At 64.3% G+C, this 115343-nt stretch carries 82 protein-coding genes, 1 tRNA gene and 8 pseudogenes (2 of these 91 running past the window's edge); 61 read left to right on the top strand and 30 right to left on the bottom strand.

The features are described 5' to 3' along the window. The 5 genes in view from SHTP_RS10205 to SHTP_RS10220 are tightly spaced (at most 32 nt apart) and all read right to left on the bottom strand, a layout consistent with a single transcriptional unit that may run on beyond the window. A protein-coding gene (locus SHTP_RS10205) for an acetolactate synthase large subunit (protein ID WP_096370512.1) crosses the window boundary here: on the bottom strand, positions 1-499 show its 5' end (the start). The gene continues 1178 nt to the left of window position 1, outside the view; only the first 499 of its 1677 coding nucleotides appear in the window; its start codon is at positions 497-499; the stop codon falls past the left edge of the window. Then, positions 499-1158, bottom strand: a complete 660-nt coding sequence (locus SHTP_RS10210) for an RraA family protein (protein WP_096370513.1) — start codon at positions 1156-1158, stop codon at positions 499-501. The genes SHTP_RS10205 and SHTP_RS10210 overlap by 1 nt, the downstream gene beginning before the upstream one ends. Positions 1159-1189: 31 nt before the next feature. After that, positions 1190-1552, bottom strand: a complete 363-nt coding sequence (locus SHTP_RS28790) for a hypothetical protein (RefSeq protein ID WP_231991349.1) — start codon at positions 1550-1552, stop codon at positions 1190-1192. Positions 1553-1563: 11 nt separating this feature from the next. Further along, positions 1564-2028, bottom strand: a complete 465-nt coding sequence (locus SHTP_RS28795) for a halocarboxylic acid dehydrogenase DehI family protein (RefSeq protein WP_231991351.1) — start codon at positions 2026-2028, stop codon at positions 1564-1566. Positions 2029-2060: 32 nt separating this feature from the next. After that, positions 2061-2789, bottom strand: coding sequence for a flavodoxin family protein (locus tag SHTP_RS10220; protein WP_096370514.1), 729 nt, complete (start codon positions 2787-2789; stop codon positions 2061-2063). Positions 2790-2933: 144 nt separating this feature from the next. Between SHTP_RS10220 and SHTP_RS10225 the strand changes: the two genes are divergently transcribed. Beyond that, positions 2934-4136 carry an ISAs1-like element IS2404/ISMul1 family transposase gene (locus SHTP_RS10225; RefSeq protein WP_420811867.1) on the top strand — a complete coding sequence of 401 codons (1203 nt, stop codon included), beginning with the start codon at positions 2934-2936 and terminating at the stop codon, positions 4134-4136. Between the two features lie 579 nt (positions 4137-4715). Here the strand turns inward: SHTP_RS10225 and SHTP_RS10230 are convergent. Then, positions 4716-5000, bottom strand: a complete 285-nt coding sequence (locus tag SHTP_RS10230) for a zf-HC2 domain-containing protein (RefSeq protein WP_015356190.1) — start codon at positions 4998-5000, stop codon at positions 4716-4718. Next, the gene (locus SHTP_RS10235; protein WP_096370515.1) at positions 4990-5643 is read right to left on the bottom strand and encodes an RNA polymerase sigma factor; all 654 of its coding nucleotides are present in this window, start codon (positions 5641-5643) and stop codon (positions 4990-4992) included. The genes SHTP_RS10230 and SHTP_RS10235 overlap by 11 nt, the downstream gene beginning before the upstream one ends. 152 nt (positions 5644-5795) lie before the next feature. On the opposite strand from SHTP_RS10235, the gene SHTP_RS10240 reads away from it, so the two are divergent. Then, a complete protein-coding gene (locus SHTP_RS10240) occupies positions 5796-6314 on the top strand; it encodes a carboxymuconolactone decarboxylase family protein (RefSeq protein ID WP_096372411.1) in 519 nt (172 codons plus the stop codon). A gap of 137 nt (positions 6315-6451) precedes the next feature. On the opposite strand, the pseudogene SHTP_RS10245 reads toward SHTP_RS10240, so the two are convergent. Beyond that, positions 6452-6649, bottom strand: a pseudogene (locus SHTP_RS10245) (NAD-dependent epimerase/dehydratase family protein); the annotation flags it as partial. A 424-nt stretch (positions 6650-7073) separates the two neighbouring features. On the opposite strand from SHTP_RS10245, the gene SHTP_RS10250 reads away from it, so the two are divergent. Further along, positions 7074-7541, top strand: a complete 468-nt coding sequence (locus SHTP_RS10250; RefSeq protein ID WP_231991353.1) for an acyl carrier protein — start codon at positions 7074-7076, stop codon at positions 7539-7541. Positions 7542-7757: 216 nt separating this feature from the next. Here the strand turns inward: SHTP_RS10250 and SHTP_RS10255 are convergent, their stop codons facing one another. Together SHTP_RS10255 and SHTP_RS10260 are read right to left on the bottom strand one after the other, a co-directional pair. Further along, positions 7758-8960 carry an ISAs1-like element IS2404/ISMul1 family transposase gene (locus SHTP_RS10255; protein ID WP_420872984.1) on the bottom strand — a complete coding sequence of 401 codons (1203 nt, stop codon included), beginning with the start codon at positions 8958-8960 and terminating at the stop codon, positions 7758-7760. 653 nt (positions 8961-9613) lie between these two features. Further along, positions 9614-10816, bottom strand: coding sequence for an ISAs1-like element IS2404/ISMul1 family transposase (locus SHTP_RS10260; RefSeq protein ID WP_420872985.1), 1203 nt, complete (start codon positions 10814-10816; stop codon positions 9614-9616). A gap of 512 nt (positions 10817-11328) precedes the next feature. On the opposite strand from SHTP_RS10260, the gene SHTP_RS10265 reads away from it, so the two are divergent. From SHTP_RS10265 to SHTP_RS10320, 12 genes are all read left to right on the top strand, one after another. Next, complete coding sequence (locus SHTP_RS10265) at positions 11329-12594, top strand: PE family protein (RefSeq protein WP_157756307.1); 1266 nt, start codon at positions 11329-11331, stop codon at positions 12592-12594. 12 nt (positions 12595-12606) lie between these two features. Next, a complete protein-coding gene (locus SHTP_RS10270) occupies positions 12607-12960 on the top strand; it encodes a hypothetical protein (RefSeq protein ID WP_096370521.1) in 354 nt (117 codons plus the stop codon). A gap of 36 nt (positions 12961-12996) precedes the next feature. Next, positions 12997-14787 (top strand): hypothetical protein, encoded by a 1791-nt coding sequence (locus SHTP_RS28800; RefSeq protein WP_231991754.1) that lies wholly within the window; start codon positions 12997-12999, stop codon positions 14785-14787. 184 nt (positions 14788-14971) lie between these two features. Further along, on the top strand, positions 14972-16024 hold the full coding sequence (gene argC, locus SHTP_RS10280) for an N-acetyl-gamma-glutamyl-phosphate reductase (RefSeq protein ID WP_096370522.1): 1053 nt from the start codon (positions 14972-14974) through the stop codon (positions 16022-16024). 72 nt (positions 16025-16096) lie between these two features. After that, positions 16097-17311, top strand: a complete 1215-nt coding sequence (gene argJ / locus SHTP_RS10285; RefSeq protein ID WP_096370523.1) for a bifunctional glutamate N-acetyltransferase/amino-acid acetyltransferase ArgJ — start codon at positions 16097-16099, stop codon at positions 17309-17311. Further along, positions 17308-18189 (top strand): acetylglutamate kinase, encoded by an 882-nt coding sequence (gene argB / locus SHTP_RS10290; RefSeq protein WP_096370524.1) that lies wholly within the window; start codon positions 17308-17310, stop codon positions 18187-18189. The genes argJ and argB overlap by 4 nt, the downstream gene beginning before the upstream one ends. Continuing rightward, positions 18186-19376: an acetylornithine transaminase gene (locus SHTP_RS10295; RefSeq protein WP_096370525.1), complete on the top strand. Its 1191-nt coding sequence runs from the start codon at positions 18186-18188 to the stop codon at positions 19374-19376. Before argB ends, SHTP_RS10295 begins: the two co-directional genes overlap by 4 nt. Beyond that, on the top strand, positions 19373-20299 hold the full coding sequence (gene argF / locus SHTP_RS10300) for an ornithine carbamoyltransferase (RefSeq protein WP_096370526.1): 927 nt from the start codon (positions 19373-19375) through the stop codon (positions 20297-20299). The genes SHTP_RS10295 and argF overlap by 4 nt, the downstream gene beginning before the upstream one ends. Next, complete coding sequence (locus SHTP_RS10305; protein WP_011739767.1) at positions 20296-20796, top strand: arginine repressor; 501 nt, start codon at positions 20296-20298, stop codon at positions 20794-20796. The genes argF and SHTP_RS10305 overlap by 4 nt, the downstream gene beginning before the upstream one ends. A 48-nt stretch (positions 20797-20844) precedes the next feature. Beyond that, entirely contained in the window at positions 20845-22041 is a 1197-nt protein-coding gene (locus tag SHTP_RS10310; protein ID WP_096370527.1) for an argininosuccinate synthase, read from the top strand. A 109-nt stretch (positions 22042-22150) separates the two neighbouring features. After that, positions 22151-23563: an argininosuccinate lyase gene (gene argH / locus SHTP_RS10315; RefSeq protein WP_096370528.1), complete on the top strand. Its 1413-nt coding sequence runs from the start codon at positions 22151-22153 to the stop codon at positions 23561-23563. Positions 23564-23666: 103 nt separating this feature from the next. After that, on the top strand, positions 23667-24728 hold the full coding sequence (locus tag SHTP_RS10320; protein WP_096370529.1) for a type III polyketide synthase: 1062 nt from the start codon (positions 23667-23669) through the stop codon (positions 24726-24728). Between the two features lie 67 nt (positions 24729-24795). On the opposite strand, the gene SHTP_RS10325 is transcribed toward SHTP_RS10320, so the two are convergent. After that, a complete protein-coding gene (locus SHTP_RS10325) occupies positions 24796-25998 on the bottom strand; it encodes an ISAs1-like element IS2404/ISMul1 family transposase (RefSeq protein WP_420872986.1) in 1203 nt (400 codons plus the stop codon). A 240-nt stretch (positions 25999-26238) separates the two neighbouring features. Here SHTP_RS10325 and SHTP_RS10330 point away from each other — a divergent pair. From SHTP_RS10330 to SHTP_RS10345, 4 genes and pseudogenes are all read left to right on the top strand, one after another. Next, positions 26239-32601, top strand: a pseudogene (locus SHTP_RS10330) (type I polyketide synthase). 20 nt (positions 32602-32621) lie between these two features. Continuing rightward, a pseudogene (locus tag SHTP_RS10335) lies at positions 32622-38971 on the top strand (SDR family NAD(P)-dependent oxidoreductase). Between the two features lie 5 nt (positions 38972-38976). After that, on the top strand, positions 38977-42066 hold the full coding sequence (locus SHTP_RS10340; RefSeq protein ID WP_096372412.1) for a type I polyketide synthase: 3090 nt from the start codon (positions 38977-38979) through the stop codon (positions 42064-42066). Between the two features lie 154 nt (positions 42067-42220). Continuing rightward, a pseudogene (locus tag SHTP_RS10345) lies at positions 42221-43283 on the top strand (type III polyketide synthase). Here SHTP_RS10345 and SHTP_RS10350 read toward each other — a convergent pair. Together SHTP_RS10350 and SHTP_RS10355 are read right to left on the bottom strand one after the other, a co-directional pair. Next, on the bottom strand, positions 43266-44549 hold the full coding sequence (locus tag SHTP_RS10350) for a cytochrome P450 (RefSeq protein ID WP_096372413.1): 1284 nt from the start codon (positions 44547-44549) through the stop codon (positions 43266-43268). The pseudogene SHTP_RS10345 and the gene SHTP_RS10350 overlap by 18 nt on opposite strands. Before the next feature lie 14 nt (positions 44550-44563). Then, on the bottom strand, positions 44564-46333 hold the full coding sequence (locus SHTP_RS10355; RefSeq protein ID WP_096370531.1) for an ABC-F family ATP-binding cassette domain-containing protein: 1770 nt from the start codon (positions 46331-46333) through the stop codon (positions 44564-44566). A 450-nt stretch (positions 46334-46783) separates the two neighbouring features. Between SHTP_RS10355 and lpqS the strand changes: the two genes are divergently transcribed. From lpqS to SHTP_RS10380, 5 genes are all read left to right on the top strand, one after another. After that, a complete protein-coding gene (gene lpqS / locus SHTP_RS30685; protein WP_477497728.1) occupies positions 46784-47212 on the top strand; it encodes a putative copper homeostasis (lipo)protein LpqS in 429 nt (142 codons plus the stop codon). A gap of 161 nt (positions 47213-47373) precedes the next feature. Further along, a complete protein-coding gene (locus tag SHTP_RS10365; protein ID WP_096370532.1) occupies positions 47374-48486 on the top strand; it encodes an FAD-dependent oxidoreductase in 1113 nt (370 codons plus the stop codon). A gap of 146 nt (positions 48487-48632) precedes the next feature. Further along, complete coding sequence (locus tag SHTP_RS10370; RefSeq protein WP_096370533.1) at positions 48633-51617, top strand: acyl-CoA synthetase; 2985 nt, start codon at positions 48633-48635, stop codon at positions 51615-51617. Further along, on the top strand, positions 51610-51843 hold the full coding sequence (locus tag SHTP_RS10375; RefSeq protein WP_096370534.1) for a Trm112 family protein: 234 nt from the start codon (positions 51610-51612) through the stop codon (positions 51841-51843). The genes SHTP_RS10370 and SHTP_RS10375 overlap by 8 nt, the downstream gene beginning before the upstream one ends. 109 nt (positions 51844-51952) lie before the next feature. Beyond that, on the top strand, positions 51953-52390 hold the full coding sequence (locus SHTP_RS10380) for a VOC family protein (RefSeq protein ID WP_096370535.1): 438 nt from the start codon (positions 51953-51955) through the stop codon (positions 52388-52390). Between the two features lie 185 nt (positions 52391-52575). On the opposite strand, the gene SHTP_RS10385 is transcribed toward SHTP_RS10380, so the two are convergent. The 5 genes from SHTP_RS10385 to SHTP_RS10405 all read right to left on the bottom strand — a co-directional run bounded on the left by SHTP_RS10385 (position 52576) and on the right by SHTP_RS10405 (position 58525). Beyond that, a complete protein-coding gene (locus SHTP_RS10385) occupies positions 52576-54609 on the bottom strand; it encodes a PE family protein (protein WP_096370536.1) in 2034 nt (677 codons plus the stop codon). Positions 54610-55004: 395 nt separating this feature from the next. Continuing rightward, positions 55005-55628, bottom strand: coding sequence for a TetR/AcrR family transcriptional regulator (locus SHTP_RS10390; protein WP_096370537.1), 624 nt, complete (start codon positions 55626-55628; stop codon positions 55005-55007). Between the two features lies 1 nt (position 55629). After that, the gene (locus tag SHTP_RS10395; protein WP_231991795.1) at positions 55630-56376 is read right to left on the bottom strand and encodes an ABC transporter permease; all 747 of its coding nucleotides are present in this window, start codon (positions 56374-56376) and stop codon (positions 55630-55632) included. Continuing rightward, complete coding sequence (locus SHTP_RS10400; RefSeq protein ID WP_420872987.1) at positions 56352-57554, bottom strand: ISAs1-like element IS2404/ISMul1 family transposase; 1203 nt, start codon at positions 57552-57554, stop codon at positions 56352-56354. The genes SHTP_RS10395 and SHTP_RS10400 overlap by 25 nt, the downstream gene beginning before the upstream one ends. Before the next feature lie 203 nt (positions 57555-57757). Then, positions 57758-58525 carry an ABC transporter ATP-binding protein gene (locus tag SHTP_RS10405; RefSeq protein WP_096370540.1) on the bottom strand — a complete coding sequence of 256 codons (768 nt, stop codon included), beginning with the start codon at positions 58523-58525 and terminating at the stop codon, positions 57758-57760. Positions 58526-58584: 59 nt separating this feature from the next. Here SHTP_RS10405 and SHTP_RS10410 point away from each other — a divergent pair, with 59 nt between their 5' ends. The 3 genes from SHTP_RS10410 to SHTP_RS10420 all read left to right on the top strand — a co-directional run bounded on the left by SHTP_RS10410 (position 58585) and on the right by SHTP_RS10420 (position 61900). Then, positions 58585-59196, top strand: a complete 612-nt coding sequence (locus tag SHTP_RS10410; protein ID WP_096370541.1) for a DNA-3-methyladenine glycosylase — start codon at positions 58585-58587, stop codon at positions 59194-59196. Between the two features lie 11 nt (positions 59197-59207). After that, complete coding sequence (gene tyrS, locus SHTP_RS10415) at positions 59208-60500, top strand: tyrosine--tRNA ligase (RefSeq protein WP_096370542.1); 1293 nt, start codon at positions 59208-59210, stop codon at positions 60498-60500. Positions 60501-60697: 197 nt separating this feature from the next. Then, positions 60698-61900 (top strand): ISAs1-like element IS2404/ISMul1 family transposase, encoded by a 1203-nt coding sequence (locus SHTP_RS10420; protein WP_420872988.1) that lies wholly within the window; start codon positions 60698-60700, stop codon positions 61898-61900. A 24-nt stretch (positions 61901-61924) separates the two neighbouring features. On the opposite strand, the pseudogene SHTP_RS10425 reads toward SHTP_RS10420, so the two are convergent. Beyond that, positions 61925-63067: pseudogene (locus SHTP_RS10425) on the bottom strand (TfuA-like protein); the annotation flags it as partial. After that, positions 63064-64328, bottom strand: a pseudogene (locus SHTP_RS10430) (YcaO-like family protein). The pseudogenes SHTP_RS10425 and SHTP_RS10430, both read right to left, overlap by 4 nt. A gap of 549 nt (positions 64329-64877) precedes the next feature. On the opposite strand from SHTP_RS10430, the gene SHTP_RS10435 reads away from it, so the two are divergent. From SHTP_RS10435 to xerD, 12 genes are all read left to right on the top strand, one after another. After that, positions 64878-65267, top strand: a complete 390-nt coding sequence (locus tag SHTP_RS10435) for a DUF732 domain-containing protein (protein WP_096370544.1) — start codon at positions 64878-64880, stop codon at positions 65265-65267. A gap of 60 nt (positions 65268-65327) precedes the next feature. Further along, positions 65328-66161, top strand: a complete 834-nt coding sequence (locus tag SHTP_RS10440) for a tetratricopeptide repeat protein (RefSeq protein ID WP_172900532.1) — start codon at positions 65328-65330, stop codon at positions 66159-66161. 2 nt (positions 66162-66163) lie between these two features. Continuing rightward, positions 66164-67174, top strand: coding sequence for an HAD-IIA family hydrolase (locus SHTP_RS10445; protein ID WP_096370545.1), 1011 nt, complete (start codon positions 66164-66166; stop codon positions 67172-67174). Between the two features lie 24 nt (positions 67175-67198). Then, the gene (locus SHTP_RS10450; RefSeq protein ID WP_012394238.1) at positions 67199-67375 is read left to right on the top strand and encodes a hypothetical protein; all 177 of its coding nucleotides are present in this window, start codon (positions 67199-67201) and stop codon (positions 67373-67375) included. 7 nt (positions 67376-67382) lie between these two features. Further along, complete coding sequence (locus SHTP_RS10455) at positions 67383-68228, top strand: TlyA family RNA methyltransferase (protein ID WP_096370546.1); 846 nt, start codon at positions 67383-67385, stop codon at positions 68226-68228. Beyond that, positions 68225-69148: an NAD kinase gene (locus SHTP_RS10460; protein ID WP_096370547.1), complete on the top strand. Its 924-nt coding sequence runs from the start codon at positions 68225-68227 to the stop codon at positions 69146-69148. Before SHTP_RS10455 ends, SHTP_RS10460 begins: the two co-directional genes overlap by 4 nt. Before the next feature lie 12 nt (positions 69149-69160). Then, a complete protein-coding gene (gene recN, locus SHTP_RS10465) occupies positions 69161-70906 on the top strand; it encodes a DNA repair protein RecN (protein ID WP_096370548.1) in 1746 nt (581 codons plus the stop codon). A 165-nt stretch (positions 70907-71071) separates the two neighbouring features. After that, complete coding sequence (steA, locus tag SHTP_RS10470; RefSeq protein ID WP_096370549.1) at positions 71072-72253, top strand: putative cytokinetic ring protein SteA; 1182 nt, start codon at positions 71072-71074, stop codon at positions 72251-72253. A 21-nt stretch (positions 72254-72274) separates the two neighbouring features. Further along, positions 72275-73228, top strand: coding sequence for a copper transporter (locus SHTP_RS10475; RefSeq protein WP_096370550.1), 954 nt, complete (start codon positions 72275-72277; stop codon positions 73226-73228). Positions 73229-73365: 137 nt separating this feature from the next. After that, positions 73366-75117, top strand: coding sequence for a CTP synthase (locus SHTP_RS10480; protein ID WP_096370551.1), 1752 nt, complete (start codon positions 73366-73368; stop codon positions 75115-75117). Continuing rightward, complete coding sequence (locus SHTP_RS10485) at positions 75110-75733, top strand: NUDIX domain-containing protein (RefSeq protein ID WP_011739798.1); 624 nt, start codon at positions 75110-75112, stop codon at positions 75731-75733. The genes SHTP_RS10480 and SHTP_RS10485 overlap by 8 nt, the downstream gene beginning before the upstream one ends. Beyond that, entirely contained in the window at positions 75730-76671 is a 942-nt protein-coding gene (xerD, locus tag SHTP_RS10490; protein ID WP_096370552.1) for a site-specific tyrosine recombinase XerD, read from the top strand. The genes SHTP_RS10485 and xerD overlap by 4 nt, the downstream gene beginning before the upstream one ends. 6 nt (positions 76672-76677) lie before the next feature. On the opposite strand, the gene SHTP_RS10495 is transcribed toward xerD, so the two are convergent. Beyond that, on the bottom strand, positions 76678-77430 hold the full coding sequence (locus SHTP_RS10495; protein WP_096370553.1) for an O-methyltransferase: 753 nt from the start codon (positions 77428-77430) through the stop codon (positions 76678-76680). A 159-nt stretch (positions 77431-77589) separates the two neighbouring features. Between SHTP_RS10495 and SHTP_RS10500 the strand changes: the two genes are divergently transcribed. The 7 genes from SHTP_RS10500 (at position 77590) to SHTP_RS10530 (ending at position 85557) form a co-directional block, all read left to right on the top strand. After that, positions 77590-78816, top strand: a complete 1227-nt coding sequence (locus tag SHTP_RS10500; RefSeq protein WP_096370554.1) for an inositol-3-phosphate synthase — start codon at positions 77590-77592, stop codon at positions 78814-78816. Between the two features lie 23 nt (positions 78817-78839). Next, positions 78840-79676: an SCO3242 family prenyltransferase gene (locus SHTP_RS10505; protein ID WP_223161392.1), complete on the top strand. Its 837-nt coding sequence runs from the start codon at positions 78840-78842 to the stop codon at positions 79674-79676. Then, a complete protein-coding gene (locus SHTP_RS10510; RefSeq protein WP_096370555.1) occupies positions 79676-81097 on the top strand; it encodes an EboA domain-containing protein in 1422 nt (473 codons plus the stop codon). The genes SHTP_RS10505 and SHTP_RS10510 overlap by 1 nt, the downstream gene beginning before the upstream one ends. Next, on the top strand, positions 81094-81945 hold the full coding sequence (locus SHTP_RS10515) for a TatD family hydrolase (RefSeq protein ID WP_096370556.1): 852 nt from the start codon (positions 81094-81096) through the stop codon (positions 81943-81945). The genes SHTP_RS10510 and SHTP_RS10515 overlap by 4 nt, the downstream gene beginning before the upstream one ends. Then, the gene (gene eboE, locus SHTP_RS10520; RefSeq protein WP_096370557.1) at positions 81945-83063 is read left to right on the top strand and encodes a metabolite traffic protein EboE; all 1119 of its coding nucleotides are present in this window, start codon (positions 81945-81947) and stop codon (positions 83061-83063) included. The genes SHTP_RS10515 and eboE overlap by 1 nt, the downstream gene beginning before the upstream one ends. Further along, a complete protein-coding gene (locus SHTP_RS10525; RefSeq protein ID WP_157756309.1) occupies positions 83060-84433 on the top strand; it encodes an alkaline phosphatase family protein in 1374 nt (457 codons plus the stop codon). The genes eboE and SHTP_RS10525 overlap by 4 nt, the downstream gene beginning before the upstream one ends. Positions 84434-84540: 107 nt before the next feature. Beyond that, on the top strand, positions 84541-85557 hold the full coding sequence (locus SHTP_RS10530; protein WP_096370558.1) for a hypothetical protein: 1017 nt from the start codon (positions 84541-84543) through the stop codon (positions 85555-85557). Between the two features lie 20 nt (positions 85558-85577). On the opposite strand, the gene SHTP_RS10535 is transcribed toward SHTP_RS10530, so the two are convergent. From SHTP_RS10535 to SHTP_RS27070, 6 genes and pseudogenes are all read right to left on the bottom strand, one after another. Then, complete coding sequence (locus SHTP_RS10535) at positions 85578-87167, bottom strand: DHA2 family efflux MFS transporter permease subunit (RefSeq protein ID WP_096372414.1); 1590 nt, start codon at positions 87165-87167, stop codon at positions 85578-85580. Between the two features lie 141 nt (positions 87168-87308). Next, positions 87309-88487, bottom strand: a complete 1179-nt coding sequence (locus SHTP_RS10540) for a PPE family protein (RefSeq protein WP_096372415.1) — start codon at positions 88485-88487, stop codon at positions 87309-87311. Positions 88488-88718: 231 nt separating this feature from the next. Next, positions 88719-89846, bottom strand: a complete 1128-nt coding sequence (locus SHTP_RS10545; RefSeq protein WP_231991598.1) for a PPE family protein — start codon at positions 89844-89846, stop codon at positions 88719-88721. 613 nt (positions 89847-90459) lie between these two features. Continuing rightward, positions 90460-94167 (bottom strand): annotated as a pseudogene (locus SHTP_RS30375) (non-ribosomal peptide synthetase). Further along, complete coding sequence (locus SHTP_RS10560; RefSeq protein WP_420872989.1) at positions 94136-95338, bottom strand: ISAs1-like element IS2404/ISMul1 family transposase; 1203 nt, start codon at positions 95336-95338, stop codon at positions 94136-94138. Before SHTP_RS10560 ends, SHTP_RS30375 begins: the two are co-directional and overlap by 32 nt. A 123-nt stretch (positions 95339-95461) precedes the next feature. Continuing rightward, positions 95462-95623, bottom strand: coding sequence for a hypothetical protein (locus SHTP_RS27070; protein WP_157756288.1), 162 nt, complete (start codon positions 95621-95623; stop codon positions 95462-95464). A 916-nt stretch (positions 95624-96539) separates the two neighbouring features. Between SHTP_RS27070 and SHTP_RS10565 the strand changes: the two genes are divergently transcribed. Beyond that, complete coding sequence (locus SHTP_RS10565; RefSeq protein ID WP_096370562.1) at positions 96540-97148, top strand: iron-containing redox enzyme family protein; 609 nt, start codon at positions 96540-96542, stop codon at positions 97146-97148. Here the strand turns inward: SHTP_RS10565 and SHTP_RS10570 are convergent. Beyond that, positions 97149-97553, bottom strand: a pseudogene (locus SHTP_RS10570) (ISAs1 family transposase); the annotation flags it as partial. Positions 97554-97697: 144 nt separating this feature from the next. On the opposite strand from SHTP_RS10570, the gene SHTP_RS10575 reads away from it, so the two are divergent. From SHTP_RS10575 to SHTP_RS10610, 8 genes are all read left to right on the top strand, one after another. Next, positions 97698-98900: an ISAs1-like element IS2404/ISMul1 family transposase gene (locus SHTP_RS10575; RefSeq protein WP_420872990.1), complete on the top strand. Its 1203-nt coding sequence runs from the start codon at positions 97698-97700 to the stop codon at positions 98898-98900. 378 nt (positions 98901-99278) lie between these two features. Continuing rightward, positions 99279-100142, top strand: a complete 864-nt coding sequence (locus SHTP_RS10580; RefSeq protein ID WP_197706239.1) for a ParA family protein — start codon at positions 99279-99281, stop codon at positions 100140-100142. Further along, a complete protein-coding gene (locus tag SHTP_RS10585; protein WP_096370565.1) occupies positions 100139-100966 on the top strand; it encodes a segregation/condensation protein A in 828 nt (275 codons plus the stop codon). Before SHTP_RS10580 ends, SHTP_RS10585 begins: the two co-directional genes overlap by 4 nt. After that, the gene (gene scpB, locus SHTP_RS10590; RefSeq protein ID WP_096370566.1) at positions 100966-101673 is read left to right on the top strand and encodes an SMC-Scp complex subunit ScpB; all 708 of its coding nucleotides are present in this window, start codon (positions 100966-100968) and stop codon (positions 101671-101673) included. The genes SHTP_RS10585 and scpB overlap by 1 nt, the downstream gene beginning before the upstream one ends. Next, complete coding sequence (locus SHTP_RS10595; protein WP_011741053.1) at positions 101673-102434, top strand: pseudouridine synthase; 762 nt, start codon at positions 101673-101675, stop codon at positions 102432-102434. Before scpB ends, SHTP_RS10595 begins: the two co-directional genes overlap by 1 nt. Positions 102435-102504: 70 nt before the next feature. Next, the gene (cmk, locus tag SHTP_RS10600; RefSeq protein ID WP_096370567.1) at positions 102505-103233 is read left to right on the top strand and encodes a (d)CMP kinase; all 729 of its coding nucleotides are present in this window, start codon (positions 102505-102507) and stop codon (positions 103231-103233) included. Continuing rightward, positions 103230-104639 carry a ribosome biogenesis GTPase Der gene (der, locus tag SHTP_RS10605; protein WP_096370568.1) on the top strand — a complete coding sequence of 470 codons (1410 nt, stop codon included), beginning with the start codon at positions 103230-103232 and terminating at the stop codon, positions 104637-104639. Before cmk ends, der begins: the two co-directional genes overlap by 4 nt. Positions 104640-104755: 116 nt before the next feature. Continuing rightward, positions 104756-104832 (top strand) — tRNA-Pro (locus SHTP_RS10610). Here SHTP_RS10610 and SHTP_RS10615 read toward each other — a convergent pair. Next, positions 104795-106558 carry a recombinase family protein gene (locus SHTP_RS10615; protein WP_172900533.1) on the bottom strand — a complete coding sequence of 588 codons (1764 nt, stop codon included), beginning with the start codon at positions 106556-106558 and terminating at the stop codon, positions 104795-104797. The genes SHTP_RS10610 and SHTP_RS10615 overlap by 38 nt on opposite strands. Positions 106559-106997: 439 nt before the next feature. On the opposite strand from SHTP_RS10615, the gene SHTP_RS10630 reads away from it, so the two are divergent. The 3 genes from SHTP_RS10630 to SHTP_RS10640 all read left to right on the top strand — a co-directional run bounded on the left by SHTP_RS10630 (position 106998) and on the right by SHTP_RS10640 (position 110102). Beyond that, the gene (locus SHTP_RS10630; RefSeq protein ID WP_420811895.1) at positions 106998-108200 is read left to right on the top strand and encodes an ISAs1-like element IS2404/ISMul1 family transposase; all 1203 of its coding nucleotides are present in this window, start codon (positions 106998-107000) and stop codon (positions 108198-108200) included. A gap of 84 nt (positions 108201-108284) precedes the next feature. After that, entirely contained in the window at positions 108285-108464 is a 180-nt protein-coding gene (locus SHTP_RS10635) for a hypothetical protein (protein ID WP_096370570.1), read from the top strand. Between the two features lie 675 nt (positions 108465-109139). Further along, positions 109140-110102: a type I restriction-modification system subunit M gene (locus SHTP_RS10640; protein WP_197706240.1), complete on the top strand. Its 963-nt coding sequence runs from the start codon at positions 109140-109142 to the stop codon at positions 110100-110102. Here the strand turns inward: SHTP_RS10640 and SHTP_RS10645 are convergent. Further along, the gene (locus tag SHTP_RS10645; RefSeq protein ID WP_420872991.1) at positions 110099-111301 is read right to left on the bottom strand and encodes an ISAs1-like element IS2404/ISMul1 family transposase; all 1203 of its coding nucleotides are present in this window, start codon (positions 111299-111301) and stop codon (positions 110099-110101) included. The two genes, SHTP_RS10640 and SHTP_RS10645, sit on opposite strands and share 4 nt — an antisense overlap. 153 nt (positions 111302-111454) lie before the next feature. Between SHTP_RS10645 and SHTP_RS10650 the strand changes: the two genes are divergently transcribed. The 3 genes from SHTP_RS10650 to SHTP_RS10660 all read left to right on the top strand — a co-directional run. Further along, positions 111455-112951, top strand: a complete 1497-nt coding sequence (locus SHTP_RS10650) for an N-6 DNA methylase (RefSeq protein WP_265338869.1) — start codon at positions 111455-111457, stop codon at positions 112949-112951. Positions 112952-113448: 497 nt separating this feature from the next. Next, positions 113449-114180 carry a restriction endonuclease subunit S gene (locus tag SHTP_RS10655; RefSeq protein ID WP_096370573.1) on the top strand — a complete coding sequence of 244 codons (732 nt, stop codon included), beginning with the start codon at positions 113449-113451 and terminating at the stop codon, positions 114178-114180. A gap of 356 nt (positions 114181-114536) precedes the next feature. Beyond that, positions 114537-115343, top strand: partial view of a type I restriction endonuclease subunit R gene (locus SHTP_RS10660; RefSeq protein ID WP_231991367.1) — the beginning only. It continues 1974 nt past the right edge of the window; 807 of the gene's 2781 nt are visible here — the first part of the coding sequence; it begins with the start codon at positions 114537-114539; its stop codon lies off the right edge, out of view.

Genomic DNA, 115343 nt, shown 5'->3' on the forward strand with positions numbered 1-115343 from the left:
TGGCCACGTCGTCGGGAAGTTCCAGGTGCGCGGGCCCCTGACGCTCACCCAGCGCCGACATCATCGCCTGGCGCAGCAACGATCCGGCCATTGGTCCGGACGGGATCTTGGCGGCGAACTTGGTGATGGGCCGCATCACATCGACGACGTCGACAATTTGATACTGCCCCATGCGGTTGTCGCGCACCGCCTTTTGGCCGGTGATGACGAGCATGGGCATGGCCGTCAGATAGGCGTGGGCCACCGGGGTGGTCAGGTTCATCGCGCCCGCGCCAAGTGTTGACATCGCGACAGCCAGCTTGCCGGTGAGGCGCCCATAGGCGGCGGCCGCAAAGCCCGCCGCCTGCTCGTGGCGGAACAGGATGAACTTGATCCGCCCGTCGTTGCGCAGCGCCTCCATGAAATGCAGGTTCTCATCGCCCGGGATCCCGAACACGTACTCCACGCCCTCGGCCGCAAGCGCCGCGACGATCTGTTCGCTGGTGTTCGACGGCGCCATCAGAGTTCACCGCTGCCCTGACGCAGCACCGTCTCGGGATCTTCGGATTTCAGGCTTTCCTTGACCTGGTCCATCTTCTTCATGATGTTGTGTGCCTTGGTCAGGATTGCCTCGGCCTGATCGCCGGGGATCACCACGGCCGTCGAACCCTTGGCGAAGATCACATCGCCGGGAACCACGGTGACGCCGCCGATCGCTACCGGAACGTCGGCCAGGTAGGGCTGGATCTCGTTACCGCCCCCGCGCGCCGTTTCCCCGTGACAGTAGGTCGCGAAGTTGTAGGTGCTCAGCTCCTCGAAATCACGCAGCATGCCGTCAGCGAGAATGCCTGCCATGCCGAGGTTTTCGACCCGACTGAGCTTGGTGCCGCCGCCGAGTGAAGTCTGGTGGTAGCCGTTGGATGCCATCACCAGCACGGCGCCGGCAGGGTCATGTTTGGCGACGGCACGGTAGATCGCCGGACCGAGGCTGTCCTTCTCCGGGTCCATCAGGTCCTTGCGTACCGGCAGAAAGGAAATGGTGACCGCGGGGCCGACGAGCACAAGGTCCGGGTCTGGGCTGTCAAGTTCGATGATGTGGGCGCGATGCGCATAGGTCATCATCATGGCGTCGACGACGTCGGCGACCCCGAGGCCATCCACCAGTTCGGTCAGCTGCATGACTTCGTCCTACCCTTCTATTCGAAAGCGGCTATTCGGTGGGCATCATGTTCAGCAATAGGCTCACCACCGGAATCATCCGCCCCATCGCGTTGGGGACCAGGTTTTCCAGCGAATCCTTCACTGCTGCCGCGGTTTCGGGGTCAGGCGGCTCGGTCGGCCCGAGTGCACCACTGACCGTGACCCCCCGGCGTCGGCCGTCGGCGAGCACCGCGTCGATCGCCGTCAGCAGTGACCCGTCATCGTGCAGCGGGCGCAACGCGGCGTAGTAGAGCACCAAGAAGCCTGGCCAGTGCGCCAGGTTTCGCGGCAGGCTGACCTGCACGTCTTTGGCCTTGCCGCGGGCGCCGATCAAGTTGACCGTGCGCACCATCTCGGCCACGTGTGAGGGCATCTGATCGAAATTCAACCTCGTCGGGGCGGGCGTGCCGGCGCCGTGCCGCGGCGGTTGCTGGGCCGGGGAGCGGCCGGTTGGCCTTGTCCGTCCAATCGCGCCATGATGGCCGAAAAGGAAACGATGTTGAGCGGATTGCCGCGGTCGTAGCCGATCAGCGCGGCACGGATCGCCGACTCACCCTCAGCGTTGATGCCCACCGACCGCAGGGCGGCCCGGCTGAACCGGGGGACTGTCGGCAGATCCTGCGCCTCGCGCAAGGCGTCCGCCTGCCCGTACACCGCGTCGTTGGTGTAGAGCGGTTTCATCGTTTCCCAGGTCCAGCGCAACCCACCCGGAATGGACTCGATGTTGCGCCAGATCAGATTGACGAATGACATTCCAAGCGTCTCGCGGATGTCCGCGTAGAGCTCGGCAATTTCACCCGTCGCCTCGGCCTCGCCGACGCTTGGAACCGGATCTCCGGACGGCTGCATGGCAAATTCCCTTATCTCCCAGGGATAGAAGATCAGTCCGGCATGTTCGCACGCATGTAGTCGATCGCAAGCTTCATCGCAGCCACCTTGACCTTGTTGCGTTCCATCATCTGTGCGTTCAGCTGCGCGATGTTGACGGAATATGGGTTCTTCCGCAACAGCTTTGCCGCGAAAAGCAGATTGGTGGCGGTCAGCTCGACATTGCGGCGCACATAGGGCGACAGCTCGCCGCCGGCCTCGATATAGCTCGCGCCCGGACCTGCGTCACCGACCCAATACAGATCGGTGTTGGGTGGCACCGTCGCCCCGAAGTGCAGCAGGTTACCGAAAGTGTTGGCCACACAATCGTGGCTGCCGTCCTCATTGCCCGTCACCACGATGCCGGCCACCGACCCGTAGAGCGGGAACTGCCCGGTTTTTTCGCACATCACCGTCTTCGTGGTGCCGTCGAGGCGCTCGATCACTCGCTGCATGACCGACGATCGCACACCCATCCAGATCGGCATGGCGGGCACGATGATGTTGGCACGCTTGACCTTTTCCAGGATCAGCGGCCACTCGTCGCCGTCCCCCTCGTCATTGCCGACTCCCGGCTTGACGTCGTAGTCGACGACTCGGACTATCTCGGTCTCGATGTCGGGCTCGTGGGCCTTGAGCCGGTCGATAAGCAGATTGCACAATGCTTCGGTATTCGATACTTCCGGGCCCTTTTTCAGGGTGCAGTTCAGAAAGAGCGCGTAGAGCGGCCCTTCCTTTTTCATCCAGGGCTCCGGCGTTGTTGATTAGCAGGCTTGTGAGCTGGGTTGATGATCTTTGGTGCCGCGCTATTGGGGCCGGAGTGTAGGCACGGGCTATCTGGAGAACGATCGAGTTGGTTACTGTTCGTCGTTGGTCTGGAGTTGCCCGTGCCTACCGTTTCAGTATTGCCTGTGTCGTCGGTTCCAGAGGTGTTCGACCGCTGGAGTCCTGGTGAGCGCAGCGAGCTCATCGGATCGGAGTTTCTCGATGTGTTGGCCTCGGTGCCAGACCCGAGGGACCCACGCGGTCGGAGGTATTCGCTGATGGCTTTGTTGGCGATCGCGGTTCTGGCCACTGCCGCGGGGATGCGCGGCTATGCTGGTTTTGCCACATGGGCGGCCACCGCTCCCGATGATGTGTTGGCCCAATTAGGGGTCCGGTTCCGGCGGCCCAGTGAGAAGACCTTCCGCGCTGTTTTGTCTCGGCTAGACCCCGCCGACCTCAACGCCAGGATGGGCAGTTACTTCACTGCACACGTGGCCAGCAGCGACCCCAGTGGATTGGTGCCGATCGCGTTGGACGGCAAGATGCTGCGTGGTGCTTTACGCGCCAAAGCGACAGCCACGCATCTCGTGTCGGTGTTCGCCCACCGTGCCCGATTGGTGCTCGGTCAACTCGCTGTCGCCGAGAAAAGCAATGAAATTCCCTGCGTACGTGCCCTGCTCACGCTGCTGCCGGGTAGCTTGCGGTGGCTGGTCACCGTGGATGCGATGCATACCCAGGTCGTCACCGCGAAGTTGATCTGCGCCACCTTGAAGTCGCACTACCTGATGATCGTCAAGTCCAACCAAGCCAAAATACTTGCGCGTATCACCGCGCTGCCCTGGGCCGAGGTGCCCGCAGCCGCTACCGACGACTCCCGCGGCCACGGCCGTGTCGAGACCCGCACCCTGCAAATCATCACCGCTGCACGAGGAATCGGCTTCCCCTACGCAAAACAAATCATCCGGATCACTCGTGAACGCTTGATCACCGCCACCGACCAGCGCAGCGTGGAGGTGGTCTATGCCATCTGCAGCCTGCCGTTCGAGCACGCCCGCCCTACCGCGATCATGACCTGGATGCGTCAACACTGGGGAATCGAGAACAGCCTGCACTGGATACGCGACGTCACCTTCGACGAAGACCGTCAAAGGGCACATACCGGAAACGGCGCACAGGTCCTAGCAACGCTACGCAACACCGCGATCAATCTGCACCGCCTCAACGGCGCCGACAACATCGCCGAAGCCTGCCGGATCACCGCTTTGACCGCCAACCGCCGCCTAGACCTCCTCAATCCACAATTCCCCAGCTCACAAGCCTGCTAATCAACAACGCCGGAGCCCTGCTTTTTCATCTCGTGGAAAATCGAGGATGCCACGCGCGTCTCCGTTTGTTCATTTAGCTGGCCACAGGGATGCGTACCGAGAGCGAAGATTACACGATTTGGGGCGTTGCAGGGCCGTCGTCAACCAATTAAATTTTTGACGCACAGCAACGATGATGCCCCGTGGTCCACCGGGAAGTGAGGCCCCCGGCGGGCGGGTGCGGACCAACTCCATCTGGGTCGGCCGCGCGCCGCGGCGCTGCCGGTCGCAGCAGTCAAAGCCGTTGGACCATAGCGTGATTAGAACTCCGTTCTGGAGCACATCCATCAGTGGATGCTCGGCGCTGCGGCGTGATCGCCCGGCCGGCGAACCGCTCACCGATGCCAGCGCACTTTGGAGATGGCGAACGGTCCGCCCCTCGGTGGTCCGGACAAATCCCGCCCAGGCTGGATCCCCCGCACCGAGGCGGCTGGATTGAACGACGTTTCACCGTCAGTTGACGGCCGGGACCACAATCGCGGGGTGACCGTGGCAGTCGGCGAGATCCGCGAACCCGGTCACCGCACAGCGGGGGCCACGCTACAACGTTGAATCCCGACCGAGGCGGTCGAACTCGGCCAGCAACGCGTCGAAGTTGGCCGGCCGCACCTCTACCGACTCATCTCGCGTGGTTGCGGCGATTCGGATAGTGCGCCGGATCTGGTCCACATAGACGCGGCACGCCTGGCACCCTCTGGTGTGCTGTTCGAACCGGTCCAGGTCAGACTCGTCGAGCGCATCCTCGAGATAGTCGGTCACCAGAGCCACCGCGTCCGAGCAGGTAATACGTAGTTCGTTGGAGATGAAGTCGCCATCAGTGGTCATGGAAATACTCCTCCAGTATTGCGCGCAGGGCGGTGCGGCCACGGTGCAGCAGGACCCGCTGATTGACCGCTGAAATGCCCAATGCCTCGCAGGTTTCCTCGCCCGACCACCCCTCGAGATCGCGCATCGCTACCACCTCGCGTTGAGCGCCGGGCAGCTTCTGCAGCGCTTCGACTACCACGGAGCGAACCTCTGCCGACAACAGTCTCTGCTCGGGCAGTAGGTCCCATCGGACCGGCACATCACGCCAATGGTTGGGTCCTAGTTCGGGATCGATCAGCCGCTCGGGATCGACGGATGGACGTGGGTCGACCTCGGGTCCGGCGTTCGTGAAGGGCACCGTATTGGCTTCCTTACGGGCCAGCGTGTGCACCTGGTTGAGCACGACCCGGAACATCCAGGTTCGAATGCTGGCCCGACCTTCGAACTTGCCGATGGAGCGCACCGCCGAGACCCACGCGTTCTGGACCGCGTCCTCGGCTGTCGCCCGCGATACATAGATGCTGGCCAGCCTGACCAGCGGTGCGTGAAGTGTTTCGACCAGGGCGCGAAACGCTTGCCCGTCGCCGGCCTGCAAAGCAGCGATCAGATCGCTTTCGGTTGCCCATCGATCATCGACGATGGTTCGTTTGGGAACCGCCACTGGTGTCGAATCCTCACTCCGCCGACAGAACCTTGCGCCTGCGGTGTAACGCCGCAGGGGTTGTCGGTGTCCAAACAGTACCCGTCGTGCTTGCGGCGGCGGGCCGGAAACAAATCGACACCCATGGAGGAATAGTGAGCACTCTGCCCCTCGTGACTGAGGCCGACGCAACACCCGAACAGGCGACAGCGCTTGCGGCGGTGAAGCAAGCGTTGGGTTCGGTCCCCAATCTGAGTCGCGCGATGGCCAATAGCCCCGCACTTCTGCATGGCTATCTCGGGCTTGCCGGAAGCCTCGATGGCGGCACTTTGCCCAGGTCCACCCGTGAGCGCCTGGCAATTGCCATCGCCCAGTCCAATACCTGCTCGTACTGCTTGTCGGCGCATACCTACACCGGACAGAGACTGGCGGGTCTGAGCGCCGAGCAGGCGGCGGCAGCACGCAAGGGCGACGCGGACGACCCAAAGGTGGCGGCCATTCTCGCGTTCGCCGTGGCGGTCAATGAGCAGCGCGGCCGGATCGATGAGTCCGAGCTTGCCGCGGTGCGTCATGCTGGAGTCAGCGACGCCGAGATCGCCGAGGTCCTCGGTCATGTGGCGCTTAACGTGTTGACCAACTACTTCAACAACGTTGCGGGCACCGAGATCGATTTTCCGCGGGTGTTGGCGTAGTTGATTGGGCGGCTTGGCGGTAGCCCGCCCTGTTGGTGGGTTCCGCCGAGCGTGCTCGCGGTGTTCGGAGTTGTGCTAGATCTGGTCGCGGTGGGCTGTGGCGTGGCTCAACGCTTCACCAATTATGTTGTGGTGGAACTGATGACGACGTCGACATCGGCGAGTGCGTCACGATCGAACTCGCCGCTCTCGGGGCTCAAGTGCAGCTCTTCGGAATTGGCTGGTACTCGGTGGACGATCCGAAGCACGCGGTGATCGGCCACGCGTAGTGCCGCTGCCAACGCCGAGCCGATCAAGCCGGACGAACCCGTAATGGCGGCAACGGCTTTGCCCACGCTCTCGGAGCCCCAGGTTGGCCTCGAAAGCTCCCTTTGGCAGGCGGTGCTGTCCTTGGACCGAAGCCGATGAGGAGTTGTCTCGTCGACGATCTCCGCCTCGGGCAGTGTCGCCAGTCAGGTCACGCGCAGCGACGGGAGCGAGCATCGTGATGTGTTCGGTGATTTCGGTTTTGAGGCCAGCAATCTCGGTGGTCAGCATCCGCTACGGGTGGCCGATGAGTCGGGCTGACATCGTCGCTGGCCCGGGGCCGGACACCGGCAGAAACGGATACGCTTTGATCCCATCGGCGGGCGGCTTGGAAGTTTGGTAACGAGGATTCTTTGGCGAATCCGTAGTATCATAAAACTCCTGAATGCACTGCCATAGTAGACACCGGATAATCGAGTTGTCTGATTAGCGTTGTGGCAATGTATTCATTAGTTGCCGGAAATTGTCGGATTAAGCGATGGCGTGGAAGCCGGGCTTGATGATGGAGGACGCGTCGATTGCCACGCAAGCGTAGCGCGGCAATCGATCGAAGATTTGAGTTGTGTTGGATTTGTCGGTGCGACGCTGGGCGTTGGTGTCTTGTCCGCGGCCAGTGCTATCGGAATGGTCGCCTCGGCAACGATGATTGGGGCGGGATTGTCTAATATCGACAGTGGTGAATTGGACGAGCGGCAGCTCGCAGATTGGTTGATTGGAAAAGTCGGCCTGTACCTCAACATGTCTCCGGGCTCGGTTGACGTTGATCTTCCGTTGCCTGAATGTGGAATTGACTCGGCTATGAGTCTGTCTTTATGTGCTGATCTTCAGCGTGAGCACGGTATCGAGGCAGATGCGACCATCGTCTGGGACTATCCGACGATCCGTGCGATGGCTGCGCATCTGATATCCGGCGAATTTTGACACAGATCGCGAGGTGCGCGGACGCATCCTAGGTCCGCTGAAGAAATCGTGGCTACTCCGAGGTTCAGGGCCGTTACTAAGAGTGAATATTTGGGAAAGTTGTTGTGCGGGCAAGCCGTGCTGGGTTTTGTCGCGGGAGAGTGAAGTTGCGCTCGTATGGTTTGTTGCGATTGCGGGTGTGTGAGTGTCGGGTTCTCAGGGCTCCGGCGTTGTTGATTAGCAGGCTTGTGAGCTGGGGAATTGTGGATTGAGGAGGTCTAGGCGGCGGTTGGCGGTCAAAGCGGTGATCCGGCAGGCTTCGGCGATGTTGTCGGCGCCGTTGAGGCGGTGCAGATTGATCGCGGTGTTGCGTAGCGTTGCTAGGACCTGTGCGCCGTTTCCGGTATGTGCCCTTTGACGGTCTTCGTCGAAGGTGACGTCGCGTATCCAGTGCAGGCTGTTCTCGATTCCCCAGTGTTGACGCATCCAGGTCATGATCGCGGTAGGGCGGGCGTGCTCGAACGGCAGGCTGCAGATGGCATAGACCACCTCCACGCTGCGCTGGTCGGTGGCGGTGATCAAGCGTTCACGAGTGATCCGGATGATTTGTTTTGCGTAGGGGAAGCCGATTCCTCGTGCAGCGGTGATGATTTGCAGGGTGCGGGTCTCGACACGGCCGTGGCCGCGGGAGTCGTCGGTAGCGGCTGCGGGCACCTCGGCCCAGGGCAGCGCGGTGATACGCGCAAGTATTTTGGCTTGGTTGGACTTGACGATCATCAGGTAGTGCGACTTCAAGGTGGCGCAGATCAACTTCGCGGTGACGACCTGGGTATGCATCGCATCCACGGCGACCAGCCACCGCAAGCTACCCGGCAGCAGCGTGAGCAAGGCACGTACGCAGGGAATTTCATTGCTTTTCTCGGCGACAGCGAGTTGACCGAGCACCAATCGGGCACGGTGGGCGAACACCGACACGAGATGCGTGGCTGTCGCTTTGGCGCGTAAAGCACCACGCAGCATCTTGCCGTCCAACGCGATCGGCACCAATCCACTGGGGTCGCTGCTGGCCACGTGTGCAGTGAAATAACTGCCCATCCTGGCGTTGAGGTCGGCGGGGTCTAGCCGAGACAAAACAGCGCGGAAGGTCTTCTCACTGGGCCGCCGGAACCGGACCCCTAATTGGGCCAACACATCATCGGGAGCGGTGGCCGCCCATGTGGCAAAACCAGCATAGCCGCGCATCCCCGCGGCAGTGGCCAGAACCGCGATCGCCAACAAAGCCATCAGCGAATACCTCCGACCGCGTGGGCCCCTCGGGTCTGGCACCGAGGCCAACACATCGAGAAACTCCGATCCGATGAGCTCGCTGCGCTCACCAGGACTCCAGCGGTCGAACACCTCTGGAACCGACGACACAGGCAATACTGAAACGGTAGGCACGGGCAACTCCAGACCAACGACGAACAGTAACCAACTCGATCGTTCTCCAGATAGCCCGTGCCTACACTCCGGCCCCAATAGCGCGGCACCAAAGATCATCAACCCAGCTCACAAGCCTGCTAATCAACAACGCCGGAGCCTTGCAGGGTGTGCAGTCGTGGGTCACTTGGCAATGGATTGATGTGTCCCAGCGAACCTGGGTGACCTGCCTGCTTTGCGCGCAATTGTGGGATAGCGGCCGATCATTTGGGGCCAAAGAAATCGTGGGTCGTTTTGGCGTGTCCCGCGCCGCTGCAAGCCGGGAAAAGATGCATTATGTTCGCCGCCGATTCATCGGGTTGCCGAAGGGCTGGCTAGCGGATTGATGCCCGCCTTCGTCATGTGTGGAATAACGGCCTTGCGGTGCAAATCCGAAGGAGGATTGGGGAGCTTGCGGAAAGGGTATTCCCCATAGACTTTTCGACCTTCGGGGTGATCTTCCGTGGCAACGGCCAAGGCCTCGTGACGGCCGCTTGTTGGTACGAGGGCTCCGTTGGGGCGCCCAAAAGTGTTCCGCTGCAACGGTAGAACATCTGACATGGGCGTGGTCGGGAGCCCTGGGCGGCGGGGTAGGCGTCCGGGTGGGTGGCTTACCAGGGCTCCGGCGTTGTTGATTAGCAGGCTTGTGAGCTGGGGAATTGTGGATTGAGGAGGTCTAGGCGGCGGTTGGCGGTCAAAGCGGTGATCCGGCAGGCTTCGGCGATGTTGTCGGCGCCGTTGAGGCGGTGCAGATTGATCGCGGTGTTGCGTAGCGTTGCTAGGACCTGTGCGCCGTTTCCGGTATGTGCCCTTTGACGGTCTTCGTCGAAGGTGACGTCGCGTATCCAGTGCAGGCTGTTCTCGATTCCCCAGTGTTGACGCATCCAGGTCATGATCGCGGTAGGGCGGGCGTGCTCGAACGGCAGGCTGCAGATGGCATAGACCACCTCCACGCTGCGCTGGTCGGTGGCGGTGATCAAGCGTTCACGAGTGATCCGGATGATTTGTTTTGCGTAGGGGAAGCCGATTCCTCGTGCAGCGGTGATGATTTGCAGGGTGCGGGTCTCGACACGGCCGTGGCCGCGGGAGTCGTCGGTAGCGGCTGCGGGCACCTCGGCCCAGGGCAGCGCGGTGATACGCGCAAGTATTTTGGCTTGGTTGGACTTGACGATCATCAGGTAGTGCGACTTCAAGGTGGCGCAGATCAACTTCGCGGTGACGACCTGGGTATGCATCGCATCCACGGTGACCAGCCACCGCAAGCTACCCGGCAGCAGCGTGAGCAGGGCACGTACGCAGGGAATTTCATTGCTTTTCTCGGCGACAGCGAGTTGACCGAGCACCAATCGGGCACGGTGGGCGAACACCGACACGAGATGCGTGGCTGTCGCTTTGGCGCGTAAAGCACCACGCCGCATCTTGCCGTCCAACGCGATCGGCACCAATCCACTGGGGTCGCTGCTGGCCACGTGTGCAGTGAAGTAACTGCCCATCCTGGCGTTGAGGTCGGCGGGGTCTAGCCGAGACAAAACAGCGCGGAAGGTCTTCTCACTGGGCCGCCGGAACCGGACCCCTAATTGGGCCAACACATCATCGGGAGCGGTGGCCGCCCATGTGGCAAAACCAGCATAGCCGCGCATCCCCGCGGCAGTGGCCAGAACCGCGATCGCCAACAACGCCATCAGCGAATACCTCCGACCGCGTGGGTCCCTCGGGTCTGGCACCGAGGCCAACACATCGAGAAACTCCGATCCGATGAGCTCGCTGCGCTCACCAGGACTCCAGCGGTCGAACACCTCTGGAACCGACGACACAGGCAATACTGAAACGGTAGGCACGGGCAACTCCAGACCAACGACGAACAGTAACCAACTCGATCGTTCTCCAGATAGCCCGTGCCTACACTCCGGCCCCAATAGTGCGGCACCAAAGATCATCAACCCAGCTCACAAGCCTGCTAATCAACAACGCCGGAGCCCTGGGTGGCTTACGAACTCATCGCCTGGTCGCCCGGTGAAGGCTTTGTCGGGTGAAGTCGGTGTCGCTGAACATTCGCGAAATTTACTCTGCTGCAATTAATTAGCGGCGGCCAAACTATGTGTTGGGGCTGCGGCATCCAGATCTTGATAAAACTCCTGACGGCAGGCAACAGAAGTCGATACCCGGCTTCCGGTGAAATCTGGCCCGGGGTGAAGTCGTTTCGTCAATCAGATTGCCTGGGGTTGGATTCGGACAGGTGAAAACGATGGTTTTCTTGTGTAGGTCTGCCACAGCGGATTACGTTTCTTCTGCCGATGAGATCGGGCCTCTTCGGATCACAGACCGTTCATTCTGCGTGGGGATGATGAACATGTCTTTTGTGACCGCTGTGCCCGAGCTCGTCGAGTCGGCAGCCCAGGACTTGGCAGGAATCCGTTCAGCACTGGTGGAGGCCGCTCAGGCAGTAGCAGTGCCGACCACCGCACTGGCGGCCGCGGGAGAAGATGAGGTATCCGCTGCAATAGCAGCGCTATTCGGCACTTTTGGCCAGGAATATCAAGCAGTCAGTGCACAAGCGGCGTCGTTCCACGAGTCTTTCGTCAGGGTGTTGAGCGGTGCTGCGGCCTCGTACGTGGAAGCTGAGGTAGCCAACGGTGCTGCCCTGCTCGCAGGCGAAAGTGCCGCCGCTGCAGTCAGCGGCGGATTTAGCGGTGGGCTGACGGCCGGACTTAGCGCGGAGTTGGCTCTTCAAGCGGCGAACTCCCTCGCGACAGCTTTCGGCTCCGGAGTTTCCGGTCTTGCGCTGCAGACCGGTGGTGCGCTTGTGTCCGGTCTTGGGACCGGTTTGGTTCAAACCGGCGAGGTCATCGTGTCGGCTGGCCAGGCCTTGCAGAACCTCGGTTCGTTCATGGCGGGCGCTGGTGCTGGGTTGAGCGCTCAAGCCGGTGCGGCCCTCACCCAGGCAATGAATTTGGGTGGCTCACTGAGCGCACAGCTTGGGGCTTCCCTGTCGGGCAACTTCAACCTCGCTCTGCCGGAACTGATCGCGGGATTCAATAATGGGCTGGCTGGGCTGATTCAAACCGGCCAGACCATCACGACCAGCCTGATCGGTAGCGCCGGCAGCGGCCTTGGTGCGCTTTTCCAAACCGGCGGAACCGTGCTTACCAACTTCGGGAGCGCCTTGCCCGAATTCGCCGCTCAGCTAAGCGGTGCGATCTCGGCGACCGTTGGCAGCAGCCTGCCCGGCCTCGTCGGTGCGTTCGATAGCGGATTCACCGGCCTGGTCCAGGCGGGCCAGTCCTTGGCGACAAACCTGGCCGGCAGTGTGGGCGCCGGTCTGGATGTGCTCATCCAGACCGGAGAGACCCTGGCAGGCGGCTTGACGGCCAGCCTTAGCGCTCCCGTATTGGCGGCCCAGTTGTCGGCGGCGTTGCAGGCTAGCTTCGGTACGTCGCTGCCAGAGTTGGTTGCTGCATTTACCGGTGGATTGAACGGGCTGGTGCAGGCGGGTCAAACGTTGGCCGCGAATGTGGCGGGCAACTTTGGTGGCGGCCTGAGTGGGTTGTTGGAGGCCGGGCAGGTGTTGATGGCCAACCTGGCAGGTGGGTTTAGTCTGCCGGCGTTGGCGGCCTAGATTAGTGCGGCGTTGCAGGCTAGCTTCGGTGCGTCGTTGCCGGAGGCGGTGGCGGCGTTCACGGGTGGGTTGAACGGGTTGGTGCAGGCGGGGCAAACGTTGGCGGCCAACTTGGTTGGCGGGTTTAGCTTGCCGACGCTGGCCGCTGAGTTGTCGGCGGCGTTGCAGGCGAGCTTCGGTGCGTCGTTGCCGGAGGTGGTGGCGGCGTTTACCGGTGGGTTGAACGGGCTGGTGCAGGCGGGCCAAAGCCTGGCGGCGAATCTGGCGGGCAGCCTTGGTGGCGGGTTTAACGCGTTGATTGAAGTGGGTCAGGCGTTGGCTGCCAATCTGGTTGGTGGGTTTAGTCTGCCGGCGTTGGCGGCCTAGATTAGTGCGGCGTTGTAGGCGAGCTTCGGTGCGTCGTTGCCGGAGGTGGTGGCGGCGTTTACCGGTGGGTTGAACGGGCTGGTGCAGGCGGGCCAAAGCCTGGCGGCGAATCTGGCGGGCAGCCTTGGTGGCGGGTTTAACGCGTTGATTGAAGTTGGTCAGGCGTTGGCTGCCAATCTGGTTGGCGGGTTTAGTTTGCCGGCGTTGGCGGCCCAGATTAGTGCGGCGTTGCAGGCGAGCTTCGGTGCGTCGTTGCCGGAGGTGGTGGCCGCGTTTACCGGTGGGTTGAACGGGCTGGTGCAGGCGGGCCAAAGCCTGGCGGCGAATCTGGCGGGCAGCCTTGGTGGCGGGTTTAACGCGTTGATTGAAGTTGGTCAGGCGTTGGCTGCCAATCTGGTTGGCGGGTTTAGTTTGCCGGCGTTGGCGGCCCAGATTAGTGCGGCGTTGCAGGCGAGCTTCGGTGCGTCGTTGCCGGAGGTGGTGGCCGCGTTTACCGGTGGGTTGAACGGGCTGGTGCAGGCGGGCCAAAGCCTGGCGGCGAATCTGGCGGGCAGCCTTGGTGGCGGGTTTAACGCGTTGATTGAAGTTGGTCAGGCGTTGGCTGCCAACCTGGTTGGCGGGTTTAGTCTGCCGGCGTTGGCGGCCCAGATTAGTGCGGCGTTGCAGGCGAGCTTCGGTGCGTCGTTCCCGGAGGCGGTGGCCGCGTTTACCGGTGGGTTGAACGGGCTGGTGCAGGCCGGCCAAAGCCTGGCGGCGAATCTGGCCGGCAGCCTTGGTGGCGGGTTTAACGCGTTGATTGAAGTTGGTCAGGCCTTGGCTGCCAACCTGGTTGGCGGGTTTAGTCTGCCGGCGTTGGCGGCCCAGATCAGCGCGGCGTTGCAGGCCAGCTTCGGTGCGTCGTTGCCGGAGGTGGTGGCGGCGTTTACCGGTGGGTTGAACGGGCTGGTGCAGGCGGGCCAAACGTTAGCGGCCAACCTGGCGGGCAGCCTTGGTGGCGGGTTTAACGCGTTGATTGAAGTTGGTCAGGCCTTGGCTGCCAACCTGGTTGGCGGGTTCAGCTTGCCGACGCTGGCGGCCCAGATCAGCGCGGCGTTGCAGGCCAGTCTTGGCACCTCATTCCCCGAGCTGATGGCCGGATTCACCGGTGGCTTCACCGGCTTGCTCCAAACTGGACAATCTCTGGCGGGCAACCTCGTGGATAGCTTTGGCGGCGGACTGGATGCGCTAATCCAGACAGGTCAGAACGTCGCGGCCAATCTTGTCGGCGCCTTCAACGCACCGGCACTGCTAGCCGGATTGAATAGCGGGTTGAACGGACTAGTCCAGACCGGCGCGTCGCTGGCTGGGAACCTGGCGGGAGCCTTTGGTGCAGGCCTGCCGGAGCTTGCTACCCAGCTGTCGGCTGCGTTGTCGGCCAGCCTAAGCGGTGACCTGTCGGCGGAGTTGAGCGCCGCGCTGACGGCGAGCCTTGCCAACACGGCGTCGGGGCTGTTGTCAGGCCTGGCGCAGACCGGTGCAAACCTGGCAGGGGGGATCGGGGGAGGACTGTTAGGTCTGATTGGCACCGGCGAAACCCTGGCGAGCAGCCTCGCAGGAGGTGTTTCCGGCTTGCTGGGCACGGGCCAATCGCTGCTGATGATCTGGCAAAACGCCACGGCAGAGGTGACCGGTGCGCTCACCGATGCTGTGGTTGCCAGCATCGGTGTTGGTCTGCCCGGGCTGTCACAGGCCGCGGTCACCCTGTCGACAGGCATCGGCAACGCCAGCGTTGGCCTGACCCAGACCGGAGGCGTCATCGTGAGTGCCCTGGATAACGCAGCTCTTTGAATCACCGGAGACATCAGTGCTGCATTGGCCAATCTTCAACTCGCCATCCAGGCGGCGTTGAACGCGAGTTTCGGAGTTCAGGTCGCTGCCTAGCTGGTGCTGACTACCCTTGAGCTAAGTCGTGGTCGCGACACAGGCCAGAATGGATTTGCGAAATATTGCATAACCATGCAAAATCCTCGAAATGGCCCACGCGACCGATGCAATCAGGGTGGCCGTAGCGGGTGCCAGCGGCTATGCAGGCGGTGAGATCCTTCGCCTTCTGCTGGGGCATCCCGCCTACACCTCGGGACGGCTGACGATCGGGGCGGTGACCGCAGCGGCCAGCGCGGGAAGCGTCCTCGCGGAGCACCATCCGCATCTGTTGCCGCTGGCCCAGCGGATCCTCGAGCCCACCGAGCTCGAGGTGCTCCGCGGACATGACGTGGTATTCCTCGCTTTGCCGCACGGGCATTCGGCGGCGCTGGCCGATCAACTCGGCCCAGAAACTCTGATCATCGACTGTGGGGCCGATTTTCGGCTCACCGATGCGGCGGCTTGGGAGCGGTTCTATGGGTCAGCGCATTCCGGCAGCTGGCCCTACGGACTACCCGAATTGCCGGGTGCTCGGGAGCGGTTGCGTGACACCCGCCGCATAGCGGTTCCGGGTTGCTACCCGACCGCGGCGCTGCTCGCACTGCTGCCCGCGGTGGCCGAGGGCCTCATCGATCCGGCCGTGACGGTGGTCGCCGTTAGCGGTACCTCGGGGGCTGGCCGGGCCGCCAAGACCGACGTGCTCGGCTCGGAAGTCATCGGGTCGGCCCGGGCCTACAACATCGCGGGTGCGCACCGGCATACTCCCGAGATCGCACAAGGCTTGCGCGCGGTCACCGACCGAGACGTCACCGTTTCGTTTACACCGGTTCTTATCCCGACCTCACGTGGCATTTTGGCAACCTGTACCGCGCGTACCCGCTCGCCGATCGCTCGGTTACGGTCAGCCTACGAAAAAGCCTATGAGGCAGAACCTTTTATCTATTTGATGCCGGAGGGTCAGTTGCCCCGCACTGGTGCCGTGATTGGCAGCAACGCGGCGCACATAGCGATCGCTGTGGATGAAGAAGCCGAGACCTTTGTTGCGATTGCCGCAATCGACAACCTGGTCAAGGGCACTGCCGGGGCCGCCGTGCAGTCGATGAACCTGGCGCTGGGCTGGCCGGAGACAGAAGGGCTCTCAGTGGTCGGGGTGGCGCCATGAACGGCTTCGACGACCAGTTGCCGAGTGACCGGGAGCAAGGACTACCGCCTGGCAGCGGGGAGAGTGACACACATGACTGAAGTTGTCAGCGCCGGGCGGCTGTTGCGTAGTCAAGGCATTACTGCCCCGGCGGGTTTCCGGGCTGCAGGCATCGCGGCTGGGATCAAGGCGTCGGGTGCTCGTGACCTCGCGCTGGTATTCAATGAAGGCCCCGACTACTCAGCCGCCGGCGTGTTCACCCGGAACCAGGTCAAGGCCGCACCGGTGTTATGGACGCAGCAGGCGCTAACGACTGGGCAGCTACGTGCGGTGATCCTCAATTCCGGTGGTGCAAACGCCTGTACTGGCCCCGGCGGCTTCCAGGACACGCACGCCACGGCAGAGGCCGTCGCGGCCGCGTTGTCGGACTGGCGAACAGAGACCGGCGCAGTTGAGGTCGCGGTCTGCTCGACGGGGCTGATCGGCGACCGCCTGCCGATGGACAAGGTGCTTGCCGGTGTCGAACACATCGTGCATGAGCTGCATGGCGGCCTGCACGGCGGCGACGACGCTGCCCACGCCATCATGACCACTGACACCGTCGCCAAACAAGTTGCGCTACATCATCAGAGCAAATGGACTGTCGGTGGGATGGTCAAAGGAGCGGGCATGCTGGCCCCCTCGCTTGCGACCATGCTTTGTGTGCTCACCACCGACGCGGTCGCGAGTTCGGCGGCACTCGAGCAGGCGCTGCGTAGGGCAACCGCGCGTACGTTCGACCGGCTCGACATCGACGGCAGCTGCTCGACCAATGACACGGTGCTCTTGCTGGCATCGGGTGCCAGCGAAATAGCGCCGTCGCAAGCAGATCTCGATGAGGCGGTACTACGAGTTTGCGATGACCTCTGTGCTCAACTGCAGGCTGATGCCGAAGGCGTCACCAAGCGCGTCACCGTCACCGTGAAGGGCGCCGCCACAGAAGAGGACGCACTGATCGCCGCGCGGGTGATCGCTCGTGACAGCTTGGTCAAGACCGCGCTGTTCGGATCCGACCCGAACTGGGGGAGAGTTCTGGCAGCGGTCGGGATGGCCCCCATCACCCTCGACCCCAATCGAATCAGCGTGCTATTCAATGGCTCTGCCGTCTGCATCGACGGCGTTGGTGCCCCGGGCGCGCGTGAGGTGGACCTCTCGGCCACCGATACCTATGTCACCGTCGAACTTGGCGTCGGCGATGCTCACGCGGCAATCCGAACCACCGATCTGTCCCACGCCTACGTCGAAGAGAATTCGGCATACAGCTCATGACGATTGAAACGTTGTCCACCCAGTCCAAGGCCCAAGTGCTGGCCGAAGCGTTGCCCTGGCTCAAGCAGTTGCACGGCAGGGTTGTCGTTATCAAGTACGGCGGCAACGCGATGACCGACGACACATTGCGGCAAGCATTCGCTGCCGACATGGATTTCCTGCGAAACTGCGGAATTCATCCGGTGGTGGTGCACGGTGGTGGGCCACAGATCACCGCCATGCTTGGCAAGCTCGGCATCGAGGGTGACTTCAAAGGCGGATTCCGGGTCACCACACCGGAAGTCCTCGACGTGGCGCGGATGGTGTTGTTCGGACAGGTCGGTCGCGAATTGGTCAACTTGATCAACGCGCACGGGCCCTATGCGGTGGGGGTCACCGGTGAAGACGCACAGCTGTTCACCGCAGTGCGGCGCAGTGTGAACGTCGACGGTGTCGCTACCGACATCGGCCTGGTCGGTGACATCGACCATGTCAATGCCGTGGCGCTGATGGATCTCATCGCCGCACATAGGATTCCGGTCATTTCAACACTGGCTCCGGACGCCGAAGGCGTGGTGCACAACATCAACGCGGACACCGCCGCCGCCGCCCTCGCGGAAGCCCTTGGAGCCGAGAAACTTCTGATGCTTACCGATGTGGAAGGCCTCTATACCAGCTGGCCCGACCGGGATTCATTGGTCAGAGAAATCGACACGGCGGCTTTGGAACAGTTATTGCCCAGGCTGGAGGCGGGCATGATCCCCAAGGTCGAAGCATGTCTGCGGGCGGTCACCGGTGGGGTGCCCAGCGCGCACGTCATCGACGGGCGTGTTGAACATTGCGTGCTGGTCGAGCTGTTCACCAATGCGGGGACCGGCACCAAGGTGGTGTCCGCATGACGCATACCGAAGACACGCGGGCCCGATGGGAAGCCGTGATGATGAACAACTACGGCACCCCGCCCGTGGCATTGGCCAGTGGCGAAGGCGCGGTAGTTACCGACGTCGACGGTAAGAACTACGTCGACCTGCTGGGCGGCATCGCGGTCAACATACTCGGCCATCGCCACCCCGCCGTCATTGAGGCGGTGACTCAGCAGATGTCGACGTTGGGCCACACCTCCAACTTGTATGCCACCGAGCCCACCAACGCGCTCGCCGAAGAATTGGTCACGCTGCTGGGCGCTGAAGCGCCGGCGCGGGTGTTCTTCTGCAACTCTGGGACCGAGGCCAACGAGGCTGCGTTCAAGCTGTCTCGGCTTACCGGTCGTACGAAACTTGTTGCTGCGCAAGAGGGTTTTCACGGCAGGACGATGGGATCGTTGGCGCTCACCGGACAGCCGGCCAAGCAAGCGCCGTTCGAGCCGTTGCCCGGCTACGTTACTCACGTCCCCTATGGGGATATCGACGCGTTGGCCGCCGCCGTCGACGACGAGACTGCCGCCGTGTTCCTCGAGCCCATCATGGGGGAGAGTGGTGTCGTCGTGCCGCCGGAGGGCTACCTGCTGGCGGCTCGCGAGATCACCGCACGCCACGGCGCGCTGTTGGTGCTCGACGAGGTGCAGACCGGAATCGGCCGCACCGGAGCCTTCTACGCGCACCAGCATGACGGCATTACTCCCGATGTCGTGACACTGGCCAAGGGGCTAGGGGGAGGATTGCCCATTGGGGCGTGTCTGGCCATTGGCCCAGCGGCGGAGTTGCTGACACCGGGGTTGCACGGCAGTACGTTCGGCGGCAACCCGGTTTGTGCCGCGGCGGCGTTGGCGGTGCTGCGGGTAGTGGCCTCCGAAGGTCTGGTGCGCCGCGCCGAAACGCTAGGCAAAACATTCAAACAGGGCGTCGAGTCGTTGAGCCATCCGTTGATCGACCATGTGCGCGGGCGCGGATTGCTCTTGGGCATTGTGCTGGCAGGCCCGCACGCCAAGGCGGCGGAGGTGGCCGCGCGCGAAGTCGGCTACCTGGTAAATGGCGCTGCGCCCAACGTTGTCCGGCTCGCGCCACCATTGGTCATTACCGAACCCCAGCTCGAAGGCTTTGTCGCCGCGCTGCCGGGAATCTTGGACAACGCGGGAGCATCAGCATGATCCGACACTTTCTGCGTGATGACGACTTGTCGCCTACCGAGCAGGCCGAAGTTCTGCAGCTGGCGGCCGAATTGAAGCGGGAACCGTTCAGCCGCCGTCCCCTGGACGGGCCGCGGGGAGTGGCGGTGATCTTCGACAAGAATTCCACCCGCACCCGCTTCTCCTTTGAGATGGGTATCGCCCAGTTGGGTGGGCATGCAGTGGTTGTCGACGGTCGCAGCACCCAGCTGGGCCGCGAGGAGACCCTGCCCGACACCGCAAAAGTGTTGTCTCGCTTTGTTGATGCCATTGTTTGGCGCACCTTCGGCCAGGATCGCCTGCAGGCCATGGCTTCCACCGCGACGGTGCCCGTGGTCAATGCGCTGTCCGACGAGTTCCACCCCTGCCAGGTGCTGGCCGATTTGCAGACCATCACGGAACGTCGGGGCTCCTTGAAAGGCTTGCGGTTGTCCTACTTTGGTGACGGCGCCAACAACATGGCGCATTCACTGATGTTGGGCGGGGTCACCGCGGGCATGCATGTGACAGTTGCCGCTCCCGACGGATTTCACCCCGACCCGTCGGTCGTTGGCGCCGCGGAGCAGCGTGCCGAGACGACCGGTGCCTCGGTGCGGCTCACCGCTGACGCCCACGTGGCCGCGGCCGGCGCCGATGTCCTGGTCACCGATACCTGGACGTCGATGGGCCAGGAAGACGACGGGCTCGACCGCGTCAAGCCCTTCCGTCCATTCCAGGTGAACGAGCAGCTGCTGGCGGCGGCCGATTCCGAAGTCGTTGTGCTGCACTGTCTTCCGGCGCATCGAGGCGACGAGATCACCGACCAGGTGATGGACGGTCCGGCCAGCGCGGTGTGGGACGAGGCGGAGAATCGGCTGCATGCGCAGAAGGCGCTGCTGGTGTGGTTGTTGGAGCGGGGGCGATGAACGGCGCCAAACAAGCACCCGAGATCAGTGTCAATCGCGCTGGTCGGCAGGCCCGAATCGTGGCGATTTTGTCCACGGAGTCGGTGAGCAGTCAAAGTGAATTGGCCGCGTTGCTAGCGGTCCAGGGGATCGAGGCGACCCAGGCTACGTTGTCTCGTGATCTCGAAGAGCTCGGCGCGGTGAAGCTGCGCGGCGCTGATGGTGGGGTGGGTGTCTACGTGGTGCCAGAAGACGGTAGCCCGGTGCGCGGGGTGACTGGGGGCACCGGACGGCTGGCGCGGCTGTTGGGTGAGCTGCTGGTGTCCTCCGATGCCAGCGCCAACCTCGCGGTGCTGCGCACCCCGCCCGGCGGGGCGCACTACTTGGCCAGCGCAATCGATCGTGCGGCGCTACCGTACGTGGTCGGCACCATTGCCGGCGATGACACTGTGTTCGTGGCTGCTCGTGAGCCGATGACCGGGGCCGAGTTGGCAATCGCCTTGGAAAAATTGAAGTAGGACCTGAAATACACTGCTGCCGGTTCGGCGAAATGAAGGAGTTGGTTCATGTCAGAACGCGTCATCCTGGCGTATTCCGGCGGTCTGGACACCTCGGTGGCCATCAGCTGGATAGGCAAGGAGACCGGCCGTGAGGTCGTGGCTGTTGCGATTGACCTCGGCCAGGGTGGCGAGGACATGGAGGTCGTGTGTCAGCGAGCGCTCGATTGCGGTGCCGTCGAGGCGGTCGTGGTGGATGCTCGCGACGAGTTCGCGGAGGGCTACTGCCTGCCCACCATCTTGAACAATGCCCTCTACATGGACCGCTATCCGCTGGTGTCGGCCATCAGCCGGCCGCTGATCGTCAAGCATCTGGTGGAGGCGGCACGCGAGCACGGCGGTGGGATCGTCGCGCACGGGTGCACGGGCAAGGGCAATGACCAGGTGCGATTTGAGGTCGGGTTCGCGTCGCTGGCTCCCGATCTAGAGGTGTTGGCACCGGTTCGCGACTACGCCTGGACCCGGGAGAAGGCGATCGCATTCGCCGAAGAGAACGCGATCCCGATCAACGTCACCAAGCGCTCGCCGTTCTCGATCGACCAAAACGTGTGGGGCCGAGCTGTCGAAACCGGCTTCCTCGAGCACCTGTGGAACGCGCCCACCAAGGACGTCTACTCCTACACCGAAGATCCGACCGTCAACTGGAACACCCCCGATGAGGTGATCGTCGGCTTCGAACGCGGCATGCCGGTGTCGATCGACGGCAACGCGGTCACGATGCTGCAGGCCATCGAGGAGCTCAACCGCCGGGCCGGGGCCCAGGGTGTCGGGCGCCTCGATGTCGTCGAGGACCGCTTGGTGGGCATCAAGAGCCGGGAGATCTACGAGGCGCCCGGGGCCATGGTGCTCATCACGGCCCACGCCGAGCTCGAGCACGTCACCCTCGAGCGTGAGCTGGCCCGATTCAAGCGGCACACCGATCAGCGCTGGGCCGAGCTGGTGTACGACGGACTGTGGTATTCGCCGTTGAAGACCGCGCTGGAGAGCTTTGTCGCCAAGACCCAGGAGCACGTGTCTGGTGAGATCCGGCTGGTGTTGCACGGCGGTCACATCGCCGTCAACGGCCGGCGCAGCGCGGAGTCGCTCTACGACTTCAACCTGGCCACCTACGACGAGGGCGACACCTTCGACCAGTCGGCTGCCAAGGGGTTCGTCTACGTGCACGGCTTGTCGTCCAAACTCTCCGCCCGCCGGGATCTGCAGTGAGCCGCTACTGCCGAGCAGACGCGAAATCGCAGATGCACCGGCGCGTTGGTGCGATTCTGTGTCTGCTCGCGGAGGAAAAGCTCGCGGAGGAAAAGCTCGCGGAGGAAAAGTGAGTACCAATCAGGGATCGCTGTGGGGTGGGCGGTTCGCCGGCGGGCCTTCCGACGCGCTGGCGGCGCTGAGCAAATCCACCCATTTCGACTGGGCCCTGGCCCCCTACGACGTCACCGCATCGCGGGCCCACGCTGTGGTGCTCTTCCGCGCTGGGCTGCTCACCGAGGAGCAGCGCGACGGTCTATTGGCTGGCCTGGACAGCCTGGCCAGCGACGTCGCCGACGGCAGCTTCGGCCCCCTGGTCTCCGATGAGGACGTGCATGCCGCGCTGGAACGCGGATTGATCGAGCGGGTCGGCCCGGACCTCGGCGGCCGCCTGCGGGCCGGCCGATCCCGCAACGATCAAGTCGCCACCCTGTTCCGGATGTGGCTGCGCGACGCGGTGCGCCGGGTGGCCACGGGTGTACTCGAGGTGGTGGCGGCGCTCGGCGATCAGGCGGCCGCGCACCCGACGGCCATCATGCCCGGCAAGACGCACCTGCAGTCCGCCCAACCCATCTTGCTGGCGCACCATCTGCTCGCCCACGCCCATCCGCTGCTGCGCGACGTGGAGCGGATCGTGGACTTCGACAAACGAGCGGCGGTTTCCCCATACGGCTCGGGTGCGCTGGCCGGATCCTCGCTCGGCTTGGACCCCGATGCGATCGCGGCGGATCTGGGTTTCACCACCGCCGCCGACAACTCCGTCGATGCGACCGCCTCGCGCGATTTCGCGGCCGAGGCGGCGTTCGTATTCGCCATGATCGCCGTCGACCTGTCCCGGCTGGCCGAGGACATCATCATCTGGAGCTCGACCGAGTTCGGCTATGTCACCTTGCACGACTCGTGGTCCACCGGCAGCTCGATCATGCCGCAGAAGAAAAACCCGGATATCGCGGAGCTGGCCCGCGGCAAGTCCGGGCGGCTGATCGGCAACCTCACCGGGTTGCTGGCGACCCTGAAATCCCAGCCCCTGGCCTACAACCGCGACCTGCAGGAAGACAAGGAGCCGGTGTTTGACTCGGTGGTTCAGCTCGAGCTGCTGCTGCCGGCGATGGCGGGCCTGGTGGGGAGCCTGACCTTCGATGTCGAGCGGATGGCCGCGCTGGCGCCTGCGGGCTACACGTTGGCCACCGATGTCGCAGAGTGGTTGGTACGACAAGGCGTCCCCTTTAGGTCCGCGCATGAGGCCGCCGGTGCCGCCGTGCGCACCGCCGAGGAACGCAGCGTCGGCCTCGAGGAGTTGACCGACGACGAACTTGCCGCCATCAGCCCGGAGCTGACACCGCAGGTACGCGACGTATTGACGATTGAGGGTTCGGTGTCCGCACGTGATTCTCGCGGAGGCACGGCGCCTAAGCGGGTCGCCGAGCAGCTTCAAATTGTGCGGGAAATCACTGCTCGGCTGGGCCATGAGCTGATGCGCTGAGCGGATTTTGCCGCTGCGGCCCTCGATCGCGAACTAAACTTCGTGTTCTAGGGAATGCATTGAACGTTTCGGCGTTGATGTTCGTGTTGAAGGGGTGGGACCGATGAGCGTCATCGCAGGTGTGTTTGGTGCGTTGCCCCCGCATCGCTACAGTCAGCGCGAACTCACCGAGACGTTCGTCAACATCCCGGACTTTGAGGGCTACGAAGAACTCGTCCGGCAGCTACACGCAAACGCAAAGGTCAACAGCCGCCATTTGGTGCTGCCGCTGGAGACGTACCCCAAGCTGAATGACTTCGGCGAGGCCAATGGGATTTTCATCGACAAGGCCGTGGACCTCGGCGTCGAAGCCTTGATGGGGGCACTCGACGAGGCCGGCCTGCAGCCCGAAGACCTCGATGTCCTCATCACCACCACGGTCACCGGCCTGGCGGTGCCATCGTTGGATGCCCGCATCGCCGGACGCGTTGGACTGCGGCCGGACGTGCGACGGGTACCGCTGTTCGGGCTGGGATGTGTGGCCGGTGCCGCCGGTGTGGCCCGTCTCCACGACTATCTGCGCGGTGCTCCCAACGGCATCGCCGCCTTGATCTCCGTCGAGCTGTGTTCACTGACTTTCCCGGGATACAAGCCTTCGGCTGCGGGTCTGGTCGGCAGTGCACTGTTTGCAGACGGTGCCGCCGCGGTGGTGGCGGTCGGAGACGGACGGGCCGAAGAGGTTGGCGCCAGCGGACCCGACATCCTGGATTCGTGCAGCCACCTGTATCCCGATTCGTTGCGCACCATGGGCTACGACGTGGGCTCCGCCGGGTTCGAGCTGGTGCTGTCCAAGGACATCGCGGATGTGGTCGAGGAATATGTGGTCGAGGACGTCACCACCTTCCTGGCCGGCCACGGCCTCAGCGTCACCGACATCGGCGCCTGGGTCACCCATCCCGGTGGCCCCAAGATCATCAACGCGATCACCGAGAGCCTCAGCCTGCCTCCGGAGGCGCTGGAGCTGACCTGGCGTTCGCTCGGCGAGATCGGCAATCTTTCGTCGGCATCGGTGTTGCATGTGCTGCGGGACACCATTGCCAAACCGCCGCCCAGCGGGAGTCCCGGCCTGATGATGGCGATGGGCCCTGGGTTCTGTTCCGAACTAGTACTGCTGCGTTGGCGCTGAACAAACGTGAATTTCTGCTCGATCGGGGATCTAGGACGGGGCTACCGCAGGGCTCCGGCGTTGTTGATTAGCAGGCTTGTGAGCTGGGGAATTGTGGATTGAGGAGGTCTAGGCGGCGGTTGGCGGTCAAAGCGGTGATCCGGCAGGCTTCGGCGATGTTGTCGGCGCCGTTGAGGCGGTGCAGATTGATCGCGGTGTTGCGTAGCGTTGCTAGGACCTGTGCGCCGTTTCCGGTATGTGCCCTTTGACGGTCTTCGTCGAAGGTGACGTCGCGTATCCAGTGCAGGCTGTTCTCGATTCCCCAGTGTTGACGCATCCAGGTCATGATCGCGGTAGGGCGGGCGTGCTCGAACGGCAGGCTGCAGATGGCATAGACCACCTCCACGCTGCGCTGGTCGGTGGCGGTGATCAAGCGTTCACGAGTGATCCGGATGATTTGTTTTGCGTAGGGGAAGCCGATTCCTCGTGCAGCGGTGATGATTTGCAGGGTGCGGGTCTCGACACGGCCGTGGCCGCGGGAGTCGTCGGTAGCGGCTGCGGGCACCTCGGCCCAGGGCAGCGCGGTGATACGCGCAAGTATTTTGGCTTGGTTGGACTTGACGATCATCAGGTAGTGCGACTTCAAGGTGGCGCAGATCAACTTCGCGGTGACGACCTGGGTATGCATCGCATCCACGGTGACCAGCCACCGCAAGCTACCCGGCAGCAGCGTGAGCAGGGCACGTACGCAGGGAATTTCATTGCTTTTCTCGGCGACAGCGAGTTGACCGAGCACCAATCGGGCACGGTGGGCGAACACCGACACGAGATGCGTGGCTGTCGCTTTGGCGCGTAAAGCACCACGCAGCATCTTGCCGTCCAACGCGATCGGCACCAATCCACTGGGGTCGCTGCTGGCCACGTGTGCAGTGAAGTAACTGCCCATCCTGGCGTTGAGGTCGGCGGGGTCTAGCCGAGACAAAACAGCGCGGAAGGTCTTCTCACTGGGCCGCCGGAACCGGACCCCTAATTGGGCCAACACATCATCGGGAGCGGTGGCCGCCCATGTGGCAAAACCAGCATAGCCGCGCATCCCCGCGGCAGTGGCCAGAACCGCGATCGCCAACAAAGCCATCAGCGAATACCTCCGACCGCGTGGGTCCCTCGGGTCTGGCACCGAGGCCAACACATCGAAAAACTCCGATCCGATGAGCTCGCTGCGCCCACCAGGACTCCAGCGGTCGAACACCTCTGGAACCGACGACACAGGCAATACTGAAACGGTAGGCACGGGCAACTCCAGACCAACGACGAACAGTAACCAACTCGATCGTTCTCCAGATAGCCCGTGCCTACACTCCGGCCCCAATAGCGCGGCACCAAAGATCATCAACCCAGCTCACAAGCCTGCTAATCAACAACGCCGGAGCCCTGGGGGCTACCGGTGCTTGGCCAGGAGCCGGAAAGGAACAACGCCAGCCGCCGCGCGCCCCTCGCGCCGATTCGCTGAGTAGCTGGAAAGGCGCGTTGTATGGACAGCACCCCAGACGAACTCATCACGGCACTGCGCAAGACACTCAAATTGAACGAGCGGCTCAAGCGGGAAAACCGTGACCACCTTGCCCAAGCCACAGAGCCCGTCGCGGTGGTCGGGATGGGATGTCGTTACCCGGGTGGCATCGCGACTCCCGAGGGCTTGTGGGAGATGGTGGCCGCCGGACGTGACGTGGTGTCGGATTTCCCGACGGATCGCGGCTGGGATGGGGCGAGTCTGTTCGACCCCGATCCGGACGCGGTGGGTAAGTCATACACGCGCAGCGGTGGATTCCTGACCGACGTCGCTGGTTTTGACGCCGAATTCTTCGGGATAGCGCCCAGCGAAGTGATGGCGATGGATCCCCAGCAGCGACTGTTGCTGGAAGTGTCCTGGGAGGCGTTGGAGCGCACCGGAATCGACCCGACCACGTTGCGCGGATCGCCGACCGGTGTGTTCGTCGGGGTCTTCCACGGCTCGTATGGGGGACAGGGCCGGGTGCCCGGCGACCTCGAGAGATATGGGCTGCGCGGGTCGACGTTGAGTGTGGCGTCGGGCCGAGTGGCCTATGTGCTGGGGTTGGAGGGCCCGGCGGTGTCGGTGGATACCGCGTGTTCGTCCTCACTGGTCGCCTTGCACCTGGCGGTGCAGTCACTGCGGTCGTGAGAGTGCGATTTGGCCCTGGTGGGTGGGGTACCCGTGATGGCCACCCCGGCGATGTTCATCGAATTCAGCCGGCAACGGGCGCTATCGGCCGACGGGCGGTGCAAGGCGTACGCGGGTGCCGCCGACGGGACCGCGTTCTCCGAGGGCGCCGGGGCGCTGGTGCTGGAGCGGCTGACCGATGCACAGCGGTTGGGACATCCGGTGTTGGCCGTGGTGCGGGGTTCGGCGGTCAACCAGGATGGTGCCTCCAACGGGCTCGCGACCCCGAATGGGCCCTCACAGCAGCGAGTGATTCGCGCGGCGTTGGCCAGTGCCCGGCTGGGCGTGGCCGATGTGGATGTGGTCGAAGGCCACGGCACCGGGACCACCTTGGGCGATCCCATTGAGGCCCAGGCGATTTTGGCCACCTATGGGCAGGACCGTACCGGGCCCGGCAAAGAGCCCCTGTGGCTGGGCTCGATCAAATCGAACATGGGGCATACCTCTGCCGCGGCCGGGGTAGCCGGAGTCATCAAGATGACGCTGGCGATGCAGCATGGGGTGCTGCCCCAGACGCTGCATGTGGATGTGCCGACGCCGCATGTGGACTGGTCAGCGGGGTCGGTGTCGTTGCTGGCCGAGGCGCGTCCGTGGCCGGAAACCGGGCGTGCGCGTAGGGCAGGGATATCTTCGTTCGGGATCAGCGGCACCAACGCTCACGTCATTCTCGAGCAGGCGCCGGCAGCAGAAGAGGTTGCCGCACAGCACAGAACCGATCTCACCCCGTGGATACTGGCTGCGCGGTCAGCTCCGGCGTTAGTCAACCAGGCACGGCGCCTGGCGCAGTGGGTGAGTGATCGCCCGGATCTCGATGTAGCCGATGTGGGCTGGTCGTTGGCTACCACCAGGTCGGTGTTCGAACATCGGGCGGTGGTGGTGGGCGCCGACCGGACGCAGCTGATTCAGGGGCTCGCGGGCTTTGTCGACGGTGAGCCAGGCGCCGGTGTTGTCGTGGGTCGTGCCCAGCCAGTAGGCAAGACGGTGTTCGTGTTTCCCGGCCAGGGGTCGCAGTGGGTCGGGATGGGCGTCGATCTGCTGGACACCTCGACGGTGTTCGCCGATCAGATGCATCGGTGCGAGAAGGCTCTTGCCGAGTACGTGTCCTGGTCGCTGCTCGATGTTGTGCGGGCGGTGCCGGGTGCTCCGGGGCTGAATCGGGTGGACGTCGTGCAGCCGGTGTCGTGGGCGATCATGGTGTCGCTCGCCGAATTATGGCGTTCCGCAGGGGTGCTTCCCGACGCGGTGATTGGCCATTCGCAAGGCGAGATTGCGGCCGCCTACGTGGCGGGGGCACTGTCCCTCGAGGATGCGGCGCGGGTGGTCGCGCGGCGCAGCCAGCTGCTGGTGCAGCTCTCCGGTGCCGGCGGGATGGTGTCGCTCGCGTGCGGACTGGAACGCGCCCGCCAGCTAGTGGCGTCGTGGAGCGACCGCTTGAGTATTGCTGCGGTAAACGGCGTTTCAGCGATCGTGGTGTCCGGCGAGGTGGATGCTCTCGATGCCCTGATTGGGCGCTGTGAGGCGGACGATATTCGGGCCCGCAGAATCGACGTCGACTACGCGTCCCATTCCGCTCAGGTGGAGGCGATCCGTGCCGAGTTGTCCGAGGCGCTGAACGGTATCGCGCCCCAATCGACATCGACGGCCTTCATCTCCACGGTCACCGGCGAATTCACCGATACCGCGGGCTTGGACGCCGACTACTGGTATCGCAGCATCCGCCAGACGGTGCAGTTCGAACGGGCTATCCGTACCGCCTTCAACAGCGGGTGCCAAGTCTTCATCGAGTCCAGCCCGCACCCGGTTTTGATGGCCGGCATCGAAGAAACCCTGGCTGGCCAGCAAGACTCCGGCGAAGCGATCGTCATTCCATCGCTGGGGCGCGACGACGGCGGGCTGCAAAGATTCTGGCTATCGGTCGCTCAAGCCCATGTCGCGGGGGTGCGGGTGGACTGGGCCTCGATCATCGGCGCCGGCCGCCGGGTGGCCCTGCCCACCTACGGGTTCCAGCATCGCCGCTTCTGGCTGGGGCAGCTCGATGCCGATCGTACCGACGTGGGCGGTCTGGGGCAGGCCGGCGCCGCGCATGGCCTACTGGGCGCGGTGGTGGAGCGACCCGATTCGGGTGGGGTGGTCTTGACTGGTCAGCTATCGGTGGCATTGCAGCCATGGCTGGCGGGTCATGCGGTGGCCGGCACGGTGTTGTTCCCGGGTGCGGGCTTTGTCGAGTTGGCGATCCGCGCCGGCGATGAGGCCGGATGCGCGGCAGTGGAAGAACTGACCCTGTCAGCGCCGTTGGTTCTGCCGACCGTCGGCGGAGTGCAACTACAGGTGGTGGTGGGCCCCGCCGACCAGTCGGATCGCCGGACAGTAGAAGTGTATTCCCGCGGCGACCAGTCACTTTCGGAATGGTCATTACATGCCGAAGGCGTACTGGCGCCGGCGGCGGTTGCTTCAGTGGGGCAGTTGACGGCATGGCCACCGGAGGGCGCGACGGCGCTGGACCTCGGCGGTGTGTACGATCGGCTGGCAGCCCGGGGCTACGAATACGGTCCGGCGTTTCGCGGTCTGCAGGCCGTGTGGGAGTCGGGGGGCGAAATCTTCGCTGAGGTGGCCCTCCCCGAAGACGCCGGCGCGCAGATCGGCGGTTTCGGCATCCACCCAGCGCTTCTCGATGCGGCACTGCATGCGTTGGTGCTGACCGCGGAGCAGAACCAAACGGTGTTGCCGTTCGCGTGGCAAGGGGTGTCGTTGCACGCTGCCGGAGCCTCGCGCTGTCGAGTCCGGATAGCGCAATCTCGGTCCGGCTCGGTCGCCATGGAACTCGCCGACTCGGCAGGTCTGCCGGTTTTGACGGTGCGGGACCTAGCGTTTCGTCCGGTGTCCGACCAGACGTCATCGGCGGGCACGGCCGGTGGCGGTGGCTTGCTAGAGGTCGTGTGGTCACCGCTGGGCAGGCCCGGCGACGACACCGCCGATATACCGTTGACGTTGTGGGACTTGGCCTCCCAGGTCGAGCTGTCCGCGGGTGCGGTGGAGTCGACATATGTGGCCACCGATGGCGCGTTGGGCGCATTGCAGTCGTGGCTGGCCAGCGACCAACCCGGGGTCTTGGCGGGGGTGACGCACGGCGCGGTAGGACTGGCGGACGAAGACGTGACCGATCTGGCGGGTTCGGCGGTGTGGGGGCTGGTGCGTTCGGCGCAGGCCGAGCATCCTGGTCGCGTCGTACTGGTCGATACCGATGGTTCGGTCGAACTGCGCGCGGTGCTGAATTCCGGTGAGCCGCAGCTGGTGGTGCGTGCGGGCGTGGCCTGCCAGGCGCGGTTGAAGCCGGCCGAGTCATTGCTGCGGTTGCCGCCACCGGGCGAGAATTGGCGATTGGTCACCGGCGGCGGTGGCACGTTGGATGACGTGAAGGTGGGCGGCTGTGCGCCGTCGGGGCTGATGACCGGACAGCTGCGGGTCGCAGTGGCCGCCGTGGGCGTCAATTTCCGGGATGTGCTGGTGGCGTTGGGTATGTATCCCGGTGGAGGCGAGCTAGGGGTTGAGGGCGCCGGGATTGTCACCGAGGTCGGGCCCGGCGTTTCCGGGGTGGTCGTCGGCGATGCGGTCATGGGGCTGCTCGGCGTGGTGGGGTCCGAGGCGGTGGTGGATCACCGCTTGGTGACCGCAGTTCCGCCGGGCTGGTCGCTGCAGACGGCCGCCAGTGTCCCGGTGGTGTTCTTGACGGCGTTCTACGGCTTGCGTGTCCTGGCCGAGGTGCGGTCTGGGCAGAAGCTGTTGGTGCACGCGGCCACCGGCGGGGTGGGCATGGCCGCGGTGCAGCTGGCTCAGCTTTGGGGTCTGGAAGTGTTCGCAACGGCTAGCCCAGGAAAATGGGATACGTTGCGGGCAATGGGTTTTGATGATGACCACATCGCCAACTCGCGCACTCTGGAGTTCGAAGAGAAGTTCCGTGCCGGCACCGGTGGAGCCGGAGTGGACGCGGTGCTCAACTCGCTGGCCGGCGAATTTGTCGACGCATCGCTTCGGCTGTTGGTCCCCGGCGGTCGCTTCATCGAGATGGGTAAGACCGATCTTCGTGACCCACAGACGATGGCCGAACAGCATCGCGGCGTTGGGTATCGGGCATTTGATCTCATCGAGGCCGGCCCGGACCTGATCGCGCGGATGCTGGCCGAGCTGAGCCGACTGCTTTGCGCCGAAACCCTGACACCGTTGCCGATCAAGACTTTCGACGTGCGGCTGGCTCGGCAGGCGTATCGCTTTGTCAGCCAGGCTCGTCACATCGGCAAGGTGGTGTTGACACTTCCCGACGAAACCGGTGCGGTACCCGCTGGTGCCCTGGCCGGAGGCACGGTGATCATCACCGGCGGGACGGGCATGGCCGGGACGGCCTTGGCCCGCCATGTTGTGTCCCGTCATCGGGTGGCCAACGTCATCCTGGTCAGTCGGTCCGGCGCGCAGGCCGAAGGGACCAGCGAGCTGCTCGGCCAATTGCAGGATGCCGGAGCAGAGGCGGCGGTGGTGGCTTGCGATGTCTCCGATCGGGACGCGGTCGCGGAGCTACTAGCGCAAGTGCCGGCACGCTATCGGCTGCGGGGCGTGATTCACGCGGCGGGAGTGCTCGACGACGGGTTGATCGCTTCACTGACCCCGCAGCGGGTCGATACGGTGCTGCGGGCCAAGATCGACGGCGCCTGGAATCTGCATGAGCTGACCCGCGGCCTCAACTTGTCGGCCTTTGTGCTGTTCTCCTCGATGGCCGGGATCATCGGCACCGCCGGACAAGGTAACTATGCGGCGGCCAACAGCTTCCTGGACGGGCTGGCCGTTCACCGGCGCGCGCTCGGCCTGCCGGGTGTGTCGGTGGCTTGGGGCCTTTGGGAACAAGCCAGCGCGATGACTCGCCATCTTGGTGAGCGCGACAAAGCGCGCATGAGCCGGGTGGGGCTGGCAACGTTGTCAACCGAACATGCCCTCGAGCTTTTCGACGCCGCGGTGGTGGCCGACCGCGCCGTTGTGGTGGCCACCCGGCTGGACGCCAACGCGCTCAAGTCCAACAGCGCTGCACTACCGCCGCTGTTGGGCGAGTTGGCCGCTCGCCCCAAGAGACGAGTGATCAGCGACGCCGATGCCGGCGATAACATCGCGGCGGCAACGGGCCTGGTGGCCAGACTGCACGGGCTCAGTGCCGAGCAGCGTCAACGCGAACTCGTCGATGTCGTGTGCAGCAACGCCGCTACCGTGCTGGGGCGCTCCAGCACCGCCGACATCAACGCCCACCGCGCCTTCCAGGAGTTGGGTTTTGACTCACTGACGGCCGTCGAGCTGCGCAACCGGCTCAAAACCGCGACCGGGTTGACTCTTTCGCCCACGCTGATCTTCGACTATCCAAGCCCCGCAGCCCTGGCCGAACATCTCGGCATCCGTTTGGCCACCGCCACGGCGCAACCCGATCTGATGCGCCGATTCGACGACCTCGCCCGCGAACTCGACAAGCTGATCAACCGACCCGACTGGACCCACGAGGACAAGGGCAAGTTGTCCGGCCGCCTACACGACATCCTGGCCGACCTGTTCGTCGATGACGACATCACCACTGCCAGCGAAAGCCAGCTCTTCGCCATTCTCGACGAAGAACTCGGCTCCTGAAGCCTCTACGAGGAGCAATCTTGACGGAAACCACCAAGCATGTTGATTACCTCAAACGCCTGACCGCGGATCTGCGGCGCACTCGCCGGCGGGTCGCGGAGTTGGAGGACAAGCTCTCCGAGCCGGTGGCGCTGGTTGGCATGGGCTGCCGGTATCCCGGGGGAGCGGATTCTCCGGAATCGTTGTGGGAGATGCTGACCCAAGGCCGCGATGCCGTCCCGGAGTTTCCCTCCGATCGGGGCTGGGATATCGACGCAATGTTCGATCCGGACCCGGACGCGCGTGGCAAGACCTACACACGGCGGGGCGGATTCCTGGCGGATGCCGGAGACTTCGACGCCGGCTTTTTCGGCGTTGGTCCCAACGAGGCCTTGGCGATGGATCCGCAGCAGCGGCTGATGCTGGAAGTCTCGTGGGAGGCTTTGGAGCGCAGCGGGATTGATCCGACCACGTTGCGTGGCTCCGCGACCGGGGTATTCGTCGGAGTGATTCACGCCGGTTATGGCGGCGAAGTCAAAGGTGAGCTGGAAGGATACGGGCTCACCGGTTCGACATTGAGTGTCGCCTCGGGCCGGGTGGCGTATGTGCTGGGGTTGGAGGGGCCGGCGGTGTCGGTGGATACCGCGTGTTCCTCGTCCTTGGTGGCGCTGCATCTGGCGGCGCAGTCATTGCGTTCGCGAGAGTGCGATCTCGCGCTGGTCGGCGGGGTGACAGTGATGGCGACCCCCGCGGCATTTGTGGAGTTCAGCCGGCAGCGAGCGCTGGCCGCCGACGGGTTGTGTAATGTAAGGCGTATGCGGGTGCCGCCGACGGCACCACCTGGTCGGAGGGGGCCGGGGTGCTGGTGGTGGAGCGACTGGCCGACGCACAGCGGTTGGGTCACCCGGTGCTGGCAGTCGTGCGGGGCTCGGCGGTCAATCAGGACGGCGCCTCCAACGGTTTGACAGCACCGAATGGGCCGTCACAGCAACGGGTGATTAGGGCGGCGCTGGCCAGCGCTCGGCTGGGGGTGGCCGACGTGGACGTGGTCGAAGGCCACGGCACCGGAACCGTTCTGGGGGATCCGATTGAGGCCGAGGCGATTTTGGCCACCTATGGACAGGACCGCACCGAGCCCCTGTGGCTGGGCTCGATCAAATCCAATATCGGGCACACCTCCGCGGCGGCGGGCGTGGCCGGGCTGATCAAGATGGTGTTGGCGATGCAGCATGGTGTGCTGCCCCAGACGCTGCACGTGGATGTGCCGACGCCGCACGTGGATTGGTCGGCGGGGGCGGTTTCACTGCTGACCGAGTCACGGCCGTGGCCGGATCTGGGGCGCCCCAGGCGCGCGGGGGTTTCCTCCTTCGGGATCAGCGGAACCAATGCGCATGTGATCCTCGAACAAGCCCCCACCGCCGAACACGATCTCGCCGAGCCTGATCGCGGCGCCCCAACCGTGCCGTGGGTGTTGTCGGCGCGTTCAGCACCGGCGTTGGCGAACCAAGCGCAACGGTTGCTGTCCTGGGCCGAAGAGCATCCAGATCTCGACCCGGTGGATGTGGGCTGGTCGCTGGCCGCAACCCGCTCGCTGTTCGAGCATCGGGCGGTGGTGGTGGGCACCGACCGCACGCAGTTGATGGACGGGTTTGCCGGTGTGGTCGCCGGCGAGCACGGCGCGGGCGCCGTGGTGGGCCGCGCGCGATCGACCGGCAAGACGGTGTTCGTGTTCCCCGGCCAAGGCGCCCAATACCTGGGCATGGGACGCGTTCTGTATGAGCGGTTTTCGGCGTTCCGCACGGCATTCGACGCGGTCGCGGCGGAGTTGGATGCGCACCTGCGGCTACCGCTACGGCAGGTCATGTGGGGCACCGATGAGGGGTTGCTGGAAAGTACAGAGTTCGCGCAGCCTGCGCTGTTCGCGGTGGAGGTCGCGCTCGCTGCCTTGCTGTCACAGCTGGGAGTCGTGCCCGATCTAGTGCTCGGGCATTCGGTTGGCGAGATCTCGGCGGCCCATGTTGCGGGTGTCCTGTCCCTACCCGATGCGGCACGGCTGGTGGCGGCCAGGGGCCGGCTGATGGCTGGGCTAGCGGCGGGTGGGGCAATGGTCGCGGTTGCCGCGTCCGAACAGGAGGTGACGCCGCTGCTGGGGTCCGGGGTTGCGGTGGCGGCGGTCAATGGGCCTGACTCGGTGGTGATTTCAGGCCCGGAAGGCGCCGTCGGCGAGGTGGTGGATCGGATTGCGGCACTGGGACGACGGACGCATCGGCTGGCCGTCTCGCACGCGTTTCACTCGGAGTTGATGGACCCGATGCTGCCGGACTTCGCCGAGGTGTTGAAGGGTGTCTCGGCGAGCCGGCCGCGGATCAGCCTGGTATCCAACGTTACAGGCCAGCTGGCCGAGGCAGGCTACGGATCGGCAGCGTACTGGGTAGAGCATGTACGCAAGCCGGTGCGCTTCGCAGACAGTGTGGCGTTGGCCGAGTCATTGGGAGCCGCCGCCTTCGTCGAGGTGGGGCCCAGCGGCGGCTTGACGGCGTTGGTCGAGCAGTCGTTGACTCGTGAGACGCCAGCGGTCCCGCTGCTGATCAAGGACCGCCCCGAGAACGACGCGCTGCTCCTCGGGCTAGGTCAATTGTTCGCCGATGGTCGAGCTTTGGACTGGCGTGAGGCGTTTGCGGGCTTGGGCGCACAGCGCACGGACCTATCCACCTATGGCTTTGTGCGGCGTCGCTACTGGCTCAAGGAGCTGGGCGTTGACCAGACCAAGCTCACCGGCGCTGGTCTGACAGGTGTCGGTCACCCGCTACTGGGGGCGGTGGTGGAGCGTCCCGATGTGGGGGGACTGGTGCTGACTGGCGTGTTGTCACCAGAACTGCACCCGTGGCTACGCGATCACACGGTGGACGGGGTGGTGCTGTTTCCGGGCGCCGGATTCGTGGAGCTGGCGCTGCGGGCGGGCGATGAGGTCGGCTGCCCGCTGGTACAGGAGTTGACCTTGCTGGCACCGCTGGCGCTGCCGCAGACCGGCACGGTGCGGATGCAGTTGGTCGTCGGCGGCGCCGATGAATCGGGCCGGCGGACCGTGTCGGTGTTTTCGTCGACTGCGGATGGCGATTCGTGGGTGCTGCATGCCGAAGGCGTGCTGCGCGCCAGCGGCGTCGGCCATGGTGTCGACCTGTGGGTGTGGCCGCCGGTGGGCGCATTCGCTGTGGATGTGAGTGACGTCTACGACCGATTCGCTGCCCGTGGTTATGGCTACGGACCGGCATTTCGCGGGTTGCGCTCGGTGTGGCGGCGGGGGCGCGAAATCTATGCGGAGGTGGTCGCTCCCGAGGATGCGACGGTGCAGGGCTTCGGGATCCATCCGGCGGTCCTGGATGCCGCCCTGCATGCCTGGGGGTTCGCCACCGCGACCGATCAATTGATGCCGCCGTTCTCCTGGCAGGGGGTGTCGCTGCATGCGGCGGGGGCGGCGCGGCTGCGGGTACGCATCACCCCGGCGGATGCGGGGTCGGTGTCGGTGGAGCTGGCCGACCCGCGCGGACTGCCGGTGCTATCGGTCAAACAGTTGGTAGTTCGCGCCGTTTCTGGTGAGGTGTTGTCGGCGGCCGTGATTGCGGCCGGAGGCATCATCAGCGGCCGGCTGCTCGAGGTTGCGTGGTCTCCGACATCACCGGAACTCAGCGCGAGCGACTCGGCTCGGGATGTGGTGTTGTGGGAGTCCGGCTCTGCCGACGGTGACGTCGCGGTCGGCCAGCGGGTGAACGAGGCGCTGGCGAAGCTGCAGTCGTGGTTGGCAGGCGATGATCCCGGTGTTCTGGTTGTGCTGACCCGGGGCGCGGTGGGCCTGGCCGGCGAAGGTGTTACCGATTTGGCGGGCGCGGCGGTGTGGGGTCTGACGCGCTCGGCGCAGGCGGAGCATCCGGGGCGCGTGGTACTGGTGGTCACCGATGATTCGGTGGACATTGCCGATGCCGTCGCTTGTGGGGAGCCGCAATTGGTGGTGCGCTCCGGTGTCATACATGGGGCCCGGTTGAGATTCATCGATTCCGGATCAGGGCTGGACCTGCCGGAAGGGCCGTGGCGGTTGGCCGTTGGCGGTGGGGGAACGCTCGAGGATGTGCTGGTGCAGCCGTGTCCTCGAGTGGACCTGGCCGCCGGCCAGGTGCGGGTCGCGGTCGGTGCGGCCGGGGTGAATTTCCGGGACGTGCTGGTGGCGTTGGGGATGTATCCCGGCGGTGGGGCGTTGGGTGCCGAGGGCGCCGGCGTGGTCGTCGAGGTTGGCCCCGGAGTGGAGGGCCTGGCCGTTGGCGATGCGGTGATGGGTTTGGTGGGTGTCGTGGGCTCTGAAGCGGTGGTGGATGAGCGGTTGGTGACGACGGTTCCTGCTGGATGGTCGTTGGCCCAGGCCGCAGGTGTACCGGTGGTGTTCCTCACAGCGTTCTACGGGTTGTCGGTGTTGGCCGGTCTCAAAGCCGGCGAGCGGGTACTGATACACGCAGGCGCCGGCGGAGTCGGTATGGCCGCGGTGGCGCTGGCAAAGTATTGGGGCGCCGAAATTTTCGTGACCGCTAGCCGTGGCAAATGGGATACGTTGCGGGCAATGGGCTTTGATGACGAACACATTGGTGATTCATGCTCGCTGGAGTTCGAGGAGAAGTTCCGCAAGACCAGCGGCGGCGCCGGGGTGGATGTGGTGCTCAACTCGCTGGCCGGTGAGTTCACCGACGCGTCACTGCGATTGTTGGTTTCCGGCGGGCGATTCATCGAGATGGGCAAGACCGACCTGCGCGACCCACAAGCCGTTGCCGACGAGTACCCGGGGGTGAGCTACCGGGCGTTCGACCTGATGGAGGCGGGCCCGGACGCGATCGCGCGGATGCTTTCCGCGGTCGTCGGACTGCTTCAGGCAGGAATTCTAAAAGCACCGCCGCTCAAGCTGTTTGATGTTCGGTCGGCACAGCAGGCCTACCGCTACGTCAGTCAGGCCCGCCACATCGGAAAGGTGGTCTTGACCCTGCCGCAGGGACCGGCCGCGCAATCGGTGTTGTCCGGAGGGACCGTGTTGATCACCGGCGGCACCGGGATGGCCGGGGCAGCAGTGGCCCGGCATCTGGTGCAGCGCTATGGCGTGGGCCACGTCGTGTTGGTCAACCGGGCTGGAACGCAGGCGCCGGGAATCGCGGATCTGGTTGCCGAACTGCAGCAGGGCGGCGCCCAGGTGTCGGTGACCGCCTGTGATGTGGCTGACCGCGATGCGGTCGCGGCGCTGCTGGCGCAGCTGCCGGACCGCTACCCGCTCAAGGGGATATTCCATGCGGCGGGTGTGCTCGACGACGCGGTGCTCGCCTCCTTGACACCGGATCGGGTGGAGCCGGTGCTGCGGGCCAAGGCAGCCGGAGCCTGGAATCTGCATGAACTGACCCACGGCATGGATCTGGTGGCATTTGTCATGTTCTCGTCGCTGGCCGGCATCGCAGGGGCCCCCGGTCAGGGCAACTACGCCGCCGCCAACGCGTTCTTGGACGGTCTCGCCGCCTACCGGCGCGGCCAGGACCTACCCGCTGTCTCGATCGCTTGGGGACTGTGGGAACAACCCAGCACCATGACGCAACACCTGGGGGATCGGGACCTGGCCCGGATGAGGCAGGTCGGACTCGATCCGCTGAGCACCGTACATGCCTTGCACCTGCTGGATGCCGCGCTGCTCGGCGAGCGCCCCGGCGTGGTGGCTGCCCAGCTCAATGTCGCTGCGCTGAGCGCCAACCCGGAGGTTCCCCCGATCTGGCGTGACTTGGTCACTCGCTCGGTGCGCCGCGTCGTCGACGCCAACGACAACAGTGCCTCGATGACTGCTCTGATCAGCCGCCTGTACACCCTGAGCCCCGAACAACGTAGCCGCGAACTTGTCGACATGATCTGCACCAACGCCGCCACCGTTCTCGGGAACGCCAGCGTCGATATCGATGCCAACAAGCCGTTCCAGGACCTTGGCTTCGACTCGCTGCCTGCCGTGGAGCTACGGAACCGCCTCAAAAGCTCGACCGGACTGACACTTTCGCCCACGTTGATCTTCGACTACCCAACCCCGGCGGCACTGGCCGAACACCTCAGCACCCAACTCAGCTCGCTGTCACCCGCTGCCGCCGATGAACAGCCGAACCGGCTGGCTCGGTTCGATGCGGTGGCCCGCGAACTCGACAGCATGATCAACGAGCCCGACTGGACTGCCGAAGACAGGGAACGGGTGTCGAATCGGCTCCACGGCCTGCTGGCCGACTTGACATCCCCGCAGTCGAGGGGGGAAGACCACAGCCACGATGATGACATCAGCTCCGCCAGCGAAAGCGAACTCTTTGCCATCCTGGACGAGGAACTAGGACCGTAGGCGTGATGTCGCGGGCGACGAGTCTGCGCCGGCAGCATGGCGACGGCGATCAAGAGTTCGCATCGGCTGTGGCGATCATCGGAGTGGCATGCAGGTTTCCCGGTGCGGCCAACCCCGGTGAGTTCTGGGAACTGGTGTCTGAGGGGCACGAAGTCGCCAAACCCATTGACCATGTCGGCGACTTCGATGCCGAATTTTTCAATGTGTCACCGCGCGAGGCGGCGGCGATGGACCCACGGCAGCGACTCGCCCTGGAACTGGCATGGGAACTATTCGAAGACGCCCGCATCGTTGCGGAATCCGTGCGCGGCGAGCCCATCGCCGTCTACCTCGGGGCAATGAACGACGACTATGCGTTGCTGACGCTGGACCAGGCCCCGGGCAAGCTCGATCACTACTCGTTCGCCGGGGCCAGTCGGGGGATGATCGCCAACCGGGTTTCCTACGGTTTCGCCCTGCACGGTCCCAGCATGACCGTCGATTGTGGCCAATCGTCCTCGCTGGTCGCGGTGCACCTGGCCCGGGAATACCTGCGCGGCGCAGGTGATGCCACGATGGCGATCGCGGGCGGCATTCACCTCAACTTGGCGAGCGAAACCGGCCGGCTGGAAACAGAGTTCGGAGCTGTGTCGGCCTCTGGCCGCACCTACGCATTCGACGCACGAGCCGACGGCTACGTGCGCAGCGAGGGTGGCGGCCTGGTGCTGCTCAAGCCATTGCGCGCCGCGCTCGAGGACGGAAACAGTATCCGCGCAGTAATTCTGGGCGCCGCCCTGGGCAGCGCTGGGCACACGGCGGGTGGACTGGCAGCTCCCTCGGCCGCCGCGGAAGCCGACGTGATGCGGCGGGCGATGGCCAGCGCCGGCGTCGATCCCAACCAGATCGACTACATCGAGGCACATGGAACCGGCACGCGAATCGGCGACACCACAGAGGCCCAGGCGCTGAGCGAGGTCTTTGCCACACGCGAGACCCCGGTGTGGCTGGGTTCGGTGAAGTCCAATATCGGCCACACCGGCGCTGCCGCCGGAGCCGCGGGCCTGATCAAGACGGTGCTCTCGCTAGAGAATGGCGCAATACCGGCCAGTCTCAACTACGTTGGCGACAGCGCCGGGACAGACATGGAAAGCCATGGCCTGCATGTCAGTACCACACTCACACCCTGGCCGCGCGGAGCCGGGCCCCGCCAGGCCGGGGTGTCGTCGTTCGGCATGGGCGGCACCAATGCGCATGTGATCGTGCAACAGGCTCCGATCCCGCAAGAGGCCGTGGCGGACCCCGACGGTACGGAAGCGACCGTGCCGTGGCTGGTTTCGGCGCGTTCTCGGGCGGCGTTGGCGGGGCAGGCGCAGCGGTTGGCTGCGTGGGTGGCCGAGCTGCCCTCGATCGATGTGGCCGATGTCGGCTGGTCGCTGCTGTCGACGCGGTCCGTGTTCGAGCATCGGGCGGTGCTGGTGGGCGGTGATCGCGGTGGGTTCATGGCGGGGTTAGCGGCCTTAGCCTCAGGCGAACCGGGGGTCAACCTGGTTGCCGGACGTGCCGGCTCGGGGGGCAAGACCGTTCTGGTCTTCCCGGGACAGGGGGCGCAGTGGTTGGGCATGGGACGGGATCTCTATGGCCGGTTCCCCGCGTTCGCCAAGGCTTTTGACACGGTGGCTGACGCGTTGGACGAACACCTTCGTCTTCCGTTGCGAGAAGTGATCTGGGGTGCGGATGCGTCGCTGCTCGAGGGCACCGAATTCGCTCAACCCGCGGTATTCGCCCTGGAAGTCGCGTTGGCTGCGTTGTTGCAGGCCTGCGGCGTGGTCGCCGATCTCGTCATGGGCCATTCGGTCGGAGAGATCTCGGCGGCTCACGTGGCCGGGGTGCTAACGCTGACGGACGCGGTGCGACTGGTGTCGGCGCGGGGTCGGTTGATGGCGCAGCTGCCGCACGGCGGGGTGATGGTGGCGGTAGCGGCCAGCGCGGCACAGGTGGCGCCGATGCTGGAGGAAGGCGTCAGCATCGCCGCGGTCAACGGGCCGGATTCGGTGGTGATTTCGGGCCCGGAGGCCGCGACAGCCGTGGTAGCGGATCGGCTGACGGGCCAGGGTTGTCGGGCGCACCGGTTGGCGGTCTCACATGCATTCCATTCGGCATTGATGGAGCCGATGATGGTGCAGTTCGGCGCCACGATCAGCGGTATCGTCGCCCACGAGCCGCGGATTGCCCTGGTGTCCGACATGACTGGGCAGCTGGCTGCGGCGGGATACGGAACCGCCAGCTACTGGGTCGAGCATGTGCGCAAACCCGTCCGGTTCGCCGACGGCGTGGCCTTGGCCGAATCATTGGGCGCCGCGACATTCCTCGAAACCGGGCCGAGCGCCGGCCTGGGCACATCAGTTGCGTTGCTGGCCAAGGGTCGTCCGGAAGTCGAATCACTACTCACCGCGATGGGCCAGTTGTACGTCGACGGTGCGGACCTGGACTGGCGGGCGGCGTTCGCCGGTCTGCGCGCCCGGACGGTTACTCTGCCCACATATAGCTTCGCGCGGCAGCGGTTTTGGCTAGGTGAAGGCGCTGGCAGGAAGGCCGATAGCAGCGACGAGTCAGGGCTGCGGCCGCGTTTGGACAGTGTGGATTCCAAGGAGCGCTTTCGTCAACTGGTTGATCTGGTGTGCCTACACGCGGCGATCGCCACCGGCCACTCGAACAGCCACCAGATCGACGCGGAACGTGCCTTCCAAGATCTTGGGTTTGAGTCGATGACCGGGGTGGAACTGCGCAATCGGTTGCGTGCCGTAACCGGCTTAGCGCTGTCGCGAACCATCATTTTTGACTATCCGACGCCAATGGCGCTGGCCCGGCACCTTGATGAACAGCTGTCCGGTGGCAATCACGAAGAATCAGACGACGACAAGATCTGGTCGGTCCTGCGAACCATTCCCGTTCGTGAGCTCAGGCGAAGCGGAATGCTGGACAAGTTATTGCTGTTGGCCGGCCAGGACGAAAGCCTGGCACCCGATGCAGCTGTCAGCGACGATGTCATCGACTCGCTGAGTCCTGAGGCGCTTGTTGCGATGGCGCTCGACTCCGAAGACGACGACCCTGACTGACGAATTTGCGCTGCACAGCACAAATTACGCCGGCATTACTGGTCGCATATGTGACATGTGTTGAATACGTGCGACTTTGCGAGACCCCGCAGATCCGCCTAAACTTCAGTATCGCTACGGGTGGGCTGGCCGATAAGTAATTGAGGGCAGAGCAATGAGCGTTATCGCAGGTGTGTTTGGTGCGTTACCACCGCATCGTTATAGCCAAAGTGAGATCACCGAGTCGTTTCTCGAGTTCCCCGGTCTGCAGGAACATGAAGAGATTGTTTCGGCGCATGCATGCCGCGGCGAAGGTCAACAGCCGCCAATTTGTTTTGCCGATCGAGCAATACCCGGCGCTGACCGACTTCGGCGATGCAAACGAGATCTTCATCGAAAAAGCCGTGGATCTTGGCATTGAGGCCCTGATGGGCGCGCTTGACGAGGCGGGATTGACGCCTCAGGACATCGACCTGATCATCACCACGACGGTCACCGGAGTCGCGGTCCCGTCGCTGGATGCCCGGATTGCTGGCCGCCTCGGACTTCGCCCCGACGTACGCCGGATGCCGCTTTTCGGCCTGGGGTGTGTGGCGGGTGCGGCCGGGGTGGCGCGCCTGCATGACTACCTGCGGGGTGCGCCCGACGGCGTCGCGGTGTTGATCGCTGTCGAGTTGTGCTCGCTCACTTATCCGGCCGTCAAACCCACCGTATCGGGCATCGTGGGGACGGCGTTGTTTGGCGACGGCGCAGCGGCCGTGGTCGCCGTCGGCGACCGGCGTGCGGAACAGATTCGTGCCGGCGGCCCTGACATCCTCGACTCGCGCAGCCGCCTGTACCCGGAGTCGCTGGACATCATGGGCTGGGATGTTGGGTCTCACGGGCTGCAGCTGAGGCTGGCTCCGGAATTGACGAATCTGATCGAGGAATACCTGCCAGACGACGTTGATGCCTTCTTGGCCATGCACGATCTGACCAAGAACGACATCGGTGCATGGGTGAGTCACCCGGGCGGCCCCAAGGTCCTCGACGCGATCGCCAACAGCCTCGGGTTGCCCCCGGATGCCCTCGAGCTGACGTGGCGCTCATTGGGCGAAATCGGCAATCTTTCCTCGGCGTCGGTGTTGCACATTCTGCGCGACACCATCGCCAAAGGTCCGCCCAGCGGCAGCCCGGGTCTGATGCTGGCCATGGGCCCCGGATTCTGCGCGGAGCTGGTGTTACTGCGCTGGCACTGAGTCGACGAATTCGACTCTCAAGCCCGGTTTGGGGGCCAGCGCCGCAAAATTGGCCGCGCGGATGCGTTGAGCGGGCAACCTAAGCCTGGTGCGCGCGACTAGCCGGGCGAGCAGCACCACCAGCTCGGTGGTGGCCATCACCGCCCCGATACAGCGGTGCAGTCCGCCGCTGAACGGGATGAACTCATGAGGTGCGGGCTTGCGGTAGTCCGGTGCGGCGGGATCCCAGCGCTGCGGGAGAAACTGTGTGGGATTCGGCCATACTTCGGGGATTCGATGGGTTACGTATGCGCTGAAGATCAGCAGCCGTCCCGAGTTGATCCGGTGCCCGTCGAACCAGAGGTCGCGGATCAGCCGGCGCGCCGAGACCACACCCGGTGAGTAGAGCCGAAGCGTTTCGTGCACAACGCCATTGAGGTAGGTGAGAGCGCCGAGGGTCTCGGCGCTGGGCGCGGTGCCGCCGAGCACCCGGGCAACCTCGCGGGCCGCCGTCTCCCAGGCGCCGGGCAACGTGAGCAAGATGTAGGTGGCCCACGCCAGCGCTCCGCTGGTGGTCTCGTAGCCGGCCGCGATGAGCGAAACGATGGAGTCGCGAATCTCGTTGTCGCTCAACGCGCAGCCTTCTTCGGAACGGCCGTTGATCAGTGCGGTCAGCATGCGGTCGTCGGGGCTGGGCTCCGCGCGAGCGTTGGCGATTTCGGCATCGATCAGTTCGTCGATGCGGGTGCGCGCGGCCATCGCCCGCCGCCAACCCGGTGAGTTGAGCCGCTGCTGTAGTTGCATCACCTGGGGCAACCGGTGGGTCAGGTCGATCAGAGGCTGCAGTTGTCGGCCCAGATAGTCCGAATGGGAGGCCAGCCGTGGGCCGAACAGGCTCTCGGTCGTGCTGCGGCGCACCGCGCAACGAAACTCCTGGTAAATGTCCAGTGGTTGCCCTGGCCGCCAGCTGTCGATGACGTTGTCGATGGTGGACACCATGGTGGCGACATAGTCCTGCACGCTTCGGTGCCGCAGTCCGGGCGCCACGATGCTGCGGCGACGGCGGTGATCCTCGCCGTCGCTGACGATCAGTGCGGTCGGTCCATCGACGGGCACCAGGCTCTCGAACGTCTCGCGCCAGCTGAACGCGTCGGCATTGGCGAACACGAACCTGTTCGCCTCGGGGCCCAGCAGATAGACGAAACCGTGGCGCCCGACTCCCGCGTCGATGAATGCGCCACGGCGCCGATATAGCGCCAACAGTGCCTCCCCGGGACGGTAAGGCACCGTCCGGTAGGTGCTCATTCAAGTGTCTCGGAGAGTTTGAGCCAACGCTCCTCGGTCGCGACAACCTCGTCTTCGAGCGCCCGCAACTGCTGGGTCAGCTCGGTGATCCCGACGTGATCGGACTGGTCGTATTCGGCGAGCTCGGTGTGCTTTGCCGCGATGCGTTCGGCCAGACGGGCGAGTTGGCGGTCGAGTGCGGTCAACTCTTTCTCGGCGGCCCGGCGCTGAGCGCCCAACATCGCCTGTGCTGGCGCGGCCGGTTCCTGACTGGCCTTGGCCGCCGGACGTGCCGCGAGTTGCAGGTATTCGTCGATGCCGCCCGGCAGATGGCGCAGCTGGCCGTCCAGGATCGCGTACTGCTGATCGGTGACTCGTTCGAGCAGATAGCGGTCGTGCGAGACGACGATCATGGTGCCGGCCCAGGAGTCGAGTAGGTCCTCGGCGGCGGTCAGCATGTCGGTGTCGACGTCGTTGGTCGGCTCGTCGAGAAGTAGCACGTTGGGTTCCGACAGCAGGGTGAGCATCAGCTGCAACCGCCGCCGCTGCCCGCCGGAGAGTTCGCTGACTCGCGCGGACAGTTGCCCCTTGGCGAAGCCCAGGCGCTCCAGCAACTGTGTCGGGGTGACTTCGCGCCCGTCGACCTGGTAGTCGGCGCGCAGCCGGCCCAACACATCGGCGATCCGGTCTTCGGCGGCCGAGGCCAGCGCGTCGCCCTGCTGATCAAGCACGGCGAGCCGGACGGTCTTGCCGCGCTTGACGCGACCCGAGTCGGGTTGGATGGTCCCGGCGATCAGCCCCAGCAGGGTGGACTTTCCGGCGCCGTTGGCGCCGACGATGCCGGTGCGCTCACCCGGGCCGATCCGCCACTCGACCTCACGCAGCACCGGGCGGTCACCGTAGGATACCGACACGTCGAGTAGATCGATGACGTCCTTGCCCAGCCTGGCGGTGGCGAGCTTGGCCAGTTCGACGGTGTTGCGCAGCGGCGGCACGTCGGCGATCAGTTGATTTGCGGCCTCGATCCGGAACTTCGGTTTAGAGGTTCGCGCTGGCGGGCCGCGCCGCAACCAGGCCAACTCTTTGCGCATCAGGTTCTGCCGCTTGGCTTCGGCCGTGGGCGCCAGCCGGTCGCGTTCCACTCGCTGCAGCACGTAGGCCGCGTAACCGCCTTCAAAGGGCTCCACGATTCCGTCGTGAACTTCCCAGGTGGTGGTGGCGATCTCGTCGAGAAACCAGCGGTCGTGGGTGACCAGTAGCAGTCCGCCGGTGTTGCGCGCCCAGCGTTGTTGGAGGTGGCTGGCCAGCCAGGTGATTCCTTCGATGTCGAGGTGGTTGGTGGGCTCGTCCAGGGCGATCACATCCCAGTCGCCGATCAGGAGGCGGGCCAGCTGCACACGCCGGCGCTGGCCGCCGCTGAGCGTGCCAACCTTGGCGTGCCAGCCAATGTCGGATACCAGGCCGCTGACCACCTCGCGGATGCGCGCATTGCCGGCCCACTGGTGTTCGGGCTGGTCCCCGACAAGTGTCCAACCGACGGTATGGCTCGGGTCCAGGGTGTCGCTTTGGCTGACCGCGCCGATACGCAAGCCACTGCGGCGGGTCACCCGGCCGGAGTCCGGTTGCAGCTCTCCAGTGAGCAGCCCCAGCAGACTGGACTTGCCGTCCCCATTTCGACCGACGATCCCGATGCGTGCGCCATCGTTGACGCCCAATGTCACCGAGTCGAATATCACCTGAGTCGGATATGCCTGGTGTACGGACTCGGCCCCGAGTAGGTGTGCCACCAGCCCAAAACTACCGGCGAGGATGCCGGTGGCGTGCGTTCGGTCGCCGACCCAACATCGGTCGCCCCGCCGACCGGGGGATGTGCTCGCCGAGAAGGCGGTCGTCGGAGATTTGCTGGGTGGGTCTTGCGCGACACGCCGACCGATGGGTGTGGGTGGGGGAGTGAACGTCGCTTCTTCGCCGAGACGGCGACCTGTTGCGTCGGGGTGGTTGGGTGACTAGGTCGAAGGGATGCTCGGCGGTGGCGACGGGGGAGCGGCCGCATTCCCGTTATACCCAGTACGGGTACTTGGTATAGCCGAGTTGTGGCGCCGCGCCGTGGCGCCTCCGGTGTTCGCTCGAAAGAACCACGTCAACAGCTCGTATTCGGGGCATGCTGCCGCGCTAGTCCGGGCTGGCCGATTTCGTGCTGGGATATACCCCCTAGGGGTGCTAGTCTGATCGCTGCCATGTGCTTTGAGAGGACTCTCCTGAAACCGTGGCCGCGTTACCTGATCGCCGCGGTCGCCGTCGTTTGGTTGCTCGGGAGCCTCATTGCGCGCCACGGGCGACAGGCCGAGAGTGCCGCTGGTCGGGCACTGCCAAACCTGATCGCCGCGTCCGGTCAAGTGTTTGCTGGATCGCCCGGTGTGCGGGCCGCCCGCGATTGCCACTGCGTGCGGCAGGCGCAAGCTTGCCCCGACGCGATACAGCACGGCTGGATAACCGGCGCCGTTGGACCGGGCGTCCTGGTGACCGAGGTCGCGCTGGTCGCTTGGCTGGCTGTAACGGTGTTCTCGGCCACCCGAGGGCCGCCGGGATCGCCTGGGTCCATTCGCCTTGTCATGACCGTTACGGGCCGGAGCATCCTGGCCCGGAACTGCATCTCTCGCCGCTGACCGGTCAGCGTTCGCCGCTGTCCAGGTCCGACGCCGCGTGTTCGCGGCACTTGATGCAGGAAAGAGAATGTCGTGAATCGTGTTGTGGACCGAAGGTGCCACCAGACAAATGCCGGCCCCACTGGGTCGGTGCGTTGTGCCAACGCGAAGCGGGTGTGGTCATGACGCCCGGGGACCGGCCACGGGTCGTGGTCATCGGGGCCGGTGTGAGCGGATGGACCACCGCGATGGTGCTGGCCAAGCGGGGTTGGCAGGTCGTCGTCGCGGCCGACGGGTTCGGCATTGACGCGGTGTCCTCGGCGTCCGGGGCGATGTGGGAGTGGCCGCCGTCGCGGTGCGGCCGCTACCACGACCAGGCGGTATTGGCTCGATACGCGGGTTGGGCGATGCGTTCCTACCTGCGCTTCGCCCAGCTCGCCTCGGATCCGGGTACCGGGGTGGGCCTGAGGCCGGCGGTGTACTACTTCGGCCGCCGCATCGAGGACGACCCGATCGAGTTCGCGAAGATGTCCGAGGTGAAGCGATTTGTCCCCGGGTTCGTCCACGACCCGGCGCTGATCGATAGGCACGGCGTCAACCGGGACTCCGGTGTGATCGACGCCTATTCCTACCTGGCACCCACCATTGATACCGACTGGTATCTGGCCTGGCTTGCTCGCGAGGCCAAGAATGCGGGCGTCTGCGTCGACCGCCGACGGATCTTCGGCCCGTTGATCAATCAGGAAAATCGGCTGCTGACCGAATATCGTGCCGAATCGATCATCAACTGCGCGGGACTGGGCGCGCGAGAGCTGGCCGAGGACACGACCGTGGTTCCGCACCGCGGCGCGCTGCTGCGGGTGCTGCAGGAACGTGCCGCGACCTCGCGGGTAACCGCAGCTCACGTGGTGGCAAACGATGCCGCTACCGACCAGCAGAACCTGATCTCGATCGTGCCTCGCGGATCGGATCAGCTGGTGCTGGGCGGGCTCGTCGAGCCGGACCGATACCACACCGAATTGAACCTGGCTGACTATCCGCCGTTGCGCATGATGTTCGATCGCTGCGTCGAGTTCTTGCCGGCATTGCGCAGCGCTGCACCAGACGTGATTCATCCTGTACGGGTCGGGTTGCGCCCCTTCCGCCGCGACGGAGTGCGGCTGGAAGCCCAGCGCGGCACTCGGATCGTGCACAACTACGGTCATGGTGGCGCCGGCATCAGCCTCTCCTGGGGATGTGCCCAGGAGGTTGCCGATCTGGCCTACCGAATATTCGCCAGACAGGGCGTTGCCTGACCCGGATCCGCGCACGTGTGTCCGGCACCGCCGGGACGGGGTCTGCGGGGTCTTTCGGCCGACAAACAGCGTGACCAAAACCGCGCAGCGCGCGTATGTGCCATGATGGCCACGCCTAAGGCCTATGCAGGGAGCACTCAGGAGCAGTGGTGGATCTCAATTTGTGGATGGTCACACGTCCGGTCGAGCGTCTGGTGGCCACCGCCCAGAATGGTTTGGAAGTGCTACGGCTGGGAGGCCTGGAAACGGGCAGCGTCCCATCGCCTTCGCAGATCGTCGAGAGCGTACCCATGTACAAGCTGCGACGATACTTTCCGCCGGACAACCGGCCGGGTCAGTCGCCGGTCGGACCGCCGGTGTTGATGGTGCACCCGATGATGATGTCGGCCGACATGTGGGACGTCACCCGAGAAGAAGGCGCCGTCGGAATCTTGCATGCCCGGGGACTGGACCCCTGGGTCATCGACTTCGGCTCACCCGACAAAGTCGAGGGCGGCATGCGCCGCAACCTCGCCGACCATATCGTGGCGCTCAGTGAAGTCATCGACACGGTCAAGGACACCACCGGCAGCGACGTGCACATCGTCGGGTATTCGCAAGGGGGCATGTTCTGCTATCAGGCCGCCGCGTATCGGCGTTCCAAGAACATCGCCAGCATCGTGGCGTTCGGCTCCCCGGTGGACACCTTGGCGGCTCTGCCGATGGGCATTCCGGCCAACTATGGGGCCGCCATCGCAGACTTCATGGCCGATCACGTCTTCAACCGGCTGGATATCCCAAGTTGGATGGCGCGCGCCGGTTTTCAGATGATGGACCCGCTCAAGACCGCCAAGGCCCGGGTGGATTTCGTGCGTCAGCTGCACGACCGTGAAGCGCTGCTGCCGCGCGAGCAGCAGCGCAGATTCCTCGAGCGCGAGGGGTGGATCGCCTGGTCGGGTCCGGCGATCTCGGAGCTGCTCAAGCAATTCATTGCGCACAACCGAATGATGACCGGTGGTTTCGCCATCAACGGGCAGATGGTGACACTCACCGATATCACCTGCCCGGTACTGGCGTTCGTCGGCGAAGTCGACGACATCGGGCAGCCGGCGTCGGTGCGCGGTATCCGGCGCGCGGCACCCAACACCGATGTCTACGAATGCCTGATCCGGACGGGTCATTTCGGCCTCGTCGTGGGATCCAGGGCTGCCCAGCAGAGCTGGCCGACCGTCGCTGACTGGGTGAATTGGCTGTCTCGCGACGCAGACAAGCCGGCCAACATCAGCCTGATGGTCGAGCAGCCGGCCGAACACACCGACAGCGGTGTCGCGTTCAGCTCCCGCGTCGCGCACGGCCTCGGGGAGGTCTCGGAGGTGGCGCTGGCCGTGGCTCGCGGTGCGGCTGAGGCGGTCTTTGCGGCCAATAGATCGGTACGCACCCTGGCCGTCGAAACGGTCCGCACGCTGCCGCGCCTGGCTCGACTGGGCCAACTCAATGACCACACCCGAATTTCGCTGGGCCGCATCATCGATGAGCAAGCACGTGACGCACCGCAGGGCGAATTCCTGTTGTTCGACGATCGCGTGCACACCTACGAGGCCGTGAACCGGCGCATCAACAACGTCGTTCGGGGTCTGATCGAAGTCGGTGTGCGACAAGGTGACCGGGTGGGCGTGCTGATGGAGACACGGCCCAGCGCCCTGGTCGCGATCGCGGCGCTGTCCCGGTTGGGGGCGGTGGCGGTGCTGATGCGCCAGGACGTCGACCTGGCCGCCCAGGTTCGGCTCGGGGGAGCGACCGAGATCTTGGCTGACCCAACCAATCTCGCTGCTGCGCGGCAACTGCCGGGGCAGATATTGGTGCTGGGCGGTGGCGAGGCGCGCGATCTGGACCTGCCCGAGGACGCCGACGTCATCGACATGGAACAGATCGACCCGGACGCCGTCGAACTGCCCGCCTGGTATCGGCAGAACCCCGGTCTAGCAAGGGATCTGGCCTTTATCGCGTTCAGCGGAATCGGCGGTGAGCTGGTGGCGAAGGAGATCACCAACTATCGCTGGGCGGTGTCGGCTTTTGGAACCGCTTCCACGGCCTCGCTGGACCGCAAGGACACGGTCTATGCGTTGACGCCGCTGCACCACGAGTCCGCGCTGCTGGTCAGCTTGGGCGGTGCGGTTGTTGGAGGCGCCCGCATTGCACTGTCCCGCGGATTGCGGCCCGATCGGTTCCTCAACGAAGTGCGGCGATACGGCGTGACGGTGGTGTCCTACACCTGGGCGATGCTGCGTGACGTGGTCGACAATCCCGAGTTTGCGTTCCACGGTAACCATCCGGTGCGGCTGTTCATCGGCTCTGGGATGCCGACCGGACTCTGGGAGCGCGTCGTCGAGACGTTCGCACCCGCTCACGTCGTCGAATTCTTCGCTACTACCGACGGACAGGCGGTGCTGGCCAACGTGTCCGGCGCCAAGATCGACAGCAAAGGTCGTCCGTTGCCCGGGGCCGGACGTGTTGAGCTCGGTGCCTACGATGCCGAACACGACCTGATTCTGGAGAACGAGCGTGGCTTCGTGCAGATCGCCGAGGCAAACCAGGTCGGGGTGCTGCTGGCCCAATCCAGAGGGCCCATCGATCCGACGGCCTCGGTCAAACGCGGGGTTTTTGCCCCCGCCGACACCTGGATATCCACCGAATACCTGTTCCGCCGCGACGAGGACGGAGACTTCTGGCTGGTGGGCCGGCGCGGCTCGGTGGCGCGCACCGCGCGCGGGATGATCTATGCCGAACCCGTCACCGACGCGCTCGGCCTCATCGACGCCGTCGACCTTGCGGTCACCTACGAAGTCTCGGTCGGCGAGCATCAGCTCGCGGTATCGGCAGTGACACTGCGCCCGGGCGCGACCATCACGGGAGCCGATCTGACCGATGCCGTGGCCGGCATGCCGATCGGCCTGGGCCCCGACCTCGTGCACGTGGTGCCGACGCTCCCGCTCAGCGCGACTTACCGTCCAACGGTCAGCGCCCTGCGGGCGGCCGGGCTTCCCAAGCCGGGACGTCAGGCGTGGTATTTCGATGCCGACACCAGCGAGTTCCGGCGGTTGACGCCGGCGGTACGTGCCGAACTCAGCGGCGAGGCGCCCGGCGATGCTTGACGAGAAGCTGCTCAAGGTCCTGGTATGCCCGGCCGACCGGGGTCCGCTGCTGCTCGTCGAGGACGGCGAACGGGGCCGGCTGCTCTACAACCCGCGGCTACGGCGCGCATATCGGATCGACGACGACATTCCGGTCTTGCTGATCGATCAGGCCCGCGACGTCACCGACGATGAGCACGCTCGCTTCACGGCAGCGGGCTTACCGACAGATTCGCCGGCGGGCTGACGTCGCAACCCGACAATGCGGCGGGGCGTGACTATCGGAGAACGTCCCTACGGCCACAACGAACGCGACGAGGATTCGTGGCTGGGGCCGGCCCGGTAGCGTGCTACGCATGGCCATCAAACTCGAGAATGTCGGCATCGCCGTTCGCGACCTCGAAGCAACGATCTCCTTCTTCACCCACCTCGGTCTCACGGTCGTCGGTCGTGACACGGAGAGTGGTGAATGGGCCGACGCTGCCGTCGGCCTTGATGGCAACCACGCCAACATTGCGATGCTCCAGACGTCAGACGGGCACGGTCGTCTCGAGCTCTTCGAGTACATCCACCCACCGGTGATCGAGTCGAAGCCCATGCTGCCCAACGAGATTGGAATGCATCGGGTTGCCTTCTCGGTCGACGATATCGACCAGGCTCTCGAGATTGCCGCGAGGCGCGGATGCCGTCCACTACGCGGCGTGGCGACCTATCAGGACATCTATAAGCTCACTTACTTACGCGGTCCCAGCGGCATCATTGTGATGCTCGCCGAGGAGCTGACGGCGCGCTGACATCCGAAATCGGCCCACTTTGGCTGTGCCGCTTACCCACTCGGGGCTCTGAGTTCGTCCAGTAGGGGATCGACTGTCGCGCCGTTGCCGGCCGCACCGCACCGATCGTCTGGCAGCCGGGAGTGTCAGACACGCACTAGGCATCGGCGACAACGCTGCGACCTATCGTCGGCCTATCCAGTCGGCTACCCATCCTGACCGGCGGTGCCGGGTGCGCCCTGGTTACCGTCGGCCCCGTCGCTGCCATTCACGCCAAAGGTTCCCGCCGCGACACCACCGTCGCCGCCGGCGCCGGCGCTACCGCCGTTGCCGGCCGCGCCCCCGGCACCGCCAACACCGGAGCCACCAGCGCTACCAGCGCTGCCGAGAAAACCTCCCTGGCCCCCCGCGCCGCCGGCAGCGCCCGCGGCCCCGCCGTCGCCGCCGTCGCCGCCGTCGCCGCCGTCGCCACCGTTGCCTCCGACAGCGCCGATATTGCCGCTGACGCTGGAGGTTCCGCCGGCACCTCCAGCCCCGCCGGCACCTCCGGCCCCGCCGGCACCTCCGGCGCCACCGGTACCGGCGGCGCCACCGTTGCCGCCGAATCCGAATACCGAGCTGGCATTACCGCCGTTGCCGCCGACGCCACCGGTGCCGCCATTGCCGCCGACGGCAGTGGTATCGCCGCCGTCGCCGCCGCCGCCGAGCCCACCCTCGGCAGCGATGCCCAAATTGGTCGCAGTGCCGATGCCGCCCCCGCCGCCGCCACCTCCGATGCCGCCCGGTGCGCCGGCTCCGCCGGACCCTCCCGTGCCACCGATACCGCCGGCACCCCCGTTGCCGATCAGCAGCCCACCGTGGCCGCCGGTACCGCCCGCACCGCCGTTGCCGCCATCACCGCCGCCGTTGGAGGCCGAGTTTCCGTTGCCGCCGATACCACCATTGCCGCCGTGGCCCACACCGTCGGCGGACGTGCCGTTGCCGCCGGCCCCGCCAGTGCCACCGGCGCCGCCACCGATGTGGCCATCATGACCGGCGCCTCCATTACCGCCTGTCGCGGAGGGGCCGGTCACGGTGGAGTAGTCGTTTAGCGCATCGCCCCCGCGCCCACCGTCGCCCCCGTTGCCACCGATGGCGAAGAGGCCGGCGGCACCCCCGTCACCCCCGTTGCCGCCGATTGCGTTCTGGGTGTTGTGCACCGTCGCGCTCCCGCCGGCACCGCCGGTGCCGCCGTTGAGACTGTCGAGGCTGCCGCCACCGCCCGGACCTCCCGCACTGCCATAGATCTCGGTCGGGGGCGGCGCGGTCGAATGTTCCACATTGGTTCCGGCAGCGCCGGTGGATGCCGTCCCCGAGCCGTGGGAACTGACGCCGTCGATCCCGGCCAGACCGGTACCGCCTTGCCCGCCTGCGCCTCCGGAGCCCAATAGCCCAACCGCGTTGCCGCCGCTACCACCGTGGCCGGCGGAGCCCCCGTTTATGCCCGTTATTCCGGTGCCGCCTTGCCCGCCTGCGCCGCCGTTGCCCCACAGCAGGTCACCATCGCCGCCGGTACCGCCGGCCGCGCCGGCACCGCCGAATCCGCCGGTGCCTCCGCTGCCGAATCCCACCCCACCGGCGCCGCCGGAACCGCCGGTGGCGCCGGCGCCACCGGTCCCACCGATGCCCCCGTCCCCGAATAGCCACCCGCCGGCGCCGCCGGTGCCACCGGCCGCGCCGGTGCCGCCCGCCCCTCCGGTGCCACCGGTGCCGATCAGCCCGGCCGCTCCGCCGGAACCGCCGACCTGCCCGGTCGCGCCGGACCCGCCGTTGCCGCCGTTGCCCCACAGCAGCCCGCCATCTCCGCCGTTCGCTCCGGTACCGGCAGCTCCGTCGGTACCGTTGCCGATCAGGTCGCGTCCGAACAGCGTTTGGGTGGGTGCATTCACGGCGTCCAGCAGGAACTCCAACGGTGATGCATTGGCGGCCTCGGCGGTCGCATAGGAGAAGCCGCCGGCGGCAAGGGAGCGAACGAGTTGCTCATGGAACGTCGCCGCTTGCACGCTGAATGCCTGATACTGCTTGGCGTGCGCGCTGAACAGGCCAGCGATCGCTAGCGAGACCTCGTCGGCGGCGGCCGCCAGCACCGAGGTCGTGGGGACGGCCGCTATGGCATCGGCGGCGCTGATCGTCGACCCTATCGTCGCGGTGTCCGCTGCCGCCGCCGTAAGCATCTCGGGTGCTGCGATCAAAAACGACATTGGTTGGCTCCTCTACGCTCGCGAGCGGCGGCCACCCAGTGGTACTCGTCCTGGCCATCGGCAGCCACATCTGCATACCAGATGGTATAGGAATGCATACCGAAAGGTATGAAAGTAGCGGCAACGGGTAAGCACCGCGCCGAGAAGCGGCGCGGCGTTCGGTCTCGAGTCCAGCCTCGGCCCGGCACACCGAGCGCTCAGAAGAAGTGCTGAGAGTCTTGGTGTGCCGGGCTGGCCGGTGTCGGCTGTCGCATCTGGGTGGCGGTAGGTTTTGCCTGGCCGCCCATGGCTAAGCGGTGCCTACTGCAGCGCGGGCGAGGGCCCGGTGTTGTTGGTCGAGCGGTCCCACAGCCTCATCGCTGTCGTCGGCGTCATCGGTGACGAGTGCGCTCGTTTCATGACGCAATCTCCTCTGGCAGCTCACCGGTGAGGTAGCGCTGCAGGGTGGGAGCGATGGCCTGTGCGACCTGGTCGGCCGGCAGTGAGGCGAAGGGCTCGATCTTGACGATGTGGCGAGCCATCACCACTCCCAGCAGTTGGGAGGTCACGAACTGGGCGCGGATCCTGCCGGTTCCGGTGGGGGAGTCGACTCGCGAACCTACTTCGCTTGTCACCACCTCCTGCAGGAAAGAACGCGCCAGATTCGACTCGGTGCCTGCCATCAACGCCCGCAGGGTAGCGATGAGCCCGGTGCCCAGGTCCGAATCCCACAGTGGCAGTGACACGGACGGCAGCTTGAGCCCGAGTTCGTCAACGGGGGTTTCGACAATCTGCTCGAGCACCACGGTCGGATCGATGGGGATTTGGATGGCGGCAGCGAACAGCTGTTGTTTGGTGCCGTAGTAGTGATGCACAAGAGCGGCATCCACGCCGGCGGCCGCAGCCACCGACCGGACCGAGGGTCGGTCAAGACCATTGAGCGCAAAGAGTTCTCGCGCACAGGTCAGGATGTGTTCCCTGGTGTTTGAGGTGCCGATGGGGCGTCCAGGTCGCCGGCGTCCGGTGTTTGTCGTTTCCACGCTAGGGTGTCCGTCGGCGTAGGGTTGCGGCGGCCAGGCAAAGGGATGCGACCGCGAAAACCACCACGACGACGATGTCGCGAAGAGCGATGTAGGTGAGCTCGGGATGAGCTCCCACCTGCTGCAAGGCTTCCAGCGCATAGCTTGCGGGCATGGCGTTGCTGACCCACTCGAGCCAGGTAGGCATGACCGCACGAGGGACGATGATGCCGGCTAGCAGCAACTGCGGCACCATCACCAAGGGGATGAACTGCACGGCCTGAAACTCCGTGCGGGCGAAGGCACTGAACAACAATCCCAAACCGACTCCCAGAATGGCGTTGACGACTGCGATTACGAAGACCCACACGGGACTGCCCGCGGTGTCGAACCCGAGCAGCCAAAACGACACGATGCAAGCCACCGTGGCCTGTGCCGCGGCCGCGAGCGAAAATCCTGTGCCGTAACCGGCCAGCATGTCCAGCCGCCGCAGCGGCGTGGTCAGTACCCGCTCCAACGTCCCGGATGCCCGCTCTCGCTGCATCGTGATCGAGGTGATGATGAACATCACGAATAGCGGGAACAGGCCCAACAGGATCAAACACGCGTTTTTGAACGGCGTTTGCGTGCCGGGGCGGTGCGGGGCATTTTCGAACATGAAATACATCAGCGTGATCACCAGCACCGGCACCAGCAGGATCATCGCAACGCTGCGGTGATCGGCCAGGGCTCCGGCGTTGTTGATTAGCAGGCTTGTGAGCTGGGGAATTGTGGATTGAGGAGGTCTAGGCGGCGGTTGGCGGTCAAAGCGGTGATCCGGCAGGCTTCGGCGATGTTGTCGGCGCCGTTGAGGCGGTGCAGATTGATCGCGGTGTTGCGTAGCGTTGCTAGGACCTGTGCGCCGTTTCCGGTATGTGCCCTTTGACGGTCTTCGTCGAAGGTGACGTCGCGTATCCAGTGCAGGCTGTTCTCGATTCCCCAGTGTTGACGCATCCAGGTCATGATCGCGGTAGGGCGGGCGTGCTCGAACGGCAGGCTGCAGATGGCATAGACCACCTCCACGCTGCGCTGGTCGGTGGCGGTGATCAAGCGTTCACGAGTGATCCGGATGATTTGTTTTGCGTAGGGGAAGCCGATTCCTCGTGCAGCGGTGATGATTTGCAGGGTGCGGGTCTCGACACGGCCGTGGCCGCGGGAGTCGTCGGTAGCGGCTGCGGGCACCTCGGCCCAGGGCAGCGCGGTGATACGCGCAAGTATTTTGGCTTGGTTGGACTTGACGATCATCAGGTAGTGCGACTTCAAGGTGGCGCAGATCAACTTCGCGGTGACGACCTGGGTATGCATCGCATCCACGGTGACCAGCCACCGCAAGCTACCCGGCAGCAGCGTGAGCAGGGCACGTACGCAGGGAATTTCATTGCTTTTCTCGGCGACAGCGAGTTGACCGAGCACCAATCGGGCACGGTGGGCGAACACCGACACGAGATGCGTGGCTGTCGCTTTGGCGCGTAAAGCACCACGCAGCATCTTGCCGTCCAACGCGATCGGCACCAATCCACTGGGGTCGCTGCTGGCCACGTGTGCAGTGAAGTAACTGCCCATCCTGGCGTTGAGGTCGGCGGGGTCTAGCCGAGACAAAACAGCACGGAAGGTCTTCTCACTGGGCCGCCGGAACCCGACCCCTAATTGGGCCAACACATCATCGGGAGCGGTGGCCGCCCATGTGGCAAAACCAGCATAGCCGCGCATCCCCGCGGCAGTGGCCAGAACCGCGATCGCCAACAAAGCCATCAGCGAATACCTCCGACCGCGTGGGTCCCTCGGGTCTGGCACCGAGGCCAACACATCGAGAAACTCCGATCCGATGAGCTCGCTGCGCTCACCAGGACTCCAGCGGTCGAACACCTCTGGAACCGACGACACAGGCAATACTGAAACGGTAGGCACGGGCAACTCCAGACCAACGACGAACAGTAACCAACTCGATCGTTCTCCAGATAGCCCGTGCCTACACTCCGGCCCCAATAGCGCGGCACCAAAGATCATCAACCCAGCTCACAAGCCTGCTAATCAACAACGCCGGAGCCCTGGGTGATCGGCGGCGAGCTGACGCAGGATTCGCGTGGTGGTAGCGGTGTAGGCGCGCAGGCCTATTCGGCCTGGTGCGTGGTGGTGTGGCGGCGGATCATGGAGAGAAACGCCTCCTCCAGCGACATGCATCCGGTGTCCTTCCGTAGTTGGGTCGGGGTGGTCTGCGCCACTAGGCGGCCGGCACGCATCAGCAGCAGATCGCCGCAGTGCTCGGCTTCATTCATGACATGACTGGAAATCAGCAATGTCGTTCGGGCGCGGGCTAGCTCGGCAAACTGCTGCCAAAGATCTACGCGCAAAACGGGATCCAGGCCCACCGTAGGTTCGTCGAGGACAAGCAAGGTGGGGTGGCACACCAGCGCGCACGCCAGCGACACCCGGGTTCGCTGTCCGCCGGACAGGTTGGCGCAGTAGTCGGTGCGGTGATCGGTCAGGCCCACTCGCGCGATCGCATCATCGGCGGCTTGCCTGTTGTAGCCGTAGAGGGCGGCGAAGTAACGGACGTTGTCAATGATTCGCAGGTCGTGGTAGATCGCTGGATCTTGTGGCAGATATCCGACCTGGCGGCGCAGCACGGCAGAACCGGCCGGATGACCCAGCACGGTGACGGTTCCCGACGTCACGATCTGGGTGCCGACGATGCTGCGCATCAGGGTGGTCTTACCGCACCCGGATGCCCCGAGCAGGCCGGTGATGGTGCCGCGCGCAATGTCGACCGAGAAGTCGTGCAGCGCGGAGTGTTTGCCGCGGATGACCCGTAGGTGCTTGATGCTGACAGCCGGCTGTGACCCACCTGTTAGCGATTCAACGCTTGTTGAAGTCACCATGCGATGAATAGTCGACCTAGAAGTGGGGGTTTGTCAACAGGAAGGGCACAATCGCTGCGATGAGCGCTGAGCAACTGCTGGTCGACCCGGTATCTGCCGCACATCGACTGCTCGGGGCGACCATCGCCGCGCGGGGGGTGTGCGGCGTCATCGTCGAGGTCGAGGCCTACGGCGGGGTTCCCGACGGCCCGTGGCCCGACGCGGCGGCCCATTCCTATCGCGGACCCAGTGCGCGCAACCGCGTCATGTTCGGTCCACCCGGTCGGCTCTACACTTACCGCAGCCACGGAATCCACGTATGCGCCAACGTCGCGTGTGGTCCCGACGGTACGGCCGCGGCGGTGCTGCTCAGGGCGTGCGCCATTGGTCGCGGTACCGATGTCGCCCGGTCCCGCCGGGGTGGGCTGGTTGCCACCGCCGCGCTCGGGCGTGGTCCGGGAAACCTGTGTTCGGCGCTAGGGATCACCATGGATGACAACGGGATTGATTTGTTTGACCCGGCCAGTCCGGTGACGCTCCAGCTGCACGAACCGATCGCGGCGGTCTCGGGGCCGCGGGTGGGAGTCAGCCGCGCCGCCGACCGGCCCTGGCGGTTGCGGTCGGCCGACCGTCCGGAGGTGTCGGCGTATCGACGAAGTCCACGAGCACCCGCCCTCGGGGCCAGCGACTAGAGTCTTGCGCGATGTCTTCAAACTCTTCTGGGTCAGCTGGGATCCTCGACGAGCTGGGCTGGCGCGGCTTGATCGCCCAGTCCACCGACCTTGACGCGCTGGCCGCCAACGCACAGCGCCCGCCGCTGACGGTTTATGCCGGTTTCGACCCCACCGCGGCAAGCCTTCACGCCGGACACCTGGTGCCGCTATTGACGTTGCGGCGATTTCAGCGAGCGGGCCATCGTCCCATCGTGTTGGCGGGTGGGGCCACCGGGATGATCGGCGACCCTCGCGACATCGGTGAGCGCAGTCTCAACGACGCCGATACCGTGGGCAACTGGACCGAGCGGATCCGCGGCCAGCTGGAACGCTTCGTCGACTTCGACGGATCTCCCACCGGCGCGATCGTCGAGAACAACCTCGAATGGACCGCCGCCATGTCGACCGTCGAGTTTCTGCGTGACGTCGGCAAACACTTCTCGGTGAACGTGATGCTGGATCGGGACACGATCCGGCGGCGGCTGGAGGGCGAGGGGATCTCCTACACCGAGTTCAGCTACATGCTGCTGCAGGCCAACGACTACGTCGAACTGCACCGGCGCCACGGCTGCACGCTGCAGATCGGCGGATCGGATCAGTGGGGCAACATCATCGCCGGAGTCCGCCTGGTGCGCCAAAAGTCGGGTGCGGCGGTGCACGCCCTCACGGTCCCGCTGGTGACCGCCGCCGATGGCACCAAGTTCGGCAAATCGACCGGCGGCGGCAGCCTTTGGCTGGACCCCGAGATGACCAGCCCGTACGCCTGGTACCAGTACTTCGTAAACACCGCCGACGCGGATGTGATCCGCTACCTGCGGTGGTTCACGTTCCTGGTTGCCGAGGAACTGACCGAGCTGGAGCAGGCCACCGCCGAGCGGGCCCACCAGCGCGCCGCCCAACGCCGGCTGGCGGCCGAACTCACCACCCTGGTGCATGGGGAGGCGGCCACCGAGGCCGTCGAGCACGCCAGCCGAGCGCTTTTCGGCCATGGCGAGTTGAGCCGGCTCGACGAGGCGACTCTGCGCGCGGCACTGCGCGAGACGAGCATCGCCGAACTCGAGCCGGGCACCCCGGACGGCATCGTGGATTTGCTGGTGGCCACCGGGCTTTCGGCCAGCAAGGGCGCGGCGCGGCGCACCATCGGCGAAGGTGGGGTGTCGGTCAACAACATTCGGGTCGAGACCGATGAGTGGGTACCGCAGACATCGGACTTCCTGCACGGCCGCTGGCTGGTGCTGCGCCGTGGCAAGCGGAACATCGCCGGAGTGGAACGCGTCGGCTGAGCCGCTCTTTCCCGGTGAGTGAAATGCATAGTCCAGCATTTCTCAAAGCACTGGCAGGGCTCCGGCGTTGTTGATTAGCAGGCTTGTGAGCTGGGTTGATGATCTTTGGTGCCGCGCTATTGGGGCCGGAGTGTAGGCACGGGCTATCTGGAGAACGATCGAGTTGGTTACTGTTCGTCGTTGGTCTGGAGTTGCTCGTGCCTACCGTTTCAGTATTGCCTGTGTCGTCGGTTCCAGAGGTGTTCGACCGCTGGAGTCCTGGTGAGCGCAGCGAGCTCATCGGATCGGAGTTTCTCGATGTGTTGGCCTCGGTGCCAGACCCGAGGGGCCCACGCGGTCGGAGGTATTCGCTGATGGCTTTGTTGGCGATCGCGGTTCTGGCCACTGCCGCGGGGATGCGCGGCTATGCTGGTTTTGCCACATGGGCGGCCACCGCTCCCGATGATGTGTTGGCCCAATTAGGGGTCGGGTTCCGGCGGCCCAGTGAGAAGACCTTCCGCGCTGTTTTGTCTCGGCTAGACCCCGCCGACCTCAACGCCAGGATGGGCAGTTACTTCACTGCATACGTGGCCAGCAGCGACCCCAGTGGATTGGTGCCGATCGCGTTGGACGGCAAGATGCTGCGTGGTGCTTTACGCGCCAAAGCGACAGCCACGCATCTCGTGTCGGTGTTCGCCCACCGTGCCCGATTGGTGCTCGGTCAACTCGCTGTCGCCGAGAAAAGCAATGAAATTCCCTGCGTACGTGCCCTGCTCACGCTGCTGCCGGGTAGCTTGCGGTGGCTGGTCACCGTGGATGCGATGCATACCCAGGTCGTCACCGCGAAGTTGATCTGCGCCACCTTGAAGTCGCACTACCTGATGATCGTCAAGTCCAACCAAGCCAAAATACTTGCGCGTATCACCGCGCTGCCCTGGGCCGAGGTGCCCGCAGCCGCTACCGACGACTCCCGCGGCCACGGCCGTGTCGAGACCCGCACCCTGCAAATCATCACCGCTGCACGAGGAATCGGCTTCCCCTACGCAAAACAAATCATCCGGATCACTCGTGAACGCTTGATCACCGCCACCGACCAGCGCAGCGTGGAGGTGGTCTATGCCATCTGCAGCCTGTCGTTCGAGCACGCCCGCCCTACCGCGATCATGACCTGGATGCGTCAACACTGGGGAATCGAGAACAGCCTGCACTGGATACGCGACGTCACCTTCGACGAAGACCGTCAAAGGGCACATACCGGAAACGGCGCACAGGTCCTAGCAACGCTACGCAACACCGCGATCAATCTGCACCGCCTCAACGGCGCCGACAACATCGCCGAAGCCTGCCGGATCACCGCTTTGACCGCCAACCGCCGCCTAGACCTCCTCAATCCACAATTCCCCAGCTCACAAGCCTGCTAATCAACAACGCCGGAGCCCTGGGGATCGGGCGAAAAACAAGGTGCGGGTAGTCAGCCGCGCGGACACCGCAACCGCGTCGTCGCCAAGGGCGGAATTTTCTTCGGCGGTCAGCCAATGCGCCCTGACGTGCTCGGGAAAACCTGCGTCGTCGATGATGCCGGTTGCCAATGCGTAGTGGTGGGCGACCGTCTCCAGCGAGAGTTGATAACTGTCGCAGGGGACTTCGGCGGCAGCTAGCGCGGCCCGGTCACCGACGTTGCCGCTGGCGTCGGGGTGGTTCAAACTCCAGTGCCAGGCGGCCACCTGCTCCAATGCGGGCAGGTAGGCCCACCGATCGCTGGCGCACAAGCTCAGCAGCGAAAGTACGTCGATATCGGCAACGTCAATGGCGTCGATCGCGGGCTCGGCGCTCTCCGCGGCGTCCAAAGCCACCGGCGTCGGCGGTGACCAGCGTTGCCGCCAGCGCTCCGACCACACGGTCGGGGGTGGGCCGGGCCGCACGGCGGTACTGGCTTGACCGCGGAGCACTTCTTGAAGCGCGAGCACCGCATCGGCGTGTTTGATGTCCACTCGCAGAGACCTCAACTGCTTTGCCAGATTCTGGCTCTCGCCGGCGCCAACGGTGTCCAGCAGGCGATTCCAGGTCCGCTGGGTAAACGGTGTACTGCGGGCCGTGTCGATCAGCTGATCCGCTAAAGCTGCTGATAGCAAACCGGATTCGACGGCGTGCGCCAAGGTTTGCCGAATGTTGACCAGCGCATCGACGAAGATGGGATAACCGTCTTCGGGATCGCCGTGCACCATCCCCGCCTCGTCGTCTGCTTCCAGCAGCCCGTCCCGATATCCTTCGAAAACCCAGCCGTAACCCTCCATACCGAACGGGTGCAGCTCGGCGGCTCGCAATGCTCCCATGCTGCACGAACCGACGACCCGAATGCCGTCGGAGATCAGGGTCAGCAGTTCCTTGTGACGCACCGATGCCTGCTGGAAGAACAAGCCGTCGACAATGAGCAGCGCATCGCCGGGCCGCAGCCCGTAACCAAGAGCGTGGCCGAACGCGATCGGCGGCACCACCTCAGCGTGGGGCACCACGGCGTGCACGTCGTCGGCGCTGATCGTGGGCCCGGCCGTGACGACGATCCGTCCGCCGGTTGTCGTGAATGTCACTGGTGCTCCTGCAGCGGGGTTCGCATCGGCGAGGCTATCGAAGCGGACAAACCGGGGGCTATCACCTTCACCACCGGAACGCAGGCGTCGGCGAATTCGCAGACGACCGCGAGCGGCTCGGTGCCAGAACGTTTGGTCACCGCGGTCGCTGCGGTGGCCAGCAGCTCGCCCAGCGAATTGGTGTAGTCGATGTGCCACGCGGTGGGTTCGGCGTCGGGCATCGATTGCATGGATCGGTGCACCGCCGCATAACTGTGAACCCGGGCGAACCGGTGGTAGATCGCTGAGGGCAGGTCCTCGCGGGCTCCGCTGATGGCGGTCAAGCGCGATTGTGCGGCTTCGGTGATCGCCCTGGACAGGGCGACATTGGGGTCATGGTGAAGTCCGCTGCCGCTGAACGGAACTTCCAACATCGGCGACGTCAGCTCGGCGGCGAAGCAATAGAAGCCGTCCCACGTGTCGATGCGAGCGACCTGCACTTCGCTTCCAGCTTGGTGGATCATTTCGACCAATTCGGCGCAGTCGGAGCGGGCGACGTCCTCGAGGGGGACATGGAAAAGGGTCGATCCGGGCTCGGCGGTGGCCATGCCGTGGCGCTCCATGATCTCGTAGAGCGCGTGCACTGTCGCTTCGTGGTAGCTGTTGCCCGAAGCCAATCCGGTGGTGTCCATGCCGAACATCGGAGGTCCGCAGGAGAATCGTTGACAGCGACATTCACCACGGTGGACAGCCACGGCACGAAGGTCCGTCGGCCGCTCAACAAAGTTGTCGCGACCATCCAGTCGAGCTTGGCCGAAGGGTGATACAGACTGCCTGCCGGCCGGTTGAGGTCGGCTGGGTCGTAGGTCAGCTCCGCCGTGAGATCCCTTGCCGGCGTTGCCAACATGGTGGGCGTGACGTTTTCAGCGTGCCAGTTTTCCAGGGACTCCATCACGGCCGACACCTGAGCGGCCCGGTAAGTGGTGGCTTTTCCCTGGCTCACCGACAAGGTCAGGGAGGCGGGGCGCACCGCCTGCACGGTGGGAATCCCGAGATCGTCGAGCCAGGTGAGGTCTGCGACTCGGGTGATTCCGGCTTGCGCCAGCAGCGGTTGGACCGCCTGCCAGGTTTGATCGGGAGAAATGGTCCGGTGAGTACCGGCTCGATGCCCGATCGTGGTGGGGTCGGCGTGCCCGAGGACTCGAACCGGCCAGTGCGACCAATCCGGACCGTTCGGCTTTTGGGGCAACTGCCGCGTACCAAGCCGGGGCGGTTTGGACATTGCTTCACACTACTCAGTTGGAGCCGGCACAGGGGCCATGAAAAGTCGCTGAAAAAGATCCAGCGGGATCTCATCGCGGGGGAGAGGGGGCGGCGATGAGACCCCGCTGGCAGTCGGGGATCAGATGAGCGCTGAGCTCTCTCTGTCTGCTGTGCGAAGTGGTGTTCGGCGGGGATCTCAGTACTTGGGGGGGCGAAAGAGGTCCCCGCCAATTGGTCTATTTAGTTGCGGTGCTGGTCGCGGGTTCGTTCTCTTGTTTCGTTCCCGCGCTGAAAACCATTCTGCGGGGGGCGCGACGCCGCTGCTATCCCACAACCAGCTGATTGGAAGGGGAAATTCGGCTCCCCCAACCGCCCGATACTCCTTGTCCCCCGATTGGGGGTCAAGGAGCGGCTGTCCTAGCGCCTGGCCCCCTCACCACCTGCGGCAAAACGCGTTAGTGTGCAAACCTTTACCCCACCGAGGCGTGAATGTGACTGTCGTTGAGCACTGTTGTTACACGGTGATTTGTGCGTCCGGAGCTCCACGACTGACAGGTGAAAACGGGTGATGACACAGCAGTCAGACGGTGCACCACGGACCTGCCGCGCGGGCGGACCGGCGCTGGCCCTTCGATTCCTGGCGTTGACCGCCGGGGTGTTCGGGGGGTCGGCGGCCGTGGCGGCTCCGATACACGCAGACATGATGGGCAATGCCTTCCTGACGGCTCTGAACAACGCCGGCATCTCCTGCAGTCAGCCCGCCGCAGCCATGGCAATGGGCAGGTCGGTGTGCCCGATGGCGGTGGAGCCAAACGGGACGTTCGAGTCCGTGGTGGCCAGGATGGTCGACAAGAACGGGATGCCCCGCGAGACCGCGGCCGCGTTCACCGTGGTCGCGATAGCGACCTATTGCCCAGCGGTGATCTACCCCCTGCTGCCCAACCGGCTGCAGGCCTGACCCACTGGGCCCATCCGGGCTGATTGTGAGCCTGCCCGGCGTGCCCGTAACCTCTAGCGAGTGGTCGACGACAGGCACGGTCGCGGTGGGCAGCGACGACTGCGATCGGCGTCGAGCGATGCACCACGGCGCGGTCCACGGCGGGATCGTGACGGTTCGTGGTCGGGCCCGGGCCGAGCGCGTCCGGCTCAGCCGCAAAACGCATCCGGTGACGGGACCCGCGCGCGGCCGGAAGGTCCGGCGGTGCCGCCCGGCGTGGACGCCAAGCAACTGGCACCCGAGATCCGGCGTGAATTGAGCACCCTGGATCGGGCGACCGCTGATGCAGTCGCCCGCCACCTGGTGGCAGCCGGAGAGCTGCTCGATGAGGACCCGCAGGCCGCGTTGGCGCACGCGCGTGCGGCTCGGGCGCGCTCCAGCAGGATCGCCGTGGTTCGTGAAGCCGTCGGCATCGCGGCCTATCACTGCGGTGATTGGGGTCAGGCCCTGGCCGAGTTGCGAGCGGCGCGCAGGATGGGCAGCAAGTCCGCGTTGCTGGCGCTGATGGCTGACTGCGAGCGTGGCCTCGGGCGCCCGCAACGGGCCATCGATCTGGCCCGCGGTCCCGAAGCGACGCAGCTCAGCGGTGACGACGCCGACGAGTTGCGGATTGTCGCCGCGGGGGCCCGGGCAGATCTTGGACAGCTGGAGCAGGCGCTGACCCTGTTGTCCACACCGCAGCTGGATCCGGACCGGACCGGCTCGACCGCGGCTCGGCTTTTCTATGCCTACGCCGACACGTTGCTGGCGCTCGGCCGTCGCGACGAGGCGTTGCATTGGTTTCTGCGTTCGGCGGCCGCCGATAGCGAAGGCGTCACCGACGCCGAGGACCGAGTCGACGAACTGGCCGAGTAGCGGTGAAAAACATTGCGCAGGAATATGACTGCCTGCTGATCGACCTGGACGGGACGGTGTTCCGCGGCAGCCAGCCCACCGAAGGCGCGGTTGAGTCGCTGGATGAGGTCACGGCGCGCAAGCTGTTCGTCACCAACAATGCGTCGCGCAGCGCCGGCGAGGTCGCGGTGCACTTGCGCGAGCTCGGTTTCACGGCCACCAGCGAAGACGTTGTCACCAGCGCTCAGAGTGCCGCTCATCTGCTGGCCGCCGCCCTGCCACCGGGTTCGAAGGTACTGGTCGTGGGCACCGACGCGTTGGCCGACGAAATCAGCGCGGCCGGTCTGCGTCCGGTGCGCCGTTTCGAGGACCAACCCGATGCGGTCGTCCAGGGGCTTTCCCTGACCATCGGGTGGCCCGAGCTTGCCGAGGCGGCGCTGGCCATCCGGGCCGGCGCGTTGTGGGTGGCCGCCAATGTCGACAAAACGCTGCCCACCGAGCGCGGTCTGCTGCCGGGCAACGGATCGTTGGTGGCCGCGCTGCGAACCGCCACCGGCGCACAGCCCCAGGTGGCGGGCAAGCCCGGGCCACAACTGATGAAAGACGCCGTGGGGCGTGGCGACTTCCGTGCTCCGCTGGTGATCGGCGACCGGCTGGACACCGATATCGAGGGGGCCAACGCCGCCGGGTTGCCCAGTCTCATGGTTCTCACCGGGGTCAGCAGCGCACGGGATGCGGTGCATGCCGATCCCGTTTGCCGGCCCACATATATCGGCCATGACCTGCGCTCGCTGCGCCAGGACCGCGCCACGTTGGCGGTAGCACCGCAGGCCGGCTGGCGAGTGCAGGTCGACGGCGCGGCGGTGACGGTCAGTGCCAACGGCGAGCAGGCGGGCGACGATTTGTCGATCGTCCGTGCCGTCGCGTGCGCGGTGTGGGATGCCCAGTTCGACGGCCGGCCGTTCACCGTGAACGGCGGTGACGGCCACGCGTGGGAGGGCCTGCACCGCTGGTCCCTGGTGCACAGCGAGTAGCGGCCAACTAGCGTAGGGAGTCCGATGACTATTGATCCTGACCAAATTCGCACAGAAATCGAATCGCTACTCGCTCAATTGCCCGAGGTCGCGGATGGTGCAAACGGGCCGTCTCTGGCTGAGCTGGAAGACATTGCCCGTCGCCTTTCAGAGGCACACGACGTGTTGTTGCAGGCCTTGGAGTCGGCGGAGAAAGGTTGAGTGCGGCGTGGCACGGCGTACCCGCGTTGACGCCGAGCTGGTGCGCAGGGGACTCGCACGTTCCCGCCAGCAGGCCGCGGAATTGATCAGCGCCGGCAAAGTGCGTATCGATGGCCTGCCGGCGGTGAAGCCGGCCACCGCCGTGGCGGCTACGGCCGCGCTGACGGTTGCTGCCGACAGCGAACGCGGCTGGGTATCACGCGGAGCCCACAAGCTGATCGGTGCCTTGGACGCTTTCGGCATTGACGTGCACGGCCGTCGCTGTCTTGATGCGGGCGCGTCGACCGGGGGGTTCACCGAGGTGCTGTTGGACCGCGGCGCCGCCGAGGTGGTCGCCGCCGACGTCGGGTACGGCCAGCTTGCGTGGTCACTGCGAACGGATCCGCGGGTGATTGTCATCGAGCGGACCAACGTTCGCGATCTTTCCCCGGCGGCCATAGGCGGGCAGGTCGACCTGGTGGTGGCCGATTTGTCGTTCATCTCGCTGACCACGGTGTTGCCCGCGCTGGCTGCGTGTGCTTTGCCGCACGCCGATATCGTTCCGATGGTGAAGCCACAGTTTGAGGTCGGCAAGGGCCAGGTCGGTGCTGGCGGAGTGGTGCAAGATCCCGCTCTGCGCGCCGGGGCGGTGCTGTCGGTCGCGCGGCGCGCCGGGGAGCTGGGCTGGCACACCGTCGGTGTCACGGCAAGCCCCCTGCCCGGTCCGTCGGGAAACGTCGAATACTTCCTGTGGCTGCGCGCCCAGACCGATCGGCCGTTGTCCGATGACACGCTCTCGGATGCGATCCAAACTGCCGTGGCCGAAGGTCCGGGCCGAGAACCGTCCGGGCACGCGGAACGAGGCCCGCAGTGACCGCCACCCGTACCGTCCTGCTGGTGGTCCACACCGGGCGCGACGAAGCCACTGAAACCGCACGACGGGTTGAGAAGGTCCTGGGTGACAACGGTATTGCCCTTCGGGTGCTCTCGGCGGAGGCGGTAGACCGGGGGTCGCTGCATCTGGCGCCCGACGACATGCGGGCCTTGGGCATCGATATCGAAGTGGTTGACGCGGATCCGCGCGCCGCCGACGGCTGCGAGTTGGTCTTGGTGCTCGGCGGCGACGGCACCTTCCTGCGGGCCGCTGAGCTGGCCCGCAACGCGCAGATTCCGGTGCTCGGCGTCAACCTGGGGCGGATCGGCTTCCTGGCCGAAGCCGAGGCCGAGGCCATCGACCGGGTGCTCGACCATGTGGTGGCGCGCGACTACCGGGTAGAGGAACGCCTGACGCTGGACGTCGTCGTGCGCAAGGCCGGCTGCGACCTCGAAAAGGGATGGGCGCTCAACGAGGTCAGCCTGGAAAAGGGACCCCGGCTGGGAGTGCTGGGGGTGGTCGTCGAAATAGACGGGCGATCCGTGTCGGCGTTCGGATGTGACGGGGTGTTGGTGTCGACTCCGACCGGATCCACCGCCTATGCCTTCTCGGCGGGTGGTCCGGTGCTCTGGCCGGATCTGGAAGCGATTCTGGTGGTGCCCAACAACGCCCACGCCCTGTTCGGGAGGCCGATGGTGACCAGCCCCGAAGCCACGATCGCCGTCGAGATCGAGCCGGACGGGCACGACGCCATGGTGTTCTGCGACGGTCGCCGCGAGATGTTGATGCCTGCCGGCAGCCGGCTGGACGTGACCCGTTGCGATACCCCGGTGAAGTGGGCCCGCCTGGACAGCGCGCCGTTCACCGATCGCCTGGTTCACAAGTTCCGCCTGCCGGTAACCGGCTGGCGCGGGAAATAGCGGCTCGCACCTGTGCTGACCGAGATACGAATTGAATCGCTTGGCGCCATCAGCGCCGCGACCGCGGAGTTCGATCGTGGCCTGACCGTGCTGACCGGCGAGACAGGCACCGGCAAGACGATGGTGGTCACCGGACTGCACCTGCTCGGCGGTGCCCGCGCCGACGCCAACCGGGTTCGCTCGGGTGCTGACCGCGCGATCGTCGAGGGCCGTTTCACCACCGTCGATCTCGACCAGAGCGCGACCGCACACCTGGATCACATGCTCGACGCGTCGGGGGCAGATCGTGACGAGGACGGCAGCGTGATCGCGCTGCGGTCGGTCAGCAGCTCCGGTTCCTCGCGGGCGTATCTGGGCGGGCGCAGCGTGCCGGCCAAGTCGTTAAGCAATTTCACCAACGAACTCCTCGCCCTGCATGGGCAGAACGACCAGCTGCGGCTGATGAGGCCCGAGGAACAGCGCGGGGCGTTGGACCGCTTTGCGACCAGCGCCAGCGCACTACAGCGCTACCGCAAGCTGCGTGACACCTGGCTGTTGGCACGACGCGATCTGCTGGACCGCCGCAACCGGGCCCGAGAGCTGGCCCAGGAGGCGGATCGGCTGCAGTTTGCGCTCGACGAGATCGACACCGTCGACCCGCAGCCCGGGGAAGACGACGCGTTGGTGGCCGACATCGCGCGGCTCTCCGAGCTGGACACCCTGCGCGAGGCCGCGTCGGCGGCGCGCGCCGCGTTGTCGGGCGCATCGGAAGAAGCATTCGGGACCGGTGCCGCCGAGTGTCTGGGCCGGGCCCGAGCGGCCCTGGAATCCAGCGACGACGCCACCCTGCAGGCCCTGGCCAAGCAGGTCAGCGACGCGCTGGCGGTGGTCTCCGATGCGGCCGGGGAACTCGGCTCCTATGTGGATGCCCTACCGGCCGACGCCAGCGCTTTGGACACCAAGCTGGCTCGCCAAGCGCAATTGCGCACGCTGACCCGCAAGTATGCCGCCGACATCGACGGGGTCTTGGCGTGGGCGAAGGACTCACGCGCCCGGCTGGCCGCACTCGACGTGTCCGAGGAAGGTCTGGCAGCGCTGCAACGCCGTGCCGGCGAGCTGGAGCATGAAGTCGCGCAGGCGGCGGCCGAGCTCAGCAAGACGCGGGCCAAGGCGGCCAAGCGGCTGGCCAAGGAGGTCACCGCCGAGCTGTCCGCTTTGGCGATGGCCGATGCCGAATTCACCATCGCCGTCGGCGTCGAGGTGGCTGACGAGGACGATGCCGTCGCGTTGACCTTGCCGACCGGTGAGCGGGTGCGCGCCGGTGGTGACGGCGTCGACCTGGTCGAATTCGGCTTCGCGGCGCACCGTGGAATGACGGTGCTGCCGCTGGCCAAGAGCGCGTCCGGCGGCGAGCTGTCCCGGGTGATGCTGGCGCTCGAGGTCGTGCTGGCGGCATCGGCGGCCGGCACCACGATGGTTTTCGACGAGGTCGACGCCGGCGTCGGCGGCTGGGCGGCAGTCCAGATCGGGCGCCGCCTGGCGCGGTTGGCGCGCACTCATCAGGTCATCGTCGTCACGCACCTGCCGCAGGTCGCCGCGTACGCCGACGTGCATCTGATGGTGCACGGCACCAAGGGCGGTGCCAGCGAGGTGCGGCGGCTCTCCGACGATGAGAGCGTCGGCGAGCTGGCCCGGATGCTGGCCGGGCTCGGGGAGTCCGACAGCGGTCGTGCGCATGCCCGTGAGCTGCTCGATACCGCGCGGAACGACAAGGATTAGCCGGCGATTAGTCAGCGCGCGTCGCTGTCTTGTTGAAGTACGGCAACAATTCGGCGAACAACCCCGCAATGGGGTTGTGACAGGTGTGACGACATATAACTTATGGGGCTGATGTTACGGCGCGCCTCCCCGCCTAGGCCGCGCTTCACCGACAGAATCGCCCCCATGAAGATGTCTGCGCTTCTGTCCCGTAACACCGCTCGGCCCGGCTTGATCGGCACCGCCCGGGTTGATCGGAATATCGACCGACTGCTGCGCAGGGTGTGTCCCGGTGACATCGTGGTCCTCGATGCGCTGGACCTGGACCGCATTACCGCAGACGCGCTGGTGGAATCCGGTGTGGCCGCCGTCGTCAACGCTTCGTCGTCGGTCTCGGGCCGCTATCCCAACCTGGGCCCCGAGGTGTTGGTCAACAACGGCGTCACCCTCATCGACGAGACCGGGCCGGAGATCTTCAAGAAGGTCAAGGACGGGTCCAAGGTCCGCCTCTACGAGGGCGGCGTGTACTCGGGTGACCGGCGGCTGATCCGCGGCACCGAGCGCACCGATCATGACATTGCCGATCTGATGCGGGAGGCCAAGAGCGGACTGGCTGCCCACCTGGAGGCGTTCGCCGGCAACACAATTGAGTTCATCCGCAGCGAAAGCCCGTTGTTGATCGACGGAATCGGCATTCCCGATATCGACGTCGACATGCGCCGCCGGCACGTGGTGATCGTCGCCGAAGAGCCGAGCGCCGTCGATGATCTGAAGTCTTTGAAGCCGTTCATCAAGGAGTACCAGCCTGTTCTGGTCGGTGTCGGCACCGGCGCTGACGTGTTGCGCAAGGCGGGCTACCGGCCGCAGCTCATCGTCGGCGACCCCGACCAGATCAGCACCGAGGTGCTCAAGTGCGGTGCCCAGGTGGTGTTGCCCGCCGATGCGGACGGCCACGCCCCGGGGCTCGAGCGGATCCAGGATCTCGGGGTCGGTGCGATGACATTTCCCGCCGCCGGCTCGGCCACCGATCTGGCGCTGCTGCTAGCCGATCACCACGGCGCGGCGCTGCTGGTCACCGCCGGTCACAACGCCAACATCGAGACGTTCTTCGACCGCACCCGGGTGCAGAGCAACCCGTCGACCTTCCTGACCCGGCTGCGGGTGGGGGAGAAGCTGGTTGACGCCAAAGCCGTCGCAACACTGTACCGCAACCACATTTCGGCCGGGGCGATTGCGTTGTTGGCCCTGACGATGCTGATCGCCATCATCGTTGTCTTGTGGGTGTCACGCACCGATGGGGTGGTGGTGCACTGGATCGTCGACTACTGGAACCGCTTCTCCCTTTGGGTGCAGCACCTGGTCACCTAACTTTTCGAGGACGGTGCTTCTATGATCTCGTTACGCCAACACGCGATCTCGCTGGCGGCTGTCTTTCTGGCACTGGCGATCGGGGTGGTGCTGGGTTCGGGCTTCTTCTCGGACACCTTGCTGTCGAGTCTGCGTAACGAGAAGCGCGATCTCTATACGCAGATCGGCACTCTCAATGATCAGCGCAACGCTCTCAACGAGAAACTTAGCGCAGCAAACGATTTCGATAATCAGATGCTGGGCCGCATCGTCCATGACGCTCTTGCCGGGAAATCGGTGATCATCTTCCGGACTCCGGATGCCAGTGACGACGACGTCGCCGCGGTGACAAAGATCGTCGCGCAGGCCGGGGGCTCGGTGCCCGGAACCGTGTCGCTGACCCAGGAGTTCGTCGAAGCCAACTCCGCGGAGAAGCTGCGCTCGGTGGTGGACTCGACCGTCCTGCCGCCCGGCACGCAACTGAGCACCAAGCTCGTCGACCAGGGATCGCAGGCCGGGGACTTGCTCGGGATCGCCCTGCTGACCAGTGCCAAACCGGACCCGGCGGCGGGCCCGGGAGTGGACGACGCCCAGCGCGACACCGTGCTGGGCGCCCTGCGGGAAACCGGCTTCATCACCTATCAGCCCAGCGATCACATAGGCGCAGCAAACGCCGCCATCGTGATCACCGGCGGTGCGCTGCCCGCCGATGCCGGCAACCAGGGCGCCAGCGTGGCGCGATTCGCCGCGGCGCTGGCGCCGCACGGGTCCGGCACCGTGCTCGCCGGTCGGGACGGCTCCTCGACCGGCGCCGCGGCCGTCGCGGTGGCCCAGGCCGATGCCGGGATGGCGGCCACCATCAGCACGGTCGACGATGTAGACGCTGCCCCCGGGCGGATCACCACGATCCTTGCCCTGCACGATCTCATCAACGGCGGTCATCCGGGGCAGTACGGCACCGGCCACGGTGCGACGTCGGTCACGGTCGCTCAGTAACTCCACTCGGGCGTGTTATCCGCGGGCTGGCGCTGCGGATGTTAGGGTGGGTTTCCGTGGGTCGGCAGGCCTAGCTGGTTGCGGCTAGGAATGTCCGAAGAATTCAAACCCTGCCCGTCTTCACGGAGGTCGCTCACTTGCGTAGGCATCCGCAAACCGCTACTAAGCACCTCTTCGTCAGCGGTGGTGTCGCTTCTTCACTCGGCAAAGGACTGACGGCAAGCAGCCTCGGTCAGTTGCTGACCGCCCGCGGTCTGCGGGTGACCATGCAGAAGCTCGACCCGTATCTCAATGTCGATCCGGGCACCATGAACCCGTTCCAGCACGGTGAAGTCTTCGTCACCGAAGACGGCGCCGAAACCGACCTCGACGTCGGCCACTATGAGCGATTCCTGGATCGAGACCTGTCCGGGTCGGCGAATGTCACCACCGGGCAGGTCTATTCGACGGTGATCGCCAAGGAGCGCCGTGGCGAGTACCTCGGCGACACGGTTCAGGTGATCCCGCACATCACCGACGAGATCAAGCGGCGCATCATGGCGATGGCCGAGCCCAACGCGGACGGCCGCCGCCCCGATGTCGTCATCACCGAAATCGGCGGCACGGTAGGCGATATCGAATCTCAGCCATTCCTCGAGGCTGCCCGCCAGGTGCGCCACGACCTGGGGCGCGAGAACGTCTTCTTTCTCCATGTGTCGTTGGTCCCGTACCTGGCCCCCTCGGGGGAGCTCAAGACCAAGCCGACCCAGCACTCGGTGGCCGCACTGCGCAGCATCGGTATCACTCCGGACGCACTCATCCTGCGCTGTGACCGTGATGTTCCCGAAGCGCTTAAGAACAAGATCGCCCTGATGTGCGACGTGGACATCGACGGCATCATCTCCACCCCGGCCGCGCCCTCGGTCTACGACATCCCCAAGGTGTTGCATCGCGAGGAACTCGACGCGTTCGTGGTGCGCCGGCTCAACCTGCCCTTCCGCGACGTCGACTGGACCGAGTGGGACGACTTGCTGCGCCGGGTGCACGAACCAAAGGAAACGGTTCGAATTGCTCTGGTGGGTAAATACGTTGAGCTTTCCGACGCTTACCTGTCGGTCATCGAGGCAATACGGGCCGGCGGATTCAAACATCGGGCCAAGGTCGAAATCAGCTGGGTGGGCTCCGACGACTGCCAGACCGACGGCGGCGTCGCCAGCGCCTTGGGCGACGTCCACGGGGTACTGATTCCCGGCGGGTTCGGTATCCGGGGCATCGAGGGCAAGATCAGCGCCATCAGCTACGCGCGGTCGCGCGGTTTGCCGGTGTTCGGGCTCTGCCTGGGGCTGCAGTGCATTGTGATCGAAGCCGCCCGCTCGGTGGGGCTGACCGAGGCCAATTCGGCCGAGTTCGAACCCGGTACACCCGACCCGGTGATCTCCACGATGGCCGATCAGGAACACATCGTGTCCGGCCAGGCCGATCTGGGCGGCACCATGCGGCTCGGTGCCTATCCCGCCGTATTGGAATCGGGTTCCATTGTGGCCGAGGCATATCAATCGACCAAGGTGTCCGAACGGCACCGGCACCGCTACGAGGTCAACAATGCCTACCGGGAGCGGATTGCCGAAAGTGGGCTGCGCTTCTCGGGGACCTCACCTGACGGCCACTTGGTGGAGTTCGTCGAATATCCGCCCGAGCAACACCCGTTCGTGGTGGGCACCCAGGCTCACCCCGAGCTGAAGAGCCGGCCTACCCGGCCGCATCCGCTGTTCGCCGCGTTCGTCAAGGCGGCTATCGACTACAAAGAGGGCGAGCTGCTGCCGGTGGAGATGCCCGAGCGGGTTTCCAACGGCGCTGAGCGGCGCGATCAGGTCGGGCAGTCGATACCTGAGCCCGCAAACCGTGGCTGAGCACGACTTCGAGACGATCTCGTCCGAAACCTTATATACGGGGGCCATTTTCGCGCTGCGTCGAGATCGGGTGCGGATGCCCGGTGACACCACTGCCGTGCGTGAAGTCATCGAGCATTACGGAGCGGTTGCCATCGTCGCGATGGATGACAACGGCAATATCCCGATGGTCTACCAGTACCGCCACGCGTTCGGGCGGCGGCTGCTGGAACTTCCCGCCGGGCTGCGCGATGCCGCGGGAGAACCCTCCCATGTCACCGCGGCGCGCGAACTGCATGAGGAGGCGGGTCTGCAGGCCGAGCACTGGCAGGTGCTCATCGACCTGGACTCCGCGCCCGGATTCAGCGACGAGTCGGTGCGGGTCTATCTGGCCACCGGGCTCAGCGAAGTCGAGCAGCCCGAGGGGCATCACGAAGAAGCCGATATGACGGTGCGGTGGTTTCCCCTCACCGAGGCGGTGAGCAAGGTGTTCACCGGCGAGATCGTCAACGCCATCGCGGTGGCCGGCGTCTTGGCCGCCCACTCCATCTCCACCGGGCTGGCCCAGCCGCGCCCGCTGGACAGTCCCTGGATCGACAGACCGACGGCGTTCATGGCGCGGAAGAACTCGCGGTGAGCACCCTGACCCTGGACACGCAGTTGCAGGGTTATCTCGACCATTTAGCGATCGAACGTGGCGTTGCCGCCAACACGTTGAGCGCCTACCGGGGGGACCTGCGCCGCTACTCCAAGCACCTCGAAGATCGGGGGGTCACCGATTTAGCCAAGGTGGGCGAGGACGATGTGAGCGAGTTCCTGGTCGCCCTGCGACGGGGAGATCCCGAATCCGGAGTGCTCGGGCTGTCGGCGGTGTCGGCGGCCCGAGCGCTGATTGCGGTGCGCGGGTTGCATCGGTTCGCGGCCGCGGAGGGACTGGCCGCGCTGGATGTGGCGCGCGCCGTGCGTCCGCCCACACCGGGCCGAAGGCTGCCCAAGAGTCTGACCATCGATGAGGTGCTGGCCCTGCTCGAAGGTGCCGGTGGCGACAATCCGGCGGACGGCCCGCTGACGCTGCGCAACCGGGCATTGCTGGAGCTGTTGTATTCCACCGGGTCTCGGATCTCCGAGGCGGTCGGACTCGATGTCGACGATATCGATACGCAGGCCAGGACGGTGTTGTTACAGGGCAAGGGCGGTAAGCAGCGGCTGGTGCCGGTGGGGCGTCCCGCGGTACAAGCCTTGGACGCCTATCTGGTGCGCGGACGTCCGGAGCTCGCCCGCCGCGGCCGCGGCACCCCGGCGATTTTCCTCAACGCGCGCGGCGGTCGCCTGTCGCGCCAAAGCGCTTGGCAGGTGTTGCAGGATGCGGCCGAACGTGCCGGCATCACCTCGGGGGTATCGCCGCACATGCTGCGCCATTCGTTTGCGACTCATCTGCTGGAAGGCGGCGCGGATGTCCGGGTGGTGCAGGAGCTTCTGGGTCATGCCTCGGTGACAACGACGCAGATCTACACGCTGGTCACCGTGCACGCGCTGCGCGAAGTGTGGGCGGGCGCGCACCCCCGGGCCACCTAGCGCCAGTCACCCCAAGTAGTCGGATTCGAGCACCAGATCCGATACCAGGGTCTGGTACTCGAGGTGGGTCTTGTGCTCGGTGGTGTCCCATAGCGTGCCCTGATGGTGCCGCATGTATTCGTGGTACTCGGGAGCGCCGGGCACCTTGACGTTGTCGGCCACCACGATCGAGCCCCGATGCAGCCACTCCCGGTCCAGGATGCTTTGCAGGTCGTCGAGGTAGGCCTTCTTGTCGTGATCGACAAAGACGAAATCGAGCGCACCGGGGGCGAATCCGTGCTCGGTCGCGAGTGCGTCCAGGGTGCGTCCGCCGTCGCCAATGGTGCCCACGACACATGTCACGCGATCGGCAACGCCGGCATGAGCCCAGATCTGCCGGGCGTTGGCGGCGTTGGCTTCGGCGAGTTCGACGGAGTGCACCTTGGCCTGCGGTGCGGCCCGCGCGATCCGCAGCGCGCCATACCCGCAGTAGGTACCCAGCTCCAGCGCCAGTGCCGGATCGGCGCGCCGCACCGCGGCATCGAGTAGTAGTCTCTTCTCGTCGCCGACGTTGACCAGGATGGACTTTTCGTAGGCGAACTTGTCGATGGTGGCCAGCACGTCGTCGATATCGCCGGCGCGGGCATGCGCGAGCACATAGTCGACAGCCGCGGCCTCGCGGCCGTCGCCGACCTGGCCCGTTCTGAGCAGGGTGCGAAATGCCAGCGCCAGGCGCAATACCGACCACCGCAACGGAGCGAAGCGTGCGTTGAGCCTCATCGAGTCCACGCTACCGCTTTCGTGGGCCAGTTGATTTCGTCACATCGCGCGCCATTTGACCAGGCACGTTCGAGCTGCGCGGTGTTAGCATCAATTGTTTGGAAAAGCTAGTTTGACACGCCGAATTTTCAAGAAATTGTCGAACAAGTGAGCACGGCTATGAATCGCGATCGCGCCAGATCCGAGGCAACCGCAGGCCAGCGCTGCGGTCTGTGGCTCAGCGGCGCCCGGGGGTCGGTGGCAACTACGTCGATCGTCGGTTTGTATGCGCTGAGCGCGGGTCTGGTATCTGAAACCGGTTGTGTGACTTCGAATGCCGACTTTGCCGACGTGCCGCTGCCGAACTACTCCGATTTTGTGGTGGGCGGACGAGACCTGTCCACCACCTCGTTGGTCAAACGCGCGGAAACCCTGGTTGAAGCCGGACTTCTGCCGCACCAGGTGGCGGCCACACTCTCCGATCGGCTGGCAGCCACCGACGACGAGATCGTGGGTCCTTCTTGTGTGGCCACGCCGGATCCCTGCAGTGCGGGTGCGAGCACCCAAGCCGAACTGATCGACCGGCTCTGCGATGCGATGGCCTCGTTCGTTTCGCGTCATGGTTTGGATGGTTTGGTTGTCATCGATGTCGCGTCGACCCAGCCGCCGGTTGCCGATCTACCGGAGTATCGCGGCCCGCAACTGTTGCGTCTGGCGCTGGGCGAGAAGAACCGAGCGCTGCTGCCGGCGAGTGCGCTGACGGCGCTGGCCGCGATACGTACCGGTGCCGCCTATGCCTGTTTCACGCCGTCGCCGTCTTTGGGTATCCCCGCGCTGCGCCAACTCGCTGCCGAGGCTGACATCAGCTACGCGGGTCAGGATGCCAAGACAGGCCAGACCTTGCTGCGCACGGTGTTGGCGCCGATGTTTGCCAGCCGCGCGATGAACGTTCACTCATGGGCCGGGTCGAACTTGCTGGGGGGCGGTGACGGCGCCACCTTGGCCGACCCGGTCGCGGTGCAGTCCAAGCTCGCCAGCAAGCAGCGCGGCATCCAGCAGATGCTCGGCGGCCATGTCACCGCTCCGCTGCACATCGACTACGTGCCCGATCTGGGGGAAACCAAGGTTGCGTGGGACTTCATCCATGCAACGGGATTTCTGGGCGGCCAGATCACGCTGCAAACTACCTGGTCTGCACCGGATTCCGCGTTGGCTGCGCCGCTGGTTCTCGACGTGGCACGACTTCTGTCGATGGCCCGAATGCGAGGCGCGCAGGGCGTGGTGGGGGAGCTCGGCTTCTTTTTCAAGGAGCCGTGGGGATCCTCGACGCACTCCTTGGCGGCGCAGTACGAAGCACTGCACCAGTGGGCCAACTCCTTCTCGACACCGGATTCAGCTGAGCTGTGAAACCCAAGGCGTACCTCGACCTGATGAGGGCGCCTGCTGCACTTACCGTTCTCGGTGACAGCGTCGTTGGCGCGATGTGGTCAGGACGCCCGTTGGGAGGACGGCGCCTGGCGCTACCGCTGGCATCCGCCCTGTTGTATTGGAGCGGGATGGTGCTCAACGACTGGGCCGACCGCAAGCGTGACGCCGTTGAGCGTCCCGAGCGTCCGATTCCCTCCGGCGACGTGTCACCCGCGGCGGCGCTGTCGGCGGCCACCATCTTGGCCGCCGCCGGAGTCGCCGCAGCGGCGGCGGCGGGAGGCCGCCGGGGCCTGGCCGCCGCGGGCCGCATCACGCTGTGTGTGGTGGCCTACGACGTGGCTGCCAAGGACACCGCGGCCGGGCCCCTGGTGATGTCGGGCTGCCGGTTCTTCGATGTCATGCTTGGCGCCGCCCCACATTATCGCCGCGCCCTGATTCCCGCCTCGGTCATCGGCCTACACACCACCGCGATCACGGTGCTATCCCGCAGCGAGGTAACGGGATCCGACCGCCGCATGCCGGCTCTGGTAGGAGGTGCCGCTGCGGCGGTGGCGACATCGGCCGTTGCCGCCACAGCCGATGGGCCAGCTGGATACCGCGTGGCGCTGCCGGTTGCGGTCTACTCCTGGGCATTCGGGCCCGGGTTGTGGAACGCGTGGCAGCAACCCACCGCTGAGGCGATTCGCAGCGCGGTACGTAGCGGAATCGCCTCGATGATCGCGGTACAGGCCATGCTGGCCGCGCGCTCACCGCGGTCGCGCACGATGCTTGCGCTGTGCGGTCTTGCTATTGGCCTGCGGCTGAAAGTTTCTGCGCCGAAACCCACCGAGGTGACCTGATGCACGTTGGCTACAACACCAATAGCTTGGCTGATCATCCGATTGCTGAAGCGCTTGCTTTGATCGCCGAAGAGGGTTACAGCGCCGTCGCCTTGACCGTTGGCTATCCGCACGTGCGGCCTATGGACTCCGATCTCGGCGCGCAACTCGATGCACTGGGTTGCCTGCTGGACACATACGGATTGACGGTGGCAATCGAGACGGGCGCCCGCTATCTGCTGGATCCGCACAACAAACACAAACCGTCACTGGTCGATGTCGCCGCGCAGCCGCGCATCGAGTTCTTGCAGCGGGCAATCGATATCGCTGCCGAACTGGGGGCAACCTGCGTATCGCTATGGTCAGGATATTCGGTCAGCTACAGTGACGCCGCCACCACGCGTGACCTCTTGCCCAGCAGGCTCTCTCGCCTGGTGGAGTACGCAGACCGCAAGTCGGTCATGCTGGGCTTCGAGCCCGAACCGGGCATGTTTGTGGAAACCGTCCAACAGGCGCTGGGGCTGTGCAGCGAGTTGGGTGATCCTGCGCGACTTGGCATCACGCTCGACGTCGGACACTGCGTGATGACCGAGCCCGCCGGGGCCGAGGCGGCAATCGCGGAACTGGGGGACAAGCTGGTCAACGTCCACCTGGACGACATGACACCGCTCAAACATGAACACCTCGAATTCGGTTACGGCGCACTGGATCTAGGTGCGGTGATGGACGCTCTGCAGGTCGCGGGCTTCGCCGGGGTGGCTTCCGTCGAGCTGCCCCGACACGCCCATGACGCACCCAAGGTGGCGCGCCGCAGCATGAATTCGATCAAGCTTGCCCAGCTGCCCCTGCAGGTTCGCACGTGGATCGCGGAGGCCGCCGCGGTGCTACGGCGGGACCCCGAGAAGGTTCTGGAGCTCTTCTCCGGCGCGCAGTGCCAGATGCCGGCCTCCTCGGATGAGGCTACTGTCTTGGCGCGCGGGCGACTGGTTGCCACTCTGGTGGCCGAAACCCCGGACGTCACCGCGGGTCCGCTGATCGACAAGTTATACCGGTGGGGCGATAGCGACGAGCGCCTCGGCGTCTTCTGCGGTCTCGAGACTGCGGCATCGGAGGAGACGCTGGGGCCCGACGCGACCAGGGTCGGTGTGGGCCTCGCCGAAGATGCCCTGCGGTGCAACGATCCGCGCCTGGTCGCCGCGGCGCTCGGCGGGTTCGGCGCCCGATTCCTGGCCCAGCACAGGTGGCGTGACGGAGTGATGAAGTTGGTCTTCATGGGTGTCCCACTGCGCGGCGTATCGGGCTTGCGCAGTCGCGCTGACACCGAGTTGGGTCGCATGGCGACGGATTACGCAAGTGAACGCGCTGCGGCCGGCCGAATGATCCCGGCCGATGCCCAGCTGCTGCAACGATTGTGTGCTACCGAAGCGGAGGCTTTGAAGTGAGGATCTTCGACCCGCACATCCACATGACATCACGCACCACAGACGACTATGAAGCGATGCATCGAGCGGGTGTGCGCGCGGTCGTCGAACCGGCCTTCTGGCTGGGGCAACCTCGCACCGGCCCGTCCTCATTCATCGACTATTTCGACAGCCTCATCGGCTGGGAACGCTACCGGGCATCACAGTTCGGGATTGCCCACAACTTCACCATCGCGCTCAATCCCAAGGAAGCCAACGACAGTCGATGTCGGGAGGTGCTTGATCAGATCCCGCGGTACCTGTCGAAGAGTGGGGTTGTTGCCGTCGGTGAGATCGGCTACGACTCGATGACCCCGGAGGAAACGGCGGTATTCGAGACACAGTTGGAGATGGCGGCCGAACGTGGTCTTCCTGCGCTCGTTCACACTCCTCACCGCGACAAGCTCGGCGGCACTTTGGCCAGCATCGAAGTGGCCGATCGGGTAGGGATCGACCCTGGCCTGGTACTGCTGGACCACCTCAATGAGGTGACCATTGAACCCGCGCGCGACAGCGGTTGTTGGATGGGCTTCTCCATCTATCCGGATACCAAGATAGACGAAGCACGGATGGTCGTGCTGATGCAGCGGTTTGGACTGGACCGGATGATCGTCAACTCAGCCGCGGATTGGGGGCGATCCGATCCGCTCAAGACGGCCAAGACCGCGCAGGCGATGCTGACCGCAGGCTTCACCGACGACGACGTCGACCGGGTGCTGTGGCGCAATCCCGTCGAGTTCTACAGCCAGAGCGGACAGCTTCGCTTGCTCAGTGATGAGCAGGAGGCGGCGTTTGCCGGCAACACCATAAATCGTGGGGAAAAGCCGTGATGTTGTCCTACTGCAGCAATGTTGTTGCAGGGGAGAACATGTCAGCACTAGAACAGCGGCTGGCAACGGTGTTTGCGCCGGCACGCGAACTCGCCGGCGTCGAAACGCTGGGCGTGGGGCTATGGTTACCCGCCCGCACCATGGCCGGCCTGGCCGATGACCCCGCCGCGCGCCGTCGGCTGGCGGCGATTCTGGCGCACCATGGGCTCGCTGTGGTGACCATGAATGCCTTTCCCTATGGCTCCTTCCACGGAACCTCGGTGAAGCACGCCGTGTATCGGACGGATTGGACGACGCCAGAACGCATTGCCTACACGCGCTGCTGTGCCGAGGTGCTCAGCGAGCTACTCGGCGACACGGACCATGGCACCATTTCGACGCTGCCGTTGGGCTGGGCTGAGCAGTGGAGCGATGAGTCCGAAGCGGCGGCGCTGCGCAACTTGTCGGCGCTCGGCGATGAGCTGCGGCAAATCGAAGAGCACACCGGGCGCCGGATCCGGTTGGCTATCGAACCAGAGCCGGGCTGCGTCATCGGATCTTGTCGGGACGCAATCGAGTGGTTTGGCCGGGCCAATTTGGACCCCCGATACCTGGGTCTGTGCTTGGACACCTGCCACCTGGCCGTGATGCACGAGACCCCGGGCGAGGTAGTGAGCGGGCTGGCCGGAATCGGAGTCGGGGTGGTAAAGATCCAGGCATCCAACGCAATCCAGATTGATGACCTCGCAGACGAGCGTGTGGGGCAAGCCTTTGCCGAGTTGTCGGGGTCGCCGTACCTGCACCAGGTCAACGGTGTCACCGGTGATGGGCAACCGTGGTTTCGTGATGACCTTTCGTTCGCGGACCCGTCGATACCAAGATCGGGTAGTGCCAGGGTGCACTACCACGTTCCGCTTCATCTCGACCCGCCCGCGCCGCTGCGCACCACCTCACACATCTTGGCCGAGGTGATGACCATGTTCAGTAACGGGACGCTGTCAGGGAGGGTCGACATGGAGGTCGAGACCTATACCTGGGAGGTGCTTCCGGCGTCGCTTCGCAAAGCCAGCCTGGCCGAAGACATCGCCGGCGAGATCGGCTGGCTTGACCAGCTTTTGCGGGTAGGGGATCCGGCGTGACTCAACGGGTGCTGCTGATCAACGTGGTGGGGCTCACCGAGCCGCTGCTGCCGAACATGCCCAATCTCGCCGCGTTGGCGGCTCGGGGTGCGATGCGCCATCTGGACCCGGTGTTTCCGGCGGTCACCTGTTCGGTGCAGTCGTCGATGGTCACCGGCTTGATGCCCAATCAGCATGGAATTGTCGGCAACGGCTGGTACTTCCGTGAACTGGGCGAAGTTCTGCTGTGGCGCCAGAGCAATAAGCTGGTTGCGGGGGAGAAGATTTGGGAGACCGCGGCCAGTCGTTTCACTGGATACACTTCGGCGAACGTCGGGTGGTGGTATGCGATGAATGCCAGCAACGATGTGATCGTGACGCCGCGGCCGGTGTATCACCAGGATGGACGCAAGTCCCCGGATTGCTATGTCGTCCCGTCGGACCTGCACGACATCTTGACCGACAAGCTGGGGATGTTTCAGCTGTTCCAGTATTGGGGTCCGACCGCCAACATCACGTCGTCACGCTGGCTGGTGGATGCGTCGATAGAGATTCTGCAGCGCTATTCACCCACCTTGCTCACCGCCTATATTCCGCATCTGGACTACGACTTTCAACGCTACGGCCCGCACTCGGCCGCCGCGAGCACAGCGGCAGCCGATGTCGACACGGCGTTGGGGCCATTGCTGGGCTACGCCGCGGAGCATGACCTGACGACCATCGTCGTCTCCGAGTACGGGATCTCTGCGGCGCAACGGCCGGTGGACATCAATCGGATGCTCAGGACCGAGGGGTATCTGAGGGTCTACACCCAGCAGGGCCGCGAGTACCTGGATCCTTGGACCTCGCGAGCTTTTGCGGTGGCCGACCATCAAGCGGCGCACGTGTATGTGCGCGATGAGTCCGATATCGCCACAGTGGCCAGCCTGATCAAACGGCTGGACGGGGTGGACGACGTGTTGGATCGAAGCAAGCAGCAGGCGTGGTCGATTGATCACCCCCGGGCCGGAGAGTTGGTGGCTGTCGCCGAACCTGCGGCGTGGTTTACCTACTACTACTGGCTCGATGATGATCGGGCCCCGGAGTTCGCGCCCTGCGTGGACATTCACCGCAAGCCTGGCTATGACCCCGCCGAGCTGTTGATGAACCCCGATGATCGGGCCGCCAAGGCCAAGGCTGCCGCCGCACTCGCCAAGAAGTGGCTGGGGCTTCGCTACACCATGAACGTCATCGCCCTCAACGGTGCCGCGGTGGGAGGCACCCACGGAAGACTTCCCGACTCTGATGAGGAACGGCCCGTGATCATCACGTCTGCCCCCGGAACTGTTGGCGGCCACGTCGGGGCGGCTGCCGGTAACCGCCGTCCGCGACCTCGTTCTCAACGCCCATGATTCGTAGATACTCGGCCGTGCCCAACGCGTATTTGACGCCACCTTCGCGCGGGTGGCCGATATGAACTCCAGCGGCTGAAGGTGCCATTAATGGGTATGATTATGCGATGACTTCTCGAAAGGGTCTGTCTGGCGGCGCCGCAATAAGCCCGTTGGGTTTGCCGCAAAAGCACGACCTGGAAACGGGCATTCATGCAATGGTGACCGTCGCCAAGTCTGATGGCCTCTCGGAGATGGACGAGAGCCTCCTCGAGGCGGCAAGTAGGTATCTCGCCGATTCCGAATTCGATTGGAAGAAAGTCGCCGATCATCCGGCCGGCCGGAAATTGCTGCCGCTGGGATCCGAGGTGGCTAGACGCTGCGCATTGTTTTTGATGACCGCCGCGATCTTCGCGAAGGGAAAGGTTCAGCTACCTAGGGTCGAGGCGACCCTGAGCATCGCGACAGCGTTGGGCTGCCATGACGGCTTCCTGGACGATCTGCACTACATTGCCCGTGGCCGCGAGTTCATCGGCGGCATCCGAATCAAGGCAAAGCTCATGGGCGGCCATGGCACGTCGCCTATCCAGGTTGCGAAGGGCTTCTGGGACAACATGTCCGGCTATCTCGGGATTTCGACCGACCCCGTGCTGGCTGCGTCCTATCCGAAACTGGGCCTGCTCGAATCCAAGTCGATCGGACGCGAGCTGTGGGCACACTATGTGCGCAATGGTCTGAGATTTCCGGGGGAGAAGGGAACGACGGGAGAATTCATCGTTCCCCATGACGTCGCACACGTGCTGTCGGCCTATTCGACCGAGCCGCCCGGTGAGATCCTTGCCGGAGCGTTCTCGGCGGGATACAAAGCCCGAAACCCCTTTGCGCCGCTGCTTCTGGTTCTCCTGCAGTTTCAGGCCCGAATAAAGATTGACTTCCGCTCGGAAGTGACGATTTCACAACTCGATCCTGCTGGCTATATGGATGCTTTTCGCCGTGGTCTGGAATGCAATACCGATCTCACATTCGGTAGTTGGGATTGGCGACTCTATTCCGAGGAAGCGGTGGCAGAGATTCGCGAGAAGTTGACGATTCCGCCGCAGGCGGCACCCGCCGTGCAAGGCGGCACCTATACCGAAGTGTTGTGAAGGCCGCTGGGCCAGCCGCGCTACCGATTGACTTCGGTGTCGGAGTGCTCTGCTGGTTGTGGCGGCGGATTCCTCCGGACGGCCGGCGGCTTTTTCGGCAGGAATGCCACCGGGACGAACATCAGCGCGACTAGTCCGACGGCCACCACGAACACCACCGCGTAAGCGTGCGAAAGGTCGTGCATCAGGACGAGGGGGAAGTCTGGGGTGCTGGCTCGTTCGGGCATCAGCGACTGGTCGACCGGGACGCCGCTGCGGGCAGCGTCGGCGCGCAGGCTGTCGATCCGGTGCGCCGCGGAGATGTTTGCGCTGCGGTTGAACTGGCTGGTGAGGATCACCGACATGAGGGCCGTTCCAATGGATGCGGCCACTTGCTGATTGACGTTGATCAGGGTTGAACCCCGAGCGATCTGATGCGGTGTCAGCGTCTGCACCGCCACCGCCGATAGGGGCATCATCGTGGCGCCCATGCCCAGGCCCATGATCGTCAGCCCGGTGATCAGGGTCGGCAGATAGGCGGCATTGAGGGAGACCCCGATGGCGAAGAGGCCCATCCCCGCCGCGATCAGCCTCACGCCGACCATCAGGACCTTTCCAGCCCCACGCTTGTCCATCAATGCGCCGGCGATCGGCATCGTCACCATCGCCCCCAGTCCGCGCGGGACCATGCTCATTCCGGCCTGCATCGGCGTCTGGCCCAGCAGCTCCTGGAAGTAGCTCGGGAATAGCAGCCCCGCGCCGAAGAACGACGCCGCGAACAGAAACATCGCCACGTTGGCGAGCGTGACCACGCGATTGTCGAACAGGCGTAGATCGATCAGCGGATGGTCGGCCCGGTAGAGGGCATGCAACACGAATCCACCGATGAGCACCAGGCCGACGGCTGCGGGGAGCCAGACATGGCGATCGGCAATGGTGCCGCTTGCGGGCAGGGCCGAGACACCATAGAGGAAGGTCGCCAACCCCGGTGATAGCAGCAGCATCCCGATGACATAGAAAGATTCCGAAGGTTCAGGGCGGTCCTTGGGAAAGACGACGGCGGCAAGACCCACCGTGATCAGCCCGATCGGGAGGTTGATCCAGAAGATCCACTCCCAGCCGAAACGATCGATCAGCCAGCCGCCCAGCACCGGACCGAAGACCGGTCCCAGCAACATGGGAATTCCGAGCACGGCCAATACCCGGCCGAGCCGCGCCGGACCGGCTTCCCGGGTCAGCATGGTCAAAACCAGCGGCATCAGCATCCCGCCGCCGAGACCCTGTATCACTCGAAAAGCGATGAGAGCGGAGATGTTTGGGGCCAACGCACACAGCAGGGACCCGGCGCTGAATGCCAGCAGCGAGGCGATGAAGGGGCGCTTGGTGCCGAACCGATCGGCTACCCAGCCGGCCAGTGGGATCACCGCGGCCAGCGCCAGCGTGTAGCCGGTCATCGTCCAGGCGACGATGGCCTGCGGGGCGTCGAAGGTGGAGACGAAAGTGCGCTGCGCGACGGTGACGACCGTGGTGTCTACGATCGCCATCATCGAGCCAAGGACACAGACTCCGGCGATCTTCAGCAGCCTGGCGTCGAGCTGGTCGGAACTGCCCTGCTGGCCGGTGTCTGGCACGGTTGTGGCTCCTAGCAACTCGCCATCGGCGGACAAGGCCCGTCGCCTCGATGCCGCCTCGAACTCACGGTCATCGGTGGGCGCCGGCCAACGCCGCCGAAGCGACGACGAGCTGGTACCGATGACATGGCGCGGAAAGTGTCAGCCCGCGAACGGTGGCCGTGCCATCACGGTGACCCGGAACCCGTAGCGGGGACCGGCTCCGGCCGCGGCACCGCCGGGGCCGCCGGCCAGCGGCATTCCGCCCAGCAGGCTTCCGGGTGCGGAGGCCTCTGGCGGGTTGACGATGTCGCTGGCCAGGGGGCCGCCCGCACTCACGCTTGGGGGCACGTCGAGGCCCGATCCCGGCCAGGAAGGCGGCACCGACAACTTGCCCAGGGCGGACGCGTTGCCCAGCCCGGCACCGATTGGCCCCGCGCCGCCCAAGGCTGCGGGTGCGGCGCCGGCGGCGGCCTCCGCTGCGCCGGCACCGGCGGCGGCGGCTTCGGCTTCGGGGCCGATCAACCCGAGCGCCCGCTCGGAGGTGATGAGGCTGCTACCGATACCAATCGCGAAGTACGGCAGACTCACCGTGTTGTAGAACAGCTGGGAAATCGGTAGATACCAGTTGACCAACCAGTCGATCCACGTCGCCGGTGAGGCGGCCGACGTCAGCGCCGAGGCGATCGGCGACGTCAGGCTCGTCAGTGCGTTCGGCAGCTGCGAAATGACTCCGGCCAGCGTGCTCTGCGCCGCGCCCGCCGCGGTGGCCGCGGCGGTGGAGGTGGCATTGGACTGCAGCGCCGAGGCGGCGGGATTGGCGGTTTCCGGCGGCGGGGTGAACGCGGTGATCTTTGTGGCGCTCGCGGAGGACCCCGCGTAGGTGTACATCGCCCTGGCGTCCTGCGCCCACATCTCGGCGTACTGCGCTTCCAGGGAAGCGATCTCGGCGGTGTACTGCCCGTAGATGTTCCGCGCCATCAGGGTCATCAGCTGCATGCGATTGGACGCGATCAGGGGCGGGGGCACCACGCCGGTGAACGCGGCCTCAAACGCGGCGACCGCGGCTTCTGCCTGCTTGGCCGCCTGTTCGGCTTGCACCGCGGTGGAGCGCATCCACGTCACATAGGGCGTGATCGCTTCCAGCATCATCGCGGAGGCCGGTCCGAACCACTCTTCGCCGGATAGCGCCTTGATCACTCGCTCGTAGCCGTCGGCGGTGAACGAGAGCTCGGAAGCCAACCGGTTCCAGGCGGAGGCGGCGGAGACCATCGGCGTCGAGCCCGGCCCGATGTACATGCGCCCGGAGTTCACCTCCGGTGGCAAAGCCCCAAAATCCATCGCTACGAACTCCTTGCCTTGTCGCGGCCCGCCGTCGAGGCGCTCATGTCCGAACTGATATCGCGCCAATAAATCAGGGATGCCGATCGCAACTCTGATTCACCTATTATTGTCGCCATATCACTTCCTCTTTGCTGCTTTCAAAAATGTTTCGAACGCTATTTGAATTACCTGGCAGTCAAGCCTGAGTCGTTTTTCGATTGTGTGTGCGCTCTCTGTGTACTCTGTGTGCTATCCGGCGTTCGGGGGGCGGCACATCACCCGGAGCCGGGCCCCGTAGCGGCGGCCGAAATTGCGACCCGCCTGACCTTGGTTGCGCGGTGGTACGCCGGTGATCAGGCCCAATAGCCCGATCGTGTCGACCTCCGAATTGGCAGCCGAAAACGCCGTCGACGCTGCCGACGAACCGGGCCAGGTCGGCGGCACCGACATCGGCCCGACCTTGGAGGCAAAAGCGGCGGTGGCAATCGGCGGGGCCCCGCCAAATTGGGCCAACCCGCCCGAGAAGGCGGCAAATCCACCGATGCCGGCGGCACCGGCTACGCCCTCGGCCGCGGCTTCTCCGCTCTTCCACGCCAACGATCCGAATATCGACAGGGCAATCAGAGTGAAGCCGCCGCTGTCGTAGACGAACCCCTCGGCGGTGGTGAACGAGCTCATCAGTTCGATCCAGAGTTCCTGCCACGTCGGCGTCGTCGTCGCTGCGGCACTGGAAGCCTGTTGCCCGAGTCGCGCGGCCGCGCTGGACCTGCCCGCCAGGCTGGCGCTGGACCTCGACACCGTCGTTCCGGAGTTGTTTGCTGTTGCTGCGGCCTGCCTGGCCAACCCGCTTGGATCGCTGGTCTGCGGCGGCAGCGAGAACGGCGCGAAAACCAAGGCGGCCGCGGAGCTACCTGCGTATTCGTACATCGCCCCGGCGTCTTGCGCCCACATCTCGGCGTAGTGAAGTTCGGTGGCGGCGATCGCCGCCGAATTTTGCCCGAACCAGTTCGTCGCGATCAGTGCGGCCAGCAATGCCCGGTTGCTCGCGATCACCGGCGGCGGCACCGTCAGCGCAAAGGCCATCTCATAGGCCGCGGCCGCGGCGCGGGCTTGAATCCCCGCCTGCTCGGCCACCGATGCGGTCGCACTGAGCCAGCTGGCGAACGGCAGGACGGCGGCCACCATCGACTCCGCGGCCGGACCAAACCACCAGATGCCGGTCAGCTCCGAGATCGCCGAATCGTAGCCGGCCGCGGTGACGTGCAACTCGGCGGCGAGGCTGTCCCATGCGCACGCGGCGGCCAGCAACGACCCGGCTCCCGGGCCGGCATACATGCGACCTGAATTGACCTCGGGAGGCAGTGCGCCATAGTCCAGCACGACTGGTGGGGCGATGTCGCCGACAACACCGGCGGTGGCGGGCGCCGTAGCCAACTCCCGTAGCTCCGCGACCTCGATCGCCCGGTCGGCGGCGAGAAGCAACTCGTCGGCGCCGGTCTCGATCTGCGGCAGCGCAGCGCTACCCCATAGGGCGTTTAACCCAATGGAGAGGTCTAGGGTCATCCAAAACCGCCTAGCGCTTGGGCCGGGTGCTCAGACGCGACATCGTCGTCGCTAAGCAGTTAACGAGTAAAACTATGCCCTACTGCAACTAATATGCCGGGCGGCGTGTTACTAAAGAATTTCGGCCATGTAACAAGTATGTTAATTAGGCTCAAAAATAAGCGCTTTGTCCACCGAATGTTTATGTCGTGTCCACCGGATAGCGAGGACGTGTCCCCCGAACGGGGGACACGTAGATGTCGGTGATGTTAACGACGGTCGGTCTGGCTCAGGATCGGGAGCTGCGGGCAGTCCCGTGTCGCGCCCGGAATTCTAGAATGCGATTCGCTTTTTGTTGTGGATTGGCGCCCGCGTGGCGCCCGGAGAGTCCGTCGATGAGGGCGTCGCCGTTCAACGAAAATGGCTGGCTCGATCGATCGGTAGACCTTCACGGCTGGTCCAGGGCCGCTCGGATCAGGTCACCGAACGTTTTGAGGGCGGCGGGGTTGAGCAGTTCTTCGTGTGTGCAGTTGACGGGGTATTCGGTGACTTCGCCGGCAACATATTGCCGCCAGCATTGCTGAAGGTCGGCGCCGCTGCGGACCGGTTGTGCCGAGAACAGGACCATGCGGCCGGCGAAGATGCCGGGCTGGTGTTGGGCATTGAGTTGTAGGTTGGTGTTCGCGTTGGCAACCATGATCTGCACAAGTCGGCGCGACGGCAGCGCGAATTCCGCGTCTACCTCCTGCTGAATCAACGTCTGTGCTTGGGAGTACGTCAGCGGGCGGCAGTACTGTTCGGCAGCCACTCCGACCGCTTGCAGGATTGCCTCCAAGACGTCGGATTCGCTGACCACCGTGGCGGTGGATGCATCCCGGATGAGGATCGGGTCGAGCGCTATCAGGCGCACCACAACGGCGCCGCGCTGTTGCAGCTCAACGGCAACCTGGTGGGCAGTGACCCCGCCGAACGGCCAGCCGAGAAGCTGATAGGGGCCTTCGGGATCGTGAATTTGGATGGCGTCGGCGTAGGCACTCGCGAGTTCACGAACCGATTCCGGGCCGTCGTGGATCTGCTGCAGACCGACGATCGGGCAATCCAGGTAAGGGCTGAGGTTCCGGTAAGCCCAGCTGATGCCGCCGCCGGGAGGCAAGCAGAAAAGCGGCAGACCGCAACCGTCTTGGAGCACCTCCACGGGCACGATCTCAACCGAACTCTCGGGTGCCCTTAGCTTTTGGGCCAGGGCGCAGACGGTGGGTGCGTCAAATAAGACTCGCACCGCCACATCGGTGTTCAGCGTGGTGTTGATCGCCGAGACCACTCGCATGGCGGATAGGGAGTCGCCGCCGAGGTCGAAGAAGGAGTCGTCGACGCTTACCCGGTCGAGTCCTAGGACCTGGGCATATATTGCGGCCAGGGTTTGTTCGACGGGGGTGTCGGGGGCTCGGTAGCGTTGGGTGTGGCCGTATTGGACGGCGGGTAGGGCGCGTGTGTCGAGTTTGCCGTTGACGGTCAGTGGCAGTTCGGCGATGGGGATCAGGGCTGTGGGCACCATGTAGTGGGGCAGTTGGGTGGCTAGTGCGGCGCGTAGTTCGGTGGGGTCGGCGTTGCCGGTGAAGTAGCCGACCAGGCGGGGGTCTCCGGGGTGGTCGTGGCGGGCGATGACCACGGCTTGGTCGACTCCGGCCATTCGGCTCAGGGCCGCGCCGACTTCGCCGGGCTCGATGCGGAATCCGCGGATTTTGACTTGGTTGTCGGCGCGACCGAGGTAGCGCAGTTGTCCGTCGGTGCCCCACCACACCAGGTCTCCGGTGCGGTACATCCGGGTGCCCGGTGTCTGGCCGAATGGGCAGGCGACAAATCGTGTGCCGGTCAGATCTGCCCGACGCCAATACCCAAGGCCGACACCGCCACCGGCGACATACAACTCGCCGACCACCCCGACGGGCACCGGCCGCAACCACCCATCCAAGACGAATAGCGAGGCGCCGGCTACCGGCGAGCCGATCGGTGTGGCTCCAGACCCCGGCACCAGCGGTGAGCTCATCGCCGCGTAGATCGTGGCTTCGGTGGGGCCGTAGGCATTGATCATCGTCCGCCCGGGCGCCCACTGGTCCACCAGGCCCGCCGGGCATGCCTCACCACCGACCACCAGCGTGACCGACTCCAATCCCTGCGGCGACAACGCCGCCGCCGCCGAGGGAGTCTGGGTCAACACTTCGACATGCTCGGCTACCAGCAGGGCGTGCAGTTCGTCGGGGGATTTTGCGGTGTGTTCGGGTACGACGACCAGTCGTGCGCCGGATAGCAGTGCTCCCCAGATTTCCCAGACCGAGACGTCGAAGGAGTAGGAGTGTCATTGGGTCCATACTCGGTTGGGGGAGAACAGGATTGCGGTTGATTGGGGGTCGAAGGAGTTCAGTAGTTGGGTGACGTTGTGGTGGGTGATGCCGACGCCTTTGGGGGTGCCGGTGCTGCCGGAGGTGTAGATGATGTAGGCGAGGTCGTGGGGTGTGGGGGTGGGCGGGTTGGTGGCGGGGGTGGTGTCGGTCGGGGGGGTTTCGATGTCGATGACGGGTAGGTCGTAGTCGTTGAGGCGGGGGTGTAGTGCGCCGGTGGTGATCGCGGCGATTGGTGTTGAGTCGTTGAGCATGAATGCGATGCGGGTGTCGGGGTGCATCGGGTCGATGGGTAGGTAGCCGGCTCCGGTTTTGAGGACGGCCAGGATGGCGATGATCCCGCGGTGTGTTCGTGGTAGTAGCAGTGCGATCAGTTCGCCGGGGCGTGCTCCGAGTGCGGTTAACGCCTGTGCCAGTTGGGTGCTTTGGACGTCGAGTTGGGCATAGGTTAGGGATACGTCGCCGTCGGTTATGGCGGTTGCCTCTGGTGTGCGTGCGACTTGGGCGGCAAACAACGCCGGCAGTGATCCCGGGGTCGGGACCGCCTTGGTGAGGGCGGCCCGGTTGCCCCAATCATCAAGACGTTCGTGCTCGTTGGGATCGAGCAGATCAATCAACGACAATCGCCGCCCCGGCTCGGCGGCCATCACCGTCAACACGGCCTGCAACCGGGCGATCAACGAGTCCATGGCGGTCTTGTCGAAGGCGGCCGTGTCGTATTCGACCCGAAAACCAAGTTGTGGTCCGGGTAGGACAAACACGGTAAGCGGGTAGTGAGTGGTTTCGAAGCTAGTGATGTCGGTGATGGTCAGCTGGTCTGGGCACAGCGCGGTGAGGTCATTGATCGGGTAGTTCTCGTAGACGAACAGGGTGTCAAACAGGCGGGGATGTCCGGCGGCGCGGTGAATGTCGCCCAGCGGGAGGTGGTGATACTCGAGGGTGTCGGTATGAAACTGCTGGAGTTGGTCGATCAGTTCTGTGGTGGTGGTCGTGGCTGTCAGTCTGGCCCGGACGGCCACGGTGTTGATCAACAGACCCACCATGGACTCAGACCCGGCAAGATCAGCGGACCGCCCCGACACGGTGGTGCCAAACGCAACGTCATGGTGACCGGTCAGCCAGGCCAGCAGCTGGGCAAAGGCGGCCTGCAGCACGACGTTGAGGGTGCTGTGATGAGAGCGGGCCAACTCATTGAGGGCTCCGGTGGCCGCATCCGACAATGTCAGCGATTGCACTGCGTGCTGGGCTGACTCGCCGGGGTCCTGCGCACTCACCAGTGTGGGGGTGTCAAAGCCGGAAAACATCTCACGCCAGGCGAGCAAGGCTGTGTCGCGGTCTTGGTCAGCAAGCCAGACCAGGTGCTCGCGGTAGGGCACTGGCGTAGCCAGTGACCCGTTGCCGTAGCGAGTGAACACCTCGCCCAACAGGATTGACATCGACCAGCCGTCACAGACCACGTGATGATTGGTCAGTATCAACCGGTATTGGTCGGGTGCAGTCTTGACTAGCGCCGCCCGGATTGGGCAGTTGTTGCTGATATCGCGAAGGGCTTCGCGCTGCCCAGCGCTCACCGCCTCGATATCCCGCTGAGCGCCGTCGCTGAGGTCGATGACATCCCACGGCACTACCGGATCGTCCAGGATGATTTGGACGGGCTCATCCAACCCCGCATACGCAAATCGCGCCGCAAGGTTGGGGTTGCGAGCAGGGCTCCGGCGTTGTTGATTAGCAGGCTTGTGAGCTGGGGAATTGTGGATTGAGGAGGTCTAGGCGGCGGTTGGCGGTCAAAGCGGTGATCCGGCAGGCTTCGGCGATGTTGTCGGCGCCGTTGAGGCGGTGCAGATTGATCGCGGTGTTGCGTAGCGTTGCTAGGACCTGTGCGCCGTTTCCGGTATGTGCCCTTTGACGGTCTTCGTCGAAGGTGACGTCGCGTATCCAGTGCAGGCTGTTCTCGATTCCCCAGTGTTGACGCATCCAGGTCATGATCGCGGTAGGGCGGGCGTGCTCGAACGGCAGGCTGCAGATGGCATAGACCACCTCCACGCTGCGCTGGTCGGTGGCGGTGATCAAGCGTTCACGAGTGATCCGGATGATTTGTTTTGCGTAGGGGAAGCCGATTCCTCGTGCAGCGGTGATGATTTGCAGGGTGCGGGTCTCGACACGGCCGTGGCCGCGGGAGTCGTCGGTAGCGGCTGCGGGCACCTCGGCCCAGGGCAGCGCGGTGATACGCGCAAGTATTTTGGCTTGGTTGGACTTGACGATCATCAGGTAGTGCGACTTCAAGGTGGCGCAGATCAACTTCGCGGTGACGACCTGGGTATGCATCGCATCCACGGTGACCAGCCACCGCAAGCTACCCGGCAGCAGCGTGAGCAGGGCACGTACGCAGGGAATTTCATTGCTTTTCTCGGCGACAGCGAGTTGACCGAGCACCAATCGGGCACGGTGGGCGAACACCGACACGAGATGCGTGGCTGTCGCTTTGGCGCGTAAAGCACCACGCAGCATCTTGCCGTCCAACGCGATCGGCACCAATCCACTGGGGTCGCTGCTGGCCACGTGTGCAGTGAAGTAACTGCCCATCCTGGCGTTGAGGTCGGCGGGGTCTAGCCGAGACAAAACAGCACGGAAGGTCTTCTCACTGGGCCGCCGGAACCGGACCCCTAATTGGGCCAACACATCATCGGGAGCGGTGGCCGCCCATGTGGCAAAACCAGCATAGCCGCGCATCCCCGCGGCAGTGGCCAGAACCGCGATCGCCAACAAAGCCATCAGCGAATACCTCCGACCGCGTGGGTCCCTCGGGTCTGGCACCGAGGCCAACACATCGAAAAACTCCGATCCGATGAGCTCGCTGCGCTCACCAGGACTCCAGCGGTCGAACACCTCTGGAACCGACGACACAGGCAATACTGAAACGGTAGGCACGGGCAACTCCAGACCAACGACGAACAGTAACCAACTCGATCGTTCTCCAGATAGCCCGTGCCTACACTCCGGCCCCAATAACGCGGCACCAAAGATCATCAACCCAGCCCACAAGCCTGCTAATCAACAACGCCGGAGCCCTGCCTCTGGAACCGACGACACAGGCAATACTGAAACGGTAGGCACGGGCAACTCCAGACCAACGACGAACAGTAACCAACTCGATCGTTCCCCAGATAGCCCGTGCCTACACTCCGGCCCCAATAGCGCGGCACCAAAGATCATCAACCCAGCTCACAAGCCTGCTAATCAACAACGCCGGAGCCCTGGGGCTCGCCCGAAGCCGCAAATGGTCGCTGCTAATTTTGTGGACCATCAGAAGCTACCTACTATCGCACCGATTGGCGGGTACTGCGTTCGTCGATGATCACCGTATCCGAGGCGCCGGGGCAATGGTGGAGTTTTATTGAAAAACCACATATGTGATTCGGATTTAGCTACGAGAACAGGTCGGCGCGCTGGGGCGGCGACTAATTCCGAACTCGATGAATTATTTGCATCGGGATAATTCGTGACTTGGTGAATTCTAACGCCAATCGCGATGGCTGGTGATTGCCTTCCGAATTATCCCGATCTTGATGCGTCGGGGGGATCATCGCCATCTGTCGCACCGTGGGGTCGACGCGGCGGCGTCTCATCGATCGTTGCAGTCTGGCTGGTTGAGGCGCACCTGGGTCGCCCCCGGGACGGTGTGTCTCACTGCGTAGATGTCTCGTGAGTTGCCGTGCTGTAATAGCAGGTAAAGGCGATTTATGCGCCGCGTTGGGCACGCTGGCGCGACGCTTCACGACCGCGATCGGGCGCGTTGGTCGCGGCGCTGATGCCCGGGGCCAGTTGGGCATGGCCGTCGATTTTCGGGGATGAGAACCGGCCGCTGATTGCCGCCGCCGTTGGGCAAGTCGATCCGCCGGTTCGTCAAGCCGTGTTGGTAATTGGCACATGCCCACTGGCGCTAAGCACATTCCGGCCGGGCAAGAGGGGTGCACCTGGAATTCTTGAAGAGTTAACACGAGACCTTGTCCAGTTATCGACGGACGTGGTTGAATCAGACGCCGTGACGCGGGTTGTCTTTGTAACCGCTATTGGCGAGTTCTAGACGATCTCCTTTGATGTCCGGCGAGCGCCCCGAGGGGAGAAAACAATGAGTAGGTTCGATTGGTTGGTTGCGAGCACCACGGAGATTTATGACAAGCGGATCGATAATCATCCGGGACTGGCGCTGGTGCTGGAGGGGCGAATGAAGCGGGAGCATTACATTCGTTACCTTCGCGAAATATATCATGTCGTTTGCCATACAACCCGAATTTATTCGCTCGCCGGCGCCCGGCTCGGAAACGAAGATCGGAAACTCCGGGATTGGTTCTTTGATGAATCGCACGAAGAGAACAACCACGACCTGATGGCCGTCAACGATCTGCGGGCCTATGGCGAGGATCCCGATCGCGTTCTAGCGGAGCCTCCGCTGGCTGGGGCGTGGGGCATCATCTCGCAGGGCTACTACCTGGCCACATATGGCAACCCCTTGGAGATACTCGGTGTCGCCAGCGTCACAGAGGCGGTAGGCGCGACCCTCACCGGAGTCGTGGCGCGGGAACTGGTCGAGCAATATGGATTCGAACCGAAACAGACGACGTTTCTGCGGGCGCATTCGGGATTCGACGTCAAACACATCGAAGATGTGAAAAAGGCGGTGAACAACCTGGTCCGAGATTCCGACTTCGACTCAATCGCAGGGCTCCGGCGTTGTTGATTAGCAGGCTTGTGAGCTGGGGAATTGTGGATTGAGGAGGTCTAGGCGGCGGTTGGCGGTCAAAGCGGTGATCCGGCAGGCTTCGGCGATGTTGTCGGCGCCGTTGAGGCGGTGCAGATTGATCGCGGTGTTGCGTAGCGTTGCTAGGACCTGTGCGCCGTTTCCGGTATGTGCCCTTTGACGGTCTTCGTCGAAGGTGACGTCGCGTATCCAGTGCAGGCTGTTCTCGATTCCCCAGTGTTGACGCATCCAGGTCATGATCGCGGTAGGGCGGGCGTGCTCGAACGGCAGGCTGCAGATGGCATAGACCACCTCCACGCTGCGCTGGTCGGTGGCGGTGATCAAGCGTTCACGAGTGATCCGGATGATTTGTTTTGCGTAGGGGAAGTCGATTCCTCGTGCAGCGCAGGGCTCCGGCGTTGTTGATTAGCAGGCTTGTGAGCTGGGTTGATGATCTTTGGTGCCGCGTTATTGGGGCCGGAGTGTAGGCACGGGCTATCTGGAGAACGATCGAGTTGGTTACTGTTCGTCGTTGGTCTGGAGTTGCCCGTGCCTACCGTTTCAGTATTGCCTGTGTCGTCGGTTCCAGAGGTGTTCGACCGCTGGAGTCCTGGTGAGCGCAGCGAGCTCATCGGATCGGAGTTTTTCGATGTGTTGGCCTCGGTGCCAGACCCGAGGGACCCACGCGGTCGGAGGTATTCGCTGATGGCTTTGTTGGCGATCGCGGTTCTGGTCACTGCCGCGGGGATGCGCGGCTATGCTGGTTTTGCCACATGGGCGGCCACCGCTCCCGATGATGTGTTGGCCCAATTAGGGGTCCGGTTCCGGCGGCCCAGTGAGAAGACCTTCCGCGCTGTTTTGTCTCGGCTAGACCCCGCCGACCTCAACGCCAGGATGGGCAGTTACTTCACTGCACACGTGGCCAGCAGCGACCCCAGCGGATTGGTGCCGATCGCGTTGGACGGCAAGATGCTGCGTGGTGCTTTACGCGCCAAAGCGACAGCCACGCATCTCGTGTCGGTGTTCGCCCACCGTGCCCGATTGGTGCTCGGTCAACTCGCTGTCGCCGAGAAAAGCAATGAAATTCCCTGCGTACGTGCCCTGCTCACGCTGCTGCCGGGTAGCTTGCGGTGGCTGGTCACCGTGGATGCGATGCATACCCAGGTCGTCACCGCGAAGTTGATCTGCGCCACCTTGAAGTCGCACTACCTGATGATCGTCAAGTCCAACCAAGCCAAAATACTTGCGCGTATCACCGCGCTGCCCTGGGCCGAGGTGCCCGCAGCCGCTACCGACGACTCCCGCGGCCACGGCCGTGTCGAGACCCGCACCCTGCAAATCATCGCCGCTGCACGAGGAATCGGCTTCCCCTACGCAAAACAAATCATCCGGATCACTCGTGAACGCTTGATCACCGCCACCGACCAGCGCAGCGTGGAGGTGGTCTATGCCATCTGCAGCCTGCCGTTCGAGCACGCCCGCCCTACCGCGATCATGACCTGGATGCGTCAACACTGGGGAATCGAGAACAGCCTGCACTGGATACGCGACGTCACCTTCGACGAAGACCGTCAAAGGGCACATACCGGAAACGGCGCACAGGTCCTAGCAACGCTACGCAACACCGCGATCAATCTGCACCGCCTCAACGGCGCCGACAACATCGCCGAAGCCTGCCGGATCACCGCTTTGACCGCCAACCGCCGCCTAGACCTCCTCAATCCACAATTCCCCAGCTCACAAGCCTGCTAATCAACAACGCCGGAGCCCTGGACTCAATCGTCCAGGGTCGTCGCATGACCATCCATTTCTACTCGAAGATGTTCGACGACATCCTGGAGGCGTCGACGGTCTAGCCGCTTTGCCGGTGATCGCGGCCTGACAAGGCATCGCTAACGGCTCCCACCGCCGGGCGAGCGCGATCGGGCATTGATGGTTGCCTGCGGGTCTCCCGGCGCAGGCGGACGCAGCCGTTAGACTTTCCTGCGATGTCCACCCTGACGTGCTTCACAACGCATCGCGATCGGGCATTGATGGTTGCCTGCGGGTCTCCCGGCGCAGGCGGACGCAGCCGTTAGACTTTCCTGCGATGTCCACCCTGACGTGCTTCACAACGCATCGCGATCGGGCATGAACGATCACCCAGACAGCGGTGTCTCGGTCGGCTTGACCGGTAGGCCACCGCGGGCTATCCCAGACCCCAAGCCGCTGAGCTCACACGGGCCCGCCAAGGTCGTTGCGATGTGCAACCAGAAGGGCGGGGTGGGCAAGACCACGTCGACCATCAACCTGGGCGCCGCGCTGGCCGAGTACGACCGACGAGTGCTGCTGGTGGACATGGATCCCCAGGGTGCGCTGTCGGCGGGCCTGGGAGTGGCCCACTACGAGCTGGAAAAGACCATCCACAACGTGCTGGTGGAGCCCCGGGTGTCCGTCGATGACGTGCTCATCCATACCCGGGTGAAGAACCTGGACCTGGTGCCCAGCAACATCGACCTGTCGGCCGCCGAGATTCAGCTGGTCAACGAGGTGGGCCGGGAACAGACGCTGGGGCGGGCGCTCTACCCGGTGCTGGATCGCTACGACTACGTGCTGATCGACTGCCAGCCGTCCCTGGGGCTGCTTACCGTCAATGGGCTGGCCTGCGCCGACGGTGTCGTCATCCCGACCGAATGCGAGTACTTCTCGCTGCGTGGCCTGGCGCTGCTGACCGACACCGTGGAGAAGGTGCGCGACCGGCTGAACCCCAGGCTGGGCATCAGCGGCATCCTGCTCACCCGCTATGACCCGCGCACGGTCAACTCCCGGGAGGTCATGGCCCGCGTCGTCGAACGATTCGGTGACCTAGTGTTCGATACCGTGATCACCCGCACGGTTCGTTTCCCGGAGACCAGCGTCGCCGGCGAACCCATTACGACGTGGGCCCCCAAGTCCGCTGGCGCCTTGGCCTATCGCGCGTTGGCCCGTGAGTTCATCGACCGATTCGGCGCGTGAACGGCACCGAGAGCTCAGCGGCGGAACCTCAGAACGGCTACCCGGACGGTTTCCGAGTACGGCTGACCAACTTTGAGGGGCCGTTCGACCTGCTGCTACAGCTGATCTTTGCGCACCGACTCGACGTCACCGAGGTGGCGTTGCACCAGGTCACCGACGACTTCATCGCCTACACCAAAGCCATCGGCGCCCAGCTGGACCTGGAGGAGACCACCGCGTTCTTGGTGGTGGCCGCGACCTTGCTGGACCTCAAGGCGGCGCGGCTACTGCCGGCCGGCTGGATGGACGATGAAGAGGACCTCGCCCTGTTCGAGGTTCGTGACCTGCTCTTTGCCCGGTTGCTGCAGTACCGCGCGTTCAAGCACGTCGCCGAGATGTTCGCCGAGCTGGAGGCCACCGCGCTGCGCAGCTACCCGCGGGGTGTGTCGCTCGAGGATCGCTACGCCACGCTACTTCCCGAGGTGATGCTCGGCGTTGACGCCGAGCGCTTCGCCCAGATCGCCGCGGTCGCGCTGACTCCGCGGCCGGTGCCCACGGTGGCCATCGGGCACCTGCATGAACAGACGGTGTCGGTTCCCGAGCAGGCCAAGCACCTGCTGACCATGCTGGAGTCGCGCGGCACCGGCCAGTGGGCATCGTTTTCGGAGCTGGTGGCCGACTGCACGGCGCCAATGGAGATCGTCGGCCGCTTCCTGGCGCTGCTCGAACTGTATCGGAGCAGGGCGGTAGCATTCGACCAGTCAGAGCCCCTTGGCGTGCTCCAGGTTTCGTGGACCGGGGAACGACCGACCAGCGAAGCCTTGGTAGAAGTGCGAGATCAATAATGACCGAACAAGTACCCGATCCCGAGCTGGGCTCGGAACTGTCCTCGGGCATTCCCGACATCGCCGAGGCCGCCGAGATGGAACCCGAAGAACTCGGCTCGGTGCTGGAGGCGCTGCTGCTGGTGATCGACACCCCAGTGACCGCCGAGACGCTGGCGACGGTGATCGACCAACCGGTGTACCGGGTGGCGGCCAAGCTGCGGCTGATGGCCGACGAACTCATCGAACGCGACAGCGGCATCGACCTGCGGCACAACAGCGAGGGCTGGCGGTTGTACACCCGCTCCCGATTCGCGCCCTATGTGGAGAAGCTGTTGCTCGATGGCGCCCGAACCAAGCTCACCAGGGCGGCTTTGGAGACGCTGGCGGTGGTGGCCTACCGTCAGCCGGTCACGCGGGCGCGGGTGAGCGCGGTGCGCGGGGTCAACGTGGATGCCGTGATGCGAACCCTGCTGGCGCGCGGCCTGATCACCGAGGTGGGCAACGATGAGGACAGCGGTGCGGTGACGTTTGCGACCACCGAGTTGTTCCTGGAGCGGTTGGGGTTGACGTCGCTGACCGAACTGCCCGATATCGCGCCGCTGCTGCCCGACATCGACAGCATCGAGGACCTGAGCGCCTCGCTGGACACCGACCCGCGATTCATGAAACTCGCCGGCAGCCAGCCCTCCGATCAGTCGGTGACCTTCGATGTGGACCGAGACTGATGACAGACACCGAGGATTTCGAACAGGAACGCGGCATCCGCCTGCAAAAGGTGTTGTCCCAGGCGGGGATTGCCTCGCGGCGGGCCGCGGAGAAGCTGATCATCGACGGGCGCGTCGAGGTGGATGGCCAGGTGGTCACCGAGCTGGGGACCCGGGTCGACCCGGACACCTCGCTGATCCGGGTCGACGGAGTCCGGGTCATTCTCGATGATTCGCTGGTCTACCTGGCCCTCAACAAGCCGCGCGGCATGCACTCGACCATGTCCGACGACCGCGGCCGGCCGTGTATCGGTGACCTGATCGAGCGCAAGGTCCGGGGCAACAAGAACCTCTTTCACGTCGGGCGGTTGGACGCCGACACCGAAGGGCTGATCCTGCTGACCAACGACGGTGAGCTGGCACACCGGCTGATGCATCCCTCCCACGAGGTGCCCAAGACGTATCTGGCCACCGTCGCCGGGACGGTACCGCGGGGTCTGGGTAAAAAGCTCAGGGCGGGAATCGAATTGGAGGACGGGCCGGTCCGCGTCGACGGATTCGCCGTGGTGGATGCGATACCCGGCAAGACATTGGTACGGGTGACACTGCACGAGGGCCGGAATCGAATCGTGCGCCGGATGCTGGCCGCGGTGGGATTTCCGGTGCAGGCGCTGGTGCGCATCGATATCGGTGGGGTGTCGCTGGGCGAACAGCGCCCGGGCAGTGTCCGGGCGTTACGCCGCGACGAAATCGGCCAGCTGTACAAGGCGGTTGGGCTGTGAGCGGCATGAGCGTATTGAGTGAAACGAGCGGACGAGCGTAGTGAGTGTTGGAACGAACGGAACGAGCGTAGTGAGTGCCGGAACGAGCGGAACGAGCGGAACGAATGAGCCCGCGCCGGTCGGGTTAGTCGTCGCGATCGACGGCCCGGCCGGCACCGGAAAATCCTCGGTGTCAAGGGGATTGGCTCGCGGTCTGGGATCACGGTTCCTGGACACCGGGGCGATGTACCGGATGGTCACCCTGGCCGTGCTGCGCGCCGGAATCGACCCGGCCGACGAGCAGGCGGTGGCCGATTGCGCGGCGAGCGCGCAATTGTCGGTGGGATACGACCCGGACGCCAACAAGTTTTTCCTTTCGGGAGAAGACGTTTCCGCCGAGATCCGCGGTGACGACGTGACGCGGGCGGTCTCGGCGGTGTCGGCGGTGTCGTCGGTGCGCCAGCGGCTGGTCAATCTGCAGCGCGCGATGGCCGAGGGGACGGGCAGCATCGTCGTGGAGGGCCGCGACATCGGCACCGTGGTGTTCCCCGATGCGCGGGTGAAGATCTTCCTGACCGCGTCGGCCGAGACGCGGGCACGGCGGCGCAACGACCAAAACGTCGCGTCCGGCCTGGCCGACAATTACGAGGCGGTGCTGGCCGATGTGCGCCGGCGCGACCACCTCGACTCGACCCGGGCGGTGTCGCCGTTGCGCGCGGCGGCGGATGCGATCGTCGTCGATACCAGCGAGATGACCGAGGCCGAGGTGATCGCTCATCTGATCGAGTTGGTGACGCAGCGAAGCGGTGCGGCGCGGTGACGCAAGACGGCACCTGGTCCGACGAAAGCGATTGGGGGCTCGACGACGCCGATCTGGCCGACCTGGCCGAGGCCGCGCCTGCCCCGGTGTTGGCGATCGTGGGCCGGCCCAACGTCGGAAAGTCAACCCTGGTCAACAGGATCCTGGGCCGGCGCGAAGCCGTGGTGCAGGACATCCCGGGCGTGACGCGTGACCGCGTCTCCTACGACGCCTTGTGGAATGGACGCCGGTTCGTCGTCCAAGACACCGGGGGATGGGAGCCCGACGCCAAGGGGCTACAGCAGCTGGTGGCCGAGCAGGCGTCGGTGGCGATGCGCACCGCCGACGCGGTGGTCCTGGTGGTCGATGCCACCGTCGGTGCCACCACCGCCGACGAGGCGGCAGCCCGCATCCTGCTGCGCTCGGGCAAACCGGTGTTCCTGGCGGCCAACAAGGTCGACAGCGACAAGGCCGAAGCCGACGCGGCGACCTTGTGGTCGATGGGCCTCGGCGAGCCCCACGGCATCAGCGCCATGCACGGCCGCGGCGTGGCAGATCTGCTCGACACGGTGTTGAAAAAGCTGCCCGAGGTGGCCGAGTCGGTCTCCGCGGGCGGGGGACCGCGGCGGGTGGCGCTGGTCGGCAAGCCCAACGTGGGTAAGAGCTCGCTGCTGAACAAGCTGGCCGGCGACGAGCGCTCGGTGGTGCACGACGTCGCGGGCACAACCGTCGATCCGGTGGACTCGCTGATCGAACTGGGCGGCAAGGTGTGGCGGTTCGTCGACACCGCGGGCTTGCGCCGCAAGGTCGGCCAGGCCAGCGGACACGAGTTCTATGCCTCGGTGCGCACGCGCGGGGCCATCGACGCCGCCGAGGTGGTGGTGCTGCTGATCGACGCCTCCCAACCGCTCACCGAACAGGACCTGCGGGTGCTGTCGATGGTGATCGAAGCGGGCCGGGCCGTGGTGCTGGCCTACAACAAGTGGGATCTGGTCGACGAGGACCGGCGCGACCTGCTCGACCGCGAGATCGATCGCGAGCTGGTGCAGATCCGCTGGGCGCAACGGGTCAACATCTCCGCCAAGACCGGACGCGCCGTGCAGAAACTGGTGCCGGCGATCGAGACCGCACTGGCATCCTGGGACACCAGGATCCCGACCGGCCCGTTGAACAGCTGGATCAAAGAGGTGGTGGCGGCCACCCCGCCGCCGGTGCGCGGCGGCAAGCAGCCGCGGATCCTGTTCGCCACCCAGGCCACCGCCCGCCCGCCGACGTTCGTGCTGTTCACCACCGGCTTCCTGGAAGCCGGCTACCGGCGGTTCTTGGAGCGGCGGCTGCGCGAGACGTTCGGGTTCGAGGGCAGCCCCATCCGGATCAATGTTCGGGTCCGCGAAAAGCGGGGGGCCAAGCGCCCCGGCAGGCGCTAGGCCCGCGGACCTGGGCTCGGGCCCAGGTGTCGCGCAGGTCACTCGGGCCTTGCGCGGAGGCGTGGTTGGACTGAGGTAGGCTTTCGACCTGCTGCCGATGCAGACATTGGCGGCAACGGGCTGTGGCGCAGTTTGGTAGCGCACTTGACTGGGGGTCAAGTGGTCGCAGGTTCAAATCCTGTCAGCCCGACCAGAACGTTCTTACTCAAACCAGTGACCGAAAAGACACTGGCCAAGGTGAGCGACTCCGTTCCGGTAGATCTAGGAGCCCCTGCTTGACGGGGGTTTTCTTCATTCATAGCGGCTACTGCGTCGCTCTGAGTCGGGACAGAGTTGCCCTTCGCCCTATGCTGTGCAAACACGTGCGCTGCCTCCTCTAGCTCAGCGAACAGCGGCGTCCTTTGATCGTTGGCAACTTCCGTGTCATCGATGTAGAAGCGCTCATAGAAGGTTTGATTTAGGTGACGACGGACTTCGTTGGGTACGTTCGCGTATAGCGATTGCGGATCTTCGACCAGGTGCAATGCATCGCGGAGCGCCGATGCTCCGATTGGCAGCTCTTCACTCGTGCTCGCGAGGCTGGCTTCGATGTTTGCTCGCTCCATCTTCAGCGCGTTGAGCTTGGCGCGAATCTTGTCCCGTGGCATCTCGCCGTCAGCCGCGAGGTCGATGAGCCGTGATTCCCTCACATCGATCTGCTTCAACCGGCGCGTCATGCTGGCGTGCAACTCCCGCGTGTTTGCCTGAGAGTCGCTGACTGTATCCGCCAGGAGCCTCCTCACATCCTGAATGAAATCGTCAGGGAGCCGCAGCGTGGTGTAGTGCTCAGCGATTGCCTTTTCGATGAGTTCGACGCGCAGGTGCGGCAGGTCGCATAATCCCTCTTGACGTCCTCGGCATGCGTAGTACGCGTACTTTCCGCCGTTGCCTGTGACTTCCGTGTAGATCATTCGCGAAGTCCGTCCCGCGTGGTGGCAGCGTTGGCAGAACAGCGCTCCCTTGAGGTAGTGCTGGTGGACGCGATCGCGTTGTCCTCGGGCGCTGCGAGCATGGAGCACGTCTTGGGCGCGGTCGAAGAGAGCTTGACTGACGATTGGTTCGTGGCGACCGGGGTACATATCGCCCTTATAGGTGACAAAGCCTACGTAGTAGGGATCGCTAAGCATTCGGTGCAGTTTCGAGGCTGAGACTGGGGTCCCCTTGGGGGAGCGCCTGTTTGGTCGGGCTGTCAAGCCTAGGTCTGCCATTGTCGCTTCTAGCCGTTCGACGGAGTACTCGCCTGTCGCGTACAGCTCCCAGGCTTTTCGTACGAGCGGTGCTCGTTCCGGGTCTAGGGCGATGGTGTTGATCTGGCGGCCTTCGTAGTCGACACGTACGTTCTTGTAGCCCAATTTGGCGAGTGAGACGGTGCCGCCTGCCTTGGCCTTATTGCGCATTTTCGTCTGGACGTCCAGACCCTGCAGAGTGTTCTGCAGGCCGTTCATGATGTCGAGCATCCCTTCCATGGCCACGGCGGTCGGGCCTTCGCCGAAGTCCTCTTTGGTCGAGACCAGTCGGACGCCGAGCTTCTTGAGTTGTGTCTGGACGATCGCTGAGTCGAAGTGATTGCGGAAAGCGCGCGAGCGCATATAGACGATGACGTACTTGATACCTCGGCGCTGATGGACATACGCCAGTAGTTCTTTGAACACCGGGCGCTCGTCAAGCGTCTTGGCTGAATGCCCGGGCTCTATAAACTCTCGATCGATCTTCACCCCCATGCTGTCTGCCTTGGTACCGGTGACCTCGCGTTGGGTAGTGATGGAATTGCCGTCCGGGTCGATGTCGATCGCCGTGTAGAGCTGCTTCTTGGTGGAGACCCGCAGATATGTCACTGCTAGGTCGAGACTAGGGACGCTGGCGTCATTACGGTCAGTCACGTTCAAGCTCCTTGTGCGAGATCAAAGCTGGGGTCGTACTCGTGGACAACTGCGTCAAAGTGAGTCTCGATCTCCCGCAGCACGTCCTCGGGCAATTTGGGGTATCTCGCACGGAGATACGGCCCGATCGAGGGCAACTCGCCAGCCGCAATCCATCCAACAATCGTGAACAAGTCGATGGCCGGTATACCGAGGACACCTCCGATCGCCCTGAGGCTCTCCGCCTTCGGGGTAGGGATCATGCCTTGCTCGATACGCCATACCGTTCCGCCGTCAACGCCGGAGCCCTGGGTGAGCAGGGCTCCGGCGTTGTTGATTAGCAGGCTTGTGAGCTGGGTTGATGATCTTTGGTGCCGCGCTATTGGGGCCGGAGTGTAGGCACGGGCTATCTGGAGAACGATCGAGTTGGTTACTGTTCGTCGTTGGTCTGGAGTTGCCCGTGCCTACCGTTTCAGTATTGCCTGTGTCGTCGGTTCCAGAGGTGTTCGACCGCTGGAGTCCTGGTGAGCGCAGCGAGCTCATCGGATCGGAGTTTCTCGATGTGTTGGCCTCGGTGCCAGACCCGAGGGGCCCACGCGGTCGGAGGTATTCGCTGATGGCTTTGTTGGCGATCGCGGTTCTGGCCACTGCCGCGGGGATGCGCGGCTATGCTGGTTTTGCCACATGGGCGGCCACCGCTCCCGATGATGTGTTGGCCCAATTAGGGGTCCGGTTCCGGCGGCCCAGTGAGAAGACCTTCCGCGCTGTTTTGTCTCGGCTAGACCCCGCCGACCTCAACGCCAGGATGGGCAGTTACTTCACTGCACACGTGGCCAGCAGCGACCCCAGTGGATTGGTGCCGATCGCGTTGGACGGCAAGATGCTGCGTGGTGCTTTACGCGCCAAAGCGACAGCCACGCATCTCGTGTCGGTGTTCGCCCACCGTGCCCGATTGGTGCTCGGTCAACTCGCTGTCGCCGAGAAAAGCAATGAAATTCCCTGCGTACGTGCCCTGCTCACGCTGCTGCCGGGTAGCTTGCGGTGGCTGGTCACCGTGGATGCGATGCATACCCAGGTCGTCACCGCGAAGTTGATCTGCGCCACCTTGAAGTCGCACTACCTGATGATCGTCAAGTCCAACCAAGCCAAAATACTTGCGCGTATCACCGCGCTGCCCTGGGCCGAGGTGCCCGCAGCCGCTACCGACGACTCCCGCGGCCACGGCCGTGTCGAGACCCGCACCCTGCAAATCATCACCGCTGCACGAGGAATCGGCTTCCCCTACGCAAAACAAATCATCCGGATCACTCGTGAACGCTTGATCACCGCCACCGACCAGCGCAGCGTGGAGGTGGTCTATGCCATCTGCAGCCTGCCGTTCGAGCACGCCCGCCCTACCGCGATCATGACCTGGATGCGTCAACACTGGGGAATCGAGAACAGCCTGCACTGGATACGCGACGTCACCTTCGACGAAGACCGTCAAAGGGCACATACCGGAAACGGCGCACAGGTCCTAGCAACGCTACGCAACACCGCGATCAATCTGCACCGCCTCAACGGCGCCGACAACATCGCCGAAGCCTGCCGGATCACCGCTTTGACCGCCAACCGCCGCCTAGACCTCCTCAATCCACAATTCCCCAGCTCACAAGCCTGCTAATCAACAACGCCGGAGCCCTGCCTGGGTGAGGAAGAGCGCGAAGAACGTCATAGGCAATGGGATCAGGACGACTTCGAGGACGCGATGGAAGAAGTCGCCTGGCGCGACGAACTGAAGCGCAAGGCAGCCAAGAAGCGCTTCGACGAAGCACAGCGGGCTATGGCTGAAAATGTCTACGAGCGTCAGGCGTACGAGATAAACAAACGCTTCAACGAACGTCGCGCTGCCGAACGCGATATCGACCTGTTCGGTGATTTCAAGTAAGGAGAAGAAACGATGTGCGAATGTACACCATCACGCGCTGAACTGCTACAGATGCGGTTTAACCACCTTGTAGCCGTCGTGGAGCGTGTACACCCGGCATCCGCTGAAGTACTGCGGAATGCCGTACAGCAGCGGCAGCACGTCCAAGCCGCTGTCGAGTACCGACGCCGTCAGCAGGCAATCAATCCGCCGCAGCCGAACTTTAACGAATTGTTCGGACTGGTGACACCGCGGAAGGTGCGCGAGTATGCGCCTGTAAGGACCCGTATGCGCTGACCCCGAGCGAGAATCGGCTTCATTTAACTAAACAGCGTTATGTTTAGCCTGTAACACATTAAGGGCACCCTTGAATGCGGTGCCCATTTTTTTTGCCTCAGCACGGGCGTCACGCCGGAAAGCCAAATGCCGCATGTAAGGCACGGCTTTCCGGCTCTTTCGTATAGAAGCAACCATGTCGATGTCACGAGCCCATTGGGTCGGTGCTTGGTTCGGGTCCGGCGTGACACAGCCCGATGATCCGCCTCGAGTGTCGGCCGGTTCATCTACCCTGCTATTCGTGGTACTAAGCGCATGCTTCCGGTCCAGCCAAAATGGCTGCTGAGCTGCAGAAATGCACCCATTGAATGGTATAATTGAAAACGATTATCAACAACCTCTAGACGGAGACACATCGCTGTGGCATTGAAGAAGTCTGACCTTTACAGCTCGCTCTGGAAGTCCTGCGATGAGCTGCGTGGCGGGATGGACGCGCCCCAGTACAAGGACTACATCCTCACCTTGCTGTTCGTGAAGTACGTCTCGGACAAAGCCAAGGCCGATTCGAAGAGTCTGACCCGTGTGCCCAAAGGCGGGTCGTTCGACGACATGCTCGCCGCCAAAGGCGACAAAGAGATTGGCGACAAGTTCAACAAGATCGTCGCCAACCTCGCCGAGGCCAACGGCCTGCGCAACGTGATCGACCTCGCCGACTTCAGCGACGAGGAGAAGCTGGGCAAAGGCAAGGAGATGGTCGACCGACTGTCCAGCTTGGTTACCATCTTCAACGACCTCGACTTCCGTGGCTCGCGCGCCGAGGGCGACGATTTGCTCGGCGATGCCTACGAGTATTTGATGCGGCACTTCGCCACCGAATCGGGCAAGAGCAAGGGCCAGTTCTACACCCCGGCCGAAGTGTCGCGAATCCTGGCCAAAGTGGTGGGCATCAACGCCAAGACTCGTCAAGATCAGACCGTTTACGACCCGACGTGTGGCCCTGGCTCGCTGCTGCTCAAGGTGGCCGCCGAAGCCCCGCGTGGTATCACGATCTACGGCCAGGAGAAGGACAACGCTACGTGGGCGTTGTCCAAGATGAATATGTGGCTGCACGGCAACGAGGACGCCGAGATCGCCAAGGGTGACACCATCACTAGTCCGCAGTTCACCAAGGGCGCCGCACTTCGCACCTTTGACTTCGCTGTCGCTAATCCGCCGTTTTCCGTCAAGTCGTGGAACCACGGCCTCGAGAACGACTACGGCCGTTTTGAGTACGGCACGCCACCGGACAAGAACGGTGATTACGCCTTCCTGTTACACGTGTTGAAGTCGCTCAAGAGCACCGGCAAGGCGGCGATCGGCCAGGGCTCCGGCGTTGTTGATTAGCAGGCTTGTGAGCTGGGGAATTGTGGATTGAGGAGGTGTAGGCGGCGGTTGGCGGTCAAAGCGGTGATCCGGCAGGCTTCGGCGATGTTGTCGGCGCCGTTGAGGCGGTGCAGATTGATCGCGGTGTTGCGTAGCGTTGCTAGGACCTGTGCGCCGTTTCCGGTATGTGCCCTTTGACGGTCTTCGTCGAAGGTGACGTCGCGTATCCAGTGCAGGCTGTTCTCGATTCCCCAGTGTTGACGCATCCAGGTCATGATCGCGGTAGGGCGGGCGTGCTCGAACGGCAGGCTGCAGATGGCATAGACCACCTCCACGCTGCGCTGGTCGGTGGCGGTGATCAAGCGTTCACGAGTGATCCGGATGATTTGTTTTGCGTAGGGGAAGCCGATTCCTCGTGCAGCGGTGATGATTTGCAGGGTGCGGGTCTCGACACGGCCGTGGCCGCGGGAGTCGTCGGTAGCGGCTGCGGGCACCTCGGCCCAGGGCAGCGCGGTGATACGCGCAAGTATTTTGGCTTGGTTGGACTTGACGATCATCAGGTAGTGCGACTTCAAGGTGGCGCAGATCAACTTCGCGGTGACGACCTGGGTATGCATCGCATCCACGGTGACCAGCCACCGCAAGCTACCCGGCAGCAGCGTGAGCAGGGCACGTACGCAGGGAATTTCATTGCTTTTCTCGGCGACAGCGAGTTGACCGAGCACCAATCGGGCACGGTGGGCGAACACCGACACGAGATGCGTGGCTGTCGCTTTGGCGCGTAAAGCACCACGCAGCATCTTGCCGTCCAACGCGATCGGCACCAATCCACTGGGGTCGCTGCTGGCCACGTGTGCAGTGAAGTAACTGCCCATCCTGGCGTTGAGGTCGGCGGGGTCTAGCCGAGACAAAACAGCACGGAAGGTCTTCTCACTGGGCCGCCGGAACCCGACCCCTAATTGGGCCAACACATCATCGGGAGCGGTGGCCGCCCATGTGGCAAAACCAGCATAGCCGCGCATCCCCGCGGCAGTGGCCAGAACCGCGATCGCCAACAAAGCCATCAGCGAATACCTCCGACCGCGTGGGTCCCTCGGGTCTGGCACCGAGGCCAACACATCGAGAAACTCCGATCCGATGAGCTCGCTGCGCTCACCAGGACTCCAGCGGTCGAACACCTCTGGAACCGACGACACAGGCAATACTGAAACGGTAGGCACGAGCAACTCCAGACCAACGACGAACAGTAACCAACTCGATCGTTCTCCAGATAGCCCGTGCCTACACTCCGGCCCCAATAGCGCGGCACCAAAGATCATCAACCCAGCTCACAAGCCTGCTAATCAACAACGCCGGAGCCCTGGGCGATCATCCTGCCGCATGGCGTGCTGTTCCGTGGCCATGCCGAGGCTACGATCCGCCGGCGACTGCTCGAACATGGCTTTATCAAAGGGATCATCGGCTTACCTCCAAACCTGTTCTACGGCACCGGCATTCCAACTTGCATTGTGATACTTGATAAGGAGAATGCGACCGGGCGCACGGGCGTGTTCATGATCGACGCCTCCACGGGTTTCATGAAAGACGGGCCGAAGAACCGCCTGCGCAGCCAGGATATCCACAAGATTGTCGATACGTTCAACAAGCAGGTCGAGATTGAGCGCTACTCGCGCTTGGTGCCGCTCAAGGAGATCGCCGATGCCAAAAACGACTACAACCTGAACATCCCCCGCTACATCGATTCGTCTGCACCCGAGGACATTCAGGACTTACACGCTCATCTGCACGGTGGCATCCCCGATCGTGATCTCGATGCGCTCGATGATTATTGGCAGGCCTTTCCGGGCCTCCGCAGCGTGTTGTTTACCGAGAACCGTCCGAGTTACAGCGATCTCGCAATTGACATCGCAAATGTCCATCAGACGGTGCTTGAGTCTGCCAAGTTCAAGAAATTCGCGCACAAAGTCGATGAAGTGGTCGATGAGTGGTTCGCGGCACACCGATCGCACTTGGCGAAGATCGACGAGAACACCAAGCCCGCGGAGTTGATCGGTGAGATCAGCGACGACTTGCTGGCACGGTTCAAGTCGATACCACTGCTGGACGAATACGACGTCTACGAGCAGCTGATGACCTACAGGAATGAAACTACGATGCACGACGACGTGTTCATGATCATGAACGACGGCTGGCTCGGTGCGGCTAAGCCCCGCAAGACAATTGAGGACAAAGACCGCAAGCTATCCGAGACACCTGATCTCGTCATGGGCTCCGGTCGCAGCGCCATTAAGTACAAGATGGACTTGGTTCCGCCCGCGCTGATGGTGTCCACCTACTACTACGACACCCAGGCGCAGATCGATGAACTGACCGCAAGGGCCGAGGCCGCAACCCAGGCCGTCGAGGAATACGTCGAGGAGCACGCCGTCGAGGATGGATTGCTGGCGGCGGCGATGGACGAGGACAAGATCACCAAGGCGCTCGCCGCGGCGCGGCTACGCGTCGTTAAGCGCGAGAAATCTGACCCCGATGAGATCAAGGCGCTCGAGCACCTGATCAAGCTCTACGACGCCGACGCAGCGGCCAAGAAAGCAGTCAAGGACGTCCAGGCAAAACTCGATGCCGCCGTGTTGAAGGAGTACGGCAATCTCGCCGAAGACGATGTGAATTCCCTCGTGCTGGACGAGAAGTGGCATGCGACAGTCAGGAGCCGGATTGCCGGCGAGGTTACGTCACTCGCCCACAACCTGGTGGCGCGTATCCAGCAGCTCGGGGAGCGCTACGCCCAGACGGTCAGCGCGCTCGACTCGGAGCTTGCCGACGTCCAGGCGAAGGTCGCCCAGCACCTTTTAGCGATGGGGGTCAAATGACGACTGGGCTGACACAAGATGACTGGTACCGGGTCACTCTTGATGACGCGACACGACCGGATGCGCCTATCGGCTACGGCATCGTTCAACCAGGACCGAATACGCAGGGCGGAGTGCCTGTCGTAGCAATTCGAGATCTTCCAAGGCCCTCGATGGCAAAGTTGCATCGCAGCGCTCCAGCTATCGAAGCTGCCTATCGTAGAAGTCGGGTTGCAGGTGACGATCTACTGGTTTCTGTCAAGGGAACAACCGGACGTATAGGCCTCGTTCCCAGAGGATTTCGTGGAAACATCAGTCGCGATGTCGCGCGGATACGGCTCCGCGCCGAGCATGACCCGGAGTTTTGGTTTCAGCTGCTTCAATCATCTGAAGCTCAGCAGACTTTGAAGAAGGCTGCAGTTGGTTCGACGCGGCAAGAACTATCTATCTGGACTCTCCGCAGTCTTCTGTTCGCAGTCCCTGGCCGTGTTGAGCAATAGGCGATTGCGGCGCGCCTCATGGACACTGATTCGCTGATCTCGACCTTCGAAGGCCTCATTGCAAAGAAGCAGGCGATCAAGGAGGGGATGATGCAGCAGCTCCTGACCGGCCGAACAAGGCTGCCCGGGTACGCGAAGCCCTGGCGAGATCTGCACGCCGGGGATGTTGGCTACTTCAAGGGCGGGAGCGGCTTTCCAGTGCGCCATCAGGGAGCAGCGTCTGGCAAGTTTCCGTTCTTCAAGGTCTCTGACATGGACAAGGCGGGAAACCAGCTGTTCATGACTTCGGCGAACAACTACATCTCAGAATCACAGCGCAAACAGATCGGTGCGATCGTCATGCCCACCGGCGCAATCGTCTTCGCGAAGGTTGGCGCTGCTGTTTTCCTCGAGCGAAAACGGATCCTTGCTCAGCCAAGTTGTATCGACAACAATATGGCTGCGTTCATGCCGGACACGTCTTCCGCAGATGTTCGCTTCGTTTACTACGTCCTTACAAACTTTCCTATGGCCTCGCTCGTTGCAACGGGCGCACTACCGTCACTCAATGGTCGGCAACTACGGTCCATTCCACTCTCGATGCCCACTGACCTCGATGAGCAGCGTGCGCTCGCCCGGGTCCTCACCGATGCTGATGCCGAGATAGATGTCTTACGAACTCGTGTCGACAAGGCCCGGGCAGCGAAGATCGGCATGATGCAGGAGCTGCTCACCGGCCGCACGCGCCTTCCCGTGGAGGCCACCTCGTGAGTGACGTTGGTCAGCCCGAGCGAGCAACACAGAATCGTGTCGTCAAGCTGTTTAGTGAGTGTCTGGGTTACGAGTAGCTCGGCAACTGGGCGCACCGCAAGGGCAACTCCAACATCGACGTCGCGCTGCTGGTACAAAATCTCAAGGCGCGCGGCTACGACGACAATCTGGTTAACAAGGCGATCGGCCAGCTGCAGAAGGCAGCATGGGTCGGCCCTGGCCATGACCTATACGAAGCCAACCGCGAGGTGTACGGCCTCCTGAGGTACGGCGTGAAGGTCAAGCCTGGCGCCGGCGAGCACTGAGAGACCATTAAGCTGATCGACTGGGATAACTCAGATGCCAATCACTTTGTTGTGGTCGAGGAAGTAACAGTGCTCGGCCAACACACGAAGCGACCCGACATTGTGCTGTACGTCAATGGCCTTGCACTGGCGACGTTGGAACTGAAGCGATCGCACGTCGCTGTAAGCGAGGGCATCCGCCAGACGATCGGTAACCAGAAGCCAGAGTTCATTCGTCCGTTCTTCTCTACCGTGCAATTGATGCTCGCCGGGAATGACGTCGAGGGCTTGCATTATGCGGTCATCGACACAACCGAAAAGTACTGGCTGCAGTGGCGTTTCATCAAGGACATCGATGAGCATCAACGGAAGCAGCTTGAGCGGGACAGCGAGGGCGTCGAGGGACTGCTGGACACGCCGCTGGCGCAGATGTGCAACAGGGACCGCTTCCTCGACATCATTCATAACTTCATCGTCTTCGATGCTGGCGTGAAGAAGACGTGCCGACCCAACCAGTACTTCGGGGTGAAGGCCGGGCAGGCACGTATCGCCAAGCGTGAAGGCGGGATCATCTGGCAAACCCAAGGTTCGGGTAAGAGCCTGACGATGGTGTGGCTGGCCAAGTGGATTCGGGAACATCAGGACGACGCGAGGGTTCTCCTGATTACTGACCGCACCGAGCTGGACGAACAGATCGAGGGCGTCTTTAACGGTATCAACGAGCAGATTTATCGCACCAGCAGCGGCGCTGACTTGATTGACACACTGAACAAGTCGCAGCAGTGGTTGATCTGCTCGCTGGTGCACAAGTTCCGCGGCGGCGACGACGATAAGGATCTCGATGAGGCCCGCGAGGCCTTCATTCGGGAACTGAACGCC

Source organism: Mycobacterium ulcerans subsp. shinshuense (genome assembly GCF_002355775.1).
Taxonomy (GTDB): domain Bacteria; phylum Actinomycetota; class Actinomycetes; order Mycobacteriales; family Mycobacteriaceae; genus Mycobacterium; species Mycobacterium marinum.

Bases quoted from the DNA above. Each gene is read 5' to 3' on its own strand.
- SHTP_RS10210 (WP_096370513.1), bottom strand. From the start codon at position 1,158: ATGCAGCTGACCGAACTGGTGGATGGCCTCGGGGTCGCCGACGTCGTC.
- SHTP_RS28790 (WP_231991349.1), bottom strand. From the start codon at position 1,552: ATGCCCTCACACGTGGCCGAGATGGTGCGCACGGTCAACTTGATCGGC.
- SHTP_RS28795 (WP_231991351.1), bottom strand. From the start codon at position 2,028: ATGCAGCCGTCCGGAGATCCGGTTCCAAGCGTCGGCGAGGCCGAGGCG.
- SHTP_RS10220 (WP_096370514.1), bottom strand. From the start codon at position 2,789: ATGAAAAAGGAAGGGCCGCTCTACGCGCTCTTTCTGAACTGCACCCTG.
- SHTP_RS10230 (WP_015356190.1), bottom strand. From the start codon at position 5,000: ATGACCACTGATGGCGACTTCATCTCCAACGAACTACGTATTACCTGC.
- SHTP_RS10265 (WP_157756307.1), top strand. From the start codon at position 11,329: ATGTCTTTTGTGACCGCTGTGCCCGAGCTCGTCGAGTCGGCAGCCCAG.
- argC (WP_096370522.1), top strand. From the start codon at position 14,972: ATGGCCCACGCGACCGATGCAATCAGGGTGGCCGTAGCGGGTGCCAGC.
- argJ (WP_096370523.1), top strand. From the start codon at position 16,097: ATGACTGAAGTTGTCAGCGCCGGGCGGCTGTTGCGTAGTCAAGGCATT.
- argB (WP_096370524.1), top strand. From the start codon at position 17,308: ATGACGATTGAAACGTTGTCCACCCAGTCCAAGGCCCAAGTGCTGGCC.
- SHTP_RS10295 (WP_096370525.1), top strand. From the start codon at position 18,186: ATGACGCATACCGAAGACACGCGGGCCCGATGGGAAGCCGTGATGATG.
- argF (WP_096370526.1), top strand. From the start codon at position 19,373: ATGATCCGACACTTTCTGCGTGATGACGACTTGTCGCCTACCGAGCAG.
- SHTP_RS10305 (WP_011739767.1), top strand. From the start codon at position 20,296: ATGAACGGCGCCAAACAAGCACCCGAGATCAGTGTCAATCGCGCTGGT.
- SHTP_RS10310 (WP_096370527.1), top strand. From the start codon at position 20,845: ATGTCAGAACGCGTCATCCTGGCGTATTCCGGCGGTCTGGACACCTCG.
- SHTP_RS10320 (WP_096370529.1), top strand. From the start codon at position 23,667: ATGAGCGTCATCGCAGGTGTGTTTGGTGCGTTGCCCCCGCATCGCTAC.
- SHTP_RS10340 (WP_096372412.1), top strand. From the start codon at position 38,977: ATGTCGCGGGCGACGAGTCTGCGCCGGCAGCATGGCGACGGCGATCAA.
- lpqS (WP_477497728.1), top strand. From the start codon at position 46,784: ATGTGCTTTGAGAGGACTCTCCTGAAACCGTGGCCGCGTTACCTGATC.
- SHTP_RS10365 (WP_096370532.1), top strand. From the start codon at position 47,374: ATGACGCCCGGGGACCGGCCACGGGTCGTGGTCATCGGGGCCGGTGTG.
- SHTP_RS10375 (WP_096370534.1), top strand. From the start codon at position 51,610: ATGCTTGACGAGAAGCTGCTCAAGGTCCTGGTATGCCCGGCCGACCGG.
- SHTP_RS10380 (WP_096370535.1), top strand. From the start codon at position 51,953: ATGGCCATCAAACTCGAGAATGTCGGCATCGCCGTTCGCGACCTCGAA.
- SHTP_RS10385 (WP_096370536.1), bottom strand. From the start codon at position 54,609: ATGTCGTTTTTGATCGCAGCACCCGAGATGCTTACGGCGGCGGCAGCG.
- SHTP_RS10405 (WP_096370540.1), bottom strand. From the start codon at position 58,525: ATGGTGACTTCAACAAGCGTTGAATCGCTAACAGGTGGGTCACAGCCG.
- SHTP_RS10410 (WP_096370541.1), top strand. From the start codon at position 58,585: ATGAGCGCTGAGCAACTGCTGGTCGACCCGGTATCTGCCGCACATCGA.
- tyrS (WP_096370542.1), top strand. From the start codon at position 59,208: ATGTCTTCAAACTCTTCTGGGTCAGCTGGGATCCTCGACGAGCTGGGC.
- SHTP_RS10435 (WP_096370544.1), top strand. From the start codon at position 64,878: ATGACACAGCAGTCAGACGGTGCACCACGGACCTGCCGCGCGGGCGGA.
- SHTP_RS10450 (WP_012394238.1), top strand. From the start codon at position 67,199: ATGACTATTGATCCTGACCAAATTCGCACAGAAATCGAATCGCTACTC.
- steA (WP_096370549.1), top strand. From the start codon at position 71,072: ATGAAGATGTCTGCGCTTCTGTCCCGTAACACCGCTCGGCCCGGCTTG.
- SHTP_RS10475 (WP_096370550.1), top strand. From the start codon at position 72,275: ATGATCTCGTTACGCCAACACGCGATCTCGCTGGCGGCTGTCTTTCTG.
- SHTP_RS10495 (WP_096370553.1), bottom strand. From the start codon at position 77,430: ATGAGGCTCAACGCACGCTTCGCTCCGTTGCGGTGGTCGGTATTGCGC.
- SHTP_RS10500 (WP_096370554.1), top strand. From the start codon at position 77,590: ATGAATCGCGATCGCGCCAGATCCGAGGCAACCGCAGGCCAGCGCTGC.
- SHTP_RS10505 (WP_223161392.1), top strand. From the start codon at position 78,840: ATGAGGGCGCCTGCTGCACTTACCGTTCTCGGTGACAGCGTCGTTGGC.
- SHTP_RS10510 (WP_096370555.1), top strand. From the start codon at position 79,676: ATGCACGTTGGCTACAACACCAATAGCTTGGCTGATCATCCGATTGCT.
- eboE (WP_096370557.1), top strand. From the start codon at position 81,945: ATGTTGTCCTACTGCAGCAATGTTGTTGCAGGGGAGAACATGTCAGCA.
- SHTP_RS10530 (WP_096370558.1), top strand. From the start codon at position 84,541: ATGACTTCTCGAAAGGGTCTGTCTGGCGGCGCCGCAATAAGCCCGTTG.
- SHTP_RS10540 (WP_096372415.1), bottom strand. From the start codon at position 88,487: ATGGATTTTGGGGCTTTGCCACCGGAGGTGAACTCCGGGCGCATGTAC.
- SHTP_RS27070 (WP_157756288.1), bottom strand. From the start codon at position 95,623: ATGATCTTTGGTGCCGCGCTATTGGGGCCGGAGTGTAGGCACGGGCTA.
- SHTP_RS10565 (WP_096370562.1), top strand. From the start codon at position 96,540: ATGAGTAGGTTCGATTGGTTGGTTGCGAGCACCACGGAGATTTATGAC.
- SHTP_RS10580 (WP_197706239.1), top strand. From the start codon at position 99,279: ATGAACGATCACCCAGACAGCGGTGTCTCGGTCGGCTTGACCGGTAGG.
- scpB (WP_096370566.1), top strand. From the start codon at position 100,966: ATGACCGAACAAGTACCCGATCCCGAGCTGGGCTCGGAACTGTCCTCG.
- SHTP_RS10595 (WP_011741053.1), top strand. From the start codon at position 101,673: ATGACAGACACCGAGGATTTCGAACAGGAACGCGGCATCCGCCTGCAA.
- SHTP_RS10635 (WP_096370570.1), top strand. From the start codon at position 108,285: ATGGAAGAAGTCGCCTGGCGCGACGAACTGAAGCGCAAGGCAGCCAAG.
- SHTP_RS10655 (WP_096370573.1), top strand. From the start codon at position 113,449: ATGGACACTGATTCGCTGATCTCGACCTTCGAAGGCCTCATTGCAAAG.